This window comes from Caulobacter sp. GW821-FHT09B11 (assembly GCF_059418205.1).
In genome coordinates, this window is the sequence record NZ_JBWKPK010000002.1 from 128,426 (window position 1) to 240,482 (window position 112,057).

106 protein-coding genes and 1 pseudogene are annotated in these 112,057 nt (G+C 69.4%); 62 read left to right on the forward strand and 45 right to left on the reverse strand.

Annotation, left to right across the window (positions count from 1 at the left end; genetic code table 11):
• Positions 1–220 precede the first annotated feature (220 nt).
• Positions 221–574, forward strand: a complete 354-nt coding sequence (locus AC07N1_RS01620; RefSeq protein WP_494670175.1) for a hypothetical protein — start codon at positions 221–223, stop codon at positions 572–574.
• Here the strand turns inward: AC07N1_RS01620 and AC07N1_RS01625 are convergent.
• Entirely contained in the window at positions 571–1,197 is a 627-nt protein-coding gene (locus tag AC07N1_RS01625; protein ID WP_494670176.1) for an XRE family transcriptional regulator, read from the reverse strand. The genes AC07N1_RS01620 and AC07N1_RS01625 overlap by 4 nt on opposite strands.
• A gap of 95 nt (positions 1,198–1,292) precedes the next feature.
• On the opposite strand from AC07N1_RS01625, the gene AC07N1_RS01630 reads away from it, so the two are divergent.
• The 33 genes from AC07N1_RS01630 to AC07N1_RS01790 all read left to right on the forward strand — a co-directional run bounded on the left by AC07N1_RS01630 (position 1,293) and on the right by AC07N1_RS01790 (position 32,714).
• A complete protein-coding gene (locus AC07N1_RS01630; RefSeq protein WP_494670177.1) occupies positions 1,293–1,550 on the forward strand; it encodes a helix-turn-helix domain-containing protein in 258 nt (85 codons plus the stop codon).
• Positions 1,547–2,038, forward strand: a complete 492-nt coding sequence (locus AC07N1_RS01635; RefSeq protein ID WP_494670178.1) for a hypothetical protein — start codon at positions 1,547–1,549, stop codon at positions 2,036–2,038. The genes AC07N1_RS01630 and AC07N1_RS01635 overlap by 4 nt, the downstream gene beginning before the upstream one ends.
• Positions 2,035–2,385 carry a hypothetical protein gene (locus tag AC07N1_RS01640; protein WP_494670179.1) on the forward strand — a complete coding sequence of 117 codons (351 nt, stop codon included), beginning with the start codon at positions 2,035–2,037 and terminating at the stop codon, positions 2,383–2,385. The genes AC07N1_RS01635 and AC07N1_RS01640 overlap by 4 nt, the downstream gene beginning before the upstream one ends.
• Entirely contained in the window at positions 2,385–2,756 is a 372-nt protein-coding gene (locus AC07N1_RS01645; RefSeq protein WP_494670180.1) for a hypothetical protein, read from the forward strand. The genes AC07N1_RS01640 and AC07N1_RS01645 overlap by 1 nt, the downstream gene beginning before the upstream one ends.
• Positions 2,753–3,286, forward strand: coding sequence for a hypothetical protein (locus AC07N1_RS01650; protein ID WP_494670181.1), 534 nt, complete (start codon positions 2,753–2,755; stop codon positions 3,284–3,286). Before AC07N1_RS01645 ends, AC07N1_RS01650 begins: the two co-directional genes overlap by 4 nt.
• Complete coding sequence (locus AC07N1_RS01655) at positions 3,283–4,008, forward strand: hypothetical protein (RefSeq protein ID WP_494670182.1); 726 nt, start codon at positions 3,283–3,285, stop codon at positions 4,006–4,008. The genes AC07N1_RS01650 and AC07N1_RS01655 overlap by 4 nt, the downstream gene beginning before the upstream one ends.
• A complete protein-coding gene (locus AC07N1_RS01660) occupies positions 4,005–4,280 on the forward strand; it encodes a hypothetical protein (protein ID WP_494670183.1) in 276 nt (91 codons plus the stop codon). Before AC07N1_RS01655 ends, AC07N1_RS01660 begins: the two co-directional genes overlap by 4 nt.
• Positions 4,280–5,497 carry a DUF7146 domain-containing protein gene (locus AC07N1_RS01665; protein WP_494670184.1) on the forward strand — a complete coding sequence of 406 codons (1,218 nt, stop codon included), beginning with the start codon at positions 4,280–4,282 and terminating at the stop codon, positions 5,495–5,497. The genes AC07N1_RS01660 and AC07N1_RS01665 overlap by 1 nt, the downstream gene beginning before the upstream one ends.
• Positions 5,494–7,428: a hypothetical protein gene (locus tag AC07N1_RS01670; RefSeq protein WP_494670185.1), complete on the forward strand. Its 1,935-nt coding sequence runs from the start codon at positions 5,494–5,496 to the stop codon at positions 7,426–7,428. Before AC07N1_RS01665 ends, AC07N1_RS01670 begins: the two co-directional genes overlap by 4 nt.
• A gap of 163 nt (positions 7,429–7,591) precedes the next feature.
• Positions 7,592–8,428 (forward strand): hypothetical protein, encoded by an 837-nt coding sequence (locus tag AC07N1_RS01675; protein ID WP_494670186.1) that lies wholly within the window; start codon positions 7,592–7,594, stop codon positions 8,426–8,428.
• Positions 8,429–8,656: 228 nt separating this feature from the next.
• On the forward strand, positions 8,657–9,286 hold the full coding sequence (locus AC07N1_RS01680; RefSeq protein ID WP_494670187.1) for a hypothetical protein: 630 nt from the start codon (positions 8,657–8,659) through the stop codon (positions 9,284–9,286).
• The gene (locus AC07N1_RS01685; protein WP_494670188.1) at positions 9,286–11,475 is read left to right on the forward strand and encodes a phage terminase large subunit family protein; all 2,190 of its coding nucleotides are present in this window, start codon (positions 9,286–9,288) and stop codon (positions 11,473–11,475) included. Before AC07N1_RS01680 ends, AC07N1_RS01685 begins: the two co-directional genes overlap by 1 nt.
• A complete protein-coding gene (locus AC07N1_RS01690; RefSeq protein ID WP_494670189.1) occupies positions 11,475–11,699 on the forward strand; it encodes a phage head-tail joining protein in 225 nt (74 codons plus the stop codon). The genes AC07N1_RS01685 and AC07N1_RS01690 overlap by 1 nt, the downstream gene beginning before the upstream one ends.
• Before the next feature lie 6 nt (positions 11,700–11,705).
• Complete coding sequence (locus AC07N1_RS01695; RefSeq protein ID WP_494670190.1) at positions 11,706–13,244, forward strand: phage portal protein; 1,539 nt, start codon at positions 11,706–11,708, stop codon at positions 13,242–13,244.
• A 31-nt stretch (positions 13,245–13,275) separates the two neighbouring features.
• The gene (locus AC07N1_RS01700; protein WP_494670191.1) at positions 13,276–15,330 is read left to right on the forward strand and encodes a prohead protease/major capsid protein fusion protein; all 2,055 of its coding nucleotides are present in this window, start codon (positions 13,276–13,278) and stop codon (positions 15,328–15,330) included.
• Between the two features lie 148 nt (positions 15,331–15,478).
• The gene (locus AC07N1_RS01705; RefSeq protein WP_494670192.1) at positions 15,479–15,820 is read left to right on the forward strand and encodes a DUF2190 family protein; all 342 of its coding nucleotides are present in this window, start codon (positions 15,479–15,481) and stop codon (positions 15,818–15,820) included.
• Positions 15,821–15,862: 42 nt separating this feature from the next.
• On the forward strand, positions 15,863–16,438 hold the full coding sequence (locus AC07N1_RS01710; protein WP_494670193.1) for a hypothetical protein: 576 nt from the start codon (positions 15,863–15,865) through the stop codon (positions 16,436–16,438).
• Positions 16,439–16,442: 4 nt separating this feature from the next.
• Positions 16,443–16,787 (forward strand): head-tail joining protein, encoded by a 345-nt coding sequence (locus tag AC07N1_RS01715; protein ID WP_494670194.1) that lies wholly within the window; start codon positions 16,443–16,445, stop codon positions 16,785–16,787.
• The gene (locus tag AC07N1_RS01720) at positions 16,784–17,464 is read left to right on the forward strand and encodes a DUF6441 family protein (RefSeq protein ID WP_494670195.1); all 681 of its coding nucleotides are present in this window, start codon (positions 16,784–16,786) and stop codon (positions 17,462–17,464) included. Before AC07N1_RS01715 ends, AC07N1_RS01720 begins: the two co-directional genes overlap by 4 nt.
• Positions 17,464–17,877, forward strand: coding sequence for a hypothetical protein (locus tag AC07N1_RS01725; RefSeq protein ID WP_494670196.1), 414 nt, complete (start codon positions 17,464–17,466; stop codon positions 17,875–17,877). The genes AC07N1_RS01720 and AC07N1_RS01725 overlap by 1 nt, the downstream gene beginning before the upstream one ends.
• Positions 17,878–17,887: 10 nt before the next feature.
• Positions 17,888–19,168 carry a phage tail tube protein gene (locus AC07N1_RS01730; RefSeq protein WP_494670197.1) on the forward strand — a complete coding sequence of 427 codons (1,281 nt, stop codon included), beginning with the start codon at positions 17,888–17,890 and terminating at the stop codon, positions 19,166–19,168.
• A gap of 55 nt (positions 19,169–19,223) precedes the next feature.
• Positions 19,224–19,751 carry a hypothetical protein gene (locus AC07N1_RS01735; protein ID WP_494670198.1) on the forward strand — a complete coding sequence of 176 codons (528 nt, stop codon included), beginning with the start codon at positions 19,224–19,226 and terminating at the stop codon, positions 19,749–19,751.
• 11 nt (positions 19,752–19,762) lie between these two features.
• A complete protein-coding gene (locus tag AC07N1_RS01740; RefSeq protein ID WP_494670199.1) occupies positions 19,763–19,942 on the forward strand; it encodes a DUF7697 family protein in 180 nt (59 codons plus the stop codon).
• On the forward strand, positions 19,939–22,473 hold the full coding sequence (locus AC07N1_RS01745) for a phage tail length tape measure family protein (protein ID WP_494670200.1): 2,535 nt from the start codon (positions 19,939–19,941) through the stop codon (positions 22,471–22,473). The genes AC07N1_RS01740 and AC07N1_RS01745 overlap by 4 nt, the downstream gene beginning before the upstream one ends.
• Positions 22,473–23,354, forward strand: coding sequence for a hypothetical protein (locus tag AC07N1_RS01750; protein ID WP_494670201.1), 882 nt, complete (start codon positions 22,473–22,475; stop codon positions 23,352–23,354). Before AC07N1_RS01745 ends, AC07N1_RS01750 begins: the two co-directional genes overlap by 1 nt.
• A 1-nt stretch (position 23,355) precedes the next feature.
• Positions 23,356–23,853, forward strand: coding sequence for a hypothetical protein (locus AC07N1_RS01755; RefSeq protein WP_494670202.1), 498 nt, complete (start codon positions 23,356–23,358; stop codon positions 23,851–23,853).
• Positions 23,853–24,266 carry an NlpC/P60 family protein gene (locus AC07N1_RS01760; RefSeq protein ID WP_494670203.1) on the forward strand — a complete coding sequence of 138 codons (414 nt, stop codon included), beginning with the start codon at positions 23,853–23,855 and terminating at the stop codon, positions 24,264–24,266. Before AC07N1_RS01755 ends, AC07N1_RS01760 begins: the two co-directional genes overlap by 1 nt.
• The gene (gpJ, locus tag AC07N1_RS01765; RefSeq protein WP_494670204.1) at positions 24,256–29,760 is read left to right on the forward strand and encodes a TipJ family phage tail tip protein; all 5,505 of its coding nucleotides are present in this window, start codon (positions 24,256–24,258) and stop codon (positions 29,758–29,760) included. The genes AC07N1_RS01760 and gpJ overlap by 11 nt, the downstream gene beginning before the upstream one ends.
• A 31-nt stretch (positions 29,761–29,791) precedes the next feature.
• Positions 29,792–30,022, forward strand: a complete 231-nt coding sequence (locus tag AC07N1_RS01770; protein WP_494670205.1) for a hypothetical protein — start codon at positions 29,792–29,794, stop codon at positions 30,020–30,022.
• 57 nt (positions 30,023–30,079) lie between these two features.
• Positions 30,080–30,391, forward strand: a complete 312-nt coding sequence (locus tag AC07N1_RS01775; RefSeq protein ID WP_494670206.1) for a hypothetical protein — start codon at positions 30,080–30,082, stop codon at positions 30,389–30,391.
• Positions 30,392–30,393: 2 nt separating this feature from the next.
• Positions 30,394–31,836: a hypothetical protein gene (locus AC07N1_RS01780; protein WP_494670207.1), complete on the forward strand. Its 1,443-nt coding sequence runs from the start codon at positions 30,394–30,396 to the stop codon at positions 31,834–31,836.
• Positions 31,837–31,884: 48 nt separating this feature from the next.
• Positions 31,885–32,349: a hypothetical protein gene (locus tag AC07N1_RS01785; RefSeq protein WP_494670208.1), complete on the forward strand. Its 465-nt coding sequence runs from the start codon at positions 31,885–31,887 to the stop codon at positions 32,347–32,349.
• Positions 32,346–32,714, forward strand: coding sequence for a hypothetical protein (locus AC07N1_RS01790; RefSeq protein ID WP_494670209.1), 369 nt, complete (start codon positions 32,346–32,348; stop codon positions 32,712–32,714). Before AC07N1_RS01785 ends, AC07N1_RS01790 begins: the two co-directional genes overlap by 4 nt.
• On the opposite strand, the gene AC07N1_RS01795 is transcribed toward AC07N1_RS01790, so the two are convergent.
• Positions 32,679–33,152, reverse strand: coding sequence for a hypothetical protein (locus tag AC07N1_RS01795; protein ID WP_494670210.1), 474 nt, complete (start codon positions 33,150–33,152; stop codon positions 32,679–32,681). The two genes, AC07N1_RS01790 and AC07N1_RS01795, sit on opposite strands and share 36 nt — an antisense overlap.
• A gap of 128 nt (positions 33,153–33,280) precedes the next feature.
• On the opposite strand from AC07N1_RS01795, the gene AC07N1_RS01800 reads away from it, so the two are divergent.
• From AC07N1_RS01800 to AC07N1_RS01810, 3 genes are read left to right on the forward strand one after another with little or no spacing between them, the layout of a single operon-like run.
• Entirely contained in the window at positions 33,281–33,910 is a 630-nt protein-coding gene (locus tag AC07N1_RS01800) for a glycoside hydrolase family 19 protein (protein ID WP_494670211.1), read from the forward strand.
• Between the two features lie 32 nt (positions 33,911–33,942).
• A complete protein-coding gene (locus AC07N1_RS01805; RefSeq protein ID WP_494670212.1) occupies positions 33,943–34,275 on the forward strand; it encodes a ubiquitination-like system serine protease family protein in 333 nt (110 codons plus the stop codon).
• Positions 34,272–34,682, forward strand: coding sequence for a hypothetical protein (locus AC07N1_RS01810; RefSeq protein ID WP_494670213.1), 411 nt, complete (start codon positions 34,272–34,274; stop codon positions 34,680–34,682). Before AC07N1_RS01805 ends, AC07N1_RS01810 begins: the two co-directional genes overlap by 4 nt.
• A gap of 1,230 nt (positions 34,683–35,912) precedes the next feature.
• Here the strand turns inward: AC07N1_RS01810 and AC07N1_RS01815 are convergent.
• The 3 genes from AC07N1_RS01815 to AC07N1_RS01825 form a co-directional block, all read right to left on the reverse strand.
• A complete protein-coding gene (locus AC07N1_RS01815) occupies positions 35,913–36,428 on the reverse strand; it encodes a hypothetical protein (protein ID WP_494670214.1) in 516 nt (171 codons plus the stop codon).
• A 207-nt stretch (positions 36,429–36,635) separates the two neighbouring features.
• Positions 36,636–37,637 (reverse strand): agmatine deiminase family protein, encoded by a 1,002-nt coding sequence (locus tag AC07N1_RS01820; protein ID WP_494670215.1) that lies wholly within the window; start codon positions 37,635–37,637, stop codon positions 36,636–36,638.
• Between the two features lie 165 nt (positions 37,638–37,802).
• Positions 37,803–40,199, reverse strand: coding sequence for a TonB-dependent receptor (locus AC07N1_RS01825; RefSeq protein WP_494670216.1), 2,397 nt, complete (start codon positions 40,197–40,199; stop codon positions 37,803–37,805).
• A 190-nt stretch (positions 40,200–40,389) separates the two neighbouring features.
• Here AC07N1_RS01825 and AC07N1_RS01830 point away from each other — a divergent pair, with 190 nt between their 5' ends.
• Positions 40,390–41,973, forward strand: coding sequence for an ArnT family glycosyltransferase (locus tag AC07N1_RS01830; protein WP_494670217.1), 1,584 nt, complete (start codon positions 40,390–40,392; stop codon positions 41,971–41,973).
• 239 nt (positions 41,974–42,212) lie between these two features.
• On the opposite strand, the gene cysS is transcribed toward AC07N1_RS01830, so the two are convergent.
• Positions 42,213–43,604 carry a cysteine--tRNA ligase gene (gene cysS / locus AC07N1_RS01835; RefSeq protein WP_494670218.1) on the reverse strand — a complete coding sequence of 464 codons (1,392 nt, stop codon included), beginning with the start codon at positions 43,602–43,604 and terminating at the stop codon, positions 42,213–42,215.
• Positions 43,605–43,796: 192 nt separating this feature from the next.
• Here cysS and folE point away from each other — a divergent pair, with 192 nt between their 5' ends.
• Entirely contained in the window at positions 43,797–44,435 is a 639-nt protein-coding gene (folE, locus tag AC07N1_RS01840) for a GTP cyclohydrolase I FolE (RefSeq protein WP_494670219.1), read from the forward strand.
• A gap of 172 nt (positions 44,436–44,607) precedes the next feature.
• Here folE and AC07N1_RS01845 read toward each other — a convergent pair whose 3' ends face one another.
• From AC07N1_RS01845 to AC07N1_RS01865, 5 genes are all read right to left on the reverse strand, one after another.
• Positions 44,608–44,799, reverse strand: a complete 192-nt coding sequence (locus tag AC07N1_RS01845) for a hypothetical protein (protein WP_494670220.1) — start codon at positions 44,797–44,799, stop codon at positions 44,608–44,610.
• Between the two features lies 1 nt (position 44,800).
• Entirely contained in the window at positions 44,801–44,977 is a 177-nt protein-coding gene (locus tag AC07N1_RS01850) for a hypothetical protein (protein WP_494670221.1), read from the reverse strand.
• Positions 44,970–45,239 (reverse strand): hypothetical protein, encoded by a 270-nt coding sequence (locus AC07N1_RS01855; protein WP_494670222.1) that lies wholly within the window; start codon positions 45,237–45,239, stop codon positions 44,970–44,972. Before AC07N1_RS01855 ends, AC07N1_RS01850 begins: the two co-directional genes overlap by 8 nt.
• Positions 45,236–45,583, reverse strand: coding sequence for a hypothetical protein (locus AC07N1_RS01860; RefSeq protein WP_494670223.1), 348 nt, complete (start codon positions 45,581–45,583; stop codon positions 45,236–45,238). Before AC07N1_RS01860 ends, AC07N1_RS01855 begins: the two co-directional genes overlap by 4 nt.
• 226 nt (positions 45,584–45,809) lie before the next feature.
• Complete coding sequence (locus AC07N1_RS01865) at positions 45,810–46,694, reverse strand: DUF817 domain-containing protein (RefSeq protein ID WP_494670224.1); 885 nt, start codon at positions 46,692–46,694, stop codon at positions 45,810–45,812.
• Positions 46,695–46,769: 75 nt separating this feature from the next.
• Here AC07N1_RS01865 and hisI point away from each other — a divergent pair, with 75 nt between their 5' ends.
• The 3 genes from hisI (at position 46,770) to AC07N1_RS01880 (ending at position 48,291) form a co-directional block, all read left to right on the forward strand.
• Positions 46,770–47,192, forward strand: a complete 423-nt coding sequence (gene hisI / locus AC07N1_RS01870) for a phosphoribosyl-AMP cyclohydrolase (protein ID WP_494670326.1) — start codon at positions 46,770–46,772, stop codon at positions 47,190–47,192.
• The gene (locus AC07N1_RS01875; protein ID WP_494670225.1) at positions 47,179–47,805 is read left to right on the forward strand and encodes a LysE family translocator; all 627 of its coding nucleotides are present in this window, start codon (positions 47,179–47,181) and stop codon (positions 47,803–47,805) included. Before hisI ends, AC07N1_RS01875 begins: the two co-directional genes overlap by 14 nt.
• A gap of 144 nt (positions 47,806–47,949) precedes the next feature.
• Positions 47,950–48,291, forward strand: coding sequence for an endonuclease domain-containing protein (locus AC07N1_RS01880; RefSeq protein WP_494670327.1), 342 nt, complete (start codon positions 47,950–47,952; stop codon positions 48,289–48,291).
• A 76-nt stretch (positions 48,292–48,367) separates the two neighbouring features.
• On the opposite strand, the gene AC07N1_RS01885 is transcribed toward AC07N1_RS01880, so the two are convergent.
• Both AC07N1_RS01885 and AC07N1_RS01890 read right to left on the reverse strand, forming a co-directional pair.
• Entirely contained in the window at positions 48,368–50,071 is a 1,704-nt protein-coding gene (locus AC07N1_RS01885; RefSeq protein WP_494670226.1) for an alkaline phosphatase D family protein, read from the reverse strand.
• 296 nt (positions 50,072–50,367) lie between these two features.
• Positions 50,368–51,555: a DUF418 domain-containing protein gene (locus AC07N1_RS01890; RefSeq protein ID WP_494670227.1), complete on the reverse strand. Its 1,188-nt coding sequence runs from the start codon at positions 51,553–51,555 to the stop codon at positions 50,368–50,370.
• A 189-nt stretch (positions 51,556–51,744) separates the two neighbouring features.
• Here AC07N1_RS01890 and AC07N1_RS01895 point away from each other — a divergent pair, with 189 nt between their 5' ends.
• Entirely contained in the window at positions 51,745–52,707 is a 963-nt protein-coding gene (locus AC07N1_RS01895; RefSeq protein ID WP_492856328.1) for a hypothetical protein, read from the forward strand.
• A gap of 46 nt (positions 52,708–52,753) precedes the next feature.
• Here the strand turns inward: AC07N1_RS01895 and AC07N1_RS01900 are convergent, their stop codons facing one another.
• The gene (locus AC07N1_RS01900) at positions 52,754–57,568 is read right to left on the reverse strand and encodes an NAD-glutamate dehydrogenase (RefSeq protein WP_494670228.1); all 4,815 of its coding nucleotides are present in this window, start codon (positions 57,566–57,568) and stop codon (positions 52,754–52,756) included.
• Positions 57,569–57,906: 338 nt separating this feature from the next.
• On the reverse strand, positions 57,907–59,034 hold the full coding sequence (locus tag AC07N1_RS01905; protein ID WP_494670229.1) for an AI-2E family transporter: 1,128 nt from the start codon (positions 59,032–59,034) through the stop codon (positions 57,907–57,909).
• A gap of 109 nt (positions 59,035–59,143) precedes the next feature.
• On the opposite strand from AC07N1_RS01905, the gene AC07N1_RS01910 reads away from it, so the two are divergent.
• Positions 59,144–60,682 carry a helicase HerA-like C-terminal domain-containing protein gene (locus AC07N1_RS01910; protein ID WP_487290121.1) on the forward strand — a complete coding sequence of 513 codons (1,539 nt, stop codon included), beginning with the start codon at positions 59,144–59,146 and terminating at the stop codon, positions 60,680–60,682.
• A gap of 309 nt (positions 60,683–60,991) precedes the next feature.
• Here the strand turns inward: AC07N1_RS01910 and AC07N1_RS01915 are convergent, their stop codons facing one another.
• The 4 genes from AC07N1_RS01915 to AC07N1_RS01930 form a co-directional block, all read right to left on the reverse strand.
• Positions 60,992–63,307, reverse strand: a complete 2,316-nt coding sequence (locus tag AC07N1_RS01915) for a hybrid sensor histidine kinase/response regulator (protein WP_494670230.1) — start codon at positions 63,305–63,307, stop codon at positions 60,992–60,994.
• 79 nt (positions 63,308–63,386) lie between these two features.
• A complete protein-coding gene (locus AC07N1_RS01920) occupies positions 63,387–65,822 on the reverse strand; it encodes a bifunctional diguanylate cyclase/phosphodiesterase (protein WP_494670231.1) in 2,436 nt (811 codons plus the stop codon).
• A gap of 169 nt (positions 65,823–65,991) precedes the next feature.
• Positions 65,992–66,588 (reverse strand): polysaccharide biosynthesis/export family protein, encoded by a 597-nt coding sequence (locus tag AC07N1_RS01925; RefSeq protein ID WP_494670232.1) that lies wholly within the window; start codon positions 66,586–66,588, stop codon positions 65,992–65,994.
• A 79-nt stretch (positions 66,589–66,667) separates the two neighbouring features.
• Positions 66,668–67,465 (reverse strand): metallophosphoesterase family protein, encoded by a 798-nt coding sequence (locus AC07N1_RS01930; RefSeq protein WP_494670233.1) that lies wholly within the window; start codon positions 67,463–67,465, stop codon positions 66,668–66,670.
• 249 nt (positions 67,466–67,714) lie between these two features.
• On the opposite strand from AC07N1_RS01930, the gene AC07N1_RS01935 reads away from it, so the two are divergent.
• Entirely contained in the window at positions 67,715–68,575 is an 861-nt protein-coding gene (locus tag AC07N1_RS01935) for a transglutaminase-like cysteine peptidase (RefSeq protein ID WP_494670234.1), read from the forward strand.
• Positions 68,576–69,060: 485 nt separating this feature from the next.
• Here AC07N1_RS01935 and pssZ read toward each other — a convergent pair whose 3' ends face one another.
• Positions 69,061–69,687 (reverse strand): exopolysaccharide biosynthesis protein PssZ, encoded by a 627-nt coding sequence (pssZ, locus tag AC07N1_RS01940; protein ID WP_110121934.1) that lies wholly within the window; start codon positions 69,685–69,687, stop codon positions 69,061–69,063.
• Positions 69,688–69,929: 242 nt separating this feature from the next.
• Here pssZ and AC07N1_RS01945 point away from each other — a divergent pair, with 242 nt between their 5' ends.
• Positions 69,930–70,079 (forward strand): hypothetical protein, encoded by a 150-nt coding sequence (locus tag AC07N1_RS01945; protein WP_494670235.1) that lies wholly within the window; start codon positions 69,930–69,932, stop codon positions 70,077–70,079.
• A 61-nt stretch (positions 70,080–70,140) separates the two neighbouring features.
• On the opposite strand, the gene AC07N1_RS01950 is transcribed toward AC07N1_RS01945, so the two are convergent.
• The 8 genes from AC07N1_RS01950 to AC07N1_RS01985 form a co-directional block, all read right to left on the reverse strand.
• Entirely contained in the window at positions 70,141–72,039 is a 1,899-nt protein-coding gene (locus AC07N1_RS01950; RefSeq protein ID WP_494670236.1) for an O-antigen ligase family protein, read from the reverse strand.
• Positions 72,029–74,251, reverse strand: coding sequence for a GumC family protein (locus AC07N1_RS01955; protein WP_494670237.1), 2,223 nt, complete (start codon positions 74,249–74,251; stop codon positions 72,029–72,031). The genes AC07N1_RS01950 and AC07N1_RS01955 overlap by 11 nt, the downstream gene beginning before the upstream one ends.
• A 167-nt stretch (positions 74,252–74,418) precedes the next feature.
• Complete coding sequence (locus tag AC07N1_RS01960; RefSeq protein WP_494670238.1) at positions 74,419–75,693, reverse strand: outer membrane beta-barrel protein; 1,275 nt, start codon at positions 75,691–75,693, stop codon at positions 74,419–74,421.
• A gap of 112 nt (positions 75,694–75,805) precedes the next feature.
• Positions 75,806–76,345 (reverse strand): hypothetical protein, encoded by a 540-nt coding sequence (locus AC07N1_RS01965; protein WP_494670239.1) that lies wholly within the window; start codon positions 76,343–76,345, stop codon positions 75,806–75,808.
• A gap of 538 nt (positions 76,346–76,883) precedes the next feature.
• Complete coding sequence (locus AC07N1_RS01970; RefSeq protein WP_494670240.1) at positions 76,884–77,774, reverse strand: SDR family NAD(P)-dependent oxidoreductase; 891 nt, start codon at positions 77,772–77,774, stop codon at positions 76,884–76,886.
• 127 nt (positions 77,775–77,901) lie between these two features.
• Positions 77,902–78,132 (reverse strand): hypothetical protein, encoded by a 231-nt coding sequence (locus tag AC07N1_RS01975; RefSeq protein WP_494670241.1) that lies wholly within the window; start codon positions 78,130–78,132, stop codon positions 77,902–77,904.
• Between the two features lie 22 nt (positions 78,133–78,154).
• A complete protein-coding gene (locus tag AC07N1_RS01980; RefSeq protein WP_494670242.1) occupies positions 78,155–79,054 on the reverse strand; it encodes a WecB/TagA/CpsF family glycosyltransferase in 900 nt (299 codons plus the stop codon).
• Between the two features lie 283 nt (positions 79,055–79,337).
• Positions 79,338–80,336 carry an NADPH:quinone oxidoreductase family protein gene (locus tag AC07N1_RS01985; protein WP_494670243.1) on the reverse strand — a complete coding sequence of 333 codons (999 nt, stop codon included), beginning with the start codon at positions 80,334–80,336 and terminating at the stop codon, positions 79,338–79,340.
• 68 nt (positions 80,337–80,404) lie between these two features.
• On the opposite strand from AC07N1_RS01985, the gene AC07N1_RS01990 reads away from it, so the two are divergent.
• Genes AC07N1_RS01990 through AC07N1_RS02005 form a run of 4 tightly spaced genes read left to right on the forward strand, consistent with a single transcriptional unit; the run spans position 80,405 to position 84,018 of the window.
• Positions 80,405–81,283 (forward strand): isoaspartyl peptidase/L-asparaginase family protein, encoded by an 879-nt coding sequence (locus AC07N1_RS01990; protein WP_494670244.1) that lies wholly within the window; start codon positions 80,405–80,407, stop codon positions 81,281–81,283.
• A gap of 52 nt (positions 81,284–81,335) precedes the next feature.
• On the forward strand, positions 81,336–81,941 hold the full coding sequence (locus AC07N1_RS01995; RefSeq protein ID WP_494670245.1) for an SRPBCC family protein: 606 nt from the start codon (positions 81,336–81,338) through the stop codon (positions 81,939–81,941).
• Positions 81,938–82,366, forward strand: coding sequence for a thiol-disulfide oxidoreductase DCC family protein (locus AC07N1_RS02000; RefSeq protein WP_494670246.1), 429 nt, complete (start codon positions 81,938–81,940; stop codon positions 82,364–82,366). Before AC07N1_RS01995 ends, AC07N1_RS02000 begins: the two co-directional genes overlap by 4 nt.
• Positions 82,363–84,018 carry a DUF4166 domain-containing protein gene (locus AC07N1_RS02005; RefSeq protein ID WP_494670247.1) on the forward strand — a complete coding sequence of 552 codons (1,656 nt, stop codon included), beginning with the start codon at positions 82,363–82,365 and terminating at the stop codon, positions 84,016–84,018. Before AC07N1_RS02000 ends, AC07N1_RS02005 begins: the two co-directional genes overlap by 4 nt.
• A gap of 9 nt (positions 84,019–84,027) precedes the next feature.
• Here AC07N1_RS02005 and AC07N1_RS02010 read toward each other — a convergent pair whose 3' ends face one another.
• From AC07N1_RS02010 to AC07N1_RS02045, 8 genes are all read right to left on the reverse strand, one after another.
• A complete protein-coding gene (locus tag AC07N1_RS02010) occupies positions 84,028–84,951 on the reverse strand; it encodes a glycosyltransferase family 2 protein (RefSeq protein WP_494670248.1) in 924 nt (307 codons plus the stop codon).
• On the reverse strand, positions 84,951–86,927 hold the full coding sequence (gene thrS / locus AC07N1_RS02015; RefSeq protein ID WP_494670249.1) for a threonine--tRNA ligase: 1,977 nt from the start codon (positions 86,925–86,927) through the stop codon (positions 84,951–84,953). The genes AC07N1_RS02010 and thrS overlap by 1 nt, the downstream gene beginning before the upstream one ends.
• Positions 86,924–87,175 (reverse strand): membrane protein insertion efficiency factor YidD, encoded by a 252-nt coding sequence (gene yidD, locus AC07N1_RS02020; RefSeq protein WP_487290145.1) that lies wholly within the window; start codon positions 87,173–87,175, stop codon positions 86,924–86,926. The genes thrS and yidD overlap by 4 nt, the downstream gene beginning before the upstream one ends.
• A gap of 55 nt (positions 87,176–87,230) precedes the next feature.
• A complete protein-coding gene (locus tag AC07N1_RS02025; protein WP_494670250.1) occupies positions 87,231–87,692 on the reverse strand; it encodes an iron-sulfur cluster assembly scaffold protein in 462 nt (153 codons plus the stop codon).
• Entirely contained in the window at positions 87,689–88,159 is a 471-nt protein-coding gene (locus tag AC07N1_RS02030; protein ID WP_494670251.1) for an SRPBCC family protein, read from the reverse strand. Before AC07N1_RS02030 ends, AC07N1_RS02025 begins: the two co-directional genes overlap by 4 nt.
• A gap of 240 nt (positions 88,160–88,399) precedes the next feature.
• Positions 88,400–88,900 (reverse strand): DinB family protein, encoded by a 501-nt coding sequence (locus tag AC07N1_RS02035; RefSeq protein WP_494670252.1) that lies wholly within the window; start codon positions 88,898–88,900, stop codon positions 88,400–88,402.
• A gap of 257 nt (positions 88,901–89,157) precedes the next feature.
• On the reverse strand, positions 89,158–89,799 hold the full coding sequence (locus AC07N1_RS02040; protein WP_494670253.1) for a 3-oxoacid CoA-transferase subunit B: 642 nt from the start codon (positions 89,797–89,799) through the stop codon (positions 89,158–89,160).
• Positions 89,799–90,509, reverse strand: a complete 711-nt coding sequence (locus tag AC07N1_RS02045; protein WP_494670254.1) for a CoA transferase subunit A — start codon at positions 90,507–90,509, stop codon at positions 89,799–89,801. The genes AC07N1_RS02040 and AC07N1_RS02045 overlap by 1 nt, the downstream gene beginning before the upstream one ends.
• 108 nt (positions 90,510–90,617) lie before the next feature.
• Between AC07N1_RS02045 and kefF the strand changes: the two genes are divergently transcribed.
• The 3 genes from kefF to AC07N1_RS02060 are packed head-to-tail and all read left to right on the forward strand — an operon-like array spanning position 90,618 to position 93,964.
• Positions 90,618–91,211 (forward strand): glutathione-regulated potassium-efflux system oxidoreductase KefF, encoded by a 594-nt coding sequence (kefF, locus tag AC07N1_RS02050; RefSeq protein ID WP_199228449.1) that lies wholly within the window; start codon positions 90,618–90,620, stop codon positions 91,209–91,211.
• Between the two features lie 3 nt (positions 91,212–91,214).
• Positions 91,215–93,176, forward strand: coding sequence for a monovalent cation:proton antiporter-2 (CPA2) family protein (locus AC07N1_RS02055; protein WP_494670255.1), 1,962 nt, complete (start codon positions 91,215–91,217; stop codon positions 93,174–93,176).
• Between the two features lie 41 nt (positions 93,177–93,217).
• Positions 93,218–93,964 carry a DUF6065 family protein gene (locus AC07N1_RS02060; RefSeq protein WP_494670256.1) on the forward strand — a complete coding sequence of 249 codons (747 nt, stop codon included), beginning with the start codon at positions 93,218–93,220 and terminating at the stop codon, positions 93,962–93,964.
• 158 nt (positions 93,965–94,122) lie between these two features.
• On the opposite strand, the gene AC07N1_RS02065 is transcribed toward AC07N1_RS02060, so the two are convergent.
• The 3 genes from AC07N1_RS02065 to glmM all read right to left on the reverse strand — a co-directional run bounded on the left by AC07N1_RS02065 (position 94,123) and on the right by glmM (position 97,122).
• Entirely contained in the window at positions 94,123–95,286 is a 1,164-nt protein-coding gene (locus tag AC07N1_RS02065) for an acyltransferase family protein (protein ID WP_494670257.1), read from the reverse strand.
• Between the two features lie 176 nt (positions 95,287–95,462).
• Positions 95,463–95,615 (reverse strand): hypothetical protein, encoded by a 153-nt coding sequence (locus AC07N1_RS02070; protein WP_494670258.1) that lies wholly within the window; start codon positions 95,613–95,615, stop codon positions 95,463–95,465.
• 160 nt (positions 95,616–95,775) lie between these two features.
• Positions 95,776–97,122 (reverse strand): phosphoglucosamine mutase, encoded by a 1,347-nt coding sequence (glmM, locus tag AC07N1_RS02075; RefSeq protein WP_494670259.1) that lies wholly within the window; start codon positions 97,120–97,122, stop codon positions 95,776–95,778.
• Positions 97,123–97,316: 194 nt separating this feature from the next.
• Between glmM and glmS the strand changes: the two genes are divergently transcribed.
• Positions 97,317–99,137, forward strand: a complete 1,821-nt coding sequence (gene glmS / locus AC07N1_RS02080; protein WP_494670260.1) for a glutamine--fructose-6-phosphate transaminase (isomerizing) — start codon at positions 97,317–97,319, stop codon at positions 99,135–99,137.
• 165 nt (positions 99,138–99,302) lie between these two features.
• Here the strand turns inward: glmS and AC07N1_RS02085 are convergent, their stop codons facing one another.
• Positions 99,303–100,652 (reverse strand): metallophosphoesterase, encoded by a 1,350-nt coding sequence (locus AC07N1_RS02085; RefSeq protein ID WP_494670261.1) that lies wholly within the window; start codon positions 100,650–100,652, stop codon positions 99,303–99,305.
• Positions 100,653–100,907: 255 nt separating this feature from the next.
• On the reverse strand, positions 100,908–101,903 hold the full coding sequence (locus AC07N1_RS02090) for an aldo/keto reductase (RefSeq protein ID WP_494670262.1): 996 nt from the start codon (positions 101,901–101,903) through the stop codon (positions 100,908–100,910).
• Between the two features lie 120 nt (positions 101,904–102,023).
• Between AC07N1_RS02090 and AC07N1_RS02095 the strand changes: the two genes are divergently transcribed.
• Positions 102,024–102,935 carry a LysR family transcriptional regulator gene (locus AC07N1_RS02095; protein WP_494670263.1) on the forward strand — a complete coding sequence of 304 codons (912 nt, stop codon included), beginning with the start codon at positions 102,024–102,026 and terminating at the stop codon, positions 102,933–102,935.
• A gap of 75 nt (positions 102,936–103,010) precedes the next feature.
• Entirely contained in the window at positions 103,011–104,885 is a 1,875-nt protein-coding gene (locus tag AC07N1_RS02100; RefSeq protein WP_494670264.1) for a ubiquitin-activating E1 FCCH domain-containing protein, read from the forward strand.
• Between the two features lie 102 nt (positions 104,886–104,987).
• Here AC07N1_RS02100 and AC07N1_RS02105 read toward each other — a convergent pair whose 3' ends face one another.
• On the reverse strand, positions 104,988–105,923 hold the full coding sequence (locus tag AC07N1_RS02105; RefSeq protein WP_494670265.1) for an isopenicillin N synthase family dioxygenase: 936 nt from the start codon (positions 105,921–105,923) through the stop codon (positions 104,988–104,990).
• A 154-nt stretch (positions 105,924–106,077) separates the two neighbouring features.
• Here AC07N1_RS02105 and AC07N1_RS02110 point away from each other — a divergent pair, with 154 nt between their 5' ends.
• From AC07N1_RS02110 to AC07N1_RS02130, 5 genes are all read left to right on the forward strand, one after another.
• Positions 106,078–106,767: a YiaD family glycine zipper/OmpA-like lipoprotein gene (locus AC07N1_RS02110; protein ID WP_494670266.1), complete on the forward strand. Its 690-nt coding sequence runs from the start codon at positions 106,078–106,080 to the stop codon at positions 106,765–106,767.
• 73 nt (positions 106,768–106,840) lie between these two features.
• A complete protein-coding gene (locus tag AC07N1_RS02115) occupies positions 106,841–107,347 on the forward strand; it encodes a prolyl-tRNA synthetase associated domain-containing protein (protein ID WP_494670267.1) in 507 nt (168 codons plus the stop codon).
• A 68-nt stretch (positions 107,348–107,415) separates the two neighbouring features.
• The gene (locus AC07N1_RS02120; protein ID WP_494670268.1) at positions 107,416–107,808 is read left to right on the forward strand and encodes an MAPEG family protein; all 393 of its coding nucleotides are present in this window, start codon (positions 107,416–107,418) and stop codon (positions 107,806–107,808) included.
• Positions 107,809–107,882: 74 nt separating this feature from the next.
• On the forward strand, positions 107,883–108,794 hold the full coding sequence (trxA, locus tag AC07N1_RS02125; protein WP_494670269.1) for a thioredoxin: 912 nt from the start codon (positions 107,883–107,885) through the stop codon (positions 108,792–108,794).
• Between the two features lie 50 nt (positions 108,795–108,844).
• On the forward strand, positions 108,845–109,501 hold the full coding sequence (locus tag AC07N1_RS02130) for an LON peptidase substrate-binding domain-containing protein (RefSeq protein WP_494670270.1): 657 nt from the start codon (positions 108,845–108,847) through the stop codon (positions 109,499–109,501).
• A gap of 50 nt (positions 109,502–109,551) precedes the next feature.
• Here AC07N1_RS02130 and AC07N1_RS02135 read toward each other — a convergent pair.
• Positions 109,552–109,624, reverse strand: a pseudogene (locus tag AC07N1_RS02135) (hypothetical protein); the annotation flags it as partial.
• Between the two features lie 17 nt (positions 109,625–109,641).
• On the reverse strand, positions 109,642–110,034 hold the full coding sequence (locus tag AC07N1_RS02140) for a hypothetical protein (protein WP_494670271.1): 393 nt from the start codon (positions 110,032–110,034) through the stop codon (positions 109,642–109,644).
• 109 nt (positions 110,035–110,143) lie between these two features.
• On the opposite strand from AC07N1_RS02140, the gene AC07N1_RS02145 reads away from it, so the two are divergent.
• Positions 110,144–110,350: a Trm112 family protein gene (locus AC07N1_RS02145; RefSeq protein WP_110119879.1), complete on the forward strand. Its 207-nt coding sequence runs from the start codon at positions 110,144–110,146 to the stop codon at positions 110,348–110,350.
• Positions 110,351–110,492: 142 nt separating this feature from the next.
• On the opposite strand, the gene AC07N1_RS02150 is transcribed toward AC07N1_RS02145, so the two are convergent.
• Entirely contained in the window at positions 110,493–111,746 is a 1,254-nt protein-coding gene (locus tag AC07N1_RS02150; protein WP_494670272.1) for a UbiH/UbiF/VisC/COQ6 family ubiquinone biosynthesis hydroxylase, read from the reverse strand.
• Positions 111,747–112,057: the final 311 nt, after the last annotated feature.

The following is a 112,057-nucleotide window of genomic DNA, read 5'->3' on the forward strand; positions in this document are numbered from 1 at the left end:
GGGTCGGCGCGGGGTTGAGATTAGATGTTCGTTTTGCGCACCTTCGGTCAAGCGCTAATGTTCGTTTACCGCACTTTTTGTCACGCTTCCACGCCGGTGCCGCGCTTAGAAACGTGCGGAGAACGAGCGAAATCAAGCTGATATGACCGTTGCGCCGCGTGCTGATGCGCCCATAGGCTGAGCCGGAGCAAAGGGCTCACCAGCGGAAGGGGGACCGAATATGGCGGAACTTGGAGGGGCGGCCGCGCCCCGCATCGGCACCGGGGGCGGCTATTTCATCGCCGGATGGATAGCGATCGGCATCGGCGTCTTTGTCGGCGTCGGCTCGTCCAGTTCGGTCGACGCCGGCGTCGGGGCGACCTTCGCGAGCTTATTGCTGGCCGTCGGCGCGGGGCTGATCGTCGTCGGGTTTTGGGTAAAGCTGTTCGGCCTGGTCGAGCGCCGACTGATCGACATCGAGCGTCGCATGCCTGGCGGCGCGGCGGGGCCTGCTGAGCCTGTCGGCGGCGGACCTGCACGTCAGCTTTCAGTCGATGAAATGCCGCCCCTCAAGCCGGGCCAGCGCTTCGATTAACGCTGCAGGTGGAGCCGGACGGGCCGCGCGCTCGTGATGAGCACATCGTCGATCGGCGGCGCGTTCGGGCTTTCCAGCGTGAACAGGCCCTCGCGCGTTCCCTTGCGCAGGCGCTTGACCAGGCCAACGCCATCAGCGGTTTCGACCAGGCACATGCGGCCGAGGAACTCATGCTCGTTCAGGCGCTGCTCGCCCCTGATGACGATGACGTCGCCCTCGTCATAGATCGGCCAGCACGACTGGCCGCGCACCTCATAAGCCGTGGCGTCCAGCCATGAGGCCGGGATCTCGACAACGCGGTCGCTGTAGATCTCACCCGCCTCGATCTGGGCGCCGGCGCCGACCAGGCCGGACACGCGAACCATGCGCGAGTCCGACGGGCCGTAGCGCAGGAAGGCCGGCGACACGCCGAAGTGCGACGCCAGGCGGGTCAGCACGTATTCGGGCGGATCGTGCCCGGCCGCCTCGTACTTGGTGTATTGGCTGCGGCTGACGCCCGCGATCTCGGCGAGCTCGTCCTGGGTGGCCGCAGCGGCCATGCGCAGCGCCTTCAAGCGACCCGCCAGGGTCGTCTCGTCGATGACCTCTCGGGCCTGTCGTGGAGCGCGTCGGGCTGCGGGCATGCCCAGACGTATGTCCACAATGTTCGCGTGGCGCACGTGCATAATTCGAACGTCATAGCTTTGATTGATGTTCGTTTCACGCACATTATGCGGACATGTCCGATGATTCGCCGCTTCGCTGGATCCGTAGGCAGGTTTTCCAGACCGGCCAGGAAGAGATCGCCGCCATCGGGGGCGTGAGCCGCCCCCGCGTGTCGCGATACGAGGGCGGCAAGGACCAGCCCTCTTTCCGGTTCATGCAGCGGCTGAGGGCTGAGGCCCTGGCGCGCGGGCTTAACTTCAGCGGCGACTGGTTCTTCGCGGCGCCCGCGGCGGATGCCGACAAGCCCGCCGATCCGGCGGGCGACCAATGACCCCCGCCTACCTCACCGCCTATCGCCCCGGTATGATGGCCGAGCGCCCGCGCCCGGCCTCGGCTGATCGCGATGCGCAGCGCCTTGCGAAAATGCGCGAACAGACGGCGGCCAGGGTCGCGGAGAACCGACGCCTGCTAGGGCTCGATGATGCCGGCGTGCAGATCACTGGCGCGGGCAAAGATGCGATCGAGCACCTGACAGACAGCGGCCCGGTGCTGGGCCTGGGCGCGATCAACAGCTTGGCTCGGCGCGTAGTCGTCAACTACCGCCATCATGCTCTCGACGGCGTCGGCATGGCCGAGGTCTTTCACCTGACGCGCCATGACGAAGGCGATGGCATGGAGAAAAGCTTCCGCGCGCGCATCATCGCTGATCCCGTCCTTCATTTCAGTTGCTCCGTGGTTGGTGTGGTAATCGCCATGGAAGCACGGCCTGCCGAGTCGCGTGAGTCTGGCTCGGCAGGCCAACCCGGGGGCGACCGATGACCCCCGCCGAGCGCCTCGAGCGCTGGACGGCCCTGATCGAAGAGGCCGGCGCCCTGGCCGCCGACTGGCAGGCCGCCTTCATCGTCGACGCCGACCATGCGCGGCTGGACCTGCGGATGGCGGCCCTGCGCGGCCAGGTGCGGGGCGTGGACTATACCCGCCTGCCGTTCCCGGCCTGGGAAGACGGCAAGGAATTCGTCTGGCTGGCCCAGGGCCTGGTCGACGCGGATCTGCCGGTCGCCGATCGCCGGCGCCACGCCGCCGACCTGGTGGTGTCGTGCGAGCGCCTGGCGGCCGTGCTGGCCCTGACGGCCGCCGGCCGCCGGCGCGCGGACCTGGACGACTGATGCGCGCCCGCCCCTTCGCCGTCGAGCAGGTGCGCCGCCAGGCCGACCTGTCGCCCGCCAAGCGCTGGCGCAAGCTGGCCCATCACGCCCAGCAGATGGCCGGCGAGGCCCTGGGCGAGATCACCGGCGCCCAGCCCGACCCCAGCGGCGTCAAGCGCTGGGACCTGATCGCCTTCGCCGGCGCCAACGCCGTGGCCATCGAGCCGCCGTTCGCGCGCCCCACGCCCTATCGCACGGCGGTGCTGGAGCTGTTTCGCCACGCCGCGCGCGCCTTCGTCGCCGCCGGGCCGGACGATCGCCGCGCGGCCGCCGCGCCGCTGAAGGTGGCGGCCGAATTGCTAGCCGACCTGCTGGAGCGAGACCGCACATGACCCGCGACGACCGCGACTTGCTGACCTTCAAGAAGGCTCGGATGTCGACCCCCTCTATCGCAGCGCTGCTCGGCTGGACGCCGGCGCGCGTCGAGCGCCGCCTCGCCGTGCTCGAGCAGCAGGCCGCCGTTTCCGCTGAAGAGGCCATCCATGATCAAGATCCGCCGCCGCCCGAAGTCGATCGCGAGCCCGCCGCCGCCGAAACGGCAGGCTCGGCGTATCCGTCTGCGCCGCTCGCGCCGGCTGGCGCGCCGCTGGCCCCTTCGGGTGTGGACGTGGCGGGCGACCGCATCGAGATCGAGGTTCGCGACTGGCGGCCGGTCGCGGCGCGGGCGCTGGCCGCGCTGGCCCGGATCGATTTCGCTCGGCTGAGTCCGCCGACGCGAGGGGTGCGGATCAAGCCGGTCTCGGCCGACATCGCCCGCTGGGCGGGCTGGTTCCTGGCCGCGCGGTGGCCGCTGGAGCCGGTGGCCAGGCTGTTTGGCGTCGACGCCGGCGACCTGGCCCGGGCGCTGCAGGCGCCCGCATGACCCGCCGCGACAACCGCGCCGTGGTCGAGCGCAGCGTGCGTGGCCTCGTGGCCGCCGACGACGCGGCCACCGCCCTGCACCGGCGCCTGGAGTTCTATCCGACCCCGCCCTGGACGGGCCGGTCCATCGCGGCGTTCATCCAGCGGCTGGATCCGGGCGCCCGCACGGTGTGGGAGCCGGCCTGCGGCCAGGGCCACATGGCCGCACCGCTGGCCGAGACCTTCGAGGTGCGGGCCAGCGACATTCACGACTACGGCTATGGCCAGGTGCGCGACTTCCTGGCGCCGAGCGAGCCGGAGATGCGCGGCGAGGATCCGCGCCTGTGCGACTGGATCATCACCAACCCGCCCTTCCGCCTGGCCGAGACCTTCGCCCAGCTGGGGCTGAAGCGGGCGCGGCGGGGCGTGGCCCTGCTGTGCCGCCTGAGCTTCGAGCAGGGCGGCGAGCGCTATCCCCAGCTGATGCGGCTGTCGGCGCAGGCGACGTTCTGCGAGCGGCCCTCGATGCGGCTGGGGCGCTGGGATCCCGAGCTTTCCACCGCCACGCCCTATTCGCTGTTCGTCTGGATGCGCCCGGAGGCCGAAGGCGAGAGCCCCTATGGCGGCGTCATGGCCGCCTGTCGGGCGGCCGGCGGCTGGTGGTCGACCTTGATCCCGCCGGGCACGCGCGACCACCTGCATCGCGACGCGGACGTGGCCCGGTTTGCTGGAGGCGAGGCATGAAACTGCCCAAGTCGCCCAAGACCGTCCACGTCACCGCGCGCGGCCACAGGCTGTCGGCGCATCACCTGGCGGCCCTGAAGGCGCTGGCAGCGGCCTACCCCCTGGCGCTGGCGCCGGGCGCGGATGTCGGCGGCGGCACGCTGGCGGCGCTGGTCCAGTTCGACCTGGCCCTTCGGGTGCGCCGGGGTGGCCGCGTTGCCTTTGAGGTGACCGTCGAGGGGCTGGACGAGGCCGAGCGTGCGAGCGGCGCTCGCATTCCTGGGGTCGGCTGATGGACAGCGACCTGTTCAAGCGCGCAAAGGAAGCCGTCAGCGTCGAGCAACTGGTGGCGGCCAAGGGCATCAAGCTGGTCGGCGGCGTCACCAAGCGTAGCATTTGCCCGATCGGGGACTGTGGGAAGAAGAAGGGCCATCGGCCGTTCCTGATCGACACCAAGGACCAGCGCTTCAAGTGCTTCAGCTGCGGCAATCGCGGCGACGTCATTGAGCTCGAGCAGCTGCTGCGCGGCGACGATCCGGTGACTGCCGCCCGGCGATTGCTGGGCGAGGTGCGCCCCGACGCCCCGCCCCCACGCCCCCAGGCGGAGACCGACAAGGCGGCCGATAACGCCGAGGCCCGCAAGCTGCGCTACGCCCAGGAAATGTGGGCCGGCGGCGCGGCGGTGCTGGGCAGCCTGGCCGAGCGGTATCTGCTGTCGCGGCGGATCCATCCGGCGGTGATCGCTGACGCCGCGCCGGCCATGCGCTTTCACCCCGCCGCCCGGCATGGGTGGGACGCAAAGCGCGGCGATTGGGTGCGCGCCCCAGCCTTGTTGCTGCGGATCGTGACCCCGGCGGGCGAGACGGGCGGGGTTCACGCCACCTATCTGCTGCGCGACGGTTCGGGCCGCGACAAGGCCCTGGGCAAGCGCATGTGGGGCCCGCAACGCCTGGATGGCGTGACGGGCGGGGCCTGGCTGATCGGGCCGGTGCGCGAGGGCTATGACCATACCCCGCTGGTGATCGGCGAGGGGCTGGAGACGGTGCTGTCGCTGGTGTCGATCATCCGCCTGCAGGGCCGGCGCGCCCGGGCGGCGGCGGCGCTGTCGCTGGATCGCCTGCAGGGCGGCCCGGCGCTGGACACCGATCAGTGCCTCGACCTGGCGCGCCCCCAGGCCGCGCTGGTGCGCCCCGATGTCTTTGGCCCCACGCCCAGCGCCTTCACCTGGCCCTGCCTGCCCGAGCAGCCGTGGCCGGAAGTGCTCGTCGCCGTCGATCGCGACATGCTTGAGACGCCGATCAAGGCCCGCACGGGCCGGGGCAAGCCCGTGCCGATGAAGCTGGCCGGCGAGGCCCGCGCGATCCTGTGCGGCCGCCTGGTGCGCCAGCAGTGGCGAGCGGCCGGCCACCAGGCCGTGCGGCCTTTCTTCCCGCCGGTGAACAGCGACTGGAACGACGAATTGCAGCGCCAGGTCAAAGCCGACCTGGCGCGCCTGGGGGTGCGTGCGTGAGTAACGACGTGGACGACGATATGGACGGCGGCGCGTTCGGCGACGAGATCCTGGACGACGGCATGGACGCAAAGCCGGCCGAGGCGGTCAGCTACGAGCCCATCACCGTGGCCGGGATGGAAGACGCGCCGGAAGGGACCGAGCGCCTGCTGAAGGGCTTTCCCAATCCCGACGTCAAGGAAAGCCCCGTGGTGCCGCTGGGCCACTACGACAGCAAGGTGGTGTTCGCCATGCCGGAGGGGACGCTGCGCACCGAGCAGGCCAGCAAGGTGGGCCAGATGCTGCGCACGGATATCTATGCCTGCGCGGCCGGCGCGGCGTTCCTGGCCTATTGGCGCGACGAGGCCGACAAGTTCCAGCGCGAGGCCGCGGCGATCTATTTCGTGCGCAAGTGCCGGGAGGCCGGCCTATGGGATGCCGGCCGGCCGGTGCGCGGCCTGGGCGTCTGGCCCGGCGAGGCCGGGGCGCTGATGCTGCATCGGGGCGGCGAGGTCTGGAAATTCCAGAGCGGTCAGAAGGTCGAGCGCAAGACCATCGCCGAGATGATGCGCGAGCGCACCTCGGCGATCTATCAGCTGAAGCCCGCCGCCCCGGCCCCCGGCAAGCCCTCGACGATCGAGGACGGGGCCAAGGTGCGCGCCTGGCTGGACATGTGGCGGTTCGAGGCGATCGGCCTGGACGGCCTGACCGGGGCCGACGTGCTGGCCGGCTGGCTGATGGCCTCGCTGCTGGGGGCGGTCGCGCCCTTCCGGGGGCACGTGATCATCAACGCCCTGGCGGGGTCAGGGAAGACCACCCTGGTGCACTTCATCCACGCCCTGCTGTCGGCCCTGGCCGGGCCCGTGCTGGACAGCTTCACCGAGGCGGGCCTGCGCAGCGACCTGTCGGGCAACGCCCGCCCCGTGCTGCTCGACGAGGCCGAGTCCTCGGCCAGCGCCTTCGGGCCGGGCGTGGTGGAACAGGCCCTGGCCCTCTTGCGGCGGATGGCGACCGGCGCGGGCAGCACCCGCAAGCAGGGGGGCGGCGACGGCGGGGCCATGACCCAGACGGCGGTGGGAGCGGCCCTGCTGGCCGCCATCAACCCGCCCAAGCTGACCAGCCAGGACGGCACGCGGATGGTCGAGGTTCGCCTGCTGCGCCTGGGCGGCGGCCCCCCGCGCCCCGGGGGCGCAGTCACCGACGACGACATCGAGGCCGCGCGCCTGGAGGCCGAGAAGCTGGCGCCCAGGCTGCTGGGCCGCGCGATGCTGGGGGCCAGACGCTACAAGTCGGACGTGGCCGAGATCAAGGCCGCCCTGCGCCGGGCCGGCCAGGAACCGCGCGCCGCCGACCTGATCGCCATGATCGCGGCCGGCCGGCGGATGCTGCTGCACGACAAGCCGCTCGACGCGGCGGGGGCCGACGCCGAGGTCGCCTTCTGGCGGCCGCTGATCAGCCAGCGCGAGGCCACCGAAGTGGTGACCAATCCCGGCGCCGACGCCTTCGCCCACCTGATGGCGGCCGAGACCAGCCAGTACCGATCCGACCGTCGCTTGACGCTGGGGATCATGGTCGAGCGCCTGGTGGCCGGCGAGCGCGACTATATCGAGTCGCTCAAGGGCTATGGCCTGCGGGTCTATGAGGGCGTCGGCCCTGACGGCCGGCCCGGCCCCTGGTTGATCGTCTCCAACCACCATCCGTCGTTGGACAAGATCTTCACCGGCACCCAGTGGGGCAACTGGCGGCTGTCGCTGTCCTACCTCGACGAGCTCGGCGACGACCACAAGACCTGGCCGACCGAACCTCTGCGCTATGGCGCGGGCCGCAAGCAGCGCGGCCTCGCCGTCCCCCTCACCCCCTTGTTGGACAGCCTCTCCGACCGCGCGGGCGGGCAGCGTTCCACCAGCGTTCCACCCACCGTTCCAGGAGAAGCCGTTGACTGGGAAGCATAATCCGCCACCCGGAACGGGTGGAACGCCTGGAACGGCCGCCCCTCTCCTGCATGAGCATGCAGGGGCGGGCATGAGTGTGTCCGTTCCACCCGTTCCGGCCGTTCCACCTTCTTCTTTCTTGAACAAGATCAAAGAGAAAGAATGGAACGCTGCCCGGAACGCGGTGGAACAGGTCTCCCTGGCCCTGGAACGCCAGCCGGGCGAAGCCCAGGTCGAGCACCTGCTGCGCCATGCAGGCCGCCTGGCCCTGTCGGACGATCAGGTCTCCCGCCTGCTGGCCGCCTACCGCACCACCATCGGGCCGTTCGCCACCAAGGCCGCCTACGCCGCCGCCTTGCGCCAGGCCCGCACCCTGGTCGCCCAGGTCGACGCCGAGATCTCCTCGGCCGCCGCCGCTTCGGTCGCCGACGACGCCGCCGCTCATCTCGCCGGCCTCAAGGCCGACCGCCAGCGCCTGGCCGGTCAGATGAGCGAGCCGGCCCTGCTGGCGGCCCGCGCCCTGGACCGCGAGATCCGGGCGGCCGAAGGCGGCAACGGCAAGGGCTGCGACTTCAACAACGTCGGGGCCAAGCGGATCAAGTCCAGGGACGGCCTGTTCACCCTGGTCGAGAGCGGCGCGCTGAACCGCACCGAAGACCAGGTGGCCCGCGCCTACCGCCTGCTGTTCGAACAGGCGGGCAAGGGCGCTGGCCTGGGCTCGCAGCTGGAAGACCGGCCCAGGTCGGTGCGTGACAGCAGCCATGGCGCCGTGGCTGCTGGCCTCTTCCGGGCCTATGCAGGCCTGCGCCTGACCGGCGTCGAGACCGCCGTCGCGAGCGCCGATCGCAGTGGCCGCGCCCTCGCCGTCCTGCGGGCTGTGGCCGGCGAAGGCCGGACGATCCGGTCGCTGGGCGGAGGCGGCAACACCCGCGACGCCAACCTGAAGGCCCTTCACCTCGCCCTCCGCATCGCCCTCGCCGCCCTTCAAGGGAATGGGGGCTTGCGAATCGGGGGCCAATAACTTCATAAGAAGAACAGGCGTTGAACTGCGCCACGAAGCCCGCCCGACCCCGTCGAGGCGGGCTTTCCTTTGCCCGCCACCTCGCGCAACCCCTTACGCCACAAGGCTTTGCGGCCCTCGACCCCACGACCTCGGGTCCTCCCCCGCCTCCCCCACCCCTATGCGGTGGGGCTGAGCGCGACCTTTCACAGGTGACGGGCTGAAATTCATTATGAAGGTCGTGAATTCATGCCCCTGGTGACCAAGGGCGAGTTCGCCGCCCTCATGAACGTCGGCGCTTCGGCGGTGTCGAACTGGGCGAAGAAGGGCCTGCTGGTCTACGCCGCCGACCCGGACAAGCCGGGCAAAGAGAAGGTCGACAGCGACAAGTCGATGTTGCTGATCCGGGGCACGATCGACCCGACCCGGGGCCGCCCGCGTTCGGCCGAAACGGCACGGGCCGAGGTCCAGCCGGACACGGCGGCCGAACAACCTTCCTCCACCTCCCGGGGTGCGGGGGCGCTGAGCCTGATGGAGCAGGCGAGGCTGGACGAGATGCGGGAGCGCTCGACGCGCCGCCGCATCGAGAACGGCCAGTTGCTCGGCCAGCTGGTGTCGATCGCCGAGTACGAGCGTCGGGCCGGCGAGATGGGGCGAAAGCTTCGCGAGCGCTCGCACGGCGCCATCCGCAACATGTCGGAGCGCCTGGCGGCCGAGGGCGACCCCCGGGTGATCGTGCAGCTGATGGGCGACGCCCTGGACGCGGTGTTCAACCGGGTGGCCGACGAGATCGAAGCCGACCTGGCGACTGAGCGGGCGGTCGACGCCGAGCTCGAGGCCCTGCCGGAGGAAGAGGCCGACGTCGAATTGGAGGGGTGATGACCGCAGAGCCGTTCGTCGTCCCGTCGCTCGAGGCCGCTCGGGTCCTGGATGCGAACGCCGCTCGCATCACCAAGGCCTTCGCCCACGGGATCCGCGCGCCGGCGAAGATCTCGGTCTCGGACTGGGCGCGGAAGTATCGGAAGTTTCCGGAGGGCGCGCCCATCGAGGGGGACTGGTCGCACGACGTTGCGCCCTACCTCGTCGAGATCATGGACAAGCTGTCGCCGCACGATCCGTGCAGCCAGGTCGACATCATGAAGTGCGCCCAGTCGGGCGGCTCGGCCTCGGGCGAAAACTGGATCGGCTACATCAGCGACGTCGCCCCCGGGCCGATGATGTACGTCCAGGCCACCAAGACGGCGGCCAAGGAGTGGGTGACCGAAAAGTTCTGGCCGATGGTCGAGGCCTCCAAGCGCCTCAACCCGGACAAGGGCGGCACGGTGATGGCCAACCGGGCGCGGGGCGGCGGCTCGACGGGCGACCGGGTGCGGTTCGCGCGCGGCGGCTGGATGCTGCTGGCGGGGGCCAACTCGGCCGCCACCCTGCGCCAGCACTCGATCCGCTACGCCATCGAGGACGACCTCGACCAGTGGCCCAACAACTTGGACAAGCAGGGCTCGCCGGAGGGGATGGTCACCGCCCGCCTGCGGACCTACACGCGCCGAGGGCAGTCAAAGCGGCTGGGGATCTCGACGCCGACCACGAAGGGCACGTCGAAGATCGGGCGCCGCTACAAGGACAGCGATCGCCGGCGGTTCTATCTGAAGTGCCCGCACTGTGGATCGCGCTTCGATCCGATCTTCGATGACCTGAAGTGGCCCTCGAAGCGTGCCGACCTGGCGTACCTCCATACGCCCTGCTGCGAGAAGCGGGTCGAGCACTGGCAGAAGGAACGGATGTCGCGGGCGGACGGCTGGTGCCCGACGGCCGAGACGGTCGACGCCGACGGCGTGGTCGGAACCGCGCCCCGGGTGATGACGGAAGAGGAGTTCCAGGCCTGGCGTCGCCGCGACGTGCAGGGCCGTCAGCCCGGCTATCACATCACCGGCTACATCACCGCGTTCATGACCTGGGCGCAGCTGGCCGTGGCCTTCGTGGCCTCGCTGGGCGACGCCAACAAGCTGCGGACCTGGACCAACCTAGACGAGGGCAACGAATACGAGGTTCGGGGCGACGCGCCGGAGGCCGACAGCCTGGAAATCCTGCGCGAGCAGGACTGGGGCGCGGGCCAGGTGCCGTGGGGGCCGGCGGTCTTCACGTTGGGCTGCGACGTCCAGGGCGACGGGATCTACTACGAGGGCCTGGGGTGGGGCGCCGGCCTGGAGAATTGGGCGCTGGACCACGGCTTCCTGCCCGGTGCCACCGACGTGCCGGGGGAGGGGGCCTGGCGGTTGCTCGAGGAAGTGGCCAACCGGCTGTTCACGCTGCCGGGCGGCAAGAGCTTCGGTTACGACCAGATCTGCGTCGACGCCGGCTACAACACCGAGGCGGCCAAGGCCTTCTGTCGCAAGTCGGCCAAGCGGCTGCCGGTGTTCGGCCGGCCCGGCTGGACGCTGCCCATCCTGGGTCGCGGCCAGGCGATCGCCTACGAGATCGGCCGCAACAACCGCGGCAAGAAACGCAAGCTGGCCGGCGACGACGCCTATCTGGTCGGAACCTTCGGCGCCAAGTTCAGCTGGTTCGGCTTCCTGCGAAATTCCATCGAGTGGGCGCAGGCCTCCAAGGCCGGCGAGAACCCGCCGCCCATGCGCGGGCGGATCCACTTCGGCCGGGACATCAAGCCCGGCTACTTCGAGATGCTGACGTCCGAATGCGTGGTCACCGAAGGCGACGGCGACCAGGCGCGCCGCGTCTGGGCCGTGCTGCCGGGCCGGGAGAACCACTGGCTGGACTGCCGGATCTATAACCGCGCCGCCGCCGAGGCGATGGCGCTCGACAGCCGTAGCGACGCCGACTGGCTGGCGCTGCAGGCTCAACGCTACGCCGCCAAGGATCCGCTGCAGGGCGACCTGATCGCCCTGGCCAGCCGCCCCCACGCCGACGCCGCGCCTCCCGCCGAGGCCGCGACGCCGGCCGCGTCCGCCGCCGCCGTGTCCCCCTCCGGGGCGGTGGCGGACGCACCCCGCACCGCCGAGCTCGCGCCGGCCGACGAACCGTACATCGACACTTCCGGCTGGAGCCTCTGATGCCCGCACCCGACTACGCCGAAGAACTGGCCGCCCTGCGCGGGGCGCTGGGTTCCGGGGAACTGACGATCGAGACCGTCGCCGAAGGGCGCGTGACCTGGCGTTCGGTCGCCGAAATCCAGAAGGCGATCACGATCCTGGAAGCCGAAGCGGCCAAGCCGGCGACGCCCGTCAGCGCCCGCTCGTCGTTCGGGTTCTCCGCCGTCGCTTTCTGCCGGGAGTAGGCGGTGATGAACCTTGGCGAATTGATCGACCGCTGCATCGAGCCGTTCGCGCCGCGCCTGGCGCGTTCGCGCCTGGCCGAGCGCAGCGCACTGCAGCTGCAGCGGGACTATGACGCGGCCGGCCATGGTCGCCGCACGCGCGGCTGGCGCCGGTCGAACGGCAGCGCCGATCGCGAAATCCGCCAGGGCCTGCGCGGCGCCCGCAACGGCGCCCGCGAGCTCGTGCGCAACAGCAAGTACGCGGCCAACGCCCTGGAGCACATGGTCGCCGCCACCATCGGCGATGGGATCTCGGCCCGCGCCGTGCATGCCGATGTCGCTGTCCAGCGTCGCGCCCAGGACAGCTGGGACAACTGGGCCAACAGCCCGGTCGATGGCTGGCAGGACTTCTACGGCGCCCAGGAACTGGTGTTCCGCGGCACGGCCGAAGGCGGCGAGATGCTGATCGTCTGGAGCCCGGACGACACCGGCCCGGACGGCGAGATCCGGATCCTGGAAGGCGACTATCTCGACGAGACCAAGAACGTCGATCACCGCGACGGCAGCCGCATCGTCCAGGGCGTCGAGTTCGATGCGCGCGGGCGACGCGTCGGCTACTGGATCTATCCGCATCACCCGGGCGACGCTTCGGGCCTCTGGGCGCCGTCGGTGCGCTACGACGCCGCCCATGTCGACCACGTCTTCGTCCAGAAGCGCGCCGGCCAGACCCGCGGGATCTCCTGGTTCGCCCCGGTGGCGATGGATCTGCGCGACATCGCCGATCTTGAGCAGTCGCGCCTGCTGAAGGAGAAGATCACCTCCTGCCTAGCCCTGGTGCTGAGCCCGCCCGATGGGAGCGGCCCGACCGGCCCGTTCGAAGAAGCCAATGCGGCGAGCGCGCCGAAGGAGGAACGCGGTCCCGATACGCTGCGCCCAGGCATGATCTTACGGGCCCGCCCGGGCGAGAAGGCCGAGACCGTCAATCCGCCCGGAGCCGGCGACACGACGGCCTTCATCAAGCAGCAGGTCGCCGCCTCCACCGCTTCGCTCGCGCCCTACCATCTGGTGACCGGCGACGTCAGCCAGGCCAACTACACCAGCCAGCGCGCCGCGCGCCTGGGCGAGCTGCAGATGCTCGACAGCCGCCAGCAGCATTTGATGATCCCGCGCATGTGTCAGCGCGCCTGGGACCGGCGCATGCGTCGCCTGTTCGCCGAAACCGGCGACCGCCGCTTCCTGGAGGTGAAGGCGGCCTGGTCGCCGCCGGTTCGCCGGGTCGTCGATCCCGTCAAGGACATCGCCGGCGAGAAGATGGAAGTGCGCGCCGGCTTCAAGAGCATGCCTCAATCCCTGGCGGAGCGGGGGCGTAACTGGCCCGATCACGTGGCAGAGGTGAAGGCCTGGATCTTGGCAACGGACGACGCCGGGCTGGTGTTCGATACCGACGCTCGCCGCATCGACGGCTCGGGCGGCCTGCAACCGCCGGCCGGTTACATCGCGCCGAAGGGGGCGAACCCGTCGACGGACGACGACGCCGACGACGGGGCCGACGACACCGAGGAATAGGCGCGTCGGGCGCCTCATCTAGGAGACATCGATGACACGAGCGGCTCTGCCGGTCGCGCCGCAAGAGCGGCGAGGACCGCCGGACTTCAACGGCACGCGCCTGGCCACTTTCAACGGCCAGTCCTACAACGCCACGACGCGCACGGTCGAAGCCGTCCTTTCGGTCGGGGCCCGGGTACGACGCTGGTTCGGCTGGGAAGAACTGGCGATGGAGCCGGGCGCCATCGATCTGGCCCGCGTCGTCCAGGGCCAGGTGCGCCTGCTCGACACCCACAACCAATTTGAGATCGACGCCGTGCTCGGTGTCGTCACCGAAGCGCGGGTCGTCGAGGGCCAGTTGATCGGCACGCTGCGCTTCGCCGACACCGAGCGCGCCCGCAACGCCGAAGGCATGGTCCAGCGCGGCGAGCTCACCGGTATCTCGATCGGCTATGGCGTGCGCGCCTGGCGGCTCGTCGAGATCGATCAGAACGACCATGAGATCTGGCAAGCCAGCAGCTGGGAGCTGCTGGAAGTCAGCCTGGTCTCCGTACCCGCCGACCCGAACGCCGGGGTTCGGTCCGCGGTCCCTGCCCCCGGCGCCCCCCAGGTCACCCAAGAGGAAGACGAAATGACGATGACCCGTAACGCCCCGGGCGCGCCTGCCGCTGCGCCGGCCGCCCCGGCCGCTCCGGCGGCCCAAACTGCCCCCGAACAACGGACTGCGCCCGCCGCCCCGGCGGCTCCTGCCCAGCCGGCTCCGGCCGCGCCGGAACAGCGCGCCGCTCCCGCCGCGCCGGCCGCCGCTCCCATCGATGCGAGCGCCGTTCGCATGGACGCCGGCGACGCCCTGGCCTTTTCGGAATCGGCCCGGGCCTTCGGGATCGAGGACGCCCAGATCCGCACCTGGGTGACGGGCCTGTCGCCCGACGCGGCCCGTAGCGCCCTGCTGTCGGCCGCCGCCGAGCGCCAGCGCGCCGCCGCCCCGACCACGCCGGCGATGTCGGGCGCCCGGATCACCCAGGACGAACGTGATACCTACCGTTCGGCCATGACCTCGGCCCTGCTCAACCGCCACAACCCGGCTAACGAACTGTCGGAGCCCGGCCGGGAATATCGCGGCATGTCGCTGATGGAGATCGCCCGCCGCAACCTCGAGGCCAACGGCGAGCGCGTGTCGGGCCTGTCGCGCATGCAGTTGGCCGACCTGGCGCTGCGCCAGCATTCCACGTCGGACTTCCCCGTCGTGCTGAGCAACGTCTCGCGGGCCACCCTGCGGGCCGGCTACGAGGCCGCCAACCAGACCTTCCGGGCCTGGATGCGCCGCGCCACGATCGCCGACTTCAAACCGGTCAGCCGCCTGCAGCTGGGCGGCGCGCCGTCGTTCCTGCTGGTGCCGGAAGGCGGCACCTTCAAGTTCGGCACGGTCGGCGAGGCCAAGGAAGTCTACTCGCTGGCCACCTACGGCCGCCGCTTCGCGGTGACCCGGCAGACGCTGGTGAACGACGACGTCGACGCCTTCACCCGCGTCCCGACCATGTTCGGCCGGGCTGCCGCCGACTTCGAGAGCGACGCCGCCTACGCCCCGCTGATCGCCAATCCCAACATGGGAGACGGCGTGCCGCTGTTCCACGCCACCCACGGCAACCTGGCGGCCAGCGGGTCGGCGATCAGCGAAAGCAGCTGGGCCGATGTCGACATCGCCTTCGGCAAGCAGGTCGGCATCGAGGGGCGCCCGATCAGCGTGCAGCCGCGCTGGATGATCGTGGCCACCAAGGACCGGGTGCCGGCCATGAAACTGCGCGGCTCGACCGTCTCGCAGGCGGCCGGGGCCACGCCGGGCACGGTCAACGTGTTCGAGAACGGCTTCGACCTGGTGGTCGAGTCGCGCCTGAACCGCGTGTCGGGCGCCACGCCGTGGTTCGCCGCCGCCGACCACTCGCAGATCGACACCATCGAGTACGCCTACCTCGAGGGCGAGGACGGGGTGTTCCTCGACGAGCGCTCCGGCTTCGAGGTCGACGGCATGGAGTGGAAAGCCCGCCTGGACTTCGCCGTGAAGGCCATCGACAGCCGCGGCCTCTATCAGAACCCCGGCACGAACTAAGCCGCCGATCTCCCCCTGCACCTCACGAAGGGCCGCTCCGAAAGGGCGGCCCTTCGTCTTTCCCGCGACGATCTCCGAGCCCGCCGCGCGCGGCGGTCTCCGACGTCTTCGCCGGCCTCCGGCGCTCCCTCCAGAAAGGAACTTCCCCATGAAGACCCAGATCTCCGAAGGCGAGATCCTTCACTTCACGGCCCCGGCCGGCGGCACCGTCTCGGGTGTTGGCCTGCTGATCGGCGAACTGTTCGTGATCCCGGTGACCAGCAACGTCGCCGGCGACACCGTGGCCGGCAAGCTGACCGGCGAGTTCGACCACACCAAGGAGGGGGCCGGCTCTGGCCAGGCTTGGACCCAGGGCATGGGCGTCTATTTCGACGCCACCAACAAGCGCCTGACCGCCACTGCCAGCGGCAACACGAAGGTCGGCAAGGCCACGGCCGCCGCCGCCACGGCGGCGACGACTGGCACCTTCGTGATCCGCCAGCCGGCCTAAACGGCCGGATCCCCATCCCTTCCCTGAAGACAGGAGAGCCAGATGCGCTCGTACCTCATGACGTCCGGCCTGCTGGCCGCTTGCTCGGCTGTGGCCTTGATGAACGCTGAAACCGGCTCCGGCTCCGGCGGCGTAGCCTCGCAAGGCGATGGCGACGCCGCCGCCGAAAAGGCCGCCGCCGAAAAGGCCGCCGCCGAAAAGGCCGCCGCCGAAAAGGCCGAAAAGGCCGAGAAGAAGCCGACCGCCGCGGCCAAGAAAGCCGCCGCCGCGCCGCCAGCCGTCGATCCGGTCGCCAAGGCCGATCCGGCGCCGACCCCGCTGACGGCTGACCAGGTCGCCCCGGCCGAGCCCGCGCCCGAGCCGGCCCTTGCGCCGGTCGGTCCGGCGCCCGGCGCCGAAGTCGACGCCCCGACCTCGGCCGAGACGGCTCATACCGACGCCGGCCGCGCCTTCATCGTCTGGGCGATGCCGGGCCACGAGCTGGTGGCGATCGGCACGCTGCTGAAGGTTCCGGCCTATGAGGCCGAGGCCCTGCGCAGCGCCGGCCGCGCCCGCTACGCCTCGGAAGCCGAGGTCGAGGCCGGCGGCGAAGACGCCATCGAACTGTCGGGCCTGTAAGGCTATGTCGACCGCCGTCGCCCGTCGCCTGCGGCTGCTGGAGGCGCAGTACCGCGCCTTCGGCGAGCCCGCCCTCTGGACGCCCCCCGCGGGCGATTCCGTGGCCGTGACGGTGCGACGCGCGGAAGAGGACAACCTGGTCGAGTTCGGTCAGAGCAGCCGGACCTCGGCGACCAGCGTCTGGATCCGCGTGCGCACCAGCCAGCAGGCCCTGGCGGCCAAGAACGACACTGTCGGGATGCTGGACCTGGCCACCGGCGCGATCCTCGAAACCTACCGCGTCATCGATAAGCCCCAGCGTCTTCGCTTTGGCCTGGAATGGCGGTGCGAGGCCGAGATCGTCCCGTGAAACTCGGTTGCACGGTCGACGACTTCGGCCCGATCAATCGCGGCCTGGAAGAAGACCTGGCCCGCATCCAGACGCGGACCATGCGCCAGGCCACGGCGCTGGCCCAACAGGACGCCTTCGACGCCACGGTCGGCGGCGGCCTGGGCAATCGCCTGGCCAAGGCTTGGCGCAAGCGGACCTATCCGCAAGGCGCCGACAGCCTGGAGCCGGCCGGCTGGGTGTGGACCAAGGCCCCAGTCATCATCGACGCCTTCGATCGCGGGGTGACCATCAAGGCCAAGGGCGGGCTGTGGCTGGCGATCCCGACCAAGGAAGCGGGCAAGCGCGCCCCGACGGCCAACGCTGCACCCTTCGGCGCACGCGGCGCCCGGCAAGGCGCGCGCATCACGCCCGGCGGCTTCGAGCGCCGCACCGGGCTGAAGTTGCGGTTCGTCTATCAGGGCAACAAGCCCAGCTTGCTGGTGGTCGATAACGCCAAGCTGGACGGCCTGAAGCGGGCGGCCCGCTATCAGCCCAAGGGCCGGGGCAGCAAACTCTATGGCCCCGCCGGCCGCACCATCGTGGTGTTCATCCTGCTGCGCCAGGTGCGGCTGAAGAAGCGCCTGGACCTGGACGCCCTCGCCAAGGCCGCCGACGCGCGGTGGGAAACCCTTCTGACGCAGAATTGGAGCGGCTGATGGCCAGCAAGCGCGAGCAGGTGCTCGAGGCGATCAAGGCCCTGCTGCAGGCGGCCCTGCCGGACGCCGAGGTCGTGCGCGACAGCCTGGAGATCGGCGAGGCCGGCCAGCACGGCCGCATCAACATCATTGCCGGCGATCCCGGCGAGCCGGAGGTCAGCCTTTCCCCCGTGCTCTACACCTACACCCACCGGGTCGGGCTGGAGATCCTGCCGCCCGCCTCCGGCCTGGACGGCTTGCTGACCCCGATCGGCGCGGCCCTGCAGGCCGATCCCACCCTGGGCGGCCTGGCCGACTGGATCGAGCCGACCGCGCCCGACGTGGCGGCCCGCGACGTCGAAGGCGCCCTGCAGATCGACTGGGCCGAAGTCGGCCTGCTCGCCACCTACACCACCTCCAACCCCCTGCTCTAGGAGACTATCCATGGCTCGCGCCCGTGGTTCGAACGCCGTCGCGGCGCTCGCCTTTGCCGCCTCGTACGGGGCCGTCCCCGCCAGCGGCTATCGCAAGATCCCGTTCTCGACCCTGAACCTGGGCGAGGAGCAGGGGCTGATCGACGACGACTCGAGCGGCACCGGTCGCGAGCCCATCGCCGCCGACGACGACGTGGTCAACAACGACGGCGACATCACGGTGATGGTCGACGTGCGCAACATCGGCATCCACCTCAAGGGCCTGCTGGGGCAACCGACCACGACGCAGGGCTTGGCGGCGACGGGAACGATCACCTTCGCCGCCAACCCGGCGGCCAACGACACCATCACGATCGCCGGCCAGGTCTTCACCTTCAAGGCCAGCGCCACCCTGGCCAACGACATCAAGATCGGCGCGACCCGCGCCGAAAGCGTGCGCAACGCGGTGTGGGCGCTGAACGCCAGCGCCGTGGCCGCGGTGACCGCCGCCAGCTACTCGACCGATCGCGATGCGGCGGCGATCACGATCACGCACGACACGGTCGGCACGGCGGGCAACGCCTTCGCCCTGGCGGCCTCGGCGGCCACCGTCTCGGCCGCGACCCTGGCGGGCGGCAGCGCCACCGGCCCCTATAACCACGTCTTCACCTCGGGCGCGATCGGCCTTCCCGACGCGGCGATCGAGATCGGCAATCCGGACGTGCCGCTCTACCGGATGAACTACGGTGTCTACTGGAACACCCTGGCCCTGCCGTTGCAGCGCTCGGGCCTGCTGAACGCCACCTTCGGCCTGATCGCCCAGGGCGAGCGGGATGCGACCACCACGACGAGCGCCGGTACGGGCGCGTTGGCCGACCTGGTCGCCGAGCGCTTCAGCCAGTTCGCCGGCGAGATCGTCTATGCCGGCGTGCCCCTGGCCGAGGTGGTGTCGGGGCAGATCAACTACAACAACAACTTCGAGAAGGCCGAGAACATCCGCAGCGACGGCCGCATCGACGGCGCCGACCCGGGCAAGCTGACCGTCACTCCGACCCTGACGGTTCGCCTGATCGACCTGCTGCTGGACGGGATCATCGCCAGCAAGCTGCCGATCGAGCTGTCGTACGGCTGGAAGCGCAGCGCCGTCCAACGCCTGACGTTCCGCCACATGGCCGTTCGCCTGCCCAAGGCCCGCGGCCAGATCTCGGGGCCGGGCGGGATCCAGCGCACCTACAGCGGCAAGGGCCAGAAGGAGGTCGTGTCGGGCAAGAGCCTGATCGTCACCCTGGTCAACGACGTCCCTTCCTACTGATCCACCATCCCCTGTGCGAGCGCCGCTCGCATGGGGCCTAGATGTGAGACACCACATGTATGTTCTAAGCCGCGCCCCCGCCCCCGATCATCGCGAGGTTGTCGTCCTGCCAGGCGGGGCCAAGTTGTTCCTGAAGCCCTGGGCGACGGTGGCCAGCGTCTCTGGCCAAAAGAGCTATCGTCGCATGCTCAATGAGAGCGGCGAACCGGACGCGGCCGACGTCGCATTCACGCTCGCCGCCGTGCTGAGCGCAGCCACAGGGTGGGAAGGTGTCGGCGGGCCGTCTCCGGATGATCCGGAGACTCTTGTCGAGATCCCGTTCGACAAAGATCTACTGCATGAGACGCTCATTCTTGATCCTCCCGCCTATATCGCGGTCGATCAGCAGTACGTGATCCCCGGTCTGCTGCGAGAACAGGAAAAAAACGGATCTGCGCCCTCGCTCGCTGGCGGCTCGCCGGCGGGGGCGATGACGGAGAGCTCGCAGGCCCCTGGGGCGGACGCGACTATTGCGCCGCCTGCCCCGGCCAGTGCGACGAATGCCCCGAGCGCGTCCATGCCTGCCAATCCGACGCCGGCCTAGTCGCCTGGGACGTGCTGCAGGGCTGTTTCCACCAGGTGCGCGTCGCGCCGATGGGCGGGGTGGTCGGCCTGGACTTCACCGCCGTGCTGCTGACGGCCGGCGCGCGCGGGGCGGACCTGACCCTGATCTCCGAACTGCTGCCGTCGATCGAACCCTTCGTCATCTATGCCTGGAGGCCTGAAGAGCCATGAGCAACCTTACCCGTCAGGTCAGCTATCGCCTGAAGAGCGACGGCAAGGCCGAGGTCAAGCGCGACCTGGCCGAGGTCGGCGAGGCCGGCCAAGCCTCGGGGCAGGCCGTGGCTGACGGCTGGAAGAAGGCCGGTCAGGCCGTCGAGCAGACGACGGCCTATACGGAACGCCAGATCGCCCAGTTCAAGAAGTTGGCCGAGGCGGCGCGGGCCGAAGAGCGCGCCCAGGCGAGCCAGGCGGCGATCAACGCGCGGTTGGGCGTGGGGACAGGCACGGGCCTACGCAAGAGCGACTTCCTCACCGAAGACGAGGTCAGCAGCAAGAACGGCGATCTCACGAGGGGGCAACGGGCAGGTCGGCTGAGCTTGGTCCGCCAAGGGGCGGACGTGTTCACGACGGCCTCGATGGGCATGGATCCGATGATGATCGCGATTCAGCAAGGACCGCAGATCCTCGACGCCCTCGCCACTTCTGGCTTGAAGGCCAACGCAAGCATGATCGCGCTCGGGGCTGGAGTGGTCGCCGTCGGCGCGGGCCTGCTGACAGCCGGAGCGGCGACCGCCAGCTACGAGAAGGCGATCAACGACCTGGAGGGCTCGGTGCGCGGCCTGGCGGCCGCCTCGGGCATGAGCAGCAGCCAGATCGACGCCCTGGCGCGCGCCCATGCCGACGCCGGCAAGGTCAGCAACAGCGCCGCCCGCGAAATGGCCGTCGCCTATGCCGAAACCGGCCGGATCGGCGACACGGTGTTGGGCGGCCTGGTGGACCTGACCAAGAGCTACGCGGTCGCCACACATCAGGACCTGCAGGGTGCTACCAAGGATCTGGCCAAATACCTGGCCGACCCGGCCAAGGGCGTGGTCGAACTCAACGACAAGTTTGACTTCCTGACGGCCGCCCAGGAGGAGCAGATCGTCAGCATGGCGCGCTCTGGCCGCACGGCCGAGGCGCAGATCGCGATCATCGACGGGCTGAAGAAGGCGATTGCCCCCGCCGCCGACGCCACGGCCGGCTGGGCCTATATTTTCGACGGCCTCAAGAATTCGATCGCAAACGCAACCAGTGAGCTCGGTCGCTGGCTTGCCGTCTCGGCGGGCGGCGGCGCGCTTGCCGATCGGCTGAAGGAGGCGCAAACGCGTCTGGCCTTCGCTCAGGGCGCTGTATTCAAGGATCCTGGCGAAATCGCCAAGCGCGCGGCCGAGGTTCGGAAAATCCGCGCAGACATCGAGGCCGAGGCCAAGCGGATCGCGGGCGCGCCAGGCAATCAATCATCGACCGACCGCGCTTCCATCGCCTCGACCTACGAGGATCCCGACGTCAAGAAGCTGCGCACCCTGCAGCAGGATCGCGCAAAGTATCTGACGTTGGGCGGCAAAGAGGCCGACACCGCCGTCAAGAACATGGACAAGGAGATCTCGGCGCTGAAGGCCGGATACTCCTCGGCGGCCGAGCAGGCGCGCGCTCTGGAAACCGCCCACCGCAAGGCGATCACGGCGGGCAACCGGGCGACGCGCGAGGCGGCCAAGGACGCCCGCGACGCGGCCCGCGAGGCCGAGGAGGCCGCGCGCCGGAAAGCCTCGCTGCTGGACCACCTGAACGACAATTCGCGCCGGCTGGCCGACCTGGGCGGCGACGCCAGCACCCTTGACCTGCTGGACCGCGAAAGCCGCCTGCTGGCCGAGGTCAACCGCTTCAAGCGCGAGGGGCTGGATCTGAGCCAGGCCGAATATTGGGCGCGCAAGCAGATCAGCGACGAGCTTCAAGCCGAGGCCGCCGCCTATCGCAAGGCCCTGAACAAGCCCGAGGACGGCTATCTCAGTACCGCCGACCGCTTGAAGCGCGTCGAGCCCAAGGACATTGCCCTCTACAACACCAAGACGGCCTTCCTCGAGGAGTTGCGCCTGGGCACGGGCGATGCGTTCCGCGACGGGCTGGTGTCGGGCATGACCGGCGGCGACTTCTGGGACACCTTCCGCGATCGGCTGAAGTACGCCGCCGCCACCGGCCTGGCCGACGGCCTGACCAACAGCGTCTTCGGTTCGGCCGACGGCAGCAAGTCGGGCCTGCTGTCGGGCCTGTTCGGCGGCAAGTCGAGCGCCGCAAGCGGCAACAGCCTGGTGGCCGCCCAAGCCGGCAGCCTGCCGCCGTGGCTGGACGGCATTCGCTCGATCCCCGGCTTCGCCGCAGGCACCGACAGCGCGCCCGAGGGCTGGGCGTGGGTCGGCGAGGAAGGACCGGAGCTTCGCAAGCTGCGGTCGGGCGACAAGATCAAGAGCCACCAGGCGTCGATGGCCATGGTGCAGCAGGCCAACGCTCGCTCGATGCAGGCCGCCGCGCCCCCCGCGATTCCCAAGATCGCCCTTCACAACCACGGCCCGCCAATGGAGGCCGAGGTAAGCCGCGACGCCGACGGCGGCATGCGGATGGATCTCTACGAGGCGGCCGGTCGCGAGATGATCTACGAGGCCGGACGCCGGGGCGACCTGGGGCGCGCGGCCAAGGGCGCTCCGAAGATCAAGCAGTACGGCTGATGGCCAACCTGATCGAGAACGCCGGCGGCCTGGACGGGGTGACCGGCTGGACCGTCAGCGCCGGGGCGGTGCTGTCGATCGACGACAGCATCCTGGGCGGTCCGGGCCGCAACGCCATCGTCGCCGCCAAGACCCTGACGGCGGGCGCTACGGTGTCGGCCTGGTCGAACACCACGGTGGTCACCGCCGGCGAGCCGCTGAACATCATCGTCGCCTTGGGGAACTCGGCCGGCGGCGCACCTCTCCTGCAGCTGGAGATCCTGAACGGGGGCGGCGCGCGGATCGCCATCAGCGATATCGCCACCGCCCCGGCCGGCTATTCCGGCGGGCCCTCTCGCGGGCTGACCGACACCTATCGCATGGTTCGCACGCAGGTCGCGGCCCCGGCGAGCGGCTTCGCACGGCTGGTGGCGACATCGACGGCGGCGACGGCCGGGGCGCACAAGCTGGCGCTGGTAAAGCCCTTTCTGGGCCGCCCCGCCGGGCGCTGGCCGGCGCGGTTCGATCCTGGCCCGCACACCAACATCGACCTGCAGGCCGCGGCGTGGCCGGCGCTGCTGCCGGCGTTTCGGCGCGATGTTAAGATCAAGCCCTACGCCAGCCTCGAGGCCTTCGCGGGAGCGACTGGCGTGCCCGGCAACGCCAGCATCAACGGCGGCGAGGACGCTGCCCTGACCGGCCGCATGAGCCTGAGCCCGATCGAGGCCGACGCCCTGGACCAGTTCTTTCGCGCCACCCGCACGGATACCTTCTACGTCGTGCGGCCCGACACCGACCAGCTGTGCCTGGCCGAATGGCTGGCCGACGGCGCGCCGACGCCGGCGGGCTACAGCGGCGTGAACGTGATCACCGAAGTCAGCCTGCATATCTGGATCGCCTGACATGACCGCAGACGTCTCCGAAGACATGGTGCGGGCCGCCTATGCCCGCACGGCGCCCGACATCGCGCTGCTGGTGACCCTGACCGCGGACGGTCTGGACGCACCTCTCCGCGCCACCAGCTGGCCGGGCCGGATCGACGGTTCGCGCCGTCGCGGGATCGTCAGCAAAGGTGACACCTACGATTTCTTCCCCTTGAGCTTCAGCTGGCCGGGCGCGGGCGCGGGCGAGGTGCTGCGTGCGGCGAAACTGGAGATCGCCAATTTCGATCGGGCCATCAGCGAGGGCGTGCGCACAGCCACCGGGCAGCCCGTAGTCGACATCGAAGCCGTGCGGGTTGAGGCGCCCGACGACGTCGAGCTGGCCATGCTGGAGTCGGGGATCGAGGCGATCGAGATCGACCACCTGCGCGCCTCGGCGACGCTGACGCCCAACGACTTCTCCACCGAGCCGGCGTGCTTTGCCTGCTACACGCCGTCGCGGACGCCGGCCGTCTACTGATGACCCCGCTGGCGTCGGCGGCCCCGTTCGTGGGCGCGCCCTACCTCCCCCTCGGCAGGACGCCGGAAGGCTGGGATTGCTGGGGCTGCGTGCGCTGGTGCCGACTGGCGATCTTCGGCCGCGAAACGCCCTCCTGGGCCGACGCCTACGGCCTGGACGACTTCGCCGGCTATCGGCAGCTGCTCGACAAGGCTGAAGCGCTGATCCTGGAGCGGTTGTCGGCCTGGCGGCCACATGCCCGGCCAACGGCCGGGCATGTGGTGTTGCTGGCCGTCCTGCAGCGTCGCGCTCACGTCGGCCTGATGCTGAACGACCACGAGTTCATCCACGCCTGGGAAGGCGTGGGCACGGCGATCGAAAGCGTGCGCAAGCCGCGCTGGGCGCGCAATGTCCGAGGTTTCTATGACGCGTGACGATGCGAGCGCCGCTCGCACCGAGCTAACGGCGCTGATCGCTTCCGAGCCGATGACGCCGCGCGTCGTGCGGCTGGCCTTCGCCGCCGGCGGCACGGTGGCCCAACTGCTGACGCGCGCCGTCGCCGAAGGCCACCTGGCCATGGCCGACCTGTCGCGCACCGAGGTGCTGGTCAACGGCCTGCCGCTGCACGACCGGGCGGAAGGCCTGGACCGGGTGTTGGAAGACCGCGACGTCGTGAACATCGCCGTGACCCTGCACGGCGGCGGCGGCGGCAACGGCCGCAAGAACCCGATGCAGACGGTGCTGCAACTGGCGGTGATGGTGGCGGCGGCCTATATCGGCGGCCCCCTGGCCAGCCGGGCGACCAGCCTGATCATGCAGTTGGGGCTGAAGGCGGCGGCGACGGCGGTCGCCCTGGGCGGCGCCGCCGCCCTCTCGTCGCTGTTCGGCCCCAAGGCCGACAAGGCCGAGGACCAGACCTATTCGCTGTCTGGGCAATCGAACCAGGCGCGGCCCGGCCAGTCCATGGCCCTGGTGTTCGGCGAGGCGCGGTTCACTTTCGACCTGGCGTCCAGCGCCTACACCACCGTGGTCGGTGACGAGACCTACATCACGGCGATCTATGGCGGCCACTATGGTCCCAGCGCCGTCGCCGACCTGAAGTTTGGCGAGACGCTGGTCTCGACCCTCACCGACGGCGAGGTCGAACTCGAATATTTCCTCACGCCCGGGCCGCGCGACACGCGGCTCTATCCAATGCGAGTAGTCGAAAGCGACTATACCGACACCCTGGATTTCGACAGCTCGACCCCCAGCGCCTGGGCCACCCACACCACGGCCGAGAACGCCGAAACGGTCGAGATCGACATCAGCTTTCCCAGCGGCCTGGGCTACACCAAGTCCAACAGCCAGAGCTTCGTCAGCCAGGAGGTGCGCGGCCAGGTGCAGTATTCGGTCGCCGGGGCCAATATCTGGCTGCCGGCCCCGATCGGGACCTATCGCGATCGCAACGGCGTCCTGCTGCCGGCCGGCGACTGGTACGTGCAGGCCAAGTCGAAAAAGGCGCTGCGTCGAACCATCCGCTTCAGTCCGCCGGCCAAGGGCGAATACGACGTGCGCGTCCGGGCCTGGGATCCGGACAGCGACGACGCCAACAACTCGACCTACGTGACCGTCTGGGCGGCGATGCGGACGATCGAGAATCGTCCCGCCATCGTCGACGAGGTGCTGTCGATCATCGTGGCGCGCTGGAAGGGGTCCAAGACCGTCAACGGCCAGGTGCCGACGTTCACGGGCGTGGTCACGCCGATCTGTCCCGTGCTGGACGTCGAGGGCGAGTGGACCGGCGACCCGGCAGTCTATTCGTCGGCCTGGCAGCCGACCTCGAACGCCCTGGCCCATGCCCGCTACATGCTGACCGGCTATCCGGCGGCCCGGCCGCTGCGCGCCGACCAGATCGACGAGTCGTTCAAGTCCGCCTACCAGCTGGTGGAAGAGTACGACTGGACGGGCTCGGTGATCCTGCAGCAGGACGCCAGCCAGCAGGAAGCCCTCGACCAACTGGGCTTCATGGGGCGGTGCGCCTTCTACCACAACGGCCAGGCGATGTGCGCGGTCAGCGACTGGGAGAAGCCCGCGCCCAAGCAGATGTTCGGCGTCACCAACGGTCGCGACTACCGCTACGCGCGGGCGTTCTCCAAGCCGATCCACGGCGTGATGGTCGAGTTCTACAACCTGTCGCAGGACGGCAAGGCCGACCAGCTGTTCGTGCCGATGGACGGCTACAGCGAGCACGGCGGCCTGGTCGAGGGGGTGGAGACCCTGCCCGCCACGATCATCGAGCGCTGGAGCCTGCCTTTCCGCGCCAAGCAGGTGCGCGCCTACAAGGAGGGGCGGGTCTGGCTGGCCAAGCGGCTCTACCAGTCGGAATCGCATACCTGGACGGCGGGCGTCGACAGCTTGGTCTCGACCTTTGGCGACCGCGTGCTGGTGCGCCATCCCGGCTCCCTTTTCGGCCAGATCGACTGCCATGTTCAGAACCGGATCTGGAGCGGCGGCGCCGTGGCCGGCGTCCGTCTGGAAAAGGCCGTCAGCATGGCGGCTGGCAAGACCTACGCCCTGGACGCGCGGCTGGTCGACCAGGACGCCCTGCGCGGTGTGGTGGTCAACACCGTGGCCGGAACCACGCGCAACCTGATTTTCCCTGTCCCGCTGGCGATTGACGCCGCGCCCGGCAAAGGGGATTTCGTCAGCTTCGGCGAGCTCGACATCATCACGGAGGACGTCGAACTGATCGACTACGCGCCCTCGTCGGCGCGTTCGGTCACCCTCAAGGCCCAGCCCTATCGCTTCGCCGACCTGCAGGCCGCCGAGAACGGCCCCATCCCGCCGTTGCAGACCAAGCTGTCAGCCCGAGCCCGGGCGCCGACGCCGACCATCCTGCAGGCGGTCGGCGATCCGTCGGGCGCGACCGTGATCTTCAGCGTTTCGGGCCAGCGCACTTCGCCCGTGCAGGCCTTCACTGCCCGCTGGCGATCGACCCCCACCGACCCCGACCCCGCGCCGTCCTGGTCCAGCCTGCAGCCCCTGGATCCCGATCAGCGCCAGCTGGTGACGCCGGCTTTCTCCGACGCCCAGAACACCGCCGGCGAGATCGACGCCGAATACCGGATCGACATCGAGATCCGCACCGTCCTGGCCAATGGGGACATCTCCGATCCGGGGGTAGTCTCCGGCCTGCTGATCGACCGCGGCGTGCCGACGCCGGTCAACTTCAATGTCGGCGGGATCAAGCGGGCGGCGGCCGACGGTTCGGCGCGGCCGGTGCTGTCGATTTCGGCCGCGCCGATCACCACGGGCCTTGTGCAGGATCTGGTCGTCGAGCGCCGCCCCGCCGGCGGCGACGACGACGACTGGGTGAGCGCCGGCGCGGCCCTGCCGGCCAAGGCGCCCTATGGAGACCTCGAGGTCGCCGGCGGCGCCAGCTATGACGTCAGCGGGCAATGGCGCACGTCGGACGGCTGGCTTTCGCCGCGCGTGATCAAGCCCGCCGTGGCGGTGCCGGCCGGATCGCTGGTGGCCAACGACAGCCAGACGACCGGGGGCAAGACGCCCGGCCAGATCGCGCTAGACGCCAAGGCCCTGGTGCAGCCGCAGCTAGACGCCCTGGACGCGGATCTGGCGGACGCGACGAATGCGCTGTTCGATCCGGCCAACGGCGCGATCATCCGCATCGACGAGTTGGAGGGCCAAGATGCGGTCTTCACCTCGCAGATCGCAGTGCTGAATGCGAACGGGACGGTAGCGGCTGGCCGGCTGGACGTGCTGGAAGCCAAGAACGTCGCCTATCCGAATCTGATCGCCAACGGCGACGGCTCGCTGAGCACGAGCGCCGAGCCGCGCAAACATTTCGACGCCTCGTCGGCCGGGGCGATCTCCACGGCGTACACCGCCTCGCAGGGGTCGGTCTGGGTGTTGGCGGCCAACGCGTCTGGCGCGCTGCGCAACATGATCTCGGACTGGTACTACGTCGATCCGAACGAGACGATCAGTCTGGCCATGAGCGGCGACCCAGGGCCCAGCACCGGCGCGGCCCGGGCCTATATCTTCATCCAATGGAGCCAGAACGGATCGAGCATCCAGACAGCGGCGGGCGGCGTGGTGTTCCTCGACGCCTCGACGCTGAACTGGAGCAACCTGCGGGCCCCGATCACCCGCACGGCGCCCGCCACCGGCGCAAACCAGTTTCGCTTCGTCGTGGCCATGCCCAACGGCTTCCTGGCCGGCGCGATCAGCCGGATCATGGTCAACAACGGTTCGGTCGCCTTGCCGTGGAGTGACGGCTACAGCGACCGCCTGCTGCGCGCCCGGGTCACCACTACTGAAATCGCCCAGGCGGCCACCGACACCACGATCGCCGGCCTGACGCAGCGGGTCGGGGTGTCGATGCAGCAGGGCGCGGCGCTGAACGCCAACAGCCGGTTCGGGGCCTATAGCAACACCACTGGCGTTCCCGATGGCTGGGCCGACGCCGGCGGTGGCTCGACCTTCACCCGCCAGACCGGCCAGGGCGCAAACTATGGTGTCGGCATGCCGGTGACGGCGACGACGTCGAACGTTGGCATGGTGTCGAGCGCCTTGGCGGTGACCGCCGGCAACTGGATCCTGCATCTTGAGGCGCTGAACAGCTCGAGCACGTGGCGGGGCGCTGGGCTGGTGTTGTTCAGCCCAGCTACCGGCGCCGTGGTGGCGACCCTGAACTGCGTCACCGACGCCGACGACGCCGGCCTGACGGGCGCGGGCGGTACGGGCGTTCGGCGGTTCAGCAAGGCGATCACCGTCGCGGCCGCCGGCAACCTGGTGCTCTACGCCTTCGCACTGTGGGACGGCTTCCCCGGAGGGGTGACCAAGTCGCTGACCTGGTACGCGGCCGAGATCTCTCCAGTCGATCAGTACGCCCGCAACGCCGACGCCAAGGCTCAGCAGGCGCTGACGTCGTCGGCCAGCAACACTGCCGCACTGGCGGCTTTCGAGGCCCTGGCTGACGCGCGCCTCGACGTGGCCGAGGCTGGCATCGTCAGTCAGGGCGCGGCCTTGGCTGATCTCGACGAGGCAGTCGCGACGTTCGAGACCTCGGCCAATGCGCGGCTCGACGATGTCGAGGCCGAGGCGGTGATCCAAGCCGGGGCTATCGCGGGCCATGACGCCAAGCTGGCCGCATGGCTGGACATCGTGCTCTCGGCCGGTGGCGATCCGCTGTACCTGCGCGCCCTGGCCACCTCGGGCGGCTCGTCCCTGGCCATCGCTGCGACGGCCCTGATGCTGCTCAACATCGTCGACGGCACGGCGGTGGAGGCGCTGCGGTTGATCGACGGTGAGGCCTATTTCGGCGCTCCGGTCTCGGTGGATGTCGCCGGCAAGCGTCTGTCGATCGGGCCGGGCTTTGGTGCGGCGGATGACCTCATCCTGTGGTTCGGGCCTAACACGGTCTCCCTGGCGACCATGACGAAGGCCAATGGCTATTTCGCCTTCGCGACGGACGGAAAGATCTACTACGGCACGGGTGAGTTGGGGTCCGGCGGCGGTAGCGGCGCGGCCGCCGACGTCGCCACGATCGGCGGCTCGACCAGCGGTACGACTTGGGTGACCGTTTCCAGCCTGACGTTCGCTTCGCGCCCGGCCGCCGGCTTCTGGTCGATCGACGGCGTGATCGCCTCGGCCGCCGTCAGCAACAGCCTGACCTTCCTTGGCCAGTGGCGCGTGCTCGAAAGCGGCTCCAACGCCGTCCTGGCTAGCGGCACCTTCAATGTGCCGTCGGGCGGGGGCGGGGATATCGAGGACGCCGACTGGTCGGGCCAGGCCGGCCTGAAGCCCCAGCAGGCCGGGGCGGGAAACATCACTCTGTCGTTCCAGGTATGCCGCGCCAGCGGCGCCAACAACCTGACCGCGATGGCCGGGTCATTCACGGCCACCTACACCCCCAAGGCCTGACGGCCTTCTCATCCCAGAAAGGACTACGCCCATGGCGACCGAAGACGGCGGCCTGTCGCTGACCGAAGAACAGGAGGCCGCCCTGGCCGAGATCCGTGGCTGGCAGATCGAGCGCGAGGCCGCCATCGCGGCAAAGCTGGAGGAGATCATCGCCATGATCGACGTGGCCAAACCCCTCTATGGCGGCGATCCCAGCAGCACCCTGTCGGGCCTGCGCAGCTACAGCGTCGTCGTGCGTGACAAGCTGACGCCCGCGGCCTGAGCCGCATTCGTGCGAGCGCCGCTCGCATCCTACCCGCCCTTCCAACTGGAGACCACCATGGCCAAGGTTCACGTGACGCTGAGCCGCATCAGCGGGCGCGCGCCCAATCTCGCCTATCTGCCGATCCCGGCCGCACAGGAGTTTTCGGCTGAAACCAAGGACAGCACGGCGACGTCAGCGCTGCTGGGGCTGACCGGCACGCGGGACACCAACTGGAGCGTGACGGCGACGGGCGGCAACGTATGGATCAAGTTTGGCGGTGGCACGCCGATCGCCGCCGAAAACGTGGGCTATCTGATCATCGACGGCACGACGCGCGATTTCGCCGTCTCTGACGTCGGCGAAAAGATCGCCATCAAGAGCGCCTGACGATGGCGGGGCTTTCGATGGGACTGGGGCTGGGGCTGGCGCGGGCCCCAGCCAACGCGCTGACCTGGCGCAGCATCGTCCGTCAGGGCGAGTTCTCGACCAGCCTGCGCGCCACGACCGCGCCCAAGACCCGGGTGGATCATCGCGCCCAGTTTCCGGTCTGCGCAACAGTCAAGGAGGTCGCCGCCGTGTTCGCCGGCGGCATGATCACCCTGACCGGGGAAGCCGGCGGCCCCAATCCGATCAGCTACCTGGCGGCCGCCTTCGAGAGCGGCGCGGCGCATGCTCCCTCGACGATCGGCGGCCAGGCGGCGTTCACCCTGGCCCAGGACGGGACGAGCGTGGTTCGCAGCGACAGGACGGCCATCGCCCTGTCGGCAGGCTCCACGGTCTTCTATCGCGGCCGAGCGGATCTGGGCGCGGGCTTTGTGTCGCCTGGCGTGCAGACGGGCGACCAGAACTTTACCTATGACCCTGGCGTATCGACGGCCAACGTCATCGACGGGACGGGTTCGATGAGCGGCCCGGCGGGGGCGACGAGCGACCAGTATGTCGGGCCGCTGATGCTGGTCGCGCTCCTGGGGCGGCGGTTCAAATCGACCCTCGCCGTGCAGGACAGCCGCAACCGCGCCAACGACTTCGTCGACACCGACGGGGCAATCGGCGGCGGGCATCTGCGACGCGCCCACAAGGACCTGGGCATTCCGCTGACGACCATGGCGCTCAACGGCCGAGAGTCGTTCGACGCCGCCGCCCAGGGCGCGCTGCTGCGTGGCATCCTGCCGAATTTCTCGATCTTCTGGATCGGTACGGGGATCAACGACATGCTGGTGGGCGGGCGCAGCCTGGCCACGATGAAGGACACCCTGCTGACCTTGATCGGCTGGGGGCGCGCCGCCGGCGTTCCGTGGATCGTCGTCGAGGTTCCGGTCACCTCGGTCACCAGCCCCAACACCAAGGCCACCACGCTGGAAGACCAGACGCCGGTCGCCGCCTGCGTCGTTGGCGGCCAGCGCGACCAGTACGCCGACTGGCTGTACGAGTTGAAGGCGGCCGGCACGATCGACGCCGTGGCCGACTATCGACCCGTCGTTGAGGCTGTGGGCAACAAGCTTAAGATCCCGGCAGTGACCGGCGCGCTGCCCGATGGGGCGACGACGTCCGCGACCTCGATCAAGACCAGCGTCCAGTTGGTCTATGGCGACATGATCGTGGCCAGCCCCGGCGGCGGCGCGGCGATGTCGACCGGCCAGGCCAAGGTCACCGGGTCGGTCTCGGACGGGGCGGGCTTCTTCACCACGACGATCGCCGCCGGGCTCGGCGTGGCCCAGTCGGCCGGCGCGAGCTTTGCCCTGACGCCGGCGCTGGACCTGCTGCACCTGGAGACCTGGGGGCACCTGCAGCAAAAGCCAGTCGACGTGGCGGTGCTGCAGGGGCTGGTCTGAACCTTGGGCCTGGCCCGCTTTCGTCAACCTGCGCCCGGGGGGCATGCCGTGGATCTTCCGACCGCGCTGGAAAAATATTGGGCGCAGTTGGCCGCAGCGGCCGGCGGCCTGTGGATCGTAGCGCAAAAGCTGCTTGAGGCCGGCGCCAAGCGGCGGGCCGATGCGGCGACCAACGCGGCCGCCGAGGCCGCCGCGAAACTCGACCTGGCCCGCTACGCTCAGGAAGCCGCCGGCGACGTCATCCGCACACTGCGCGAAGAGGTCGAGCGCTTGGCCGAGGAGGTTACCCAGGTTCGTAAGGAAATGCGGGAAATGCAGCAGGAGCACCAACGCATGATCGCCAGCAAGGACGCCGAGCTCGCCGTCGAACGGGGGCGGGTTCGGCAACTGGAGGCGCAGCTCGACGTCTATCGACGCGTGCTGGCCAGGCACAACATTCCCCAGCCGCTAACTTTCGAGGCGCTGGAAATCAAGGATGGCGAACGCCTGGTGAGCATGGGCGACGAGGCATGAGCGCCGACATCGAAAAGGCCGCGCAGGCGGTCGCCGGCGCGGTAACGGGCGAAGGCAGTCCCGACAGGGTCAAGGTCAGCCGGCCGACCACGGGCGCGATCTGGGCGCTGTTCGCCGCCGGCGGCGGGCTGATGGCCATCGTCTTCCTGGTGATCGGGATCCTGGCCTGGTGGGGCGTCTGGCCCGAGCTGACGGCCTCTCTGCGCATCAAGTTCCTGGGCTTCATCGGTTGCGGCGCCATGACCTGCATCGCCGTACTGATCTTCGCCCTGGCCAGCCCCTGGGTGGGCAAGGTCTCGGCCGAGGCCGGGCCGGCGAAGTTTGGTATCTCATCCCGCCGGGAAGATGCAGATCCGGACGCCTAGCTTCAGGAACCCGAGCGCCAGGCACGCAGTGATTAGGAGCGGCCCGGGCACGATCAGCGACCCGTCCCGCTTCGTGAAGATTGCGGCGAGGGCGTCGCGCACCTCACCCTTGGCCTGGTAGGCGCTGAGGATCTGGAAGGGTTTCGGCGCCTCGTCGCCATAAGCGAAGAAGCGCTCCAGGCACCGTATGCGCTCCCCGTAGTTGTGCTGATGGGCGCGGATCATCGCCTCGATAAGGAACGCGGCTGACAGCAGCGCGCCGGCCGCGAAGAGGCCTAATGCGTCGATGCTCTTGTAGTTGACGACTATCAGGCCAAAGGCGGTCAGCATCGCGAGCTTGATCTGCAAACGGTAGGTGTCGATCGCATTCCAGCGCGCCTGGAGCATCTCGTACTCTTTGACGAGATCCGGATCGCATCCGGTCTTCTTGCCGAGCATCGACGGCCTCCCCCTACAATCTCGCCAGCAGCCCGCCTGCCGGCGGAAATGTCAACCGGCCCGCGCCGGTCCGACCCCGTGCGAGCGGCGCTCGCATCCCCTCTCAACATCTGTATTGGAGCACTGCCATGACCAGGCTGGCCAAGCCTGCGGCCTTCTACGACTGGCTGCGGGGCAACGAACTGCTGGGACCAACCCTGTCGACGGGGGAGGTGACCGGCCTGAACGCCATCCTCAACGCCGTGGGCGCTCGGAACTGGGGCGCGGCCTGGACCGCCTACGGCCTGGCCACGGCCTATCACGAGACGGCCCACACCATGGAGCCGATCGACGAGCGCGGCGGGGAGGCCTATTTCCGCCGCCTGTACGACATCGAGGGCCACAACCCGGCCCGGGCCAAGGCCATGGGCAACAGTCGCCCCGGAGACGGGGCGCGCTATCACGGCCGCGGCTTCGTGCAACTGACCTGGAAGAGCAACTACATCCGCGCCACGCGCGAGCTCGGCCGACCGCTGGACCAGGATCCGGACCTGGCGTTGCAGATCGACGTCGCTGCCACAATCCTGGCCCTGGGCATGGAAGAGGGCTGGTTCACCGGCAAGAGCCTGGGCGCGTTCCTGCCCAAGACCGCCGCTGGCGCGTCGGCCGAGATCTATGGCAAGGGTCGGACGATCATCAACGGGACGGACCGGGCCGAGCTCGTCGCGGGCTATGCGCTGGTGTTTGAGCGGGCGCTCAAGGTCGGGGGGTGGGCGTGAGCGGCGCGGGCGTGCTCCGCGCCGTCGAAGGGATGGGGTTCCGCTTTTGGTGCCCCGGCTGCCAATCCTCGCACGGGGTTCGTGTCGGCCAGGCGTCCGGCCCGAACTGGGGCTTCAACGGCGACCCGCATCGACCGACCTTCACGCCTTCGGTGCTGGTGCGATCGGGCCACTTCATCGAGGGCCACCACGGAGAATGCTGGTGCTCGTATGAGGCCCGCCATGGCGAGGCCCCAGGCTTCTCCTGCGGTGTCTGCCACTCGTACGTCACCGACGGCCGCATCCAGTTCCTCGGCGACAGCACCCATGACCTGGCCGGCCAGACGGTCGATCTGCCGCCCTGGCCGGCCGAGGTGGCATCGTGAGCCTCGCCCTTCTCGCACCCTACCTGCTGCGCGCTATGCCCTGGGCGCTAGCGGGCGTTCTGGCCCTTGTCGTGGTCGGCCAGCACGACAAGCTGGTCGCCGCGCGCCTGAAGGACAAGGACCACCAGGCCGTCGAGTACAACCTGCGGCGCGACGTCGCCGATCGCGACGCCCGGATCACGGCTCGCGCCAGCGAAGAGGCCGACGCCCGCACCCGGGCCGACCAGGCCTGCAGCGCCGACTCCTCAAACTCGTTCGAAAGGGGCGTGGCCGTCGGCCGCGCGATCGCCAATGTCAAAGCCTCTTCTCAGTCTGCCGGCGCTGCTGGCGGCCGCCCTGCTGCTCCTGCCGGCGTGCGGGACTATCGGACGGCGCGCGCCGTCAACGCCTACCGCCCCGGCTCCTGACCCGCCGCCGGCGGCCGTCTGCGCCGCCCTCGAGGCCGAGCCCCTGCCGCCGGCCGGGATCGACGAGGACGCGCTGTTCGCCGCCATCATCCGCGCCCTGGGCGAGGAGAAGGGCGCGGCCTGGCTGAAGTGGATGGAAGAGGAGTGGCCAGGCTGGGCACGGCGCACGGCCCGGCGGCTGGAGGAGGGGCATGGGAGGTGCCCGAAGGCTTCGTGAAACCGCCCCCGCTGGCTTCGGCCGGCGGGGGCGGTTTCTTTGCTTAGGTCACGCGCCCTCGGCCGAAGTAACTTCGAGCCGAGGGCGCAGGCGCTTGGAAGTTACTTCGGCCTTCCACCGCCGATCGGCCAGGCCTTGTGGCCATAGTCGTGCGCGTCTAGCACGCGACCGTTTCGAAGCCGGATATAACGACAGAAGTTCGGGCCGCGGGGCGGCTTCTTGCTCGTGCTCATGACGAGGTTGCTCCAGGCGCTGGAAGCGAGCCCTTGCGCGTCTCGGCGGCTGCAGTATCTTCGAGCGGCGAACACAGAAGACTGAGCCTTGGAAACGCGCACCTCTGGTGCGCCTGGCCAGAGGGTTAGGACTTTTGGAGGCGGGTCGGAGCTTCGGTTTCGGCCCGCTTTTGCGTTTGGATCTCCTACGTCGCAGCACCTTGCGTGGCGCGAACAAGTGGATGATCCCACAAGGCGTTTTTTACCGTCAACGCACGGTCTGCGTAGAGTTTTCAACAGGCTGTTGAAACGTGCGGGGTTAGAGCGCGAAATCAGCAAACGTTGGTCAACTGAACGTCAAGTGTTCGACAAGTAGATCTTAGACGTCAGGGCTCGTAGGCCCTTATTTGACCAGGATCGCGCGTCTTTTTGCGAACCCAAATCAACTGATCGCACTGTCGTGAGTTCGCGCTTCTGAATGCGGCAATCGGTCGCACTATCAGCCTTGTGGGGCGAACGCCTTTTTCATGAGTTCGGCGGCCTTAGCGGCTCGAATCGGAGCTGCCCCCCCTCGCTTTCGCCTCGACTCGGTTACCGCGCCTCCCCCGAGATCGACACCTTCCGCCCGCCCTTCGCCCCACAGCACGTGCACCGCAGTCGCGATCGAAGCTCGTAGGGCCGCATCCAATCGCCGCATCGCCGGCGGATCATCGCCCTGGGCCAGGACACCTGGTAGCCGCAAGCGCAGAGGATCCGCAGCGAGGCCAGCTTGCCGGTGCGCGGATCCATGTCGGCCATGCATCACCCGTCCGCGCCGGCCGCCTGCCGCGCCGCCCACCAGGCCTGGCGCTGCCACCGGATGAGGTCGATCCCCATCTCGTCCTTCCAGCGCTCGATATCCTCGATCCAGGCCTCGGCGATCTCGGGCGCCCATCCATAGGCCGCGCCGCGGGTCCGCAGGCGCTGAGCGCCGACCTCCCAGGTCGTCAGCTTCTGTTCGTCGGGCGATGGCGTGGCGCTGTAGCCGCCCATTGTGTAGGCGAAGAGACCGACCTCGGCGCATCGCGGGCACTTCGCCCGCGCCCAGAGCTCGCCCATCGAGGCGAACGGCCAGCGGCCAAACATCGGCAACAGCCGATCGCTGTAGACACGGTCGGTCCAGTCGCAGGCCTCGCAGCGCACGCCATACGACCACTCCTTATAGATCGCCTCGACCAAGAGCTCGCCGAGCGCCGCCGGCGGCCGAAACTTGATCTTCACCCCATCGTTCCAGCCGAGGTCGCCCTGATCGCCCGGCCGAGGTCCCGTGATCGCCATGGGCGGTCTCCCTCACCCAGCCGCCATCGGCTGGGGCGCGGACTCCTAGGGTCCCGCCTGGGCGGTAGCAAATCACATGTTCTTTAAATGTTCCGGTTCGCCGCGCCGGTTTGCGGCGGGACATGCGAGCGGCGCTCGCAGGGCGTTCTACCTTTGTCTGGCGGAAACCCTTGTAGCGCATGGGTTTCCGCCATTTGTGTTATCGGACTACATGGGTTCTTGCTGCGAGATACAGTGGAACGAGCCGCCGCCCGTCAGGATGGCGGTCGAGGGCAGGCCGATGACCTGGCGCTCGGGGAACAGGCCCTTGATCACCTCGACGGCGAAGGCGCCGGACTCTTCGGCGTAGATCGGCACGATCACCGCCTCGTTGGCGATCAGGAAGTTCATGTGCGAGGCCGGGATCGGCTCGCCGTCCTCGTCGAGGATCCTGCCCGGCGAGGGGATGCGCACGACCTGCAGCGGCGAGCCGCGGCTGTCGGTCATCGAACCCAGCAGGCGGGCGGTCTCGGCATAGACCTCGGCGTTGGGATCGTCGGCGCCGAAGGCCATCGGGCAGGCGACGACGCCGGGCGCGACGAAGCGGGCCAGGTTGTCGACGTGGCCGTCGGTGTGGTCGTTGAGCAGGCCATCGCCCAGCCACAGCACCTTCTTGGCGCCGAGCGCCGCGGCCAGGGCCGAGGTGGCGGAAGCTTCGTCCCAGCCCTCGTTGCGGTTGTCGTTCAGCACGCACTGGCGGGTGGTCAGCACGGTGCCCAGGCCGTCGTGGTCGACGGCGCCGCCTTCGAGGATGAAGTCGTTGCGGACCAGCGGCGCGCCCGAGGCGGCGGCGATCTGCTCGGCGACGATGTCGTCGCCCTCCAGGTCGTACTTGCCACCCCAGCCGTTGAACTTGAAGCCGGCGGCCGAAGCGCCGTCACCGCCGGCGGTGAAGATCGGGCCGGTGTCGCGCAGCCAGATGTCGCCGAACTGGCCGCGGACGATCTCGACGCTGGTGTCGGAGAGCAGGGCCTTGGCGGCGGCCTCGGCCTCGTCGCCGACGACCATCAGGCGCACGCGTTCGCCGCCCGGGCCGGCCAGGGCGCGGGCGAGGTCGGCGACCTCCTGCTGGGCCAGTTCGAGGTCTTCCTGCCAGAGCTCGCCGTGGCTCGGGAAACCCAGCCACATGGCGCGGTGCGGAGCCCACTCGGCGGGAACGGTGAGGGTCATTTTCGAAAGCCTGGTCAACGAGGGTTGGGGGACCTGGATTGAGGGAGGGGCGCAGATGGCCCCTGGGGGTCGAAGGGTCAAGCGCGCCTTCTAGCAAATTGGTGCGACAAAAGAAAAAGGGCGGCTCCGAAGAGCCGCCCTTTCCTTTCGCCGGGGCGAGAGGTCTTAGAACTCGGCGCTCAGGCTGAGCGTCACAGCGCGCGGATAACCGGGCTGGAACGAGTTGGTGCCGTTGATGTTGAGGAACATCGCACCGAGGTACTTCTCGTCGAACAGGTTGTCGACGTTCAGCTGGGCGTAGGCGCCCTGCCAGCCGAGGTCGTCGAACTTGTAGCGAGCGCTGGCCTTCCACACGGCGTAGCGCGGGGCCTTCTCGGTGTTTTCGAGGTTGGTCCAGCGTTCGCCGACGAACTTGCCCTGCACCGAGAGGTTGAGCATGTCGGTCGGCTTCCAGGTGACGCGGACGGCGCTCTGGTACTTCGGCGAAACCGGCAGTTCCTTGCCCTTGGTGGCGTAGAAGGTGCCGGCGCCGCTCGGGATGTTCGACTGCAGCTCGGAGTCGACGTACGAGAACGAACCATAGACGCTGAAGTAGTCGACCGGCTTGAAGCCGACCTGACCGTCGATGCCCTTCAGCTTCACGGCGCCGACGTTCAGCGAGTACGAGGTCGAGGCGTCTTCGTCGTAGGCGCGCTCGATGCGGTTCTGGAAGTCGTTGTACCAGACCGACACGGCCGCCAGGACCGGACCCGCCTGATAGCGGTAGCCGACGTCGTAGACCTTGGCGGTTTCCGCTTCCGGGCTGGTCAGCTTCTGGTCGTACAGGTCGTCCGTACGCGGCGCCGACAGGGTTTCGGCGTAGCTGGCGTAGAGCGACTGGGCGTCGGTGAACTGGTAGCTGACGCCGACGTTCGGCAGGACGTCGTCATACTTGCGTTCGAACTGACGCGGACGGCCGTACTGGGTGGTCGAGGTGCCGAAGCGGACCAGGGTCTTGCCCGAGCCGTCGTTCGTGCCGGCGATTTCGATCGGAGCCTGGGTGGTGCAGTAGGCCGTCGAGGTGTTGGCCTGATAGCAGAAGTTGTTCAGCTCACGCTTGAAGAACGGGGCGCGCAGGCCGACGTTCAGCAGCAGCTTGTCGTCGACGAAACGGCCGCGATATTCCACCGAGAACTGGTTCAGGGTGGCGAACGACAGGCGGTCGCGACGACGCAGGATGGTGCCGTCCGGCAGCTTGATGGCGGTGCCGTAGCCGTCCTTGCCGCCGAACACGTCCGGCACGCTGCCGTCGAGGTTGAAGGCGGTGGCTTCGCCGGTCTGGCGGTGACGGGCGTAGTCGTAGGTGTAGGCGCCGCGGATGCTCTGGTTGCTCGACAGCTTCCAGATCAGCGACGAGGTCACGCCGTAACGACGGGTCTTGGTCGTGTTCGGCCAGTAGAGGCGAACGGTATCCAGGATGTCGCCGTCACCGTTCAGGTCGACGCCGGCGGCGGTCGAGTTGCCGCGCAGCTGGACGTTGTTTTCGGTGAAGGTGGTGCGACCGCCGCCGTTGGCCAGGACATACTGGAACGACGGGTCGACCGTCAGGATCAGGTTGTCGGTGAGGTGGAACAGCGACTGACCACGGATGTTGCCGTTGTCCGACGGGTTGATGTTGTTCAGGTAGCAGGTGGAGGCGGAGATATCGACCTGGGCCGAACCGGCGACCGGCGCGACGCGGGCGCAGTTCTCGTCGTACGGGACGTTCAGGTCCTGCTGGAACTGGGCCAGCGAGACGCGGCGGATGAAGGTGTTGCGGTTCTTGTTGTAGTTGGCGATCAGGCTGACGAAGTCGCCGTTGTCGCGCAGCGGCTGGTAGACGCGCGCGTTGAACTGCTTCTTGTGGATCGAGCCGGGGCCGTTGAAGATGTCGTTCTTGGCGTCGGCGTAGCTGATCCAGGCGCTGGTGCCGAGCGGACCGACTTCACCGGTGTCGAGCACCACGAAGCCGCGGCGGAAGTTTTCCGAACCGCCGGCGATCACGGCCTTCACGCCGAAATCCTTCGAGGGCTTGCGGGTGACGTAGTTGACGGTGCCGCCGGCGGCCGCGGCCGTCGGGCTGTCCACGTCGGTGGTGCCCAGGTTGACGTCGACCTTCGAGATCAGTTCCGGGTCGAGCTGCTGGTTCGGATAGATGGCGTAGTTGCCGCTGTCGTTCAGCGGAACGCCGTCCTGCAGCAGGGCGATGCGTTGCGAGTCGAAACCGCGCAGGGTCAGGTCGCCGCCCGACGAACCGAAGGCGTCGTTGCTGGTGAAGTTGACGCCCGGCAGGATGTTCAGGGCGTCCAGGACGGTCTGGCCCGGAGCCTGCTCGGAGATGAATTCCTGGGTGATGGTCGAACGCGACTTCGGCGCGTCGACGGCGACGATCGCGCCGCCTTGGGTCTTCGGACCGGACGTCGCGGTGACGACGACTTCTTCGACGGCGGTCGTACCGGTCGACTGAGCCATCGCGGCGGTCGCGGCGAGCAGGCTGCCGACCAGCGCGGTCGACGCCAGACAGGCGATTTTTTTCGTGTTCATTCCAATGATCCCCTCATTCTTTGACGCAAGTTCGGAAAAACGAGCATCGAACCGCATCGTTTTGGCGGTGTAGCGAAACATTTAGAAGGTTTGGTGACGGAAAGGCCACGATGGCCCAGAATCTGCCACATCGATCAGCGGCTTGCGGAACAATTGGTCAGATTTCCCTTACTTCGCTAAGAAGCGCGTCATGACCGCGTCCCCTTACGCCGCCGAAGATTCCGCAGCCCGCGCCTGGCGCCTGACCCTGATCGGCGTCGCCCTGCTGACGATCGTCCGGGTACTGGCGATTTTTTCGACGCCGCTCGAGCTCTACCCCGACGAGGCGCAGTACTGGCTTTGGTCGCGGACCCTCGATTTCGGCTACTATTCCAAGCCGCCGATGATCGCCTGGGTGATCTGGCTGACCACGACGATCGGCGGCGACGCGGAGGGCTGGCTGCGCCTGGGCGCCCCGCTGCTGCACGGCGCCACGACCCTGGTCGTCCACCGCATCGCCCGGCGCCTCTACGGCGGCTGGACCGGCCTGGCCGCCGCCGGCGTCTACGCCCTGATGCCGGGCGTGCAGCTGTCGTCGGGCGTGATCGGCACCGACGCGCCGCTGCTGTTCTTCCTGGCCCTGACCATCTGGGCCTATGTCTCGCTGCCGGCGGCCAAGACCCCGCGCGAGCGGCTGCTGACCGCCGCCGGCCTGGGCGCGGCCCTGGGGCTGGCCTTCCTGTCGAAGTACGCGGCCATCTACGTGCTGTTCAGCATCGGCGCGCACCTGGCGCTGTCGCGAGAGGCCCGCAAGGTCTGGACGTGGCCGATGGGCCTGGCGTTCTTCGGCGTGCTGATCGCCGTCTTCGCGCCCAACCTGATCTGGAACGCCGCCCACAAGTTCGCCACGGTCGAGCACACCGCCGCCAACGCCAACTGGGGCGCCAAGTCGCTGTTCAACCCGCGCGAGCTGGTCGAGTTCATCGGCTCGCAGTTCGGAGTGTTCGGCCCCCTGCCCTTCGGCGTGCTGGCCGGCGGCGGGATCGTGCTGGCCGCCCGCAAGCGGCTGCAGCCGGCCGACGTGCTGCTGCTGTGCTTCGCCCTGCCGCCGCTGCTGACCGTGGCCGGCCAGGCCTTCGTCAGCCGCGCCAACGCCAACTGGGCGGCGGCGGCCTATGTCGCCGGCTCGGTGCTGGTCGCCGGCTTGATGGTGCGCTGGGAGGCCAAGCGCTGGCTGGCGGCGGGTCTTGCCCTGCAAGGGGTGTTCGCCGCGCTGTTCCTGACCTGCCTGGTCAATCCGCGCGTCGCCGACGCCATGGGCCTGGGCAACAGCTTCAAGCGCGTGCGCGGCTGGGACCAGACGGTGCAGGCGATCATCAACCGCGCCCGCGAGGAGCAGGCCGGCCAGCGCCTGACCTCGGTGGCCGTCGACGACCGCTTCCTGTTCAACGTGGCCGCCTATTACGGCCGCGACTACTGGGGCACGGTCGGCGCCCCGCCGCTGCGCATCTGGGTGCACGAGGCCCATCCGCAGAACCAGGCCGAGACCGAGGCCCCGATGACGACGGCCTATGGCCGGCGCGCGCTGATCGCCAGCCTCGAGGGCGACTACAAGGCCAAGATCCGGCAGGACTTCAAGGCGATCTCGGGCGACGAGATCGTCCGTGTGCGGCTCGACCGCAAGCGCACCCGGCGCACCGACCTGTTCATCGCCGAAGGCTTCGCCCCCGTGCCCCGCGACCCGAAGACGGGGCTGCCGCCGGACCCGGAAAAGGGCGGCAGCACGGCCAGATAACTCCTCCCCCGTGAAACGGGGGAGGTGGCGCGGCGCTATCAGCGCCGTGACGGAGGGGGCGAGGGACGGAGCGCAGAGCCCAGTCTCGCCCCCTCCACCGCTTCGCGGTCCCCCTCCCCCGCAGGCGGGGGAGGGGAAACAGAAACGCCGCGACAGCTGATCGGCTGTCGCGGCGCGTTTGAGAGACCCCTCATCCGTCGGCTGACGCCGACACCTTCTCCCGCAAGGGGAGAAGGATTTTAGTCCTTCATCCGCCAGGTCGCGCCGGTCGGGCTGTCCATGACCACGACGCCCAGGGCGTCGAGCTGGCCGCGGATGGCGTCGGCGGCGGTCCAGTCCTTGGCGGCGCGGGCGGCGACGCGCTGGGCCAGCAGGTCTTCGACCTTGGCCTTGAGGTCGTCGGAGGCGTCGCCCTCGAACCAGGCGTCGGGATCGGCCTGCAGGAAGCCCAGCAGGGCGCCGGCCTCGAGCAGGCGCGACTTGTGGATGGCCACCTCGGTCAGGTCGCCGGCGGTGACGGCCTTCTCGATGGCGCTCGACACCTCGAACAGCTTGGCGACGGCGGCCGGGGTGTTGAGGTCGTCGCAGAGGGCGTCCATCACCTCCTGCGGGGCCTCGACGGCCTGGTCGGGAACGACGTCCTTGGCGCGGCGCAGGGCGCCGTAGAGGCGGTCCAGCGACTTCTTCGATTGCTCGACCAGCTCGGGCGTCCAGTCCAGCGGCTGGCGGTAGTGAGCCGACAGCAGGGCCCAGCGCACCGCCTCGCCCGGGACGGTCTTCACCAGCTCGTGCGGGATGATGACGTTGCCCAGGCTCTTGGACATCTTCTCGCCGGCCATGTCGAGGAAGCCGTTGTGCATCCAGTAACGGGCGTAGGTCGGCAGGCCGTGGGCGCAGCGGCCCTGGGCCACCTCGTTCTCATGGTGGGGGAACTGCAGGTCGATGCCGCCGGCGTGGATGTCGATCGGCAGGCCCAGCTGCTTTTCGATCATCGCCGAGCATTCGATGTGCCAGCCCGGACGGCCCGCGCCCCAGGGGCTGGCCCACTCCGGCTCGTTCTCCTTCGACGGCTTCCACAGCACGAAGTCGGCCGGGTGGCGCTTGTAGGGGGCGACCTCGACGCGGGCGCCGGCGATCATGTCGTCCAGCGGCCTGCCCGAAAGCTGGCCGTAGTCGGCGAAGCTCTGGGTGTCGAACAGCACGTGGCCTTCAGCGGCGTAGGCGCTGCCGTTGTCGACCAGCTTGCCGATCATCTCGACGATGGCGTCGATGTGGTCGGTGGCCTTGGGCTCCAGCGTCGGGCGCAAGGCCCCGAGAGCATCCGCGTCCTCGTGATAGGCGGCGAGATAGCGGTCGGTGATGACCTTGATCTCGACGCCCTCGTCGGCGGCCTTCTTGTTGATCTTGTCGTCCACGTCGGTGACGTTGCGGGCGTAGACCACCGCCTCGTCGCCGAATTCGTGGCGCAGCAGGCGGAACAGCACGTCGAAGGCCACCACCGGACGGAAGTTGCCGATGTGGGCGTAGCCGTAGACCGTCGGCCCACAGACATACATCGTCACCCGGTCACGATCGGCGGGAACGAAGTCGCGCTTCTCGCGCGCCATGGTGTCGTAGAGCCTGATGGTCATGAAAACTCGGTCGCCTTGACGCAGCGGAAGGGTGTTGTCGGAACGAAAAACCGGACCCATATAGCGGGGAGCGCGCCTTCGAACCATGTCTTTGCGACGTGAGAGGCGCGCCCTTTAACGGGTGGCACGCGTAATTCCGGGGCGAACGGCGCTCCGGCGCAACTCAGCCCGTGGAAAGTCCCCTTCGAAAACATGGACGCACTGACCCGCGAGCGAACCCTGATCGGCTCTGATGACAACGCCGGTCTTGATCTTGAACCCGCCCAGCGCCCCAGCCGAGACGAGGCCATGGCCGCCGTGCGGACCCTGCTGGCCTGGGCCGGCGACAACCCCGACCGCGAAGGGCTGCTCGACACGCCCCAGCGCGTGGTCGACGCCTATGGCGAGTGGTTCGCCGGCTATACGGGCGATCCGGCCAAGGAGCTGTCGCGCACCTTCGAGGACGTGCAGGGCTATGACGACATGGTCATGCTGCGCGGCATCGACGTGCAGAGCCACTGCGAGCACCACATGGCGCCGTTCCTGGGCAAGGCCTGGGTGGCCTACATGCCCACCGGCAAGGTCGTGGGCCTGTCGAAGCTGGCGCGCCTGGTCGAGATCTTCGCCAAGCGCCTGCAGACCCAGGAAACCATGACCATGCAGGTCGCCGACGCCATCGAGGACCACCTCTCGGCGGCCGGCGTGGCCGTGCTGATCGACGCCGAGCATCAGTGCATGTCGACGCGCGGCGTCCACCACCACGACGTCTCGACCATCACCACCCAGTTCCGCGGCGTGTTCAAGACCGACAAGGTCCTGCAGCAGCGGTTCATGGACCTGGTGCGGAAGTAACCTCTTCCCTCTCCCCTTGCGGGAGAGGGTGGCCCGCGAAGCGGGTCGGGTGAGGGGTCGCACGAACAGAAACGCCGCGACGGCCGTTCGGCTGTCGCGGCGTTTTGCGTCTGAGAGACCCCTCATCCGTCATCCTTCGGATGACACCTTCTCCCGCAAGGGGAGAAGGATTCTAGCTTCGCTCGTAGGCCAGGAGCTCGGCCTCGCCGGCGGCGGTGATGATCCAGCCGGTGCGGCCGCGTTCGGCCAGGCCCAGCTCGGTCAGGCCGCGGGCGTCGGCGATGTTGATCCAGTCGACATCGTGGCCCTGCTTCTTGCGGGCGAGATTGCGCAGGGCCGTCACCTGCTCGGGCGAGAGCGCCATCCTATTGGCCGCCCGACAGCGGGTTGGGCGCGACGGCGGCGCGGATGGCGAACGCCCCCAGGCGCTGCTGCAGCCGCACCACCTCGGCCGTCAGGTCGCCGACCTCGGCCTGGAGCTGGGCGTTGCGACGCTTGAGATACTCGTTCTCGCGCTGGATGCGGTCGGTTTCCTCAGTCATCGGCGTTCTCCGGGCGGGGCGGGCGAACCGCGACGCTGCAACGGGCCACCCAGCCCTGTCCGCGTTCACGCGTCATCTGCATGACGGTGAAGTCCTCGATCCCGCCGTCGGGCGACCCCAGGGTGTAGATGTCGCCGATCACCGGCGGGGTGGCCAGCTGGCCGCCGATGGTGACGCTGAGGGCCTCGTCCCGCCAGCCATAGGTGATCTCGTAGTCGTGGCGCCCGAACGGCGCGCCCTTGCGGGAGTCGCGCGGGGTCATGAGCGCCCGCTGACGACGGAAGAGCCGACGGGAGGGGGCGAGGCAGGTTTCGACGGGGGCGCCTCGGCGGCCTGGTCGGCCAGGCTGCTGTCGACGTGGGCGCGCAGTCCGGCCTCCATCGCGCCCTTGGCGTCGGTCGCGGAGGCCGCGACCGGCCTGGCGAACGCCGCCGCGAAGGCGCGATGCGCCAGCAGGCCCGCGGCGTTGAGGTCGGGCTGCAGGCGGGCCGCATAGCGCCGCAGGACGTCGGACAGGGCGAGCAGGCGAAGGTCGCGCGACAGGCGCGGCGAGGGCCCCCCAGTCGGCGGGTTGGCCGGCGATTTGGTCGGCGGGGAGCGGGACATCGAGGGTCCTCCAGGCGCGCGCCGACGCACGTCCCGGCCAAAGGACGGCGCGCCGGACGTCGGCGGCGATCAACGAAAACGGCATGAAACCGGCGGGCCGCCGAACCAGGTCGAGGTCGCCGCGAACGGAACCCCTTGGCGCGCTCTTCGGCGCATGGATCACCATAGCACGAAGCGGGCGATCCCGGCGGGATTTCTCCGGTCCGGCGCGAGCCTCGGAGCCCCCTCAGGCCGCCGCGCGGATGCCCTCGCGCAGGCGCTCGACGCAGGCGTCGAGCGGGCGGTGGACCAGGCTGACCAGGACGAAGCTGATCAGCATCAGCAGGTACCAGGCCCCCAGCTTCTCGACGCCGACCATGTGCCAGCCGGCGGCCTGGCTGGGATAGATCCAGGCCCCGGCGAAGGTGCCCAGGTTCTCGGCGAACCAGATGAACAGCGCCACCAGCATCAGCCCCAGCAGCAGCGGCATGCGCCGCGCGGCGCGGTCGGGGGTGTAGACGATCCAGCTGCGCCCGAAGAGCAGGGCCGACAGGGCGAACAGGCCCAGGCGGATGTCGGTGACGTAGTGGTGGGTGAAGAAGTTGACGTAGATCAGCACCGCCAGGATGTGGGCGCTCCAGAACGGCGGGTACTTCACGAAGGTGAAGTCGAACAGTCGCCAGGCGCGGGCCACGTAGCTGCCGACGCAGGCATACATGAAGCCGGTGAACAGCGGCACGCCGCCGATCCGCAGCACGCTGTCCTCGGGATAGACCCAGGAGCCGTGGGCGGTCTTGAAGATCTCCATGGCCGTGCCGACCAGGTGGAAGATCAGGATCACCGCCGCCTCGTCCCAGCGTTCGAGCTTGAGGGCCAGCAGCAGGGCCTGGATGGCGACCGAGGCGATGACGAGGAAGTCGTAGCGGGCCAGGAGCGCGTCCTTGGGCCAGAACAGGAAGGTGCCGACCAGCAGGGCCAGCATCAGGCCGCCGAACAGGCAGGCCCAGGCCTGCTTTAGGCCGAACAACAGGAACTCGTAGGCCCACGCGTTGGCCTTCGAGCGTTCAGCCCAGGGCCGCGCCCAGCGGTCCAACGCCGCCACGCCGCCCTTGATCCTGGACTTGAGGTCCATCGTCCCGTCTTTTCCCGTCCCCCGCCGGATGCGGGAGGCTAGCCCAAACCGGGGGTGTTGCGCCATATGTCTTTGATGACCAGCGCCCTGTTCCCCGCCGCCCCCGACAAGCAAGCCCTGGAACGCGGCCCGGCGCTCGCCCCGCGCTTCGACGCCGCCGGCCTGGTGGCCGCCGTCGCCCAGCACGCCGACACCGGCGAGATCCTGATGCTGGCCTGGATGAACGACGAGGCCCTGAAGCTGACCCTGGAGACGGGCGTGGCGCACTATTTCAGCCGCTCGCGAAACGGCCTCTGGAAGAAGGGCGAGACCAGCGGCCAGCTGCAGATCGTCAGCGAGGTCCGCGTCGACTGCGACCAGGACGCCGTGGTGATCAAGGTGCGCCCGCAGGGCGACGGCGGGGCCTGCCACGTCGGCTTCCGCTCGTGCTTCTATCGCGTCTGGGAGAACGGCCAGCTGGTCGAGCGGGAAGAGGACCACGGCCATGACCACGCCTGAGGCCCTGGTCGCCTTCACCCTGGCCGCGTCCCTGCTGACCATCACGCCGGGGCTCGACACGGCCCTGGTGCTACGCAGCGCCGCCACGGAAGGCCCGCGCCGGGCGGCCGCGGCGGCCATGGGCATCGGCGCCGGCTGCCTGATCTGGGGCATGGCGGCGGCCTTCGGAGCCGGGGCGCTGCTGACCGCGTCCGAGCTGGCCTATACGGCGCTGAAGTGGGCGGGCGCGGCCTATCTGGTGTGGATGGGCGTCAAGATGCTGCTGAGGCCCCGCGACCGCTTCGAGCCGGGCGCGGTGTCGCCGACCGGCGGCGGGATCGCGGACTCGTTCCGGCGCGGCCTGTTCACCAACCTGCTCAATCCCAAGGTCGGGGTGTTCTACATCTCGTTCCTGCCGCAGTTCATCCCGACGGGCGCCAACCCCGGCGTGTTCGGCACGCTGCTGGCCGGGATCCACGTGCTGCTGGGCCTGGCCTGGGCCGGCCTGCTGATCGCCGCCATCGCCCCCCTCGCCGGCCTGCTGCGCGAAGCGGCCGTGGTGCGGTGGCTGGACCGCATCAGCGGCGGGGTGTTCATCGCGTTCGGGCTGCGCCTGGCGCTGGAGCGGCGGTAGGGGCGCGGCTTAGAGACCCCTCTCTCTTCGAGAGAGGGAGGGGCCCGCCGCGAAGCGGTGGGAGGGTGAGAGGTTTCACCCTTGGCCGGAAAACCTCGATTCCTTCCGTTGCACCGCCCAACGGCGCGCACCGATGCTGCCGCCATGAACGCGACAGCGAACGCCCGCCGCCTGCGCCGGGATCAGACCCTCGCCGAAAAGACACTGTGGGCGCTCGTCCGCAATCGTCGCCTGGGCGGGTTCCGGTTCCTGCGTCAGGTCCCGATCGATCGCTACTTCGCCGACTTCGTCTGCGAAGGAGGCAAGCTGATCGTCGAGCTGGACGGCGCCTCGCATGAAGGGCGCGAGGACCACGACGAGCGCCGCACGCAAGTGCTGGAACTGTTCGGCTATCTGGTCCTGAGGATCCGCAACGAACGGGTCCTCGGCGACCCGAGCGGGACGGCGGATGAGATCCTCTCCGTGCTTCGTTCTGGCAGGCTGTAACCTCTCACCCTCCCACGCCTTCGGCGCGGGCCCCTCCCTCTCTCGAAGAGAGAGGGGTCGATAGGGTCGCCTGCCCTTACGCCTCCGCCAGCGCCTTGACCCCGCCGCCGTCGGCCGGGGTCACCACGAAAGTCTTCAGCACGCTGGTCGTGTAGTCGGTCGACAGGATGGTCGAGACGGCCACCAGTTCGCCCACGGCCTTGCCCTTTTCGAGCGTCAGCAGGACGAAGCCCTTGGCGCTGGGGTGGGCGTATTTCACTTCCTTGTTGCGCTGGACGAAGGCCTCGCCGATCGGGGCGCCGGGCATGATGTCGCCGTAGCCGGGCGAGGTGATCGAGGTGGCCCCGAACTCGGCGGCGACGCGGGTCGAGCCGGCGTCGTCCCACAGCTCATTGGCCCAGAACATGTGGCTGTCGCCGGCCAGGACGATCGGGGTCGCCTTGCTGGCCTTGAAGATGTCGTAGACCCGCTGGCGATCGACCGGATAGCCGTCCCAGGCGTCGAGGTTGGAGGGGATGTCGAAGGCCGACATGGCCACGCCCCCCGCCACCCGGCCGCGGGCGTATTCGGGCAGGGCCGCCAGCATGGCGCCGAACTTTTCGTCGCCCATCGTGGCCTTGAGGTTGGGCGGGGCGACGCGGGCCATGACCACCTGGTTGCCCAGCACCTGCCAGGCCGTGCCGGCCTTGACCGAGGCGTCGACCTCGCGGGCCAGCCACTGCTCCTGGCCCTCGCCCATCATCCGGCGGGACGGGTCCTTCCACTTGGCGACGAAGGCGGCGATGTCGGGCTTGCCGTCGGCGGTCGTGGGCAGGTCGCGCTCGTAGGTCAGCTGTTCGGTGCGGGCGGTCAGGCGGGTCTCGACCATCAGCAGGGTGGCGACGTCGCCGAACTGGAAGCGGCGCCAGGCGGCCTCGGGCAGGGCGCCGCCCGACGGCTCGCGGATCGGCATCCACTCGTAATAGGCCTTGAGCGCGGCGGCCTTGCGGGCGGCCCAGTCGCCCTCCCCCTTGTCCGGATCGTGGTTCTCGGCCCCGCCGACCCAGCTGTCGTTGGCGGTCTCGTGGTCGTCCCAGACGACGATCCACGGCGCGCGGGCGTGGGCGGCCTGCAGCATCGGGTCGGTCTTGTAGAGGGCGTGACGGCGGCGATAGTCCGACAGGCTGACGATCTCGTGCGGCGGGTCGGGCCGGCGCTGGGCGGCGACCGGCGAGTTCATGCCGTAGTCCTTGGGCCCGCCGCCATACTCGTAGATGTAGTCGCCCAGGTGCAGCACGGCGTCGACGCGGGGCAGCTTGGCGATGGCGTCGTAGGCGTTGAAGTAGCCGTTCGGATAGAGCGAGCACGAGGTGACGGCCAGGACCACGTCCTGCACCGAACCCTGCGGCAGGGTGCGGGTCGCGCCCGTGATCCCCTCGCCGACCGGCTTGCCGGCCTTCAGGGCGCGGAAGCGGTAGTGATAGTCCGTGCCCGGCTTGAGGCCCGTCGCGTCGATCTTCACGGTCCAGTCGCGGCCGGCGTCGGTGAGCGTCCGGCCCTGGACGACGAGGGTCTTGAAGTCGGGATCGGTCGCCACTTCCCAGCGGACGGCGACCGGGGCGGTCGCGCTTTCGGCTGTGACGCGGGTCCAGAGGATGACGCGGTCCGCCAGCGGGTCGCCCGAGGCCAGGCCGTGCAGGAACTTCACCTCGCCCTCGAAGGGCTTGGGAGCGGCGGCGGCGACCGGCGTGGCCGCGCCCGTGCCGAGCAGGGCCAGAAGCCCGCGACGATCGATCTTCATTGTACGCACTCCCCGACGGGACGCCCGCGGCGTCTTGAAGCGGCGTTAGCGGCGAGCGGCGACAGACATGTGACGCACGCTGTTCGCTCGGCGGTTTCTTGCGACCACCCCTGACAATCGCCGGCCCGCCCAACTTTTCAACCCGTCATTCCCGCCCTTGTGGCGGGAAACCCTCTGTCAGCCGCAGGGGCAACAGGGGCGGACTGCCAAGCAGTCCGCTTGAACTTCACGTGCGAGCGGAACCAGGGGTTCCCGCCACAAGGGCGGGAATGACGGGAGGAAAGGGGTAAGGGACCTTACGCCCGCCGCAGCGGCGCGGGACCGCGATAGAGCCGGCGCCAGACCCATTCCAGCGGCCCCATGGTGAAGCGCTCCAGCCACCACCGCGACCACAGGATCTGGACGATCCAGACGGCGACGACGATCAGCGCCAGGGCCGGGCGGTCCAGGCGGGCGTAGAGGCCAAGGCCGCGTCCGCCATAGAAGATCGCGGTCATGATCAGCGACTGGGAGAGATAGTTGGTGAAGGCCATCTGGCCGACCGGCGCCAGCACGGCGGGGATCTTCCGCCAGAAACCGGCCGAGCGCGCCGCCAGCGCCATCAGCCCGACATAGGCCAGGGTGGTCAGCGGCGCGGTGATGGTCTGCAGGCCCTCGGCCAGGTGCAGGACCGGCTTGGCCATGCCGCCCAGCGCGAAGGTGAAATAGGCCCAGCCGGTCGCCGCCAGGGCCAGGAGGCCGACGGCGATCAGCACGCCGTAGGTGCGCTTGGAGGCCTCGCCGGTGAACACGCCCGTCTTGAAGGCGCCCAGGCCGATCATCATCAGGCTGGTCGTCAGCATGAAGATGATCGGCTCGGCCAGCAGGGTGTCCGACCGTTCATGGGCGTTGGCCGCCAGGGACTGCAGGAAATCGCCGCGAAAGGCCGCGATCGCCTGGCTGGTGCGGGTCGCCTCGCGCGCGGCCTCGACCGAGGTCTGGGCGGTGTCGCCGACCCAGGCGATGGCCAGGCCCGTCAGCACGGCGAACACCAGCCACAGGCCCACGCCCCAGCCCAGCAGCCGCCGCGCCGACCACGACCGCGCCTGGCCCACGGCGAAGCCGGCCAGGGCGTAGCTGAGCAGCACGTCGCCCCACCAGATGGCGAAGCCGTGGGCGATCCCGAACGCCAGCAGCCACAGCAGCCGGCGATGCAGCAGGCGATCCCCGTCCCGGCCGCCCTCCCGCCCCCGCTCGCCGCCGACCAGGAACATCGAGATGCCGAAAAGCATCGAGAACAGGGTGACGAACTTGCGCTGGAACAGCCACTGGGTGACCAGCCACACCGACAGGGTGTCGGCCCCCGTCCCGAACGGCCAGTCCAGCACGCTCTCGGCCACCGCGCCCGGAAAGGCGAAGTCGGGCGCGTTGCACAGCAGGATGCCCAGCACGCCGAGGCCGCGCAGCGCGTCGAGCAGGATGATGCGGTCTTTGTCGGCGGCCATGCGGCGCTTGCCCCGGTTGTTGCCGGGGGATGGTGACGGGCTTCGCGGGCGACGTCAGCCCTGGGTGGAAAAGAAGATCGCGATCGCCCTGCGTTGCGACCGATTCCGACGGTGTGGCGCGCGACATTGAGGACCGTGGCCCCGCCACCCCGCTCGAATTTCCGAGCGTGCGAAAACATTGGATATTTTATGGATTACAAGAACATCGCCATCGCGGGCGTCGATTTCGGCGTGCCGTCGGATGGAACCACCGACGCGGCTCCCGCCCTCAACGCCGTCATGGCCCAGCTGGCCACGCGCGGCGGCGGGATCGTCGACCTGCCGATGCCGACCCTGATCGTCGGCTCCACTCTCGACAACCAGTACAGCCGGGTCTTCCTGAGGGGCTCGGGCCGCTCGTCCGAGCATACCGGCGGCGCGCCGGTGGCCGGGACGACGATCGTGCCGACCTTCGCCGGCACGGTGCTGAAGCACCGCTCTCCCTACGGCTCGACCCTGGCCCAGAACGTCGGCGGCGGCTTCACCGGCCTGCGCGTCGTCGGCAACGGCGTCGCCACCCGGCTGCTGGAGATCGACAGCATCCGCGAGGGCGAATACGACCTCTTCCTCGAAGAGTGCGTGGGTCCCTACAGCGCGGTCCTGGCCTGCGGCGTGTCGGGCGTCAGCCTGGCGGAAAACACCAACATCTACATGGCGCAGATGCGGCTGGCCTTCCGCCAGCTCACCGGCTCGGCCGGCTCGGCGGCGCTGCTGATGACAGGGTCGAGCAACGCCAACGTCACCGCGTGCGACATGGTCCTGCGTTTCCTGATCGGCGGCGGCATGTCGGCGCTGGAGATCCAGGACGCGGACAACAACCACATCGACCTGCACGTCTATCGGGCGACGGGCGGCGTCGGCAACGGCCTGGTGTCGCGGGGCAAGTACGGCGCCTCGAGCGGCTATGCTCGCGCCAACCTGTTCCGCCACATCTCGTCGAACGCGCCGCTGCTGGTGGAGGGGACAAACACCGGCGGGGTGCTGACCGCCTCGAACGGCATCTGCCACTTCCTGGACAAGGAGAACGCCACGCCCAACCCGACGGTCGGAACCGGGGCGTCCTTCCCGTTCATCACCAACCTGGGCCAGATGCGCGGCTTCACCACCATCTGACGATCCGCGACGCCTCGGGAGCCCGCGCTCCCGAGGCGTCTGCCGGTCAGCCCTGAACCGACAGCTCGCGCAGCGCCGCGTTGGCGATGGTGAGCTTGGCGAAGGTCCAGCCGCCGCCGGCCTGTTCGATGTCTTCCACCGTGCGCTTGGCGGCCTTGACGCGGTCGGCGCGCAGGGCGGCCCAGGAGGTGACGGCGGCCTTGGCGGAGGACTCGTCATCGCCGGCCTGGGCGTTGGCGGCGAACTTGAGGACCGCCTGGGTGATGGCGGCCTGTTCGAACAGCAGGTCCTCGATCAGGCGGCGGACGGCGAGGCGCTCGAAGCTGTCGCCGCCGACGAACTGGCCGGCCGCCCAGCGCAGGCGGTCGAAGCCCAGCGCCGCGCCGACCTGGTGGTAGAGGCGGGCGACGTTCTCGACCGACCAGCTCGACGCATTGCCGATATCGACGAGGTCGGCGGCCGTGGTCGTCGGCTGCAGGGCGGCGACCGCTTCGGCCAGGGCCTGGGGCGCGCCGTCGGCGACATAGGCCTTGGCGCGCTTGGCCGTGGTCTTCTGCTCGAAGCCCGACAGGATCGTCGGGGTCAGGCTCTTGAGGGCCGCGACCGACGGACCGTAGGCCTCGACCAGCTGCTTGACGCTCGACTTGTCGCGGAAGGCCCGGCGGGCCAGCCAGAAGGTCAGGCTGCGCAGCGCATAGGCCAGGGCCTTGTAGAGGGCCGTCTGGCCGTCGGCGCCGGCCTGGTTGTCGAGGGCCGAGACCTGGTCCCACAGGGCGTCGATCCCGAGGATCTCGCGGGCGGCGGCGAAGCCGACCACCAGGGCCTCGACGTCGCAGCCGGCGGCCGCCTTCAGGCGGCTCGGGAAGGTCGGGCCGCACATGTTGACCATCTGGTTGCCGACCACCGTGGCGATGATCTCGCGCTTCAGGCGGTGCTTCTGCATGGCGTCGGCATAGACTCCCAGCGCCTTGGGGAAGTAGCCGTGCAGCGTGGCCTGGAACCAGGGATCGTCCGGCGCGCGCGAGGCGATGATGTCGTCGAACAGATCCAGCTTGCCGTAGGCCAGCAGCACGGCCAGCTCCGGACGGGTCAGGCCCTTCTTGGCCTGGGCGCGTTCGGCCAGGACGGCGGCCTCGGGCAGGCCCTCGACCTTGCGGTCGAGACGGCCGCGACCTTCCAGCTCGCTCATGAAGCGGGCGTGGGAGTCGAGCTCCTCGACGCTGTCGCTTTCCAGCAGGGTCAGCGCCAGGGTCTGGTCGTAGTTATGCTCCAGCACGTGATGGGCGACGTCGTCGGTCATCGAGGCCAGCAGGGTGTTGCGGTCGGGGCGGGTAAGGTCGCCCGAACGCTCCAGCAGGCCCGTGAGGATCTTGATGTTGACCTCGTGGTCGGAGCTGTCGACGCCGGCGCTGTTGTCGATGGCGTCGGTGTTGAGATGGCCGGCGGCCTGCGCGAACTCGATGCGGCCCGCCTGGGTGAGACCCAGGTTTGCGCCCTCGCCCACCACCTTGACCCGCAGGTCCGAGCCGTTGACGCGAATGGCGTCGTTGGCCTTGTCGCCGGCGTCGGCGTTGGTCTCGCCCTTGGCCTTCACATAGGTGCCGATGCCGCCGAGATAGAGCAGCTCGGCGCGCGACTTGAGGATCGCCGTCATCAGCTCGGCCGGCGAGACGCTGGCGGCCTTTAGATCCAGCATGGCCTGGACCTCGGGCGACAGCGGGATCTCCTTCTGGTTCCGCGGCACGATGGCCCCGCCCTTGGAGAGCTTGCCGGCGTCATAGTCGGCCCAGGACGAGCGGGGCAGCTTGAACATCCGGTCGCGCTCTTCCCACGAGGTCGCGGGATCCGGATCGGGGTCGAGGAAGATGTGGCGATGGTCGAAGGCGGCCAGCAGCCTGGTCTGCTTGGACAGCAGCATGCCGTTGCCGAACACGTCGCCCGACATGTCGCCGACGCCCACGACGGTGAAGGGCTGGGTCTGGATGTCCTTGCCCAGCTCGCGGAAGTGGCGCTTGACCGCTTCCCAGGCGCCGCGGGCGGTGATGCCCATGACCTTGTGGTCGTAGCCCACCGACCCACCCGACGCGAAGGCGTCGCCCAGCCAGAACCCGTAGCTCTCGGCCACGCCGTTGGCGATGTCGGAGAAGGTGGCCGTGCCCTTGTCGGCGGCGACGACCAGATAGGGATCCTCGCCGTCGTGGACGACCACGGAGGCCGGGGCGATCACCTTGTTGTCGGCGTCGATGTTGTCGGTGATGTCGAGCAGGCCGAACAGGAAGGTCTTGTAGGCGCGGATGGCCTCGGCCTGGATGGCGTCGCGGTCGCCGCCGCGCGGCAGCTGCTTGGGATAGAAGCCGCCCTTGGAGCCGACCGGCACGATGACGGCGTTCTTGACCTGCTGGGCCTTCACCAGACCCAGGACTTCGGTGCGGAAGTCGTCGCGGCGGTCGGACCAGCGCAGGCCGCCGCGGGCGACGGGGCCGAAGCGCAGGTGCACGCCCTCGACATGCGGGGCCGAGACGTAGATCTCGCGATAGGGCTTGGGCGCGGGCAGGTCGGCCAGTTCGCGCGAGGCGATCTTGAAGCTGATGTGCGGCTTGGGCGCGCCGTCCTCGCCCAGCTGGTAGAAGTTGGTGCGCTGGATCGCGCCGACCAGGGCGGCGATGCGGCGCAGGGCCCGGTCGGCGTCGAGGCTTTCGACCGCCTGCAGGGCCTCGGTGATCTTGTCGGCGACCGCGACGGCCTGTTCCTTGCGGGCTTCCAGGTCGGCGGCGATGGCCGGGTCGAACTTGATGCGGAAGAGATCCAGGATCAGGCGGGCGACGCCCGGATTGTCGGCCAGGGCGGCTTCTTGCACAGCCTGCGACGGATCCAGGCCCGTCTGCTGGCGGTAGCGGGCCAGGGCGCGGACCAGGGCGGCCTCGCGCCAGTCGACGCCCAGCTCCAGCACCAGGCGGTTGAAGCCGTCGCTCTCGGCGCGGCCGGTCCAGATGGCGACGAAGGCGGCCTCGAAGGCGCCCTTCACGTCGGCGAAAGCCAGGTGCTCGCCCTGTTCGTCGCGCAGCACGAACTCATGCACCCAGGTCGGCGAGCTGAGGCCGTCGATGATCGGCTTCAGCTTGAAGCCGTCCTCGATCAGGGCTTTCAGGCCCATGTGCTCGAGGATCGGCAGCACGTCGGCCAGGGGGGCCGCCGCGCCGGGGCGATAGAGCTTGAAGCGGAAGGTCAGGGCGTCGTCGCCCTCGCGGCGGAAGGCGCGCACGCGCACGGCCTCGCCGGACTTCAGGTCGTCGACGACGGCGATGTCGGCCAGGGCCTCGGGGGCGTCGTACTGGTCGCGATAGCCGGGCGGGAAGGCGCCGGCCCAGCGCGAGAGGGTGTCGACCACCGGACGGGTGGCGCCGCGCTCGCGGACGATGGCCTCGAAGCGGTCGTCCCAGGTGCGGGTGGTCTCGGCGATGGCCGCTTCCAGCGCCGCCAGGTCCGGATCGCCGTGCTGGCCCGGCTTGACGCCGAGGATGTAGTGCACGCGCGCCAGGGGGGCGTCGGAGAAGCTGGGATAATAGGCCGAGACGCGGCCGTCGAAGGCCTGGCTGAGCAGCTCGCCGGCCCGTTGGCGCACGCCGGAGTCATAGCGCTCGCGCGGGACGAACAGCAGGGCCGAGATGAAGCGGTCGAAGGGGTCGCGGCGAGTGAACAGGCGCACGCGCGGGCGGTCGTAGAGGTGCAGCACGCCGAGCGCCATGGAGAGCAGGTCGCCCTCCTCGATCTGGAACAGCTCGTCGCGCGGCCAGGTCTCGAGGATGTTGCGCAGCCGCTTGCCGTTGTGGCTGTCGGGATCCTTGCCGGCCTGATCGAGCACATGCTCGACCTTGCGGCGGATCAGCGGCACCTCGTGGGCGGGGGTCTCGTAGGCCTCGGCGGTGAACAGGCCCACGAACCGGACCTCGCCCGAGGGCTTGCCGTCGGGGCCGTAGCGGCGGATGCCGACATAGTCCATGTAGCCGCGGCGATGGACCTTGGAGCGCAGGTTCGACTTGGCCACGACCAGCGGCGCGCCGAGCAGCAGGTGGTCGCGGACCTGGGGCGACAGGATCGCCGGCTCGCTTTCGCGGCGCAGGACGGTGCGGGTCTGGTCGCGCAGGACGCCGAGGCTGCCTTCCGGCTGGTACAGCGGCTCCTCGGCCGCGTAGCCGCCGTCGGCGGTGCGGGGATAGTCGTAGACCCGCGCGCCCAGGAACACGAAGTGGTCGCCCTCCAGCCAGTCGAGGAAGGCCAGGCCCTCGTTACGCTCGTCGGCGGGGAGGTCGACGCCGGCGCCGCGCAGTTCGTCGATCGTGCGGCGCATCAGGGCGCGCATGGCGTCGAAGTCGTCGACGGCCAGGTGGGCGTCGCCCAGGGCGTCGCGGACGGCGGTCAGCAGGGCCTGCTCGCGGTCCTGGCCGACGGGCTCCAGCCAGACCTGGATCAGCGAGCGGCGCTGGCCGGCCAGTTCGACCATCGGGTGGAACATGGCGCGCACCGAGAAGCCGGTCTCGGCGATGGCGCCCATGATGCTGTCGACGAGGAAGGGACGGTCGGGCTGGACGATCTCGAGCACGTCGCCGCCTTCGGCCGCGCGGACGCGCAGGGCCAGGGGCTGGTCGGCGGCGGATTCGGCGAAGCGCCAGAGTTCGGCGAGACCGGCGGCCACTTCGGCGGGTCCGACGCCGGGCAGTTCCTCGGCCGACCAGTCTTCCGACGCCAGGGCCGCGAACTGGGCCTGGGGCGGGGAAAGCGATCCGCCCAGCGCCGCGGCGAGGGCCGCGCTCAGAGCGTTGGACGCCTGCTGGTTCGCCTTGCGGTCATTTTCGCCGACCATGGGTATTTCCTCGCGAATTTTTGGCGACAACCTAGCCCTTTCCCACGCGCGTTCAACACACACGCCTGAGAACCGAACAATATTTTGCCTAAACTGCCAAATTCCGAAGGATGCGCCACCCACATTTCTAGCCGAGCCGGATGACCGTTGATTGTTCGGAAACGCCGTCCGGAAACGGAAGCGCCGCCGGTGGGGGGAGACCGGCGGCGCAGGCCCGCCTTGGGGGGAGCGGCGGGCTGTTTCCGCTTACGACGCGCCAGGTAAAGCAGGCTGGCGTCGCGCGGGACCGGGGTGGGGGCTCCCGGTACGAGACTTAGATAGGCGCGCCCTTTCGGAATTTAAGCCCCTTTTTTCAAACTTGGCTTTTTTCTCGCGGAACCCTGTTTGGCCACGCCCGCCGGGCCGTGCGCGACGGCTTTCTCGCCGCTGGGATCGCCATCTTCCGACAGCAGGATGGCGATCCAGCGGGTGCCGTCGAACTGGGCCAGGATCAGCATCACCGCCACCGTCAGCGGCGTGGACAGGAACATGCCGGTGACGCCCCACAGCGCGCCCCAGACGGCCAGCGACAGCAGCACCACCGTCGGGTCCATGTTCAGGCTGTCGCCCTGCATGCGCGGCAGCACGACGTTGCCGACCACGAAGTAGATCACCTGCAGGGCGGCGGCCAGGATGATGGCCGGCAGCAGGGTGTGGGGGAACTGCACCAGGGCGAACAGCGGCGGCAGGATGCAGCCGACGGCCCCGCCCAGGATCGGGATGTAGCTGGCGATGAAGATCAGGAAGGCCCAGAAGAAGGCGTTGTCGAGCCCGACCAGGGCCATCACCGCCCAGGCGCCGACGGCGATGATCAGGCCGGTGACGGTCTGGATCCACAGGTACTGCTCCACCCCGTTGCGGATGCGCTGGAACAGGGCCACCGAGCGGTCGCGCTCGGCGTGGTGCGGGAACAGGGCGACGATCTTGCGCGAGAAACCCCGGCGCGAGGCGACGATGAAGCCCAGATAGATCAGCACCAGAACGGCGTTGGAGGCGAAGTTCTGCAGGCTCTGGGCGATGGTCCCGACATATTGCTGCGGATTGAGCTGGGCGATCAGGTCGTCGATCGTCGGCGGCACCCGCATGCCCACAAGGCCCGTGACCTTGGCGATCACCTCGTTGAGGCGCGGGGCGTAGGCCTTGGCCTGACCGACGAACTCGGCGCCGTTGTCGACCACGATCCACACCGAGCCGCCGAACAGCAGCAGCGACAGCAGGATCGCCATCGGCAGGGCCAGGCGCTGCGGGAACTTCGGCACCCGGTTGCTCAGCACCCGGGCGAAGCTGTCGATCATCACCGCCAGGAAGGCGGCCAGGGCCAGCGGGGTGAGGATGTCGCGCATGAAGTACATGGCGGCGCCGGCGGCGACCACCGCCAGGAAGACGACGGCGTTGCGGCTGGTGATCGAGGGCGTGACGGTCGTCATCGACGGGAATCTCTTTTGACGTAAGTCTTGGGGACCATTGTTCAGCCGGAATGGCGAAGGACAAGGCTTAGAGCTAGGCTTAAGCCTCAATCATGTAGGGAAGTTGCGCATGACCCTGGAGATCGGCGACGGCGAGATCCTTATCGGACTCGGCGAAGGGCCCGTGACGCAGCGGCTGGACCGCTCCAACCGCCACGGCGTGGTGGCCGGCGCGACGGGCACCGGCAAGACGGTGACCCTGCAGATCATGGCCCAGGCCTTCGCCGACGCCGGGGTGCCGGTGTTCGCCGCCGACGTGAAGGGCGACCTCTCGGGCGTCGCCGCGCCGGGCACGCCCAACGAGAAGATGCTGGCCCGCGCCGCCTCGATGGACATCGCGCTGGCCCCCGGCGCGCCCCCGACCATCTTCTGGGACCTGTTCGGCGAGAAGGGTCACCCGATCCGCACGACCATCTCGGAGATGGGTCCGGTGCTGCTGTCGCGGCTCTTGGAACTCAACGACGTGCAGGAAGGGGTGCTGACCATCACCTTCCACGTCGCCGACAAGGACGGCCTGCTGCTGCTGGACCTGAAGGATCTTCAGGCGGCGCTGAAATACGTGGCCGACCACGCCGCCGACATCGGCACGCAGTATGGGAATGTGTCGCCGGCCACGGTGGGCGCGATCCAGCGCAAGCTCTTGACCCTTCAGACCCAGGGCGCCGAGCACTTCTTCGGCGAGCCGGCCCTGAAGCTGTCCGACATCATGCGCATCGACGTCACGGGTCGCGGCTACGTCAACATCCTGGCGGCCGACAAGCTGATCCAGTCGCCCAAGCTATATTCGACCTTCCTGCTGTGGCTGTTGTCGGAGCTGTTCGAGGAGCTACCCGAGGTGGGCGATCCGGAGAAGCCCAAGCTCGTCTTCTTCTTCGACGAGGCGCACCTCCTCTTCAACGACGCGCCCAAGCCGCTGATCGAGAAGATCGAGCAGGTGGTGCGACTGATCCGCTCCAAGGGCGTGGGCATCTATTTCGTCACCCAGAACCCGGCCGACATTCCCGACGCGGTGCTGGGCCAGCTGGGCGCCCGGGTGCAGCACGCCCTGCGCGCCTACACCCCGGCCGACCAGAAGGGGCTGAAGGCGGCGGCGCAGTCGTTCCGGGTCAATCCGGCCTTCGACACCGCCGAGACCATCCAGGCCCTGGGCGTGGGCGAGGCCCTGATCTCGGTGCTCGACGCCAAGGGCGCGCCCACCGTGGTGCAGAAGACCCTGATCCGCCCGCCGGCCTCGCGCCTGGGGCCGCTGACGCCGGAGGAGCGCGCCGCCGCCGTCGCCAAGAGCCCGGTGGCCGGCCTCTACGACCAGGTGCAGGACCGCGCCTCGGCCTACGAGACCCTGCAGGGCCGCGCCGCCCAGGCCCAGAAGGACGCCGCCGCCGCAGAGGACGCGGCCGAGGCCGAACGCCAGCGGGCTGCCGAGGAGAAGGTGCGCGAGCGCGAACGGGCGAAGGAGGAACGCGAGGATGCGCGGGCTTCGCGACCGCGCGCGTCGAACCGCCAGGGCATGGCCGAGACCTTCGCCAAGTCGCTGATCCGCACGGTGGCGTCCCAGGCGGGCCGGGAGATCATGCGCGGGCTGCTGGGGGGATTGAGCCGGCGGCGGTAGAAACCTCCCCCTCCGGGGGAGGCGGCCGAAGGCCGGCGGGGGGCCGTTTTCAGCGTCCTGTGCCTTGGCCGTTTTCCCGGTCGCTCCCCCCCACCGATCGCTTCGCGATCACCTCCCCCACAGGGGGAGGTTGCTTGGCGTTTTCCTTCTCCCCTTGCGGGAGAAGGTGTCGACGAAGTCGACGGATGAGGGGTCGCACCCACGAAAAACGCCGCGACGGCTGATCGGCTGTCGCGGCGTTTCATGTTTGAGAGACCCCTCACCCGACCTCCCTCCGGGAGGCCACCCTCTCCCGCAAGGGGAGAGGGATCAGCGTCGGATGGCCTCCGCCAACGCCGACCGCAGTTGCTCGATCCGGAACGGCTTGCGCAACACCGGCCAGGGCGAGTCCTCCAGGGCCGCGGCCAGGCGGTCGCCGGCGTAGCCGGTGGTGAGGAGCACGGCCATGTCGGGGTCGCGCTGGACGGCGATGCGGGCCAGTTCGACGCCGCTGACGCCGCCGGGCATGACCAGATCCGACAGCAGCACGTCGAACGGCGGCTCGGCCTCCAGGCGCGCCAGCGCCGCGTGGCCGTGCTCGGCGACCACGACGTCGCAGCCCATTTCCGACAGCGCGCCCTCGGTGATGGCCCGGACGCTGGCGTCGTCCTCGACCAGCAGCACGCGCAGGCCGGAGAGATCGGCGGCGGGTCCGGGCTCGGCGACGATCGCCCCCGCCGCCTCGGGCGCGGCGGCCGGCAGGTGCAGCGACACCGTCGTGCCCCGGCCCTCCTGGCTGTCGATGGTCACCGCCCCGCCGCACTGGCGCACGAAGCCGTAGACCTGGGCCAGGCCCAGCCCCGTGCCCTTGCCAACCTCCTTGGTGGTGAAGAACGGCTCGAACACCCGGGCCAGCACCTCGGACGACATGCCGTGGCCGGTATCGGTGACGGCGACCCGCACATAGTCGCCGGCCGGGGCCTCGCCCGCCTGGCCGTCGGCCAGGGCCTCGGCCGTAACCGAGACGGTGATGGTTCCGGCGTCGGGGGTGGCGTCGACGGCGTTGACGACGAGGTTGAGCAGGGCCGCCTCGAACTGGGCGGCGTCGACGCGGCTGGCGCCGGCCCGAGGGTCGGCCTCGACCACCAGGGTCTTGGCGTCGCCGGCGGCGCGGCGGACCAGGGGCTCGACCTGGAGTATCAGGCCGGCGATGTCGACGACCTCCAGCTTCAGTTCCTGGCTGCGCGAGAAGGCCAGGAGCTGGCGGGTCAGGCGCTCGCCGCGCTGGCCGGCCGCCAGGGCCGCCTCGCCCAGCCGCTGCACCCGAGCGATGTCGCCGGGCTTCTTGAGGATCATGTCGAGCCCGCCGACCATCACGGTCAGCAGGTTGTTGAAGTCGTGGGCCACCCCGCCGGTCAGTCGGCCGACCGTTTCCAGCCGCTGGGCCTGGGCGAGCGCGGCCTCGGCCTTGGCGCGCTCGGCGATGCTGGCCTCCAGGGCGGCGGTGCGCTCGACCACGCGGGCCTCGAGCTCCAGGGTGGTCTCGACCACCTCGGTATTGTCGAAGCAGCTGCCGATATAGCCCTGGAACTGGCCGTAGGCGTCGTGGCGCGGGGCGCCGGCGCTGCTGATCCAGCGCCAGGCGCCGTCGGCGCGCTTCAGCCGGAAGGCGGCGCGGAACGGCTGGCGCAGCTTGGTGGCGGCCAACACCTCGGCCTCGGCGGGACCCAGGTCGTCGGCATGGACGCCGTGCGCCCAGCCCCTGCCCTGCTCCTCCTCCAGCGAGCGGCCGGTGAACTTCAGCCAGGCGTCGTTGAACCAGACGCAGTCGCCGTCGACGTCGGAGATCCAGATCATCACCGGGGCGGCGTTGGCCACGCCCCGGAACTGCTCCTCGCTGGTGCGCAGGGCGGCCGCCGCCTGGCGCTCGCGCGTCACGTCGCGGAAGGTGATGGCCAGGCCCTCGCTGATCCGCACGCCGGACGAGCGCACCCAGCGCGGCTCGCCGTCGATCACCCGCATCAGCTCCAGATCGTCGGGACCGCCCTCGTCGAGCAGCCGCGTCAGGCGGGCCAGCATCTGCTCGCCGGTGTCGTCGCGGAAGACGTCGCGCACCCGGCGGCCGGTCAGGGTGGAGATCCCCTTGGGCCGCATGGCCTGGGCGGCGGGGTTGGCGTAGGTCCAGCGGAAGTCGACGATCTGGCCGCCGCGGCGGATCGGCTCGAGGATGACGAAGGCGTCGAGCGAGGCCTCCTGGGCGATGCGGAACCGCTCCTCGGCCGCAAAACCGTTGCGCACCGCCAGCCGCAAGGCCGCGACGAACAGCACGATCAGGCCGGCGCTGACCGCGAAGGTCGCCAGCTGGGCGGCCTCGACGGCGTCCAGCGGCCCCATCCACAGCAGCTTGACCAGCAGGGCGCTGGCGGCGACCGCCAGCAGCCCGCCCCACAGGCCGCCGACCAGGGCGGCCAGCATCACCGCCACGAAGAACGGCGGGAAATTGCTCGGATGGTTGGTCAGCGCGACGGCGCCGACGCGAGCCGCGGCCGCCAGCCCCACGGCCAGCGCCACGAGGCACAGCCGCAAGATCGGCCGATCGACGGACGAGGCGAAGCGGATCGCCGTCCGGCTCAGAAATTGGCCCATGCCGCCGCCCTAGATCACACGCATACCCCCGGGGAGGGCGCTGGAGCTAACGCTCCTCAGCGGTGAAGGTTCCGGCGGATCAGGCCGCGCCGCGAACCTTCACCTTGGCGGGAGCCTTGGCGGCCTCGGGGATGGGCTCGAACACGGCGGCGGCGCTGGCCAGGGTCCAGGCCGACAGGCTGTCGAGCGGACCCGGACGGCCGATGGCGTAGCCCTGCAGCTCGGCGCAGGCCTCGCCGCGCAGGAAGTCGATCTGCTCCTGGGTCTCGACGCCCTCGGCCACGACCGGGATCTCCAGGCTGCGGCCCAGGCCCAGCACGGCGCGCACGATGACGGTGGCGCGGTCGTGGCGGTGGATGTTCTCGACGAAGCTCTTGTCGATCTTGATCTTGTCGAACGGGAACGACTGCAGGGTCGACAGCGACGAGAAGCCGGTGCCGAAGTCGTCCATGGCGATGCGCACGCCTAGGGCCTTCAGGCGGCGCAGGTTGTCGAGCGCGCGCTGATAGTCCTTGAACAGGGCGCTTTCGGTGATCTCCAGCTCCAGGCGCGAGGGCGACAGGCCGGTGGCGATCAGCACCTCGTGCACCAGGGTGGGCAGGTTCGGCTGGTTCAGCTGCAGCGGCGACAGGTTGACGGCGATGCGCAGCGGGCGATCCCAGCTGGCGGCGTCGGCGCAGGCGCGGCGCAGGACCCACTCGCCCAGCTGGGTGATCAGGCCGTTTTCCTCGGCCACCGGGATGAAGTCGAGCGGCGGGACCATGCCGCGCACCGGGTGCTTCCAGCGGACCAGGGCCTCGAAGCCGCAGACCTCGCCGTCGGCGGCGCGGGCCAGCGGCTGGTAGAACACCACCAGCTCCTCGTCGGTGATCGCCTGGCGCAGCTCGCGGGCCAGGGTGCGGCGCTCACGGATCGTCTCGTCCATCTCGCGCTTGAAGAAGCGATAGACGCCGCGGCCGCTTTCCTTGGCGCGGTAGAGGGCCATGTCGGCGTTGGCCAGCAGGGCCTCGGCGGTGCGGCCGTCGTCGGGGAACAGCGACACGCCCAGGCTCGCGCCCATGGCCAGGTCCTGGCCTTCGTACTGGGCGGGCAGCGACAGCTGCTCCAGCACGTGGCCGGCCAGTTCGGCGGCGGCGGTCGGCTGGTCGCCGGCGGCGATCTGCACGATGATGAATTCGTCGCCGCCCAGGCGCGCGGCGAAGGACGGGGCGGTGATCGAGTCCTGGAGGCGGCGCGCGGCCTCGACCAGCAGGGCGTCGCCCGCCAGGTGGCCGTGCAGGTCGTTGGCTTCCTTGAAGTGGTCGAGGTCGATGCAGACCAGGCCCAGGCTCTCGCCCGAGGCTTCGACGCGTTCGAGGGCGGCGGCCAGGCGCACCTGCAGCGAGTTGCGGTTGGGCAGGCCGGTCAGGCCGTCGTGTTCGGCCAGGTAGCGGATCTTTTCCTCGGCCGAGCGGCGCTCGCGCAGGTCGCGGATGGCCAGCACGGTGAGGCCAGAGGTCTCGGTGCGGGCGCCGTCGTCCATCAGGCGCGAGAACACCTCGACCGGAATGGCGCGGCCGCCTTCGGGCGGCTGGAGCAGGCCTTCGCGGCGCACGCCCTCGCGGGAGGATTCCTTGCCGTCGAAGGTCAGCATGGCGTTGTAGAGCGGCTTGCCGACCAGGGTGGCCAGGGAGGCGCCGGCCAGCTCGCAGAAGGCGGCGTTGGCGTCGTTGATGCGGCCGTCCTGGACCACGACGATGCCTTCGTAGGCGGCGTTGGCCAGGCGGCGGATGCGGTCGAGGGCCGAGCGGCTGGTCGAGGACTCGATGGTCACCGCACCCAGGCCGCCCAGGATGATCAGGCCGGTGATCGAGGTGACGGCGAGCGTCAGCACCGCGCCCGACAGCAGCTGCTCGGGCACGATGACGCTGGCGTCGGGCAGGATGGTGACCGCGCCCATGCCGGTGAAGTGCAGGCCGCAGACGCCCAGGGTCAGCACGGCGCCGCCGATCAGCTGCTTGGGCAGCGAGCGGGCGCGCCCGCCCAGCACCAGGGCGCCGGCCGAGAACAGGATGCCGATCAGCACCGACACGGCGACCGTGGCCTGCTCCCAGACCACGTAGCCCTGGGTCACGAAGGCCGACATGCCGGTGTAGTGCATCGCCCCGATGCCCAGGCCCAGCAGCAGGCCGCCGGCGCAGTCGTTGGTGCGGGTGCGCTCGGCCGAGGCCACGGCGAAGCCGGCGGCCATGAACAGCACGGCGATCATCAGCGACAGCAGGGTGCCGGCCGGGCTGTAGCCCGTCTTCAGGCCCGGGTCGTAGGCGACCATGCCGATGAAGTGAGTGGCCCAGACGCCCGAGCCGGCGACGAGGCCGGTGAGCAGCAGCCATGCGCCGCGGACCAGGCCGCGCGCTCCGCGCAGGCGGGAGAAAAGACGGAACGCCGTGAAACACGCGGCGAAGCAGACGAGGCCGGCGACGAGCACGAGCCTGAAGTCATGCTGCCCGGTGAGGCAGGTCAGAACCTTCAACAAAGGCGTTCCCCCAGAGTGGTACGAGGCCACTCTGTGCGGAAAGATACAAAAAAATGGTTTCTAATACCCGGCCAAGTAGTCGCAGACGCGGCCTATCGCCGCATTTCTTAGTGAATCGAACCTTAATTCGCCCGATTGCACGAAGTTTACCGCGTCTGCGCCGCGTTTCTTAGAAGAAGCGCTCACCGATACGGACGGTGTCACCCGGGCCGACCTTGGTCGACGGCGTCAGCTCGACCTTGGTCTCTTTCTCTTCGCCGTCGTGCTTGATGAACACCTTGCCCTTGTCGGCGCGGTAGGTGTAGCCGCCGGCGGTGGCCACGGCGTTCTGGACGGTCAGGCCCGAGGTGTAGGGATAGGTGCCCGGCTTGGTGACTTCGCCCAGGATGTAGAACGGGCGGAAGTTCAGGACCTCGACGCTGACGCGCGGCTCCTTCAGGTAGCCGTCACGCAGGGCCGTCTCGACCGTATCCTGGAACTGGCGGACGCTGAGGCCCTCGGCCTTGACCTCGCCGACCAGCGGCAGGGAGAGCTTGCCCGAGCCGGTGACGTAGAACTCGCCCGACAGCGACGGCTCGCCGAAGACGGTGACGCGGACCTTGTCGCCCGAGCCCAGCTGGTAGTCGAGGCCGGCGGCCCGGTCGGCGGTGATCGGGGCGGCGGCTTGCGGCGCGGGCGGCGCGCCCTGGGCTTGGGCCGCCGGTGCGACGGCGGCGAGGGCCAGGCAAAGCGAAGCCGCCCGAATGAAGCGTCGAACGGTAATCATGCTGGTCACGTCTCTTGGCTGCATCCCTCGTCGGTCTCATGGCATGGGCGACGGGCAGCCACAAGCATGACGCCGGGCATCAGGCCGGGACAGCCCGCCTTTTTCGCGCTTGCAGCATCGAGGGCGGTCCTTCGCCCAGTCGGACGGCGGTCAGGACGCCGGTGGCGTAGGCTCCGGTGTCGACATTGATGCGGTGCGGTCCGACGAACGGCTCCTCGTCGGGGGTATGGCCATGCACCACCACCAGACCCAGGCCGTGGGGCTGGTGCAGGAAGTCGCCGCGGATCCACAGCAGGTCCTGCGGATCCTGCTCGGCCAGCGAGCGGCCCGGCCGCACGCCGGCGTGGACGAACAGGTAGTCGCCATAGAGCGCCGAAAGCTCCAACTGGCGCAGGAAGGTCAGGTGCCGGCTGGGCAGGTTGCGCTTGAACTGCTCCTGCGCCGCGCGCCAGGCCTCGACGTCGCGGCCGGCCGGACGGGCCACGCCGTAGGAGGCCAGGGTCTCGCCGCCGCCGAACTCGGCCCACAGCGGCCCGCCCTCGGGATCGTCGAGGAACTGCAGCAGTGTCTGCTCGTGATTGCCCATCAGGGCCCGCACCTCGAAGCCCGAGACGCCGGCGGACGCGGCCTTCAGCGCCTCGACCCGGTCGATCACCCCGGCCGAGTCCGCGCCGCGATCGACATAGTCGCCGACGAACACCAGCACCGGCCGGTCCTGGCGGTCCAGCCCCGCGAAGTCGGCGGCCACGGCGTCGAGCAGGTCGTCGAGCAGGTCGAGGCGGCCGTGGATGTCGCCCACGGCGTAGACCACCCGCCCGCCGGTGCTGGCGGCCTTGGCCTTGGACGCGGACTTGGAACGCAGGAAGCGAAAGACCATGGGCTCTGACGACGGGGAAAACGAGGCTTCAAACTGCCTCAGCCGCTTGCATGCGGCAACTGTCGCTGCACGCCATTGTTAACACGAAATACACCGAGAATTTGCACGGCAATTTCACCGCGAAAGTTCAGAGACTATTATCAATAATACCAAATAAACTAGATCGCTTATTCGTTAAAACACCAAGCATTTTGATCCGATATTCAATGGAAGATCACAGGATGGACTCACGAATTTCGCGAGACCACCATGAAGATCTCCGCATTTCTTGGATCCGCCGCCGTCGCCCTGAGCGCGATGATCGCCGCCGCGCCCGCCATGGCCGCGCCGCCGGCCTTCATGCCGCATGGCGCCCCGGCCGCGGCCCCTCCGGGCTTCAAAGCCTTGTGCCAGCGGGATCAGACCAGCTGCATCGCGCCGCCGCAGAGCGTCGCCGCCCTGGCCGTGGACGCCAATTCGGCCGCCATCAACACCTCGTCGATCGGCGAGCGCCGCCTGACCTGGGGTTCGGCGCCGCTGGCGGTCTCGGCTGTAGAAGAAGACGAAGATACTTCGGTCCAGACGATCGAAGTCCTGCGCGCCGTGCGCCCGGACGTTAACATTCGCCTGAGCTCGCTGGACCAGACCCTGGCCGCCCTGCTGGCGACGACGCCCGCCGCCGCCCCTGGCCCCGCCGCCGCCGGCATGACGCTGGCCGCGGACGTCGACGGCCTGGCCCGCCTGACCCGCGACCAGATGAAGCTGATCAACGAGATCAATCGCCAGGTGAACCGCGAGGTCCGCAAGGCCGACGACTTCGATCTCTACGGCCTGGCCGAGTATTGGTCGCTGCCCAAGGTCATCGACGGCAAGATGTACGGCGACTGCGAGGACTATGCGCTGGAGAAGCGCCGCCGCCTGATCGAAGCGGGCGTGCCGGCCTCGGCCCTGTCGATGGCCGTCGCGGTCACCGCCCGCGGCGAAAGCCACGCCGTGCTGCTGGTCGCCTTCGACCAGGGCGACTGGGTGCTCGACAACCTGACCCCCTGGGCCACGCCCTGGAGCGAACTGAACTACCGCTGGATCGAGCGCCAGGTGGCCGGCTCGTCGGCCTGGGTCTCGGTGAGCTGAGCCCCGGCCCTCCCGGATTTCAGCCCAAAGAGAAAGGCCTCGCCCCGGATCCCGGAGCGAGGCCTTTGTTCTCGGTGCGGCGTCTGCCGGCCGCGGGGGCTGGGCGGGATCGACATTCACCGGTCTGAGCCCATTTTCACCGAGCCTCCCCGCGAAGGCGGGGATCCAAACCGAGGTTGGGTTCGATCCACGGTCGCGCCTCATCCTGAAATCCAGCTTGGGTCCCCGCCTTCGCGGGGATGCGCGGATTTGAAGGTCGCAAATAGCTGAATGTCGATACGCCCAGGGCTCGAACCCGATAAGCCCCTCAAGCCGTCATCCCGGCCGAAGGGCCGCGCAGCGACCCGCAGAGCCGGGACCCAGGGGTCGCCTCACTGCGCTTGGCCCCCTGGGTCCCGGATAGCCTCTCCGAGGCTTCCGGGATGACGAGCAAGATGGGATCAATGGTCCTGGATCATCCCGGCGCCAGCCGTTGGGTGCAGACCCTAGTAGGCGTTCTCGGCCAGCAGCAGGTGCGGCACGGTCAGCAGGATGATGCGGATGTCGCTGAACAGCGACCAGCCGTCGATATAGGCGATGTCGGCCTTGACGCGCGCGGCCATGGCCTCGACGTCGGTGGTGCCGCCGCGTAGGCCGCGGATCTGGGCCAGGCCCGTCAGGCCGGGCTTGGCCTGGAAGCGCATGTGATAGGTCGAGATCAGCGCGCCGTAATAGGCGTCGTGCGCCATGGCGTGCGGTCGCGGACCGACCAGCGACATGTCGCCCTTCAGCACATTGAGCAGCTGAGGCAGCTCGTCGATGCTGGTGGTGCGCAGGATCTTGCCGATCTTGGTGATGCGGTCGTCGTCGCGCTTGGCCTGGACGACCTTGTCCCCGTTCTCTTCGCAGCGCATCGAGCGCAGCTTGAAGATCGTGAACGTGCGGCCGTTCAGCCCGCCCCGCGTCTGGCGGAACAGGATCGGACCAGGAGACTCGAGTTTGATCAACAGCGCCGCGAGCAGAAGCACGGGCGCGAAAAAGATCAGTGCAAGGCCTGAAACGACGACGTCGATCACACGCTTGCCGGGGTCGACAGCCACGCGCGGAAGAATCTCCGACGGGACGCCGCCCATGAGTTCGGTGTTCGAGCTTCCGCTCACAGCGCAACCCCCTATCCCACCACACACAAAACGAAGCCCGCCCCACTTCGTATCTAACTACCTAATGCAACTCTTCGACGACGTCGCGCGGAAACTGATACTTAACCATAAATATAGTGACATTGCATAAACCCTGTTCCTTCACCCAGGCTTTAGGGTCAGCGAACTAGGCTGTAGTCGCGTAGGGAGGGCCTGCGCGTAGGACTTCGAGTTCCATGCCGCACGTCAATCTCTCGCTGAACAGCCTCGCCCAGACGATCCCGGCGCCGCGCCGCCTGCCGCGCGCCATCGGCTGGGGCCTCGCCGCCGTCGTTTCGGCCGGCATGTGGTACGCGGCGGTCGAAGCCGTCCGCCTGCTGTTCTGATCCCGCGATCCTGATCTCCGGCTCCCGACGGCGTCGATCGACGCCGTGATCGGGGCTCGGTTCAGGGCCGAAGACCCAGCGCCGAAAGCTCCAGCGCCATGCCCACCCGGCCCGCCGGGTTGCGGATGCTGTTGGCCAGGGCGATGAGCCGCTTGGGCTTGCGGCGCAGGCGCCATTCCGCGTCCAGATGATAGAGCGCCTGCGTGCGCGCTTCGGGCGTCAGCCTATCCCAGCGCTCGAAGGCGAAGACCGTCCGCGCGCGGAACAGCCCCGCCTGCAGCGGCGCCACCAGATATGACCGCTCCAGGGCCTGCGAGGCGGCCAGCTCCCGGCCCGCCGCGGCCTCGACCGCCGCCCGCCGCAGCCAGGCCGCGCCCGAGCCCGGCCGCAGGGCCATCTCGCGGCGGCTCAGATCTTCCAGCTTCGCCAGGTCTTCCCGCGACGGCGCGCCGCGCGACACGTCGCGCTCGATACGCCAGGCCAGGACGTCGGCCGAGGCCGTCGGCCAGGCCGAGAGGTCGCCGCCCAGCTTGGTCGCCAGCATCGGCGCGGCCGCGCCGATCGCCACCAGGCAGCAGGCCACGGCGCCGGCCAGCATCAGGCGCGCGGGCAGCGCCGCGGGCGCGGCGCGGACTTCACGGCGCCCCGCCGTCGCCATGCCGCCGACCACGCCGAGGCCCACGGCGGCCAGGGCCTGGATGGCCGGCGCCTGCAGGGCGAAGTCGCTGAGGCCATGGACCAGGAACACCGCCGCGGCGCACACCGCGCCCCGCGACCAGACCGAGACGCCGTCCGAGCCTAGGGCGGCGCGGCCGATCGGGGCCAGGCGCTCGAGGAACAGGGCCGCCATCAGCACCGCGCCGACCACGCCGGCTTCCTCCAGCCACTGGACATAGAGATTGTGCACCGCGCGGACGTCGTAGAGCGCCGGCAGGCTGTCCTGGGTAACGACCAGCTGGTTGACCGTCGGGAATGATCCCAGGCCGTAGCCGAACCACGGCGCGGCCAGGAAGGCGCGCCAGTGCGGCTCGACGATGCGGGCGCGCAGGTCGAGATGCTGCTGGGCCATGCCGAAGCGCTCGAGCACCAGGCCCGCGCCGTTGAACACCAGCACCCCGGCGACCAGCAGGGCGACCAGCGCGTAGAACACCGCCGCCTTGCGCGAGGCGCCGCGTCCGGAGAACAGCTCCCAGGCGGCGAACAGGCCCACCCCGAAGACCGCCGCGACCACGCCGCCGCGCGAGGCGGTCATCAGCAGGCAGACCAGCAGCAGGGCGCTGAGCCCGGCCAGGCCCACGGCCCGCGGGTCGCCCTTGCGCAGCATGCGCGCCCCGCCCCGGCGCAGCCGCGCGGCGAGGGCGGCCACGGCCATGACCAGGGCGGCGGCGAAGACGGTGGCGGCGGTGTTGGGTCCCAGCAGGGTGGCGCGCATCCGGCCAAGGCCGCGCACCGAAACGTACTGCGCCAGGGCGCCGGCGGCGTAGACCGCCATGGCGGCCAGCAGGCAGAACAGCAGGCGGCGGCCCCGGGTCTGCGAGGCGCCGATCACCCGCGCGGATACATAGAGGCAGAACAGGCCCAGCAGGTTGACGACGTTCAGCAGCACGGCCGAACGGTCCAGCGTCGTGGCGCCGAGGACCTGGGGAACATAGGACCAGACCGGGTGGGCGCCGTCGGGCGTCCAGGGCGTCAGCGGCCACAGCACCGCCGCCAGCAGCAGGGCCGCCAGCAGGCCCGGGACCAGCCATCCGCCCAGCCGGGCGAAGTCGCGGCGGGCCCAGCCGCAGCCGGCCAGCAGGCCGACGAGGAACAGGGCGTAGAGCGCCGAGAAGCCCGCGGCCACGGCGATGTCGCTGGCCCCGAAGGCCAGGATCGCGGCGAACACCAGGCCCGTCAGGGCCACGCAGGCGGCGGTTTCGGACCCCGCTAGCCGCCGGGTCCGCCCCGCGTCAGTCGGCATAGTACTTTCGGTAGCTCTTGTAATAGTAGCCGGCGTCGCCGTAGCCGTAGCGGGACTGCGCCTTCAGATCCATCTGGGTCAGGGCCACGCCGGCCAGGAACACGCCGCGGCCTTGCAGCAGCGCCAGGGCCGAGGTGATGGCCTTGACCGGGGTGCGCTTCCAGCGGGCCAGCATGACCACGGCGTCGGCGTGCGGCGCCAGGATGCGGGTGTCGGCGATGGCCAGCAGCGGCGCGGTGTCGAGCAGCACGACCTCGAAACGCTGGCGCAGTTCGGCCAGCAGGCGCTGGAAGGCGACCGAGCCGAAGACGTCGCGCGGGGTGTAGGCCGACTTGACCAGCGGCAGGACCTTGGCGCCGCTTTCGTCGGCCACCAGGGCCTGGTCGAGCGACGCCGCGCCGTTCAGCACCTCGATGAGGCCCACGGTCGGCGCCGACGGCAGGAAGCGGTTGATCGCGCCCTGGCGCAGGTCGCAGTCGACGACCACGACATTGGCGCCCGAGGCCGCCAGGGTGCGGGCCAGCGAGAAGGTGGTGGTGGTCTTGCCTTCGCCAGGCAGCGACGAGGTGACCGCGATCACCTTCACCGACTCGCCGACCTTGGAGAACAGGATCGCCGCGCGCAGCTTGCGCAGGCTTTCGGCGAAGCTGGAGAGCGGCTTGTTGAGCAGGTAGTCCGGCGGCGTCAGGCCGCGGGCGACGCGGGCGTCGTCCAGGGTCGAGCTGAGCAGCGGCACCGAGCCCAGGTACGAGACGCCCAGGCGGCGCTCGACCTCGTCCTCGGTGAACAGGCCGGCCATCAGGATCTCGGCCAGGATGATGGCGACGACGCCGGCGCCGAGGGCGGCGACCAGGCCGACCATCAGGTTCAGCGACGGCTTGGGCGCGCTGGGCTTGGTCGGGATGGTGGCGCGCGACACCACGCGGGCGTCGGGCTGCTCGATGCCTTGCTGGGCCGTGGTCTGCTTGAAGCGGGCCAGAAGGGATTCATACAGCGTACGGACGGAGTCGGCCTTGCGCTCCAGCTCGCCGAGGCGGATGCCGGCGCGGTTGTTGCCGGCCAGGGCGCCGCGGGCGGCCCCGACGCTGCCGGCCATCGAGCCGGTGCGCTGGCGGGCGACCTGGGCCTGGGCCTCGAGGTTGGAGATGATGCGCTTGATCTCGGCCTGGATCTGCCCGTCGATGTCGGTCAGTTCGCGGCGGGCCTTCAGCAGGTCGGGGTGGCGGTCGCCGTAGCGGCCCGACAGGTCGGCGACGGCGGCGCTCTTTTCGGCGCGCTGCTTGCGCAGCTGCTGCACGACCGGCGAGTTCAGCGACTCCCCGACGTCCTCGCCGGTGCTGCCGCGGGCCAGCTGGCTGCGGGCGATGTTGAGGCGGGCGTCGGTCTCGGCCTGTTCGGCGCGGGCGCCGGCCAGCTGCTGGTTCAGGCCCGAGATCTCCTGCTCGGTCAGGGTGGCGCCCTGGGCGCTCATCAGGTTGTTGGCGATCTTGTACTGCTGGACGTCGGCCTCGGCCTGCTGCAGCTCGCCGCGCAGGTCGGCGACGCGGGTGTTCAGCCAGTCGTTGGCCTGGCGGGTCGCGTCGAACTTCGCTTCCAGCTGTTCGGTCAGGTAGAGGTCGGCGAAGGCGTTGGCCAGCTTGGCGGCCGTGGCCGGATCGGGGTGGGTGTACTGCACCGCGATCAGGTAGGTCACGCCCGAGCGCTTGACGGCCAGGCCGCTCAGCACGCGGTCGACGACGCGCTCGCGGCGGCGCTGGAGCTCGATGTCGCTGACCTTCTGAGCCGGGGCGACGGTCTTCTGCAGGAAGGGCAGCCAGGCGCGCACGCCCTTGGCGCCGGCCAGGCTGGGATTGAAGTAGGGATCCTGCTCCAGCTTCAGCTTCTGGACCACGCGGTCGGCCAGCGAGCGCGAGCGCAGGACCTCGACCTCGGTGTCGACCACGGCGCTGTCGGCCGGCAGGCCGGAAAGCACCGCGCTCATGTCGGGCGTGACCTGCTCCTGACGCACGTCCAGCATCACCTGGGCCGAGGTCGAATAGGTCGGCGTCTGCTGCAGGGTGTAGAGCACGACGGCCACGAACACCGCCAGGGCCACCGCCGCGAACAGCCTCAGGCGCCGCCGGAAGACGGCGATGACGACGTTCAGGTCAAACGCGGGCCCTCCGACGTCGGACGTCGGAGCGGGTTGGGTCTCGAAGGTCGAGCCGTCCATGATGCGCACTCTTCACTGGTCGAATGATCCCCCGCCTAGCGAAGGACCGTGACCTATTTCAGGCCTGGAGCTTGTCCATTACCGACGAAAACATCGGCAATGGATTAACCGGCTCCAATTCAGACAATCAAAACACGGCGGCCGATGAAATTTTCAGCCGCCGGGTCTTAGAACTGCAGGGCGACCGAGGCCGCCAGCTTGTTGTCGGTGAAGCTCTTGGACTTGTCGACGCCGTCAGACTTGGTCTTGGCGTAGGTGTAGGTCAGGAAGACGCCGACGCGGCGGTTCATCAGATAGGCCGCCGAAAGCTTGCCGCCCGTGCGCTTGTCCGCCCGGTCGATGCCGTCGTAGTCGTCCTTGCCGTAGTTGGCCTGGCCCGACAGCAGCACGTTGCGCAGCAGTTCGTGGTCGACGGCGACCGAGCTGTTGGTCGACACGTAGCCCTGCGAGGCCAACACCACGGCTTCCTCGATGTTGCGCGAGGCGTTGAAGGTGACCGTCGTCAGTTCGGTGGGGAACCACTCGACCTTGGTCTTGGTGCTGAAGCCGCTGACGTCACGGCTGCCGCCGGCGAAGTTGTCGTAGGTCTGCTTCATGTAACCGGCGTCGACCTGGCCGCGGACGGCCTGGGCCAGTTCGAAGTCCACGCCGGCGGCCAGGTTGTAGCCGTCGGAGTCGCGGGTCTTGGTGATGTCGTAGCGGCGCGAGTCGCCGGTCAGCGAGACGTAGAAGGCGGTGTCCGGGCTGACCGCGTAGTCGGCCTTGACGCCGTAACGGATCTGGTCGCGGTCGCGGAAGTCCTGGTCCAGGGCGGTCGTGCCGCCGCCGGTCACCGCCAGGCGGCCGTCGTCATAGTCGAACGAGCGGCTGTTGAGGTCGCCGGTGATGCGCAGGCGGTTGAATTCCTTGACGCCCTTCAGGGTGGCCGTGACCAGCGAATACTCGATCGGGGCCAGCGAGGCGGTCGGCGATTCCGGCGCCGAGCGCGGCTCGATCAGCTTCTGGTACTGCAGCGAACCGGAGATGTTCGAGCCGCGCACCACGTCGAGACGACCGTTGACGCCGAGGGTGTATTCCTCGTTGTTCTCGGTGTCGTTCTTCGAATAGCGGTTCACCGAGGTCGAGGCGAAGGCGCCCAGCGAGTGGCGCGACCAGTCCGAGCGCAGCGCCAGTTCGGGCTTCACGCGCCAGATGGTGTCGCTCGTCTCGCCGGTGGCGACCGCATAGATGTTGTCGTCGCGCTCGGCCTCGATCGTCAGTCGCGGATAGGCCATGAACGCGCCGAGGCGAACGCCGGCGGCCTCATAGTCCGGGCGCGGACGCTGGCGCACGCTGACGTGCTTGTCACGCTTGAAGCTGGTGGCCGCGTCCTGCGCAGCCGCCACCTGCGGCGCGGCCGCGACAAGCACGGCCGCGACCGCGGCTGAAGCCAGAATTTTCATTATCCATCCCCACTTCGACGGCCATCAGCCGTCTTTTCGGAAACCCGACACAAACAAAAAGGGTTCGCCGATCAAACCCGAGGGCGCCGAGGCGCCGAAGTCTTGCCGGCGATCAGGTGCCGCAATAGTCCGCGATGACGCCCGCGCAGGCGTCGTACTGCGCCGCCGGGGCGTCGCCGCCGCCGGCCGCGCCGCCGTCCAGGCTGGACAGCACGGTCACGGAGTCGCCGCCGTCGGTGGCCGCCGTGGTGAGGCTGCCGGTCGCGCCGGTGGCCGCGGCCACCTGGGCGCCCAGTTCGGGCGAGACGAGCGTAGCGATGTCGACGGCCATCGTGCCGGTGATCAGGCCGCTGGCGGCGGCCTTGGTCAGGGCCGCGACGATCACCGCCGGCGTGGCGCCGGACTTGGCGAGGGCGGCGGCGACGGCGGCGGCGACGGCGTTCTGCTTGCCCGCGGCGTCGAGCGCGGCGTAGCCGGCGTCGGCGGCCGCGGCGGTCGCCGCGTCGGTGATCACCTGCTGCAGGTCGTCAGCGGTGGGCGGCGCCGGTGCGGCGGCCGTGGCGGGAGCCTGCAGGGAGGCCGCGATCGACGCCAGCGGCGCGACGGCGATGACCAGACCCAGCGCGGCGGCTCGAGCGAAACGCGATGTCATGGTTTACCCCCATTAGTAATGCGCGTTTTCCTATAGGCCTCAACCCGCGGCTATTCCAAGCCCTAATTCTCGGACTTAAGTTAATTTGCCGGGCGTAGAGGCGTCGTTTGCACAGAAGCGAAACAATCCCTGCTCGACCTGCTTGTAGCCGGATCAATTCTTAGGACATGCCTGTGACGTGGGCATGAAGGCCTCGCTCAACCACCGTTACATCCTGGCAGGCGAATATTTCTCGCGGGGCGCTCGTCGACTCTTCCAGAGTCCATCAAGCTTGGCCTTAGAGTCATGGATGTAAGTAAAGGAAGGTCAAGATTATTGACCGCGCGATATCGACCGACGATGCGGGCGATAGACTAGCGCCGGCGGCGCGCCATGCGGCGCAGGCCCCGCAGCAGCGGTCGCTCGACACTGGGCCAGATCAGCAGCCCGACCAGGAAAAGGATGACGGCGACGGCGACGATCACGATACAACCCCAGGGCGTTTGAACCCTTATAGTCCTAACGTGACCGTTTGTCCGGCCCCTTTACGCGAGGGCGCCTAGCCGCCCTCGCCGCCGGCGATCAACACCGCGCGCATGGCCTGCGCCTGCTCGGGCGAGACGCCCATGGCCGCGAGGATCGGCGAGGGGGTGCGCACGTCCCAGCTGCTGCGCGGGCCGATGGTGATCCCGCCGTCGACCACCAGGTGCGTGCCGGTGACGAAGGCGCTGTCGTCGCTGGCCAGATAGAGGGCGGCGCGGGCGATGTCGTCGGGCAGGCCGGCCTTGGCGATCGGCTGGATCTTCGGGCCGATCTCGGCGACGCGGGCGGCCATCTGGTCGGCGACGTCGCGCGGCAGGCCGATCGAGGCGCCGAAGATCGAGGTGGCGATCAGCCCCGGACAGAGGGCGTTGACCCGGATGCCCAGCGGCGACAGCTCGGCCGCCGCGCAACGGCTCATGTGGATCACCGCCGCCTTGGCCGCCGAATAGGCCAGCGGCCCGAAGCCCGCCTGCAGGCCGGCGATCGAGGCGGTGTTGATGATCGAGCCGCCGCCCCGCGCCAGCATGGCCGGCACGGCGTGCTTCATGCCCAGCACCGGCCCGCGCACCAGCACGGCGAAGGTGGCGTCCCAGGCCTCGCCGGTGATCTCGGCCGCGCCGTGCGGCGCGCCGCCGTGGCCGGCGTTGTTGAACAGGATGTCGAGCCCGCCGAAGGCCTGCGTCGCCAGATCGATCGCCGCGGCGATGTCGGCCTCGACCGTGACGTCGCAGCGGGCGAAGCGCACGGCGTCTGGAAAGCGCTTTTCGAGGATCTCGCCCTTCTCGACCTGCAGGTCGGCGGCGACCACGCGGGCGCCCTGCGCGACGAACAGTTCCACGGCTCCCAGGCCGATGCCCGAGCAGGCCCCGGTGACGACGGCGACCTTGCCGTGCAGACGTCCGCCCATGCGGCTTCCTCCCTTGGCTCGCGGCCTCTGGAGGCGGGCCGCTCAGCGCGGGCGGATCATGGAATGGAGTAACGGGAAGGACCAGCCTTCCCCTTGGGTCAAGCTGGCGGGGGTCAGGCGCGGGAGATCAACCGGCGGAGGGCCGGCCGGCGGCCGAGCCGAACACGCGGGCGATCATCGGACGGCCGGCGGCCGGGCGACGGGTCACCAGGCTGAAGACCAGCCACAGGGCGCACGGCACCAGCATCACGGCCCAGGCCAGCACGAGGCCGGCCAGGCCGAAGGCGGCGCAGACGCGCTGCCAGACATTGGCCTGTTCGGTCGCGCGGCGGCGCGGCTTTTCGATCTTCAAACCCATAGGTCCCCCACGGACTTCAGATTCAAGGCTTGAGCGCCGGCGCCCGTCGATACGCCTCGGGCGACACTTCGTTTTTCTTCTTGCCCGGCTTGAGCTGCCGCGCAAGGGCGTTCTTGGCGTCGACCATCGCCGGACCGAACAGGTGCCAGGGCTCGACGCAGTAACGGGTGAACAGGCGCTGCGGATCGGCCATCAGCCGGAACAGCCACTCCATGCCCACCTGGCCCATCCAGCGCGGCGCGGCCAGCTGCACGCCGGCCTCATAGTCGAAGGCGCCGCCGACCGTGAAGCCGACGCAGGGGTCGAGCTTCTTGTGGTTCTCCAGCAGCCACTTCTCCTGGCGCGGCATGCCCATGCCGACCAGCAGGACGTCGGGCTTGTAGGCCCGGATCTTCTCGACCACCGCCTCGTTCTCGGCGCTGCCGTCAGTGACGTCGAAATAGCCCTGGTGGCTCTCGACCTGGGCCGTCGGCCAGTCGCGGCGGATGTTGTCCAGCGCCGCCTCGGCCACGCCCGGGGCGCCGCCGACGAAGAACACCTTCCAGTTTTCCTTGGTGGCCCGCGCCCAGAAGTCGTTGCGCCAGTCGAGATAGGTGCAGCGATGGAAGCGGCGGCTGGCCCGGCCCACGATGCGGGCCCAGAAGATCAGCGGCACGGAGTCGACCTCGATCAGGTCGGCCGACTTGAAGAAGTCGACGATCTGCTGGTCCTTCTGGATCAGGTAGAGGCTGTGCAGGTTGTGGTTGGCGACGACCGCGCCCTTGCCGGCCGAGATCCGGCCCGCCACGAAGTGGAAGACCTCCTCGGGGCGCACGAGATCCATCTCGCCCCCGAGCACCTTCACGCGCTCTTCGGGACGCCGGTTCATGCGGAACGGGCGGCGCGTCTCCAGCGGATACGCGTCGCGAGCGGGAAGGAACATCTGAACGCCGCCTCCGACTATTCGAAGAGCAGCAATAGCTCAGGTGACCTAACCGCTTCGCTAAAGGACGTCCTTAGCGAGATTTAACCGTATGATTTTACTGCTGTTTCATTGTGGGACGGCAGCCCCTCTCCTCCCGTCATTCCCGCCCTTGTGGCGGGAACCTCTGGGTCCGCTCGTACGTGAGGCGCAAGCGGCGTGCGCGGCACGCCGCCTCATCCGCCCTTGCGGCTGATAGAGGGGTTCCCGCCACAAGGGCGGGAATGACGGGCGTTCAGAGTGCTCAGTCCACCGTCACCACGACCTTGCCCATGGCCTTGCGGCTGGCCAGGTGGGCGATGGCGTCGCCGGCTTTTTCCAGGGGGAAGCGCTCGGAGACGTATGGCTTGATCTTGCCGGCGGCGTAGAGGGCCATCAGCTCGCGGACATTGGCCGCGTGGCCGGCCGGATCGCGGGCCACGGCCGCGCCCCAGAACACGCCGACGATGTCGCAGGACTTCAGCAGGGTCAGGTTCAGCGGGATCTTCGGAATGCCCGACGGGAAGCCGATCACCAGCATGCGGCCGCCCCAGCCGGCGGCGCGGATGGTGGCCTCGGAATAGTCGCCGCCGACCGCGTCATAGGCCACGTCCCAGCCGTTGGGGCCGCAGGCGGCCTTCAGCTGGTCGGCCAGGGCCTTCTGGCCGTCCTTGTCGAAGGGGCCGCGGGCATAGACAACGCCGGCGTCGGCGCCGCGCGAGATGGCCAGGTCCACCTTCTCCTGGCTGGAGGCGGCGGCGATGACCCGCGCGCCCATGGCCTTGCCCAGCTCCACGGCCGCAAGGCCCACGCCGCCCGCCGCGCCGAGCACCAGCAGGGTCTGGCCGGGCTTGAGGAAGCCGCGGTCCTTCAGCGCGTAATAGGAGGTGCCGTAGGTCAGGATGAAGGCCGAGGCCTCGTCGAAGGGCATGGCGTCGGGGATCGGCGTGCAGCGGGCGGCCTCGACCGCTAGCTTGTCGGCCATGCCGCCCCAGCCGGTGGAGGCCAGCACCCGCTGGCCGACCTCGAGCGTCGTGACGCCCTCGCCGAGCGCGGCGACCACGCCCGAGACCTCGCCGCCCGGCGCGAAGGGGCGGGTCGGCTTGAACTGGTACATGTCCTGGATGATCAGCAGGTCGGGATAGTTGACCCCGCAGGCCTTGACGTCGATCAGCACCTGGCCGGGCGCGGGGACGGGATCGGGCAGCTCCTCCAGCACCAGGGCCTCGGGTCCGCCGACCGCCTTGCTGAGCACCGCCTTCATCTCGCTTCTCCCGTATTCTTTCTTTAGAACGCCGACGCTAACGCAGGCCGCGCGGCCAAGGAAGCAGAATGTCAAACAAGCGTTTTACTCTCGCCCTGCACGGCGGCGCCGGCGCCAAGCGCGGCCATGACTATTCGGTGGAGATCGCCCACATGCGCGGCCTGATCGAGGCCGGGCGCGAGCGGCTGGCGGCCGGCGCCTCGGCGCTGGACGTGGTGGTCGAGACGGTTGCGGCGCTGGAGGCCTCGGGTCTCTACATCGCCGGCAAGGGCGCCTCGCCCAACGCCGCGGGCGAATACGAGCTGGACGCCAGCCTGATGGACGGGGCCACGACCCGCGCCGGCTCGGTGGCCGCGCTGCAGGGCTTCGCAAGCCCGATCCTGGCCGCCCGGGCGGTGATGGAGAAGACCCCGCACGTGATGCTGGCCGGCGAAGGCGCCATGAGCTTCGCCCGCGCCCAGGGCCTGGAGACGGTCGAGGACCCGGAGGCCTACTACACCCGCGCCGGCGCCTTCGAGGACAACGCCGCGCCTGACATCCTGCCGACCGGCACGGTCGGCTGCGTGGCGCTGGACCAGGAGGGGCGCCTGGCCGCCGCCACCTCGACGGCGGGCGTGTTCGGCAAGCTGCCGGGCCGGGTGGGCGACAGCCCCGTCATCGGCGCGGGCGCCTGGGCCGACGGCTGGGCCGCGGTCTCGTGCACCGGCCAGGGCGAATACTTCATCCGCACCGCCGTCGCCGCCCAGATCGCCCACCGCATCCGCTTCGGCGGCCAGAGCCTGGAAGAGGCCGCCAAGGGCGCCATCGAAGGCGTCGCCGAACTGGGCGGCCACGGCGGTCTGGTGTCGGTCGATCGCGAGGGCAATGTCGCCATGCCGTTCGCCTCCAGCGGCCTCAAGCGCGCGGCCCTGCTGCCCGACGGGACCATCGTCGCCGAGGCGTTCTGATTTAGCTCGAAACCAGGTGCCAACCGGGAGGCGAGCGGGTTAGCTTCGCCTCATGTCGCGTCGCGTCGCCGTCCTTCCCATTCTGCTGTGCCTGGCGGCCTTCGCCCAAGCGCTTCCGGCGCGCGCCGACGTCGCGCTGGACGCCGGCTGGATCCGCCGGGTCGAGACGGGCGAGGTGGCGCTGGACGTCCGCGCCGATCCCCGCACGCACGGCGGCGAGGTGCGGGCGGCCATCGACATCGCCGCCCCGCCGCAGGTGGTCTGGCGGACGATCCTGGACTGCGACCGCGCCGCCCGCATGACGCCGGGCGTGCGCCGTTGCACGGTGCTGTCGCGCTCGGCCGACGGCCGGGCCGAGACCCGCGAGCACCGGGTGAAGTGGAGCCTGCTGCTGCCGCCGCTGCGGTCGGTGTCGGAACTGGCCCTGGCGCCCTATCGCAGCATCGCCTTCCGCTGCATCGACGGCGACATCCGCGACTGCCAGGGCCGCTGGCTGCTGACGCCCCTGGCCGGCGGGGCTGGCACCCGGGTGATCTACGAGAACCGCGCCAGCGCCCCGTTCGGCCTGCCCTCGGGCGTCGTGGCCTCGGCCATGCGCCGCGACGTGCCCGCCGCCCTGCTGGCCCTGAGGCGCGAATGCCTGGAGACCCGCCCGTGACGCTTGTCCCGCCGCCCGAACCCCTCTGGCTGTTCGACGGGGTGTGCAATTTCTGCTCGGGTTCGGTGCGGACGGTGCTGGCCATCGATCGCAAGGGGATCGTGCGCTTCACGCCGATCCAGTCGGACTACGGCCGGCAATTGGCCCTGGCGCACGGGATCGATCCGGACGATCCGGCCAGCTTCCTGCTGCTCGACGGCGGCCGCGCGCTGGAGAAGAGCGCCGCGGTGCTGGCCCTGCTGAGGCGACTGGGCGCGCCGTGGTCGTGGCTGGCGGTCATCGGCGTAATTCCCGAGCGCTGGCGCGACGCGGCCTATGACTGGCTGGCGGCCAATCGCTACCGGCTGATGGGCAAGAAAAGCAGCTGCATGATCCCGACGCCGCAGCAGAGAGCCCGCTTCGTGCTGGAGCCGCCGACCGCATGACCCCGCCCCGCAAACGCGTCGTCCTGGTCGGGGCCACCGGCGTCTTCGGCTCGCGCCTGGCGCGGATGCTGGCCCGCCGGCCCGACGTCGAGCTGGTGCTGGCCGCCCGGCGGCTGGGACCGCTGGAGGCGTTCCAGGCCGAACTGACGCGGGATCACCCCAGGGCCCGCATCGAGGTCGCGGTCGTCGATCGCGAACGGCCCGCGACTCTGGCCGCCCTGAAGCCGTTCGTCGTGGTCGACGCGGCCGGACCGTTCCAGGGCCAGGATGCGGCCTTTCCCGCCGCCGTGCTGGCGGCCGGCGCGCACTATGTCGACCTGGCTGACGCACGCGACTTCGTCGCCGCCTTTCCCGAGCGCCTGGCGGTTCCGGTCAAGGCGGCGCAGCGCTGGGCGATCACCGGGGCCAGCTCGACCCCCGCCCTGACCTGCGCGGCGGTCGATCGCCTGACCGAGGGCTGGACGCGGATCGACCGCATCGAAGCGGCGATCTCGCCCGGGGCGCGAGCGCCGCGCGGCCTGTCGGTGGTGCGGGCCATCCTGCGCTGGGCCGGCGCGCCGGTGGCGGTGTTCACCGACGGCCGCGAGACCATGCGGCCCGGCTGGAGCGCGCCCCGGCGCCTGGTGTTTCCGGGGCTTGGCCGGCGCTGGGTGAGTCTCGCCGAGACGCCCGACCTCGACCAGCTGAAGAGCCGCTACGCCCCGACTCGCGACGCCCTGTTCGGGGCCGGGCTGGAACTGGCGCCGCTGCACCTGGGCCTGTGGGGCCTGAGCCTGCTGCGCCGCTGGAAGCTGCTGCCGGCGCTGGAGCCGCTGGCCGTGCTGCTGAACGCCGGCGCGGGCCTCTTGGCGCCGTTCGGCTCGGACCGGGGCGGCATGACCGTGCGGGCCGAGGGCCTGGACGCGACGGGCGCGCCGGCGCTGGCCCGCTGGAGCCTGTGGGCCGAGGAGGGCGCGGGACCCAACGTGCCGGCCGCCCCGGCGGCGGCCATGGTCGCGACGCTGCTGGACGAGCGCCTGGGTGCGCCCCGGGCCGCGCCTTGCGTCGGCCTGGCTCCCCTCGAAGACCTGCTGGCGCCGCTGGCCGGCCTGCCGATCCAGACGCGGATCGACCGCGCCGCCCCGGCCGCGCCCGGCCTCTTCCCCCGCGTGCTGGGACCCGCCTTCGACGCCCTGCCGCCGGTGGTGCGGGCCGCGCACGACGGCGCGGCGGCGGTGACGATGGAGGGCCGCGCCCGCGCTAGAGGCGGTCGGGGCCTGGCGACCCTGGCCCGGCGACTGCAGGGTCTGCCCGCGCCGGGCGCCCACGCCCTGGCGGTGAGCATCACGCCAGAAGCGGGCGGCGAGACCTGGGCCAGGCGGTTCGGCGCCCGGACCTTCCGCTCGAGGATCTCGGCCGCGGCCGACGATCCGTTCGCCTTCGAGGAGGCCGTCGGTCCGCTGACCTTCCGCTTCCACGCGGCGGCGCGGGGCCAGGACTTTTCGTGGATCTTCGAGGGCTGGCGGCTGGGCCCCCTGCCCCTGCCGGCCGCCTGGGGTCCGCGCGTGCGCGCCTACACCTTCGCCTGCGACGGGAGCTATCGGTTCCGGGTGCTGGTGGCCCATCCGTGGCTGGGCGTGGTGTTCGGCTATGCCGGACGGCTGGGCGGCTGAAGCCGCGCCTCAGCCCTTGCGCAGGCGGGCGTTGATGGCCGGGCGGCAGATCGACAGGGCCAGGATCAGCGGGGCCAGCATCACAGCCACGATGTAGCGCTGCCAGTTGTCTGCCCGCTTGATGAAGTAGCGCGACAGGCCCACGCCCTTGTGGAACTCGACCTTGACCGGGTGCTCCAGGCTGGTGTGGCCCAGGTGGACGACCCGCGCGTCGGGATGAAACAGCACCTGGCCGCCGGCCTGGCGGGCGCGCCAGCACAGGTCGATGTCCTCGACGTGCAGGAAATAGCCCTCGTCGAAGCCGGCCAGGGCGTCGAAGTCGCGGCGGCGCAGCGAGAAGCAGGCTCCCGAGATGGTCGGCACCTGGGTGGGCTCGGCCGGCAGCGGCTCGTGCTCGCGGTGGATCTCGAAGCCGGCGAAGCGCTTCACCTTGCGGCTCAGCTGCGACAGGCTCATCAGGGTGGTGACCGGGGTCACCTCGCCGCGGCGGCCGCCGCGCTGCTCGGTGCCGTCGACGTTCATGACCCGGGCGCCCATGACGGTGGGCGTCGGCTGGTCGCGGAAGGCCGTGACCATGCCCGGCACGCAGCCCGGCTGCAGGTTGGCGTCCGGATTGAGGAAGATCAGGTATTCGCCCTGGGCGATCGAGGCGCCGAGATTGGCGCCCTTGGCGAAGCCGACATTGCCGTGCCCCTGCAGCAGCTGCACGCGCGGCTCGGTCAGGCCCAGGGCCCGCAGCATCTCGGCGTCCGACGGCGAGGAGCCGTTATCGACGACGACGAACTCGTCGACCATCGGCTCGGCCAGCACGTGGTGGATGCTGTCGACCAGCGCTTCTCCCGTCCAATACACGACCATCACCACCGAAACCAAAGGCTTGGCGGGTCGCGCCGAGGCGGCGAGGACCGTGAAGGACGGGAGAATGCTGTTCATCAGACCTGCGCAGGCTCTCGAACGCCCTGCGGCGCCTTGGCGCGCACGAGGTCGGGCGGGGTGGCTTCCTGGCCGAGCACGACGAGCGCGTCGTCGAGCGACAGGATCTGCTGACCTTCGCCGCCGAGGCGACGCAGGGCGACCTGACCCGTCTCCGCTTCCTTGCGCCCGACCACTGCGATCACCGGAACCTTGCCGAGGCTATGCTCGCGAATCTTGTAGTTGATCTTCTCGTTACGAAGATCGACTTCCGCGCGCAATCCCATCGCGGTCAACTGCTCGACCACCGTGCGCGCATAATCGTCCGCGTCCGACGTGATCGTGGCCACGACCACCTGGGTCGGCGCCAGCCATAGCGGCAGGTGGCCCGCGTAGTTTTCCAAAAGAATCCCGATGAAACGCTCGAACGACCCCAGGATCGCGCGATGCAGCATCACCGGCCGCTTCTTGGATCCGTCTTCGGCAACGTATTCGGCGTCCAAACGTTCCGGCAAAACGTAATCGAGCTGCAGCGTGCCGCAGGTCCATTCGCGGCCGATGGCGTCCTGGACGATGAAATCGAGCTTGGGGGCGTAGAAGGCGCCGTCGCCCTCGGCGATGACCGGCTCGACGCCGGCCAGGCGCGCGGCCTCGGCCAGCATGCCCTCGGCCTTGTCCCAGAACTCGTCCGAACCGGCGCGCAGCTCCGGACGCGTGGCCAGGGCGATGTACTTGGTCGTCATGCCGAGGTCAGCGTGGATCATCCGCGTCAGGCGGATGAAGCGCTCGGTCTCCTCGACGATCTGGTCCTCGCGGCAGAAGATGTGGGCGTCGTCCTGGGTGAAGGCGCGCACCCGCATCAGGCCGTGCAGGGCGCCCGACGGCTCATAGCGGTGGCAGGCGCCGAACTCGGCCATGCGCATCGGCAGTTCACGGTACGAGCGCTGGCCGACGTTCCAGATCTGGACGTGGCCGGGGCAGTTCATCGGCTTGAGGGAGAGGATTTCGCCCTCGACCGTCTCGCAGACGAACATGTTGGCGCGGTACTTGTCCCAGTGGCCCGAGTTTTCCCAGAAGGTCTTGTCCAGCACCTGGGGCGTCTTGACCTCGATATAGCCGGCGCGGTCGAGGCTGCGGCGCATGTAGGCCTCCAGCGTCTGCCAGAGCTTCCAGCCCTTCGGATGCCAGAAGACCATGCCCCGGCCTTCTTCCTGCATGTGGAAGAGGCCCAGCGCCTTGCCCAGCTTGCGGTGATCGCGCTTCTCGGCTTCCTCGATGCGCTTCAGATAGGCTTCGAGGTCGGCTTCCGAGGCCCAGCTCGTGCCGTAGATACGCTGCAGCTGGGCGTTGTTCTGGTCGCCGCGCCAGTAGGCGCCGGCCAGCTTGGTCAACTTGAAGGCCTTGCCGACGTGCTTGGTCGACGGCAGGTGCGGGCCGCGGCAGAGGTCCTTCCAGTTCCCCTGGCGATAGACCGTGATCGTGTCCGTGCCCGGCAGGTCGCGGATGATCTGGGCCTTGTACTGCTCGCCGATCTCGTCGAAGTGCTTGATGGCCTCGTCGCGGTCCCAGACCTCGCGCGTGATCTTCTCGTCGCGGTCGACGATCTCCTTCATGCGCTTTTCGATCGTCGCCAGGTCGTCGAGGCTGAACGGCTCGTCGCGGGCGAAGTCGTAATAGAAGCCGTCCTCGACGTTCGGGCCGATCGTCACCTGGGTGCCGGGGAACAGCTCCTGCACGGCCTCGGCCAGCACGTGGGCGGTGTCGTGGCGGATGGTTTCGAGAGCCTCGGGGGCGTCGCGCGTCAGGATCTCGAACTTGCGCTCGCCGGTCAGCAGGTCGGGCGTCAGGGCGCGGTCGAGATCGAGCACCTGGCCGTCCAGCTTGATCAGCAGGGCCTTCTTCTCGAGCGACTTGGAGATGGCGGCGGCGACGTCGCGCCCCGTGGCGCCGTCAGGATACTGACGGGAGGAGCCATCGGGGAAAACCAGATCGATCATTCTTCACACATCCATTTACGCGGCTCGCGCGGCGGCGGCGGGTCGTATCCCCAGCCGCCGAACGGATTGCATCGGCAGATCCGTCGCAGCGCCAGCCAGGACCCCTTGGCGGGTCCGTGATCCTTGAGCGCCTGGGCCGCATACTCCGAGCAGGTCGGCATAAAGCGGCACTGGCGCCCGATGAGAGGCGAGAGCGTCAACTTGTAGGCGCGCAGGCCCAGGTCGACAGTGCGGTCATAAAGGCTCATGCCGGCGCTTTCGCGAACGGAGTCGGGGACTTATCGCACCCGCGAAAAGCTCCGATCAAGCGGCGCCGGCGCTGCTAGTTCGCGTTTGGGCGGCAGCTGTGGCCTTCCGGACAGCCTCGACCGCGGCTTCGAACGCCAAAAGCGTCGAGGCGTGACGGGCGGGATAGTCCTTGACCGGCTCCAGCACGGCGAGCTCCGCAAAGCGGCCAGCGGGAGGCGGACCGTTCGACTTCAGCATAGCGGCCAGGGCGTCGCGGGCCAACTCAAGTTCGGCAAGATCCGCGCCGATCACGTTCGCGCCCAGCACCGCGGCGCTGGCCTGGCCCAGGGCGCAGGCCGAAACCTCCTGCGCGAAGTCGGCGACCGCGCCGGCCTCGACCACGACGTCGACGAGGATGCGGCTGCCGCACAGCTTGGCCGTCTTCTCGGCGCTGGCGTCGGGCGCGGCCAGCCGCCCGGCCCGCGGCATGTTGGCCACGAGCGTCAGGATGCGGGCGCTGTAGAGATCGTCGATCATCCGACTTCAGATGGGACCGCGCCGCGCTCGCGCCAGAGGGCCTCGGCCCGGTCGCGCACGGCCTCGCCCATGGCGGTGAAGGCCGCCTTCAGCGCCTTGCGCTCGTCCTTGCCGATCCACTTGACCAGCAGGCCCATGAACAGCTCGCCGTTCGAGAAGGTGGCGTTGTTGGGCCCCATGTTCTCGACCTCGATGTAGCGGATCGCCGTGACGAAGCCGCCCAGGCGCTGCGAACGCCAGTGCAGCTGCTCGTAGGGCACCCAGTCCTGGACGATCGGCTGGATCACCTTGACCGGGCGATCGCCGATCGCCTCCTCCAGCGTCAGGGCCGTGCCGATCTTCAGCTGGCCGGCGGCCTTGACGTAGAGCGGGTTCCACTGGTGCCAGCTGTCGAAGTCGGACACGACTTCCCAGACGATCTCGGCGGGGGCCTGGACCCCGATGCGGTGCTCGACGGCGCGTTTCATGGTGGCGATCTAGCACATCCAGGGGGTGGAGCTACAGACGTGAACTGGTGGCGGAGGCTGTCGGCGCTTACGCGCCTTCCTTTCCGCCCGTCATTCCCGCCCCTGTGGCGGGAACCCCTGGTTCCGCTCGCACGGGAAGTGCAAGCGACGTGCCCGGCACGTCGCCCCATCCGCCCTTGCGGCGGACAGAGGGTTTCCCGCCACAAGGGCGGGAATGACGGGAGTATGGGGAGCGAAACGCTAGACCCCCGCCTCGCGCTGAAACACCGGCAGGTCCAGCGACGGCGGGGCGAGCCCGGCCTGGCTGAGCAGGTCGTGGGCCTGGCCGCGATGGTGGGTCTGGTGGTTGAAGAGGTGGGCCAGGGTCTTCCACAGCGGGCCGACCACCTCGACGCCGTCGGCCTTGCGCACCCAGCGGAACTGCGCCGCGCAGACCTCGTCGGTGAGGCCGGCGACATAGGCGACGAGATTTTCGTCCTCGGCCGCGCGGGCGGCGCGCAAGGACGCGAGGTCGTCGAACAGCAGGGTGTCGAGGCCGTAGGACGGCAGCGGCGTGCCGGCGAGGCGCGCGGTCCAGATGCGGTCGGTGACCAGCAGGTGGTTCAGGGTCCCGGCGATCGAGCCGAAGAAGCCGCCGCGCGGGGCGGTGAACCCGCCGGGCGGCAGGCCTTCGCAGGCGGCGTGCAGGCGGGCGTTGGCCCAGGCGTTGTAGCCGGCCATCAGGATGAAGTAGTCGCGCATGGGGTCGGCTCCGAACGCGGGCGGGTCGCGGGCCGCCCGGTGCGGAGATGGCGCAGCTTGGCGGGCGGTGCAAGGTTCGGACTGGCCGGGGGCCCTACCCTATCCGCCCGTCATTCCCGCCCTTGTGGCGGGAAACCCTGGTTCCGCCCGCACGTGAAGCGCAAGCGGACCGCTTGCGGTCCGCCCCACTCGCCCTTGCGCTGACAGAGGGGTTCCCGCCACAAGGGCGGGAATGACGGGAGTTTGGGGGAGCCGAGCTAGACCGCCACCTCGAACGCCGCCTCGGTCTTGGCCTTGACCTCGTCGACGCTGACGCCCGGGGCCAGTTCGATCAGCTTGACCGGGGTCTTGCCGCGGTTGATCTCGAAGACGCCCAGTTCGGTGATCAGCAGATCGACCACCCCCGCGCCGGTCAGCGGCAGGGAGCAGGCCTTGAGCAGCTTGGGGGCGCCGGACTTCTCGCAGTGGTCCATGACCACCACCACGCGCTTGACGCCGGCCACCAGGTCCATGGCGCCGCCCATGCCCTTGACCATCTTGCCGGGCACCATCCAGTTGGCGAGGTCGCCCGTCTCGGACACCTGCATGCCGCCCAGGATCGACAGGGCGATGTGGCCGCCGCGGATCATGGCGAAGCTGTCGGCCGACGAGAAATAGGAGCTGGAGTCCAGTTCGGTGATCGTCTGCTTGCCGGCGTTGATCAGGTCGGCGTCCTCTTCGCCCTCATAGGGGAAGGGACCCATGCCCAGCATGCCGTTCTCGCTTTGCAGCGTCACGTGCATGCCCTCGGGGATGTAGTTGGCCACCAGGGTCGGGATGCCGATGCCGAGGTTCACGTAGAAGCCGTCGCGCAGCTCCTTGGCGGCGCGGGCCGCCATCTCGTCGCGGGTCCAGGCCATTACGCTTGTTCCTTCTGGCGCGTGGTGACCCGTTCGATGCGCTTTTCGAACTTCGCGCCCTTGATGATGCGGTCGACGAAGATGCCGGGGGTGTGGATGTTGTCCTTGTCGAGGGCGCCGATCGCCACCAGCTCCTCGACCTCGACGACGGTGGCCTTGCCGGCCGTGGCCATCATCGGATTGAAGTTGCGGGCGGTCTTTCGGTAGACGAGGTTGCCCTCGGCGTCGGCCTTCCAGGCCTTGACGATCGACAGGTCGGCCACCAGGCCGCGCTCCATCACGTACATCTCGCCGTCGAACTCACGGGTTTCCTTGCCCTCGGCCACCAGCGTGCCGTAGCCGGTGCGCGTGAAGAAGGCGGGGATGCCCGCGCCGCCGGCGCGGATGCGTTCGGCCAGCGTACCCTGCGGGTTGAACTCCAATTGCAGTTCCCCACTCAGGTATAGCTGTTCGAACAGCTTGTTCTCGCCCACATAGGACGAGACCATCTTCTTGATCTGACGGTTCTCCAGCAGGATGCCCAGGCCGAATCCGTCGACCCCGCAGTTGTTGGAGATGACCGTGAGGTCCTTGACCCCCGTTTCGCGGATCGCCGCGATCAGGTTTTCGGGAATGCCGCAGAGACCAAAGCCCCCCGCCATGATGGTCATGCCGTCGAACAGCAGACCCGCCAACGCTTCAGCGGCGTCGGACTTCACCTTGTCGACCATGGTTCCTCCCGGAGCGACGTTCGCCGACTGCTCTGAAGCGCCGGCCGGAGAAATTCAAGCCTTGATGAATAAATTTTCCCGCCACGCGACTTCGATCGGTGGGCGCGCGTGACGGGCGAGCCTAACACCGCGCTCGTGACGCCCGCCACCGCCGGCGCCCTGCTGACCCTGGCGCACCCGGCGCTTGAGCGCTCGCGCGCCAATCGCGCCCTGGCCAAGGCGGCCAAGGCCCTTTCGGGCGTCACTTTCCACGATCTGTACGAGACCTATCCGGACTTCGCGATCGACATCGAGACCGAGCAGCAGAAGCTGCTCCAGCACGACATCATCGCCTTGCAGTTTCCGCTGTTCTGGTACTCGCCGCCGGCCCTGATGAAGGAGTGGCTGGATCTCGTCTGGCTGCACGGCTTCGCCTACGGCCTGGGCGGCGACGCCCTGGCCGGCAAGCGCCTGTTCGTGGCCTGCACCACCGGCGGGGCGGCCCAGGCCTATCACGCCAAGGGCTACAACCGCTTCACCCTGGACGAATTCCTGCGCCCGCTGGAGCAGACGGCCTATCTGTGCGGCATGGTCTGGGAGACGCCGTTCGTGGTGCACGGGGCGGCGATGAAGGACGACGAACAGCTGAAGGCCGAGGCCCTGCGCTACCAGGCGCGACTGTCGGCCCTGCTGACCGCCGACCACGCGGCCGAGGGAGCGTAAGCGATGGAACCGTTCCTCAAGCAGGCCCTCGTCTATCTGGGCGCCGCCGTCATCTCGGTGCCGATCGCCAAGCGCCTGGGCCTCGGCTCGGTGCTGGGCTACCTGATCGCCGGGGTGCTGATCGGCCCGGCCATGCTGTCGCTGGTCGGAGAGCAGGGCGACGTCATGCGCTTCGCCGAGTTCGGCGTCGTGATCCTGCTGTTTCTGATCGGGCTGGAGGTGCGCCCGTCGACCCTGTGGGAGATGCGCAAGACGATCTTCGGCCTGGGCGGCGCCCAGGTGGTGGGCACCTCACTGGCCGTGGCCGCCATCGGCTATCTGCTGGGCCTGCCCTGGCAGACCGCCCTGGCCGTGGGCCTGGTGCTGGCCATGTCGTCGACCGCCATCGTGCTGCAGACCCTCGACGAGAAGGGCCTGAGGCAAGGTCCGGTGGGCCGCGCGGCCTTCGGGGTGCTGCTGCTGCAGGACCTGGCGGTGATCCCGATGTTCGCCCTGCTGCCGCTCTTGGCCACCGTCGCGCCCGAGGCGCACGGCGCGGACGCCGGCGGCCATGGCGCCAGCCTGATCTCGCACCTGCCCGCCTGGGCCCAGGGCCTAGCCGTGCTGGGCGCGGTGGGCGCGGTCGTCGGCGGCGGACGCTACGTCGTGCGGCCGATCTTCCGCTTCATCGCCGAGGCGCGCCTGCGCGAGATCTTCACCGCCGCGGCCCTGCTGATCGTGGTCGGCGTCGCGGGCCTGATGCAGGCCGTCGGCCTGTCGCCCGCCCTCGGGGCCTTCCTGGCCGGGGTGGTTCTGGCCGAGAGCGAGTTCCGCCGCGAGCTGGAGACCGACATCGAGCCGTTCCGCGGCCTGCTGCTGGGTCTCTTCTTCATCACCGTCGGCGCCGGCATCGACCTGATGCTGATCGCCCGCCAGCCCCTGACGCTGGTCGGCCTCGTCCTGGGCCTGATGAGCCTGAAGTTCCTGGTCATGTTCGGCATCGCCCGCCTGGCCGGCGCGCCCGGACGCGGCGCTGCGGCCGTGGCCACGGCCCTGGCCCAGGGCGGCGAGTTCGCCTTCGTGCTGCTGAGCTTCACGGTCGGGGCCGGGGTCATCGGCGCGGACCTGGCGGCCCTGCTGACCGCCGCCGTCGCCGTCTCGATGGCCCTGACCCCCGTGGCCATGATCCTCTACGAACGCATCGCCGAGCTGATCAACGCCTCGATCCCCGACGTCGAGCCCGAGGCCCCCAACTTCGACGAGGGCGAGCCCGACATCATCATCGCCGGCTTCGGCCGGTTCGGTCAGATCACGGGGCGCCTGCTGCAAGCCAACGGCTTCAAGTCGACGGTTCTGGACAGCGACATCGAGCAGATCGAACTGCTGCGGCGCTTCGGCCGCCGGGTGCACTACGGCGACGCCACGCGCCTCGATCTGCTGCGCGCAGCCGGGGCCGAGCACGCCCGGATGCTGATCGTCGCCCTGGATGACCGCGAGAAGACCGCCGAACTGGTCGAGACGGCCCGCAACGCCTTCCCGCACCTGATCATCCTGGCCCGCGCCTGGGACCGCCGCCACGCCTACGACCTCCTGGCCAACGGCGCCGACGCGGTCGAGCGCGAGACCTTCGAGGCGGCTCTGGCGCTGGGTTCGACGGCCTTGCAGAAGCTGGGCTTCCGCGCCCACAAGGCGTTCCGGGCCACGTCGTTCTTCCGCCGCCACGACCGCAAGACCTTCGAGGACCTCAAGCCGATGTGGGGCCAGGAAGAGGCCTACATCCTGGCCTCGCGCGACGCGGCCCAGACCATGGACCGCCTGCTGGCCGCCGACCTGGCGCGCATGCGTCCGGGCGAGATGGGCGGAGCCTGGGACACCGCCGCCCGCGACGAGGAACTGCGCAAGCTGGCGCAGCGCCAGGGCCGGGACGGCGAGCCCGTGGAACCGGCCGACGCGGACGGCTGGACGGGAGCGCCGCCGAAGGGCTAAGGCAGGAGAAAGGTCGTCGATAACAACGGGAAAGAAGCGGCATGTATCTGGAGTGCTATCCCACCGAGAGCCGGCCGCCGGAGATCGTGCCTGGGCGTCCGCAGCGGGCCTGGATGGACCACTTCGCCGACCGCCATCCCTATCGCTGCCTGCCGCTGACCATGGCCAACACCACCGGCTGGGAGATCCTGTGCCCGGTCGGGTTCGAGGCCACCTGGAACGGCGGGATCCACCAGAACGACATCACCTTCAAGTCGGACCACCCGCACCCGGGCTTCGACGACTTCGTGAAGTCGCACTTCTCGCGCGGGACGATCACCTTCCACACCGGCTACCTGTTCCGCACGCCGCCGGACTGGCTGATCTGGACCATGGGCCCGCCCAACCACATCAAGGACGGCATCCAGCCGCTGGCCGGCCTGGTCGAGACCGACTGGCTGCCCTTCCCCTTCACGATGAACTGGATCTTCACCCGCCCCGGCACGGTGAAGTTCGCCAAGGGCGAGCCGTTCTGCTTCATCACCATGATCCAGGACAAGCCGCTGGAGAACGTGCAGCCGGTGATCCGGCACATGAACGCCAACCCCGACATCCGCAAGCAGTACGACGTCTGGGCCGAGAAGCGCGGCGAGTTCAACGCCCGCATCGCCGCCCGCGACCCGGCCGCCACCAAGGAGGCCTGGCAGCGCTTCTACTTCAAGGGCGAACTGCCCGAGGAGATCGAGGCCCCGGCGCCGAAAAGCCACGTCAACAAGCGCCGCCTGAAGGCCCCGAAGATCGGGTTCTGAGCTCCCATTTTTTCCCGTCATTCTCGCCCTTGTGGCGAGAACCCCTGGTTCCGCTCGCAGGTGAGATGCAAGCGGCGTGCTGAGCACGCCGCCCCTGCCGCCCTTGCGGCTGACAGAGGGTTTCCCGCCACAAGGGCGGGAATGACGGGCGTTGGGGGTTAGCGCGCCAGCACCCGCCCCGCCAGCCACCGCCGCACGGGCTCATCCACCAGCTTGAGGCTGGCCCAGGCGATGGCCACCGCCGCCACGAACACCCCGACCCCGACCAGCGCGCCCTGGGCGGCGGGGATTTTCCGGTCGATGACCCATCCGGTGTAGATGTAGATCAGCGGATAGTGGGTGATGTAGAGCGGGTACGACAGGTCGCCGAAGAAGCGGGCGATCCGCAATGACGGGCCGCTGGCGTCCTTCTCGCCGGCCCCGATGGCGACAATCAGCGGGAACAGCAGGATGATGCAGGCCGCCTCGTAGAGGCCGTTCAGCCACAGCCGTTCCGTCCCGCCGAAGCGCGGCAGGGAGAAGGCGGCGACCAGCAGCAGGCTGCACACCCAGAAGCCGTGGCCGACCTTGATCCGCTTGCCCAAGCGCATCAGCAGCACGCCGGCGAAGAACGGGAACATCACCCGCGTAAGCCCGATCTGGATGCCGCCCGCGTCCAGCGCCCAGCCGCCGATGACGTCGCCGCGCGGACCTCGCACCAGCAGCCCGATCAGCGCGATGGCCGACAGGGCGACCAGACCGCCCAGCCAGCGGTTCGAAAGCTTCCGCAGGCCGACGGCGTAGAGAAAGTTGGCGACGTACTCGTAGAACAGCGACCATTGCGGGCCGTTCAGCGGATAGATCTCGCCCCAGCCGCGGATCTCGGCCGACGGCCGCAGCGGGATCATCACGAAGCCCAGCAGCAGCACCCCGATCACCTGCCAGGTCGTGGCCGTCGCCAGCTTGGGAAACAGCGACCAGTGCTGGAAGGCCAGCAACGCCGCGCCGATCAGGCCGCCGATGACGATCATCGGCTGGAGACGGACGAGGCGGCGCTTCCAGAAGTCCCACTGGCTCATGCCGGCGCCCTGGCCCGCCTCTTGGCCAGCCGCCCAGCGGTCGTCATAGGCGTAGGCGATCACGAAGCCCGACAGCAGGAAGAAGAAGTCCACCGCCAGGTAGCCGTGGTTGATGATCTGCTTCTGCGGGCTGCCGCCGGAATAGGCCTCGAACAGGTGGAAGACGACCACCATCAGCGAGGCCACGCCCCGTAGGCCGTCGAGGATGACGTAGTGGCTCTTGGTCCGAACAGGGGCCGGGGCGGTCGCGGAGGATGACGTCATGAACCAAGCTTCGCTGGTGAAGAGTGCGCCAGCGTTGTTGGGTTCGCCGTGGAACCTCAACCCTTTTTAGAAAGCGCCGCCGGGCTGTCGCAGGGCGCGTCGAAGCGTCTCCCCCGACAGGGCTTGGCCGATGGGGGCTTAGCCGAAGCAGTCTGGAAACTTGCGGTCGGGCCGTCTCAGAGGTTCAGGAACAGCCGCCCCGCCAGCCAGGCCGTGGCCAGCCAGAAGGCGCTGCTGAGCACGCCGCCGAAGAACAGGGCGCGTCGGAATTCACGGCTGTGCAAAAGTCCGGGCGCGACGACGGGCCGCGTATCCTGCGTGTGGAACACCTGGAACATCCTCCCGTGGCCCGGCGCTGTGGGGGCTCGCGCCGTTAACCACGGACTCGACGATGTCACGAAACTGACGAAACACAACCTGAGCCGTCGCCTTGTGGGCGAATTTTCGCCCATTTTTCGACAACTTAGTGCGAACGCACGTGAAGCGGCCTCAGACCGCCTTCACCGCCGTGGCGATGTCGCCGACCACCTTGCGCACCAGGGCCGGGTCGTCGCCCTCGGCCATGATGCGGATCAGCGGCTCGGTGCCCGAGGCGCGCACGACGATGCGGCCGTTGCCGTTGAGGGCGGCCTCGCCGTCGGCGATGGCTTCCTTCACGGTCTTGGCCTCCAGGGGCTTGCCGCCGACGAAGCGGACGTTTTCCAGCAGCTGCGGCACCGGCTCGAACTGGCGGGCCAGGGCGCTCATCGGCTTGCCGGTCTCGATCATCACCGCCAGCACCTGCAGGGCGGCGATCAGGCCATCGCCCGTGGTCGAGAAGTCCGACAGGATCAGGTGGCCCGACTGCTCGCCGCCGACGTTGAAGCCGCCCTCGCGCATGCGGGCCATGACATAGCGGTCGCCGACGGCGGTGCGCTCCAGCGTCAGGCCCAGGTCCTTGAGCGAGCGCTCGAGGCCGAGGTTCGACATCACGGTGGCCACCACCCCGCCGGCCTTCAGCTTGCCGGCCCGGGCGAAGGCGCCGGCGATGATGGCCATGATCTGGTCGCCGTCGACGATCAGGCCCTTCTCGTCGCAGATCACCAGGCGGTCGGCGTCGCCGTCCAAGGCGATGCCGATGTCGGCGCGGTAGTCGCGGACCAGCTTGGCCATCGCGTCGGGATGGGTCGAGCCGCATTCCTCGTTGATGTTGGTGCCGTCCGGGTCGACGCCCAGGCTGATGACCTCGGCGCCCAGCTCGTAGAGGGCCGTGGGGGCGACCTTGTAGGCCGCGCCGTTGGCGCAATCGACGACGATGCGCAGGCCCGACAGGGACAGGTGACGCGGGAAGGTCGCCTTGACGATCTCGACATAGCGGGCCTGGGCGTCGTCGATGCGCTTGACGCGGCCGAGGTCGCGCGGGGCGGCCAGGCCTTCCTGCAGGCCCTCGTCCATCAGGGCCTCGATCTTCAGCTCCTGCTCGTCCGACAGCTTGTAGCCGTCGGGACCGAACAGCTTGATGCCGTTGTCGGCGAAATTGTTGTGCGAGGCCGAGATCATCACGCCGAGGTCGGCGCGCATCGAGCGGGTCATCATCGCCACGGCCGGAGTGGGCAGCGGACCGAACAGCCGCACGTCCATGCCGACGCTGGTGAAGCCGGCGACCAGGGCCGGCTCGATCATGTAGCCCGACAGGCGGGTGTCCTTGCCGATCACCACCAGGTGGCGGCGGTCGTCCTGCGAGCGGAACAGCTTGCCGGCCGCCAAACCGACGCGCAGGGCGACTTCGGCGGTCATCGGGTGCTTGTTGGCCTGGCCGCGGATGCCGTCGGTGCCGAAATAGGCGCGCTTACTCATGGGGGTCTTCATGTCGCTTAAGTGAACTTGCGCGGCCCATATAGAGCCTCGCCGGGGCGGAGTCTGGACCGCGAAACGATCCGAAATGCAGATTTACGTCGCCGGTCCCTGCGCGAGTGCTAAAGGCCGCGCTCGAAATATCCCGTACGGGTAGCAATAATCCTCCCGGCGCGTTCTACAAAGGATCATGTCCCATGTGCGGCATCATCGGCATCGTCGGTAAGGCCTCCGTCGCCGAGCGCCTGGTCGAGAGCCTCAAGCGGCTCGAATACCGGGGCTACGACTCGGCCGGCATAGCGGGCGTGGTCGGGACAGGCGTCGAGCGCCGCCGGGCCAAGGGCAAGATCAAGGCCCTGGAAGAGGTGCTGGCCGCCGAACCTCTGGTCGCCACCACCGGCATCGGCCACACCCGCTGGGCCACCCACGGCGCGCCCAACGTCCAGAACGCCCACCCGCACAGCGCCGGCCGCGTGACCCTGGTGCACAACGGCATCATCGAGAACTTCGCAGAGCTGAAGGCCGAGCTGGCCGCCGCCGGCCGGGTGTTCGAGAGCGACACCGACACCGAGGTGATCGCCCACCTGATCGACGCCGAGCTGGCCACGGGCCTGGCTCCGCTGGACGCCTTCAAGGCCACGCTGGACCGGCTGACCGGGGCCTACGCCCTGGCCGTGCTGATCGAAGGCGCCGAGAACCTGGTGCTGGGCGCCCGCCGGGGCAGCCCGCTGGTGGTCGGCGAGGGCCAGGGCGAGATGTTCCTGGGCTCGGACGCCCTGGCCGTCGGCCCGTTCACCAACCGGGTGATCTATCTGGACGAAGGCGACTACGTGGCCCTCGACCACGACAGCGCCCGTATCTTCGACGCCTCGGGCGCGGCCGTGACCCGTCCCGTGCGCGTGGTGCCGACCAGCGCCGTGATGATGGAGAAGGGCAATTATCGCCACTTCATGGAAAAGGAGATCCACGACCAGCCGGAAGGGTGCCAGCGCACCATCGCGGCCTATGTGGACGCCCTGACCAGCAGGACCGCCATCCCGGGCGACGTCGACTGGGCCAAGCTGGAGCGCATCCAGATCGTGGCCTGCGGCACCTCCTACATCGCCGGCGTCGTCGGCAAGTATCTGATCGAGCAGCTGGCCGACCTGCCGGTGGACGTCGAGATCGCCTCGGAGTTCCGCTACCGCCAGCCGGCCCTGCGGCCGGGCGCCCTGGTCGTGGCCATGTCGCAGTCGGGCGAGACCGCCGACACCCTGGCGGCCCTGCGCTACTGCAAGGCCAAGGGCATGAAGAGCGCCGTGGTGGTCAACGCCACGGAATCGACCATGGCCCGCGAGGTCGACGTGGTCTGGCCGATCCACTGCGGACCGGAGATCGGCGTGGCCTCGACCAAGGCCTTCACCGCCCAGGTCAGCGTGCTGACCGCCATCGCCGTGGCCGCCGCCAAGGCGCGCGGGACCATCGACGCGGCGGAAGAACAGCGCCTGGTGAAGGTGCTGCTGGAGGCCCCGCGCCTGATCGCCGAGGCCATCCACCTGGAAGGCGCGATCAAGGAGATCGCCGCCGACGTCGCCAAGGCCCGCGACGTGCTCTATCTCGGCCGCGGCCCGATGTCGGCCCTGGCCCTGGAAGGCGCGCTGAAGCTGAAGGAAATCAGCTACATCCACGCCGAGGGCTACGCCGCCGGCGAGCTGAAGCACGGCCCGATCGCCCTGGTCGACGACAAGACCCCGATCGTCATCCTCGCGCCCCACGACTCCTGGTTTGAAAAGTCGGCGTCGAACATGAGCGAGGTGATGGCGCGCGGCGGCCAGGTGATCTTCATCACCGACACCGAAGGCGTGAAGCACGCCCCGGCCGGCGCCAAGGTGGTGGTCACCGCCCCGGCCAGCGACCCGCTGGTCTCGACCCTGGTGATGTCGGCCCCGATCCAGCTGCTGGCCTACCACGTGGCGGTGATCAAGGGCGCGGACGTCGACCAGCCGCGCAACCTGGCCAAGTCGGTGACGGTGGAATAACCTCCTTCTCCCCTTGCGGGAGAAGGTGTCGGCGTAGCCGACGGATGAGGGGTCGCACGAACAGGAACGCCGCGACGGCCGATCGGCTGTCGCGGCGTTTTCCGTCTGAGAGACCCCTCACCCGACCTCCTTCGGAGGCCACCCTCTCCCGCAAGGGGAGAGGGATCAGCCTTTGGCCAGCCCGGCCAGGATCGACGGCTTCACCTTCAGGTCGGTCTTGCTGAACACCAGGTCCTCGCGGCCGAAATATTCCTTCTGGCGGCCGGCGCACCAGTCGGTGGTGACGATGGTCAGGTGGGTCTTGTCGGGGCGCGTGGGGCCGCTGGCGTAGGCGAAGTCGCCGGTCAGTTTCTCGAACGGGAAGCCGCGGTCCTGGTCGGTGCGCGACAGGATGTCGGCCAGGGTCGCCGCGTCGACCTGCGCCTTCATGATCGTTCCGTCGAAGCGAACGACCGAGTCGTAGGCGTAGCGGGTCAGCTCGCCGGCCGGCAGGCCCATGCCCATGGTCGTGTGGCCCATGAAGCCGAGGTCGGCGCCGGCCGCCCTGGCCATCAGGCCGGCGACCTTGCGGCCGGTGTCGCCCAGCGACAGGGCCTTGGGGATGCGGGCGACCACCGCCCGCTCCTCGGGCAGCAGGCGGGCGGCGAGCACTTCTTTCACGTGACGCTTCAGGACCGGATCGGCCGGACCGTCGGGGTCGACGACGACGCGGGAAATGCGGATCGGGTCGGCCTTGCGGGCGCGGTCGATCGAGGCGAGCGTCAGCGGCTGGCCCCAGGCGCCGGTGTGGACGTAGCGGCTGGACCCCTGCGCGTGCTCGACGGTCAGATGGTTGTGGCCGCCCAGGAACAGGGTGCGGTCGGGCAGGCCGGCCAGCAGCGGTCGGTCGGCGGGCAGGCCGGCGTGGCTCATCACCACCAAGAGGCCGTCCTGGGGCGGGGCGGACGGCAGATTGGCCTGCGCCCAGGGCGTCGGGGCCGGGATCGACAGGTCGGGCCGGATCGCCTTGGGATAGGTGTCGATCGAATTGGTGGCCCAGCCGACCAGATGCACGGGGAAGCCGAGGTCGAGCGTGGCGCGCGAGGAGGCGATCGGCCGGCCGGTGCGCTTGTCGACGATGTTGCTGACCACGGTGATGCCCAGGGCCCGGGCGCGGTCGGCGGCGGCGGCGATGTCCTCCACCAGGTCGGCGTCGTGGTTGCCGATGTTGATGACGGTGGGGGCCAGCCTGGCGACGGCCTCCAGGAAGGCCCAGTCGAGCTCCCCGTCGCTGCGCTTGGCTGCGACGTTGCCGGCCTCGAAGAGGTCGCCGTTCAGCAGGATCAGGCTGGGCGTGGCGTCACGGCGGACGATGCGGCGCATGGCCTCCAGCAGGGCCGGCATGATGCCGTAGGCCGAGTGCAGGTCCGAGAGCATCAGCACCCTGGCCTTGCCGGTGGCGGCCATGGCGGCGGGCGCCAGCATCAGGCCGGCCGTCGCGCCGCCCAGCACCGTGCGCCGATTGAAACCGTTCATGCCGAGCCTCCGCGATTGCGCGCCCTTGCTAGTGCTTGTCGGCGGCGGAGGAAACTGTCGAAGGCGAGATCAGCGCGCTTACCCCCTACTCCCGTCATTCTCGCCCTTGTGGCGAGAAACCCTCTGTCAGCCGCAAGGGCGGATGAGGCGGCGTGCCCGGCACGCCGCTTGCGCCTCACGTGGAAGCGGACCTAGGGGTTCCCGCCACAAGGGCGAGAATGACGGGAGGATGGGGGGAGGGCTGAAGAAGCCCCCTCACTTCTCGCTGTCGAGATGCGCCATCATCGCAGGCGCGTAGCGCTCGCCGGCGGCCGCGCCCTTGGGCACGGCCGCCTCGATGGCGGCGAGATCCTCGGCGCTCAGGACGACGTCGAGCGCGCCCAGGGCCTCGGACAGGCGGTCGCGGCGGCGGGCGCCGACCAGGGGGACGATGTCGTCGCCGCGCGAGGCGACCCAGGCGATGGCGATCTGGGCGACGCTGACGCCCTTGGCCTCGGCGACGGCCCGCAGGGTCTCGACCAGGGCCAGGTTGCGCTCGAGGTTCTCACCCTGGAAGCGCGGAGAGAAGGCGCGGAAGTCGCGGGCGGCGGGCTGGGCGGTCTTGTCCCAGTGGCCGCTGATCAGCCCCCGCGACAGCACGCCATAGGCGGTGATCGAGATGCCCAGTTCGCGGGTGGTCGGCAGGATGGCGTCCTCGATGCCCCGCGACAGCAGCGAATACTCGATCTGCAGATCGCTGATCGGGGCGACGGCGGCGGCGCGGCGGATGGTGTCGGCCCCCACTTCCGACAGGCCGATATGGCGGATGTAGCCGGCGTCGCGCAGCTCGACGAGGGCGCCGATGGTGTCCTCGATCGGCACGTCGGGATCCAGGCGCGAGGGCCGGTAGACGTCGATATGGTCGACCTGCAGCCGGCGCAGCGAATAGGTCAGGAAGTTCTTCACCGCCTTGGGCCGGCTGTCATAGCCGAGGAAGGCGCCGTCGGGGCCGCGCAGGGCGCCGAACTTGACGCTGATCAGGGCCTTGTCGCGGTCCTGGCCCTTCAGGGCTTCGGCGATCAGCATCTCGTTGTGGCCCATGCCGTAGAAGTCGCCGGTGTCGAGCAGGGTGATCCCGGCCTCGAGGGCGGCGTGGATCGTGGCGATGCTCTCGGCCCGGTCGGCGGGGCCGTAGAGGTCGGACATGCCCATGCAGCCAAGTCCGAGGGCCGAGACGGCGGGACCGGTGGTTCCGAGCTTGAGGGTGCGCATGGCGGTTTCCTGGGAATGTCGGCGGGGGAGCGCCGCGGTGTTTGACGAGGCGACTATGCCGTCGCGCGACCTGTGCGATAATCCGCTCACTCACGCACGAGCCGTTCGGAAATTCGCACAATGGCCAGCCCCGACCTCGCCGATCTGGACGCCTTCGCCGCCGTGGCGAGGGCCCGAAGCTTTCGCGGCGCGGCCATCGGCCGAGGGGTGTCGGCCTCGTCGCTGAGCGAGGCGGTGCGACGGCTGGAGGCGGCGCTGGGTGTGCGCCTGCTCAACCGCACCACCCGCAGCGTCACCGCCACCGAGGCCGGCGAAAGGCTGCTGGAGCGGCTGGGTCCGGCCCTGGCCGAGGTGGCCGGCGCGCTGGACGCGGTCAACCAGTTCCGCGACAGCCCGACCGGCGTCCTGAAGCTGAACGTGCCGGGCGCGGCGGCCAAGCTGTCGCTGGGCGAGCTGATCGGCCCGTTCCTGCGCGCCAACCCGGGCGTGACCCTGGAGATCATGGTCGAGGACAGCTTCGTCGACGTGCTGGCGGCGGGGGCCGACGCCGGCGTGCGCTACGGCGAGCGGCTGGAGAAGGACATGATCGCCGTGCCGCTGTCGGGCCCCGAGCGCTACCAGGCCGCGGCCTCACCGGACTTCCTGGCCCGCCACGGAACGCCGCGACACCCGCGCGATCTCCTGGCCATGCCCTGTATCCGCCACCGCTTTCCCAGCGGGGCGATGATCGTTCCGGAGTTCGAGAAGGACGGCGAGATCATCCGCGTCTCGCCGGAGGGACCGCTGGTCACCTCGTCGTCGGAACTCGAGATCCGCGCCGCCGAGGAAGGGCTGGGCCTGGTGATGAGCTTCGAGGGCCTGCTGGCGCCGGCGGTGGCCGCCGGCCGGCTGGTGCCGGTGCTGGAGGACTGGAACCCGCCCTTCGACGGCCCCTTTCTCTATTATCCCAGCCGCCGCCACATGCCCGCGCCGCTGCGGGCCTTCGTCGACTTCCTGCGGGCCCGCAGAACGGCAAGCCCGGTGGGAAACTGAATCTTCTCCGGCGTTTGCCGCCTGTTCACTGTCGGCTGTCATGCTTGCGGGCGAGAGAACGAGGGGCAACCGCCGATGACCGTCCACAGCCGCTTCGCCGCCCGCCTGGGCGGGGCGCTCGCCCGCGCCGCCATGCGCCTGCGCGGCCTCGGCTCGAACACCCGCGGCGGCATCGCCGTCTGGGTGGCGCTGAGCGTGCTGCCCCTGTCGATCCTGGTGTTCGGCGTGGTCGACGTCAGCCGGATGAGCCTGGAGCGCCGCCGCCTGCAGGACGCCCTGGACGCCTCGACCCTGATCGCCGCCCGCACCACCGCCACCGACGAGACCACCCTGACGGCGACGGGCACGGCGGCCCTGAAGGCCGAGCTGGGCTCCACGCCCACCGGCATCAAGTTCTACGTCGACTCCAAGAAGCAGGTGGTCGGCGAAGCCTCGATCTCGATCTCGCCGATCATCCTGGGGCTGATCAACAACAACAAGCCCCTGGTGACCAACGCCAAGTCCTACGTGGTGCGTTCGGCCAAGAACCTGGAAGTGGCGCTGGTGCTCGACATCACCGGCTCGATGGACGGCACCGCCCGCATCGGCGCCCTGAAGACCGCCGCCGCCGACCTGATCGACACCGTCGTCCAGGACGTGCAGACGCCCTACTATTCCAAGGCCGCGATCGTGCCCTACTCGATCGGCGTCAATGTCAGCACCTACGCCGACAACGTGCGCGGGGCCATTCCGTCCAGCACCCTGAGCAGCGCGGCCTGGTACAACGTCACCAAGACCATCTCGGCCTACACCAAGGGCTCGCCGACGACGATCACCACCACGGCCGCCCACGGCCTGGCCGTGAGCGACTACGTCTACATCACCGGCACCGGCTCCAGCTACCTGAACGCCAAGATCCTGCAGGTGACGAGCGTGCCCTCGACCACCACCTTCAAGGTCACGCCCAGCAGCAGCATCACCAGCGCGGGAACGGGGGGCACGATCTACAAATGCCTGACCTCGACCTGCTCGGTCGTGGTCACCACCCCGGCGGCGCACAACTTCCAGACCGGCGACCAGGTGCTGATCACCGGCGTCAGCGGCATGACGGCGCTGAACAGCCAGAAGCCGACGATCACCTACAAGACCACCACGACCTTCGACACCAACATCGTCGGCACCTCGTACGCCACGGCCGGAACCGGCGGCGCGGCCTCGTGCTACAGCACCCCGCGCTCGGACATCAGCTGCGCCTACTTCAACTTCACCAGCGCCAGCAACACCGCCGAGAGCTTCCCGATCAGCACCTGCGCCACCGAGCGCACGGGGACCTACGCCTATACCGACGACGCGCCCAGCACGTCCTATGTCGGCCGCAACTACCCGGCCTCGACCTCGTACGGCGCCAGCTCGACCAACCCTTGCCCGACCAGCGTCATCACCCCGCTGAGCACCGACCGCACGGCGCTGAAGGCCCAGATCAACGCCCTGGCGGTGGGCGGTTCCACGGCGGGCCAGATCGGCTTGGCCTGGGGCTGGTACATGGTCTCGCCGAACTTCTCGTACCTGTGGCCCAACAACTCGCAGAAGCCGGCCGCCTACGGCGCCGAGGACCTGATGAAGGTGGTGGTACTGATGACCGACGGCGCGTTCAACACCAACTACTGCAAGGGCGTGATCGCCAAGGACGCGGGCTCGGGCTCGGGCGGCACGGCCGACCACATCAACTGCGCGGCCACCAACGGCGACGCCTTCGAGCAGGCCAAGACGCTCTGCACCAAGATGAAGGCCAAGAAGATCACCATCTACACGGTGGGCTTCGACGTCGGCAGCGACGCCACCGCCAAGGCGATGCTCAGCGCCTGCGCCACCAGCAGCGACTACGCCTACTTCCCGGCCAACGCCAGCGAGCTGAAGACCGCCTTCAAGGCCATCTCCCAGCAGATCTCGGCGCTACGGATCGCCCAGTAGCGGGGCCGAAAGCGCCCCAAAGGCGCGCCCGAAGCACGCATGAAAAAGGCCCCGTCCGCGAGGACGGGGCCTTCGTCGTTTCAGGAGACCTCGGCGGCCCGATCAGGCCAGCTTGATCTCGCGCAGGCGCTGCTGGAGGAACTCGTCGGCGGTGATCGACTCCGGATAGCGGTCCGGGTTCTCGGGGCTGACGCAGTTGGGCAGGGTCTTGATCTCGTAGTCCGACGCGAAGTGCAGGAAGAACGGCGTCGAGTAGCGCGGCACGCCGCGGCGCTCGGGCGGCGGGTTCTGCACGCGGTGGACGGTCGAGGGCAGGACGTGGTTGGTCAGGCGCTCGAGCATGTCGCCGATGTTGATGACGATGCAGCCCGGCGGCGGGTTGATCGGCAGCCAGTCGCCGTTGCGGTCCAGGAGTTCGAGACCCCCTTCTTCCGCGCCGAGCAGCAGGGTGATGGTGTTGATGTCGCCGTGGGCCCCGGCGCGCACGCCCGTGGCGTCCTGCGGGATCGGCGGATAGTGCAGCAGGCGCAGCACGCTGTTGCCGTTCTCGACGGTCGGCTTGAAGAAGTCGCGGTCGAGCTTCAGGTAGGTGGCGATGGCCTCCAGCACCTTGCCGCCCATGGAGTCGAGGGCGTTGTAGAGCCAGCTGACGTCATGCTTGAAGGCCGGGATCTCAGCCGGCCAGACGTTGTCGGCCATGGTGGCGCGGAAGCGGTGGCCGGGCGGCAGGTCGCGGCCCATGTGCCAGAATTCCTTCAGGTCGTGGTGCGTCGCGCCCTTAGCGGTCTCGACCCCGAACGGGATGTAGCCGCGCGCGCCGCCCTTGACCCCGGCGTACTGGGTCTTGGTCTCGACCGGCTGGGCGAAGAAGGCCTTGGCGTCGTCCACCGCCGCGTCGATGCGGTCCTGCGGCAGGTCGTATTCCGAGAGCACCGCGAAGCCATAGCGCTCGAACGAGGCGCCCAGCTCCTTGGAGAAGCGGTCGAAATCCTTGCTGTAGAGGGTGAACGAGATGGGCTCGATGGCGGATGCAGACACGGTTGGCCTTCGAAGATTAGTAAGACGGGCCTTACTACACCCAAGAGGCGGCGGAACGAAGGCCGTTCATCCCCCGCTCATGTCGTTTGTCGGAACTTGACCATAACGGGTGCGTTTCACCCGCTGATCCGACTTTTAACGGGATAGACGGCAGATGACCAACAAGACCGCCTTCCGCGCCGCCGCGCTCGGCGCCCTCCTGATCGGCGCGGGCGCCATGACGGCCTGCACCACCACCGACCCCTATACGGGCATGCCGGTGCGCAACAACACCGGCACGGGCGCCCTGGCCGGAGCCGGCATCGGCGCGGCCCTGGGCTATCTGACCAACACCAACAAGGGCGAGCAGGGCCGCAAGAACGCCCTGATCGGCGCGGGCATCGGCGCCCTGGCCGGCGGCGCGACCGGCGCCTACATGGACCGCCAGCAGGCCGACTTCCGCCGCAGCCTGGAGGGCTCCGGCGTCGCGATCCGCCGCAACGGCGACCAGATCGTGCTGGTCATGCCCAGCGACGTGACCTTCGCGGTCGACAAGTCCGACGTGCAGCCGCAGTTCACCCGCGTGCTCGACGACGTGGCCCGCACGCTGAACGCCTATCCCCAGACCACCATCGACGTGGTCGGCCACGCCGACTCCACCGGTCCGGACGACTACAACCAGGGTCTGTCGGAGCGCCGCGCCGGCTCGGTGGCCGCCTATCTGACCGGTCCCGGCCGCGTGCTGCCCGACCGCCTGTTCGTGGCCGGCCAGGGCGAGCGCCAGCCGATCGCCACCAACGACACCGCCGAGGGCCGCGCCCAGAACCGTCGGGTCGAGATCATCCTGCGCCCGCTCACTCAATAAGCGGCGCACGGTTTCGCCAGATCGAGGGCGGGGCGGCTTGACCAGCCGCCCCGCCCTTCGCTTTACAGGGGTCATGAAGACCCGCGCCGACCTCATCGCCTTCTTCGACGCCCACGGCGTCGACCATTCCACCCTCGACCACCCGCCGGTGTTCCGCGTCGAGGAAGGGCTGGAGATCAAGAAGGCCCTGCCCGGCGGCCACACCAAGAACCTGTTCCTCAAGGACGCCAAGGGCCAGCTGTGGCTGATCTCGGCGCTGGGCGAGACGGTGATCGACCTCAAGAAGCTGCACCACGTGATCGGCTCGGGCCGGCTGTCGTTCGGCCCCGAGGCGATGATGGTCGAGACCCTGGGCGTGACGCCCGGCTCGGTCACCGCCTTCGGCCTGATCAACGACGGCGAGCGGCGCATCCGCTTCGTGCTCGACAAGGCCCTGGGCCAGGCCGATCCGGTGAACTTCCACCCGCTGAAGAACGACGCCACCACCGCCGTAAGCCAGGCCGGCTTCCGCAGGTTCCTGGCCGCGCTGGGGATCGAGCCGATGATCGTCGACTTCGAGGCCATGGCCGTCGTCGACTGAGGCCCCTTGCGCGCGACAACCGTCGGTCGCAATTTCTTTCCGAAGAAACCGACGGGAGGCGACGTGCGATGACCTGGCTGCCGATCACTTCTGCTTTGTGCGTGGCGAGCGTCGCGGGGCTGGTGGCCCTCAGCGTGCCGGTGGCGACCTATCGGCTGAAGTCGCAGATCACGCTCGGCAAAGGCGACGACCCGGTGTTGACCGCCCGCATCCGCGCCCACGGCAACTTCATCGAATACGTCCCGATCGGCCTGATCGCCATCGGCCTGGCCGAGCTGGAGGGCGCGCCGACGCTCCTGGTGCTGGCCAGCGCCGTCGCTCTCGCCCTCGGCCGGCTGATCCACGCGATCGGCATGCTGACGGGGGCCAAGATCCCGCCGCGGGCCATCGGCATCACCCTGACCTGGCTGGGCCTGCTGGGCGCCGGAGCCGGGGTCCTCACAGCAATGATCCGCTCGTGACGCGGCGAAGATTGCGAAGCGGCCCGGCAAGGACCATCTTGCGGCGCTGAGCGAACGCGCGTGAGAGAAGACCCATGTCCCTGATCGGTGAAAAGCCCGCCCCCATCCAGGCCGGCGGCGGCAAGAGCGAGCACATCAAGGACGGGACCGACGCCAGCTTCATGGCCGACGTCATCGAGGCCTCGAAGACCCAGCCGGTCATCGTCGACTTCTGGGCCACATGGTGCGGTCCCTGCCGCCAGCTGACCCCGGCCCTGGAAAAGGTGGTCAACGCCGCCAAGGGCGCGGTGAAGCTGGTGAAGATCGACGTCGACAAAAACCCGGGCTTCGCCGGCCAGTTGCGCGTGCAGTCGATCCCCACCGTTTACGCCTTCGTCGACGGCCAGCCGGTGGACGGTTTCCAGGGCGCCCTGCCCGAAAGCCAGATCCAGCAGTTCGTCGAGCGCATCTCGGGCCCGCCGGCCGCCGGCGCGGTCGACGAGCTGCTGTCGATGGCCAAGGAGAGCCTCGACGTCGAGGATCTGGGCGGCGCGGCCCAGGCCTTCGCCCAGGTGCTGCAGATGGAGCCCGACAACATCAAGGCGCTGGGGGGTCTCGCCCGCGTCTACCTGGCCGGCGGCGACCTGGAGCGCGCGGCCGAGATCGCCGCCATGGCGCCGGAGACCGCCAAGGACCCGGACCTGGAAAGCGTGCGCGCCGCCCTGAAGCTGGCCGACGCCGCCCCCTCCGAGACGGCCGCCTTCGAACAGCGCCTAGCCGCCGACGCCGACGACCACGAGGCCCGCTTCGAACTGGCCAAGGCCCTGGCCGGCGCCGGGCGCCTGGACCTGGCCAGCGACCACCTGCTGACCATCATCCAGCGCGACCGCGCCTGGAACGACGAAGCGGCCCGCAAGCAGCTGCTGACGGTGTTCGAGGCGGCCGGGCCGACCTCGGAAATCGCCAAGCAGGGCCGCAAGCGTCTGTCGGCGATCCTGTTCAGCTAGGAAACCCTGGCGGGGCCGCGCGTTCACACTATCCAGTCAAGGAGGCCGCCATGCCGGGCGTATACCGGAAGACCCTCGACCTGCCGCTGGTGATACCCGTGTTCCCGCTGGACGGCGCCTTGCTGCTGCCGGGCGGCCAGCTGCCGCTCAACATCTTCGAGCCGCGCTATCTCAACATGCTGGACGACGCCATGTCGGGCGAGCGGATCATCGGCATGGTGCAGACCCGGGCCGGGGGCGACTCGTCGCGGCCCAGCCTGGCGCCGGTCGGCTGCGCGGGCCGGGTGACCAGCTTCGCCGAGACCAGCGACGGCCGCTACCTGATCACCCTGACCGGGGTGGCGCGATTCCGGGTCGGCGAGGAGCTGCCGGTGCGCACGCCCTACCGCCAGGTGCGGGCCGACTTCGCGCCCTACGACCTGGATCTGCACGAGGACCAGCAGGAGCCCGTCGGCGACGGCGCGCCGCTGCTGAACGCCCTGCGCCGCTATCTCGACCACCGCGGCCTGGCCATCGACTGGGGCGAGGCCCAGGCCGCGCCCTCCGACGCCCTGATCAACAGCCTGGCCATGGCCCTGCCGTTCGATCCGCTGGAGAAGCAGGCCCTGCTGGAGGCCCGCACCCTGGCCGACCGCCGCAGCACCCTGGTCACCCTGCTGGAAATCGACGCCGTCCAGGACGACGACGAACCGCCGTCGGTGCAGTAGGGGGCTGCAGGCCACCCAAGTGCGTCATCCCGGAAAGCGCGCAGCGCTTATCCGGGACCCAGGGGCGGACGCACTGCGCTTGGCCCCTGGGTCCCGGCTCTCCGCTTCGCTGCGGCCGGGATGACGTGAGTGGGACGCTCCTACGGCTTCACCGCATCCCACGACGCGACCTGGTAGCCGTTCTCCGACAGGCACTGGCCCATGGCCGCCTTGTGCCGCTCGTCCAGCGCGGCGCGCTGGCTCTTGGTGCCCTTGGCCTTGTCATAGGGGACCTTGAGCACCAGGCCGGTCGGGCCGGCCGGCAGGTCGCGAGCGGTGGCGCTGGCCGGATGCACCTTGAAACCGGTGGTCTTGCCGCCCCGCACCTCGTCGCGGCACGAGGCGAAGGTGCTGGCGAAGGCCTTTTCGTCGGCGGCGTTGGTGGCCAGGCGCGGGGAATAGCCGCCGCCGCCGCCCATCGAACCGCAGGCGGCCAAGGTCAGGGTGCTGGTGGCCACGGCGGCGGCCAGGAAGGTCCGTTCGGTGACGGTCATGTTTTCAGGTTCCAGGATCGTTGTTATCGCTTCTGCGACAACCGCGACCGGAAGCCGGAGGTTCCGGCCGGGGGTTTCCCATTTGGAAACCCCGCTCTAGAACAGCGCCATGACCGCCGCTCCTCCGCTCCCGCCCGTCGATGTCGATCCGCGCCTGCTGGAGGTGCTGGTCTGCCCGGTGACCCGCGCCCCGCTGTTCTACGACCGCGCCCGCGGCGAACTCGTCAGCCATACGGCCAAGCTGGCCTACCCGATCCGCGACGGCGTGCCGATCATGCTGCCGGAAGAGGCGCGCAGCCTGGCGGACGGGGAGTAGGAATGAAACCTCTCCCATAGGGAGAGGGAGGGGCCCATGCGCAGCATGGGAGGGTGAGGGGTTTCACCGCCCTCGCCTAACCCGCTAACGTTCCTAACACCTCACCCTCCCATCGCCTGCGGCGACGGGCCCCTCCCTCTCCTTATAGGAGAGGTGAACCCTTGAGCAGCTTCGGCAGGTCGCCCACCCCGCCGCCGGCCTCGTGCATGAAGAACCGGCGGGCCGGGGCGATGCGGTTGACCGCCGCCATGCCGATCCCGCGCGCCACGCGCAGCAGCGGGTTGTCGTTCGAGAACAGGCGCACGAAGCCGTCGAAGGCCAGGGCGTTGGTGACGTTGTCGAACCGCCGCCAGCGGGCGTAGCGCTCCAGCGTCGCCTCGGCGCCGATGTCCTCGCCGTTGCGGATCGCCTCGACCACCACCTCGGCCAGGGCGGCGGCGTCCTTGAGGCCCAGGTTCAGTCCCTGCCCGGCGATCGGGTGCACCCCGTGGGCGGCGTCGCCGATCAAGGCCAGGCGAGGTGCGGTGATCCGCTCGGCCAGCGACAGCGACAGCGGATAGACGAACACCGGCCCGGCCAGCTCGACCTGCCCCAGGAAGTCGCCGAACCGGCGCATCAGGTGGGCGTGGAAGGCTTCGGGCGAGGCGTTGCGCAGGGCTTCGCCGCGCGCGGTGCTCTCGGTCCAGACCAGGCTGGCGCGATTGTCTGTCAGCGGCAGGATGGCGAACGGGCCGCTGGGCAGGAAGTATTCGTGCGCCACGCCCTCGTGCGGGTGCTGCATCTTCACCGTGGCGACGACGCCGCTCTGGCCGTAGCCCCAGCCGATGTCGCCGATGCCGGCCGCCTTGCGCAGGGCCGAGCCGCGCCCTTCGGCGCTGACCGCCAGCGGCGCGCTGAGCACCCGGCCGTCGGTGAGCGTCACGCGGGCTTCGGAAGCGTCGACCTCCAGGCCCGCCGCGCCGGCCGGGGCGATCACCGTCAGGCCCTTGTCGAGCGCCGTCTTCGACAGGGCCGCGCGGATCTGGCGGTTCTCGATCAGGTAGCCCAGGGGTTCGCCTTCCGAGCGGTCGGCGATCTCGCCGCTGTCGAAGCGCAGGAAGAAGGGCGACGGCTTGCCCGAGGCCGCGCCGGGCGCCTTGCCGTCGGTGACCAGGATCTGCTCGATGCGCTGGGCGTGGGGCGCCAGGGCCTCGCCGGCGCCGATCGCCCGCCACTGGCGGAACGACGAATAGGCGATGGCCGAGGAACGGCCGTCGAAGGTCGGGGCCAGCTGGGCGTCGAAGGGCTGCGGATCGACCAGCAGCGGCTTGACCCCGGCCGAGGCGAGGGCGAGCGCCAGGGTGGTTCCGGCCATGCCGGCCCCGGCGATGATGACGTCGGCGTCGTGCTTGCGCATGGCGTGGGTATGCGCCCGGCGCGGGCGCGCTGTCCAGTTGGACGAAGCGTCCTGGGACCTATCCTATTTTCCCGTCATTCCCGCCCTTGTGGCGGGAAACCCTCTGTCAGCCGCAGGGGCAAGTAGGGGCGGATCGCCGGCGATCCGCTTGCGCCTCACGTGGAAGCGGACCCAGGGGTTCCCGCCACAAGGGCGGGAATGACGGGAATTGAAAAGGGTCTCGGGCCATCCCAGCGCCGCTTCGCAAAAATATTCCCCCAAGCGCGGCCATACGCCGCCCTGTTTGAAAAACCCTGCCCTTGCCTACCGGC

Bases quoted from the DNA above. Each gene is read 5' to 3' on its own strand.
- AC07N1_RS01620 (WP_494670175.1), top strand. From the start codon at position 221: ATGGCGGAACTTGGAGGGGCGGCCGCGCCCCGCATCGGCACCGGGGGC.
- AC07N1_RS01625 (WP_494670176.1), bottom strand. From the start codon at position 1,197: ATGCCCGCAGCCCGACGCGCTCCACGACAGGCCCGAGAGGTCATCGAC.
- AC07N1_RS01630 (WP_494670177.1), top strand. From the start codon at position 1,293: ATGTCCGATGATTCGCCGCTTCGCTGGATCCGTAGGCAGGTTTTCCAG.
- AC07N1_RS01635 (WP_494670178.1), top strand. From the start codon at position 1,547: ATGACCCCCGCCTACCTCACCGCCTATCGCCCCGGTATGATGGCCGAG.
- AC07N1_RS01640 (WP_494670179.1), top strand. From the start codon at position 2,035: ATGACCCCCGCCGAGCGCCTCGAGCGCTGGACGGCCCTGATCGAAGAG.
- AC07N1_RS01645 (WP_494670180.1), top strand. From the start codon at position 2,385: ATGCGCGCCCGCCCCTTCGCCGTCGAGCAGGTGCGCCGCCAGGCCGAC.
- AC07N1_RS01650 (WP_494670181.1), top strand. From the start codon at position 2,753: ATGACCCGCGACGACCGCGACTTGCTGACCTTCAAGAAGGCTCGGATG.
- AC07N1_RS01655 (WP_494670182.1), top strand. From the start codon at position 3,283: ATGACCCGCCGCGACAACCGCGCCGTGGTCGAGCGCAGCGTGCGTGGC.
- AC07N1_RS01660 (WP_494670183.1), top strand. From the start codon at position 4,005: ATGAAACTGCCCAAGTCGCCCAAGACCGTCCACGTCACCGCGCGCGGC.
- AC07N1_RS01665 (WP_494670184.1), top strand. From the start codon at position 4,280: ATGGACAGCGACCTGTTCAAGCGCGCAAAGGAAGCCGTCAGCGTCGAG.
- AC07N1_RS01680 (WP_494670187.1), top strand. From the start codon at position 8,657: ATGCCCCTGGTGACCAAGGGCGAGTTCGCCGCCCTCATGAACGTCGGC.
- AC07N1_RS01685 (WP_494670188.1), top strand. From the start codon at position 9,286: ATGACCGCAGAGCCGTTCGTCGTCCCGTCGCTCGAGGCCGCTCGGGTC.
- AC07N1_RS01690 (WP_494670189.1), top strand. From the start codon at position 11,475: ATGCCCGCACCCGACTACGCCGAAGAACTGGCCGCCCTGCGCGGGGCG.
- AC07N1_RS01695 (WP_494670190.1), top strand. From the start codon at position 11,706: ATGAACCTTGGCGAATTGATCGACCGCTGCATCGAGCCGTTCGCGCCG.
- AC07N1_RS01700 (WP_494670191.1), top strand. From the start codon at position 13,276: ATGACACGAGCGGCTCTGCCGGTCGCGCCGCAAGAGCGGCGAGGACCG.
- AC07N1_RS01705 (WP_494670192.1), top strand. From the start codon at position 15,479: ATGAAGACCCAGATCTCCGAAGGCGAGATCCTTCACTTCACGGCCCCG.
- AC07N1_RS01710 (WP_494670193.1), top strand. From the start codon at position 15,863: ATGCGCTCGTACCTCATGACGTCCGGCCTGCTGGCCGCTTGCTCGGCT.
- AC07N1_RS01715 (WP_494670194.1), top strand. From the start codon at position 16,443: ATGTCGACCGCCGTCGCCCGTCGCCTGCGGCTGCTGGAGGCGCAGTAC.
- AC07N1_RS01725 (WP_494670196.1), top strand. From the start codon at position 17,464: ATGGCCAGCAAGCGCGAGCAGGTGCTCGAGGCGATCAAGGCCCTGCTG.
- AC07N1_RS01730 (WP_494670197.1), top strand. From the start codon at position 17,888: ATGGCTCGCGCCCGTGGTTCGAACGCCGTCGCGGCGCTCGCCTTTGCC.
- AC07N1_RS01735 (WP_494670198.1), top strand. From the start codon at position 19,224: ATGTATGTTCTAAGCCGCGCCCCCGCCCCCGATCATCGCGAGGTTGTC.
- AC07N1_RS01745 (WP_494670200.1), top strand. From the start codon at position 19,939: ATGAGCAACCTTACCCGTCAGGTCAGCTATCGCCTGAAGAGCGACGGC.
- AC07N1_RS01750 (WP_494670201.1), top strand. From the start codon at position 22,473: ATGGCCAACCTGATCGAGAACGCCGGCGGCCTGGACGGGGTGACCGGC.
- AC07N1_RS01755 (WP_494670202.1), top strand. From the start codon at position 23,356: ATGACCGCAGACGTCTCCGAAGACATGGTGCGGGCCGCCTATGCCCGC.
- AC07N1_RS01760 (WP_494670203.1), top strand. From the start codon at position 23,853: ATGACCCCGCTGGCGTCGGCGGCCCCGTTCGTGGGCGCGCCCTACCTC.
- gpJ (WP_494670204.1), top strand. From the start codon at position 24,256: ATGACGCGTGACGATGCGAGCGCCGCTCGCACCGAGCTAACGGCGCTG.
- AC07N1_RS01770 (WP_494670205.1), top strand. From the start codon at position 29,792: ATGGCGACCGAAGACGGCGGCCTGTCGCTGACCGAAGAACAGGAGGCC.
- AC07N1_RS01775 (WP_494670206.1), top strand. From the start codon at position 30,080: ATGGCCAAGGTTCACGTGACGCTGAGCCGCATCAGCGGGCGCGCGCCC.
- AC07N1_RS01780 (WP_494670207.1), top strand. From the start codon at position 30,394: ATGGCGGGGCTTTCGATGGGACTGGGGCTGGGGCTGGCGCGGGCCCCA.
- AC07N1_RS01790 (WP_494670209.1), top strand. From the start codon at position 32,346: ATGAGCGCCGACATCGAAAAGGCCGCGCAGGCGGTCGCCGGCGCGGTA.
- AC07N1_RS01795 (WP_494670210.1), bottom strand. From the start codon at position 33,152: ATGCTCGGCAAGAAGACCGGATGCGATCCGGATCTCGTCAAAGAGTAC.
- AC07N1_RS01800 (WP_494670211.1), top strand. From the start codon at position 33,281: ATGACCAGGCTGGCCAAGCCTGCGGCCTTCTACGACTGGCTGCGGGGC.
- AC07N1_RS01805 (WP_494670212.1), top strand. From the start codon at position 33,943: ATGGGGTTCCGCTTTTGGTGCCCCGGCTGCCAATCCTCGCACGGGGTT.
- AC07N1_RS01815 (WP_494670214.1), bottom strand. From the start codon at position 36,428: ATGGCGATCACGGGACCTCGGCCGGGCGATCAGGGCGACCTCGGCTGG.
- AC07N1_RS01820 (WP_494670215.1), bottom strand. From the start codon at position 37,637: ATGACCCTCACCGTTCCCGCCGAGTGGGCTCCGCACCGCGCCATGTGG.
- AC07N1_RS01825 (WP_494670216.1), bottom strand. From the start codon at position 40,199: ATGAACACGAAAAAAATCGCCTGTCTGGCGTCGACCGCGCTGGTCGGC.
- AC07N1_RS01830 (WP_494670217.1), top strand. From the start codon at position 40,390: ATGACCGCGTCCCCTTACGCCGCCGAAGATTCCGCAGCCCGCGCCTGG.
- cysS (WP_494670218.1), bottom strand. From the start codon at position 43,604: ATGACCATCAGGCTCTACGACACCATGGCGCGCGAGAAGCGCGACTTC.
- folE (WP_494670219.1), top strand. From the start codon at position 43,797: ATGGACGCACTGACCCGCGAGCGAACCCTGATCGGCTCTGATGACAAC.
- AC07N1_RS01845 (WP_494670220.1), bottom strand. From the start codon at position 44,799: ATGGCGCTCTCGCCCGAGCAGGTGACGGCCCTGCGCAATCTCGCCCGC.
- AC07N1_RS01850 (WP_494670221.1), bottom strand. From the start codon at position 44,977: ATGACTGAGGAAACCGACCGCATCCAGCGCGAGAACGAGTATCTCAAG.
- AC07N1_RS01855 (WP_494670222.1), bottom strand. From the start codon at position 45,239: ATGACCCCGCGCGACTCCCGCAAGGGCGCGCCGTTCGGGCGCCACGAC.
- AC07N1_RS01860 (WP_494670223.1), bottom strand. From the start codon at position 45,583: ATGTCCCGCTCCCCGCCGACCAAATCGCCGGCCAACCCGCCGACTGGG.
- AC07N1_RS01865 (WP_494670224.1), bottom strand. From the start codon at position 46,694: ATGGACCTCAAGTCCAGGATCAAGGGCGGCGTGGCGGCGTTGGACCGC.
- hisI (WP_494670326.1), top strand. From the start codon at position 46,770: ATGACCAGCGCCCTGTTCCCCGCCGCCCCCGACAAGCAAGCCCTGGAA.
- AC07N1_RS01875 (WP_494670225.1), top strand. From the start codon at position 47,179: ATGACCACGCCTGAGGCCCTGGTCGCCTTCACCCTGGCCGCGTCCCTG.
- AC07N1_RS01880 (WP_494670327.1), top strand. From the start codon at position 47,950: ATGAACGCGACAGCGAACGCCCGCCGCCTGCGCCGGGATCAGACCCTC.
- AC07N1_RS01885 (WP_494670226.1), bottom strand. From the start codon at position 50,071: ATGAAGATCGATCGTCGCGGGCTTCTGGCCCTGCTCGGCACGGGCGCG.
- AC07N1_RS01890 (WP_494670227.1), bottom strand. From the start codon at position 51,555: ATGGCCGCCGACAAAGACCGCATCATCCTGCTCGACGCGCTGCGCGGC.
- AC07N1_RS01895 (WP_492856328.1), top strand. From the start codon at position 51,745: ATGGATTACAAGAACATCGCCATCGCGGGCGTCGATTTCGGCGTGCCG.
- AC07N1_RS01900 (WP_494670228.1), bottom strand. From the start codon at position 57,568: ATGGTCGGCGAAAATGACCGCAAGGCGAACCAGCAGGCGTCCAACGCT.
- AC07N1_RS01905 (WP_494670229.1), bottom strand. From the start codon at position 59,034: ATGACGACCGTCACGCCCTCGATCACCAGCCGCAACGCCGTCGTCTTC.
- AC07N1_RS01910 (WP_487290121.1), top strand. From the start codon at position 59,144: ATGACCCTGGAGATCGGCGACGGCGAGATCCTTATCGGACTCGGCGAA.
- AC07N1_RS01915 (WP_494670230.1), bottom strand. From the start codon at position 63,307: ATGGGCCAATTTCTGAGCCGGACGGCGATCCGCTTCGCCTCGTCCGTC.
- AC07N1_RS01925 (WP_494670232.1), bottom strand. From the start codon at position 66,588: ATGATTACCGTTCGACGCTTCATTCGGGCGGCTTCGCTTTGCCTGGCC.
- AC07N1_RS01930 (WP_494670233.1), bottom strand. From the start codon at position 67,465: ATGGTCTTTCGCTTCCTGCGTTCCAAGTCCGCGTCCAAGGCCAAGGCC.
- AC07N1_RS01935 (WP_494670234.1), top strand. From the start codon at position 67,715: ATGAAGATCTCCGCATTTCTTGGATCCGCCGCCGTCGCCCTGAGCGCG.
- pssZ (WP_110121934.1), bottom strand. From the start codon at position 69,687: ATGGGCGGCGTCCCGTCGGAGATTCTTCCGCGCGTGGCTGTCGACCCC.
- AC07N1_RS01945 (WP_494670235.1), top strand. From the start codon at position 69,930: ATGCCGCACGTCAATCTCTCGCTGAACAGCCTCGCCCAGACGATCCCG.
- AC07N1_RS01950 (WP_494670236.1), bottom strand. From the start codon at position 72,039: ATGCCGACTGACGCGGGGCGGACCCGGCGGCTAGCGGGGTCCGAAACC.
- AC07N1_RS01955 (WP_494670237.1), bottom strand. From the start codon at position 74,251: ATGGACGGCTCGACCTTCGAGACCCAACCCGCTCCGACGTCCGACGTC.
- AC07N1_RS01960 (WP_494670238.1), bottom strand. From the start codon at position 75,693: ATGAAAATTCTGGCTTCAGCCGCGGTCGCGGCCGTGCTTGTCGCGGCC.
- AC07N1_RS01965 (WP_494670239.1), bottom strand. From the start codon at position 76,345: ATGACATCGCGTTTCGCTCGAGCCGCCGCGCTGGGTCTGGTCATCGCC.
- AC07N1_RS01970 (WP_494670240.1), bottom strand. From the start codon at position 77,774: ATGGGCGGACGTCTGCACGGCAAGGTCGCCGTCGTCACCGGGGCCTGC.
- AC07N1_RS01975 (WP_494670241.1), bottom strand. From the start codon at position 78,132: ATGGGTTTGAAGATCGAAAAGCCGCGCCGCCGCGCGACCGAACAGGCC.
- AC07N1_RS01980 (WP_494670242.1), bottom strand. From the start codon at position 79,054: ATGTTCCTTCCCGCTCGCGACGCGTATCCGCTGGAGACGCGCCGCCCG.
- AC07N1_RS01985 (WP_494670243.1), bottom strand. From the start codon at position 80,336: ATGAAGGCGGTGCTCAGCAAGGCGGTCGGCGGACCCGAGGCCCTGGTG.
- AC07N1_RS01990 (WP_494670244.1), top strand. From the start codon at position 80,405: ATGTCAAACAAGCGTTTTACTCTCGCCCTGCACGGCGGCGCCGGCGCC.
- AC07N1_RS01995 (WP_494670245.1), top strand. From the start codon at position 81,336: ATGTCGCGTCGCGTCGCCGTCCTTCCCATTCTGCTGTGCCTGGCGGCC.
- AC07N1_RS02005 (WP_494670247.1), top strand. From the start codon at position 82,363: ATGACCCCGCCCCGCAAACGCGTCGTCCTGGTCGGGGCCACCGGCGTC.
- AC07N1_RS02010 (WP_494670248.1), bottom strand. From the start codon at position 84,951: ATGAACAGCATTCTCCCGTCCTTCACGGTCCTCGCCGCCTCGGCGCGA.
- thrS (WP_494670249.1), bottom strand. From the start codon at position 86,927: ATGATCGATCTGGTTTTCCCCGATGGCTCCTCCCGTCAGTATCCTGAC.
- yidD (WP_487290145.1), bottom strand. From the start codon at position 87,175: ATGAGCCTTTATGACCGCACTGTCGACCTGGGCCTGCGCGCCTACAAG.
- AC07N1_RS02025 (WP_494670250.1), bottom strand. From the start codon at position 87,692: ATGATCGACGATCTCTACAGCGCCCGCATCCTGACGCTCGTGGCCAAC.
- AC07N1_RS02030 (WP_494670251.1), bottom strand. From the start codon at position 88,159: ATGAAACGCGCCGTCGAGCACCGCATCGGGGTCCAGGCCCCCGCCGAG.
- AC07N1_RS02035 (WP_494670252.1), bottom strand. From the start codon at position 88,900: ATGCGCGACTACTTCATCCTGATGGCCGGCTACAACGCCTGGGCCAAC.
- AC07N1_RS02040 (WP_494670253.1), bottom strand. From the start codon at position 89,799: ATGGCCTGGACCCGCGACGAGATGGCGGCCCGCGCCGCCAAGGAGCTG.
- AC07N1_RS02045 (WP_494670254.1), bottom strand. From the start codon at position 90,509: ATGGTCGACAAGGTGAAGTCCGACGCCGCTGAAGCGTTGGCGGGTCTG.
- AC07N1_RS02055 (WP_494670255.1), top strand. From the start codon at position 91,215: ATGGAACCGTTCCTCAAGCAGGCCCTCGTCTATCTGGGCGCCGCCGTC.
- AC07N1_RS02060 (WP_494670256.1), top strand. From the start codon at position 93,218: ATGTATCTGGAGTGCTATCCCACCGAGAGCCGGCCGCCGGAGATCGTG.
- AC07N1_RS02065 (WP_494670257.1), bottom strand. From the start codon at position 95,286: ATGACGTCATCCTCCGCGACCGCCCCGGCCCCTGTTCGGACCAAGAGC.
- glmM (WP_494670259.1), bottom strand. From the start codon at position 97,122: ATGAGTAAGCGCGCCTATTTCGGCACCGACGGCATCCGCGGCCAGGCC.
- glmS (WP_494670260.1), top strand. From the start codon at position 97,317: ATGTGCGGCATCATCGGCATCGTCGGTAAGGCCTCCGTCGCCGAGCGC.
- AC07N1_RS02085 (WP_494670261.1), bottom strand. From the start codon at position 100,652: ATGAACGGTTTCAATCGGCGCACGGTGCTGGGCGGCGCGACGGCCGGC.
- AC07N1_RS02090 (WP_494670262.1), bottom strand. From the start codon at position 101,903: ATGCGCACCCTCAAGCTCGGAACCACCGGTCCCGCCGTCTCGGCCCTC.
- AC07N1_RS02095 (WP_494670263.1), top strand. From the start codon at position 102,024: ATGGCCAGCCCCGACCTCGCCGATCTGGACGCCTTCGCCGCCGTGGCG.
- AC07N1_RS02100 (WP_494670264.1), top strand. From the start codon at position 103,011: ATGACCGTCCACAGCCGCTTCGCCGCCCGCCTGGGCGGGGCGCTCGCC.
- AC07N1_RS02110 (WP_494670266.1), top strand. From the start codon at position 106,078: ATGACCAACAAGACCGCCTTCCGCGCCGCCGCGCTCGGCGCCCTCCTG.
- AC07N1_RS02115 (WP_494670267.1), top strand. From the start codon at position 106,841: ATGAAGACCCGCGCCGACCTCATCGCCTTCTTCGACGCCCACGGCGTC.
- AC07N1_RS02120 (WP_494670268.1), top strand. From the start codon at position 107,416: ATGACCTGGCTGCCGATCACTTCTGCTTTGTGCGTGGCGAGCGTCGCG.
- trxA (WP_494670269.1), top strand. From the start codon at position 107,883: ATGTCCCTGATCGGTGAAAAGCCCGCCCCCATCCAGGCCGGCGGCGGC.
- AC07N1_RS02130 (WP_494670270.1), top strand. From the start codon at position 108,845: ATGCCGGGCGTATACCGGAAGACCCTCGACCTGCCGCTGGTGATACCC.
- AC07N1_RS02140 (WP_494670271.1), bottom strand. From the start codon at position 110,034: ATGACCGTCACCGAACGGACCTTCCTGGCCGCCGCCGTGGCCACCAGC.
- AC07N1_RS02145 (WP_110119879.1), top strand. From the start codon at position 110,144: ATGACCGCCGCTCCTCCGCTCCCGCCCGTCGATGTCGATCCGCGCCTG.
- AC07N1_RS02150 (WP_494670272.1), bottom strand. From the start codon at position 111,746: ATGCGCAAGCACGACGCCGACGTCATCATCGCCGGGGCCGGCATGGCC.